General features: G+C 48.1%; 114 protein-coding genes, 1 pseudogene and 1 riboswitch (2 of these 116 cut by a window edge). Of the genes and pseudogenes, 94 read left to right on the top strand and 21 right to left on the bottom strand.

Annotated elements, in window-relative coordinates; genetic code table 11:
- The 21 genes from PXY01_RS03470 to PXY01_RS03370 all read left to right on the top strand — a co-directional run.
- A protein-coding gene (locus PXY01_RS03470) for a type I restriction endonuclease subunit R (RefSeq protein WP_127567301.1) crosses the window boundary here: on the top strand, nt 1-1,578 show its 3' portion. 1,389 nt of this gene lie to the left of the window's left edge; the window shows 1,578 of its 2,967 coding nt (coding positions 1,390-2,967); its start codon lies beyond the left edge, outside the window; its stop codon occupies nt 1,576-1,578.
- Nucleotides 1,579-1,684: 106 nt separating this feature from the next.
- Nucleotides 1,685-4,954, top strand: coding sequence for a sigma factor-like helix-turn-helix DNA-binding protein (locus PXY01_RS03465; RefSeq protein WP_164744290.1), 3,270 nt, complete (start codon nt 1,685-1,687; stop codon nt 4,952-4,954).
- Nucleotides 4,955-4,961: 7 nt separating this feature from the next.
- Nucleotides 4,962-7,091: a DEAD/DEAH box helicase family protein gene (locus PXY01_RS03460; RefSeq protein ID WP_127567297.1), complete on the top strand. Its 2,130-nt coding sequence runs from the start codon at nt 4,962-4,964 to the stop codon at nt 7,089-7,091.
- Nucleotides 7,075-7,269: a hypothetical protein gene (locus PXY01_RS03455; RefSeq protein ID WP_127567295.1), complete on the top strand. Its 195-nt coding sequence runs from the start codon at nt 7,075-7,077 to the stop codon at nt 7,267-7,269. The genes PXY01_RS03460 and PXY01_RS03455 overlap by 17 nt, the downstream gene beginning before the upstream one ends.
- On the top strand, nt 7,259-9,298 hold the full coding sequence (locus PXY01_RS03450; RefSeq protein WP_127567293.1) for an ATP-binding protein: 2,040 nt from the start codon (nt 7,259-7,261) through the stop codon (nt 9,296-9,298). The genes PXY01_RS03455 and PXY01_RS03450 overlap by 11 nt, the downstream gene beginning before the upstream one ends.
- Nucleotides 9,299-9,310: 12 nt before the next feature.
- Complete coding sequence (locus PXY01_RS03445) at nt 9,311-9,778, top strand: DNA phosphorothioation-associated 4-like protein (RefSeq protein ID WP_127567291.1); 468 nt, start codon at nt 9,311-9,313, stop codon at nt 9,776-9,778.
- 434 nt (nt 9,779-10,212) lie between these two features.
- Complete coding sequence (locus PXY01_RS03440; RefSeq protein WP_246027778.1) at nt 10,213-10,491, top strand: restriction endonuclease; 279 nt, start codon at nt 10,213-10,215, stop codon at nt 10,489-10,491.
- 202 nt (nt 10,492-10,693) lie between these two features.
- On the top strand, nt 10,694-12,334 hold the full coding sequence (locus PXY01_RS03435; protein WP_127567289.1) for an ATP-dependent nuclease: 1,641 nt from the start codon (nt 10,694-10,696) through the stop codon (nt 12,332-12,334).
- On the top strand, nt 12,334-13,452 hold the full coding sequence (locus PXY01_RS03430; protein WP_127567287.1) for a UvrD-helicase domain-containing protein: 1,119 nt from the start codon (nt 12,334-12,336) through the stop codon (nt 13,450-13,452). Before PXY01_RS03435 ends, PXY01_RS03430 begins: the two co-directional genes overlap by 1 nt.
- Nucleotides 13,453-13,563: 111 nt before the next feature.
- Nucleotides 13,564-14,730 (top strand): ATP-binding protein, encoded by a 1,167-nt coding sequence (locus PXY01_RS03425; RefSeq protein ID WP_164744289.1) that lies wholly within the window; start codon nt 13,564-13,566, stop codon nt 14,728-14,730.
- 657 nt (nt 14,731-15,387) lie between these two features.
- Nucleotides 15,388-15,918, top strand: coding sequence for an ABC transporter transmembrane domain-containing protein (locus tag PXY01_RS22600; RefSeq protein WP_127567283.1), 531 nt, complete (start codon nt 15,388-15,390; stop codon nt 15,916-15,918).
- Complete coding sequence (locus PXY01_RS03415; RefSeq protein ID WP_218028204.1) at nt 15,873-16,670, top strand: ATP-binding cassette domain-containing protein; 798 nt, start codon at nt 15,873-15,875, stop codon at nt 16,668-16,670. Before PXY01_RS22600 ends, PXY01_RS03415 begins: the two co-directional genes overlap by 46 nt.
- A 240-nt stretch (nt 16,671-16,910) precedes the next feature.
- Nucleotides 16,911-17,801: a DMT family transporter gene (locus tag PXY01_RS03410; protein WP_246027777.1), complete on the top strand. Its 891-nt coding sequence runs from the start codon at nt 16,911-16,913 to the stop codon at nt 17,799-17,801.
- A gap of 21 nt (nt 17,802-17,822) precedes the next feature.
- A complete protein-coding gene (locus tag PXY01_RS22595; RefSeq protein WP_127567279.1) occupies nt 17,823-18,932 on the top strand; it encodes a metal-dependent hydrolase in 1,110 nt (369 codons plus the stop codon).
- Nucleotides 18,933-18,994: 62 nt separating this feature from the next.
- Nucleotides 18,995-19,876, top strand: coding sequence for an alpha/beta fold hydrolase (locus PXY01_RS03400; protein WP_127567277.1), 882 nt, complete (start codon nt 18,995-18,997; stop codon nt 19,874-19,876).
- A 90-nt stretch (nt 19,877-19,966) separates the two neighbouring features.
- Nucleotides 19,967-20,671 (top strand): hypothetical protein, encoded by a 705-nt coding sequence (locus tag PXY01_RS03395; RefSeq protein ID WP_127567275.1) that lies wholly within the window; start codon nt 19,967-19,969, stop codon nt 20,669-20,671.
- A 445-nt stretch (nt 20,672-21,116) separates the two neighbouring features.
- Nucleotides 21,117-21,209: riboswitch (cyclic di-GMP riboswitch) on the top strand.
- Nucleotides 21,210-21,354: 145 nt separating this feature from the next.
- Nucleotides 21,355-23,382: a chemotaxis protein CheA gene (locus PXY01_RS03390; protein WP_127567273.1), complete on the top strand. Its 2,028-nt coding sequence runs from the start codon at nt 21,355-21,357 to the stop codon at nt 23,380-23,382.
- Nucleotides 23,383-23,398: 16 nt separating this feature from the next.
- Nucleotides 23,399-23,890: a chemotaxis protein CheW gene (locus PXY01_RS03385; RefSeq protein WP_127567271.1), complete on the top strand. Its 492-nt coding sequence runs from the start codon at nt 23,399-23,401 to the stop codon at nt 23,888-23,890.
- Nucleotides 23,891-23,909: 19 nt separating this feature from the next.
- Nucleotides 23,910-25,625 carry a methyl-accepting chemotaxis protein gene (locus PXY01_RS03380; RefSeq protein ID WP_127567269.1) on the top strand — a complete coding sequence of 572 codons (1,716 nt, stop codon included), beginning with the start codon at nt 23,910-23,912 and terminating at the stop codon, nt 25,623-25,625.
- A 59-nt stretch (nt 25,626-25,684) separates the two neighbouring features.
- Nucleotides 25,685-26,497, top strand: coding sequence for a CheR family methyltransferase (locus tag PXY01_RS03375; protein WP_127567267.1), 813 nt, complete (start codon nt 25,685-25,687; stop codon nt 26,495-26,497).
- Between the two features lie 18 nt (nt 26,498-26,515).
- Nucleotides 26,516-27,562, top strand: coding sequence for a protein-glutamate methylesterase/protein-glutamine glutaminase (locus tag PXY01_RS03370; protein WP_127567265.1), 1,047 nt, complete (start codon nt 26,516-26,518; stop codon nt 27,560-27,562).
- A gap of 110 nt (nt 27,563-27,672) precedes the next feature.
- Here the strand turns inward: PXY01_RS03370 and PXY01_RS03365 are convergent, their stop codons facing one another.
- Genes PXY01_RS03365 through PXY01_RS03355 form a run of 3 tightly spaced genes read right to left on the bottom strand, consistent with a single transcriptional unit; the run spans nt 27,673 to nt 32,105 of the window.
- Nucleotides 27,673-28,662 (bottom strand): sugar ABC transporter substrate-binding protein, encoded by a 990-nt coding sequence (locus PXY01_RS03365; RefSeq protein WP_127567263.1) that lies wholly within the window; start codon nt 28,660-28,662, stop codon nt 27,673-27,675.
- 14 nt (nt 28,663-28,676) lie between these two features.
- Nucleotides 28,677-30,299, bottom strand: a complete 1,623-nt coding sequence (locus PXY01_RS03360) for a response regulator transcription factor (protein ID WP_127567261.1) — start codon at nt 30,297-30,299, stop codon at nt 28,677-28,679.
- 6 nt (nt 30,300-30,305) lie between these two features.
- The gene (locus tag PXY01_RS03355; protein WP_127567259.1) at nt 30,306-32,105 is read right to left on the bottom strand and encodes a sensor histidine kinase; all 1,800 of its coding nucleotides are present in this window, start codon (nt 32,103-32,105) and stop codon (nt 30,306-30,308) included.
- Nucleotides 32,106-32,353: 248 nt separating this feature from the next.
- Here PXY01_RS03355 and PXY01_RS03350 point away from each other — a divergent pair, with 248 nt between their 5' ends.
- The 12 genes and pseudogenes from PXY01_RS03350 to PXY01_RS03300 all read left to right on the top strand — a co-directional run bounded on the left by PXY01_RS03350 (nt 32,354) and on the right by PXY01_RS03300 (nt 45,644).
- Nucleotides 32,354-33,400, top strand: a complete 1,047-nt coding sequence (locus PXY01_RS03350; protein ID WP_307719361.1) for an ABC transporter substrate-binding protein — start codon at nt 32,354-32,356, stop codon at nt 33,398-33,400.
- A gap of 96 nt (nt 33,401-33,496) precedes the next feature.
- Complete coding sequence (locus PXY01_RS03345) at nt 33,497-35,014, top strand: sugar ABC transporter ATP-binding protein (RefSeq protein ID WP_307719360.1); 1,518 nt, start codon at nt 33,497-33,499, stop codon at nt 35,012-35,014.
- Between the two features lie 7 nt (nt 35,015-35,021).
- Complete coding sequence (locus tag PXY01_RS03340) at nt 35,022-36,050, top strand: ABC transporter permease (RefSeq protein ID WP_127567257.1); 1,029 nt, start codon at nt 35,022-35,024, stop codon at nt 36,048-36,050.
- Complete coding sequence (yjfF, locus tag PXY01_RS03335; RefSeq protein ID WP_127567255.1) at nt 36,043-37,005, top strand: galactofuranose ABC transporter, permease protein YjfF; 963 nt, start codon at nt 36,043-36,045, stop codon at nt 37,003-37,005. The genes PXY01_RS03340 and yjfF overlap by 8 nt, the downstream gene beginning before the upstream one ends.
- A 120-nt stretch (nt 37,006-37,125) precedes the next feature.
- The gene (locus PXY01_RS03330) at nt 37,126-38,589 is read left to right on the top strand and encodes a glycoside hydrolase family 43 protein (protein ID WP_127567253.1); all 1,464 of its coding nucleotides are present in this window, start codon (nt 37,126-37,128) and stop codon (nt 38,587-38,589) included.
- 335 nt (nt 38,590-38,924) lie between these two features.
- A pseudogene (locus PXY01_RS03325) lies at nt 38,925-41,270 on the top strand (heavy metal translocating P-type ATPase); the annotation flags it as partial.
- Between the two features lie 54 nt (nt 41,271-41,324).
- On the top strand, nt 41,325-42,173 hold the full coding sequence (locus tag PXY01_RS23470; protein ID WP_174721793.1) for a DUF8832 domain-containing protein: 849 nt from the start codon (nt 41,325-41,327) through the stop codon (nt 42,171-42,173).
- A 33-nt stretch (nt 42,174-42,206) separates the two neighbouring features.
- Nucleotides 42,207-42,407 (top strand): copper ion binding protein, encoded by a 201-nt coding sequence (locus tag PXY01_RS03320; RefSeq protein WP_127567252.1) that lies wholly within the window; start codon nt 42,207-42,209, stop codon nt 42,405-42,407.
- Nucleotides 42,408-42,623: 216 nt separating this feature from the next.
- On the top strand, nt 42,624-44,174 hold the full coding sequence (locus PXY01_RS03315; protein ID WP_127567250.1) for a glycoside hydrolase family 43 protein: 1,551 nt from the start codon (nt 42,624-42,626) through the stop codon (nt 44,172-44,174).
- A 159-nt stretch (nt 44,175-44,333) separates the two neighbouring features.
- Entirely contained in the window at nt 44,334-44,957 is a 624-nt protein-coding gene (locus PXY01_RS03310; protein ID WP_246027783.1) for a CPBP family glutamic-type intramembrane protease, read from the top strand.
- Nucleotides 44,958-45,068: 111 nt separating this feature from the next.
- On the top strand, nt 45,069-45,269 hold the full coding sequence (locus tag PXY01_RS03305; protein WP_127567246.1) for a copper resistance CopC family protein: 201 nt from the start codon (nt 45,069-45,071) through the stop codon (nt 45,267-45,269).
- Nucleotides 45,270-45,308: 39 nt separating this feature from the next.
- Nucleotides 45,309-45,644 carry a copper resistance protein CopC gene (locus PXY01_RS03300; protein WP_127567244.1) on the top strand — a complete coding sequence of 112 codons (336 nt, stop codon included), beginning with the start codon at nt 45,309-45,311 and terminating at the stop codon, nt 45,642-45,644.
- Between the two features lie 82 nt (nt 45,645-45,726).
- Here PXY01_RS03300 and PXY01_RS03295 read toward each other — a convergent pair whose 3' ends face one another.
- Together PXY01_RS03295 and PXY01_RS03290 are read right to left on the bottom strand one after the other, a co-directional pair.
- Nucleotides 45,727-46,626: a LysR family transcriptional regulator gene (locus PXY01_RS03295; RefSeq protein WP_127567242.1), complete on the bottom strand. Its 900-nt coding sequence runs from the start codon at nt 46,624-46,626 to the stop codon at nt 45,727-45,729.
- 159 nt (nt 46,627-46,785) lie between these two features.
- Nucleotides 46,786-47,547: a YheC/YheD family protein gene (locus tag PXY01_RS03290; RefSeq protein ID WP_127567240.1), complete on the bottom strand. Its 762-nt coding sequence runs from the start codon at nt 47,545-47,547 to the stop codon at nt 46,786-46,788.
- 235 nt (nt 47,548-47,782) lie between these two features.
- On the opposite strand from PXY01_RS03290, the gene PXY01_RS03285 reads away from it, so the two are divergent.
- The 3 genes from PXY01_RS03285 to PXY01_RS03275 all read left to right on the top strand — a co-directional run bounded on the left by PXY01_RS03285 (nt 47,783) and on the right by PXY01_RS03275 (nt 51,416).
- Complete coding sequence (locus tag PXY01_RS03285) at nt 47,783-48,829, top strand: YheC/YheD family endospore coat-associated protein (protein ID WP_127567238.1); 1,047 nt, start codon at nt 47,783-47,785, stop codon at nt 48,827-48,829.
- Between the two features lie 147 nt (nt 48,830-48,976).
- Nucleotides 48,977-50,032, top strand: a complete 1,056-nt coding sequence (locus PXY01_RS03280; protein WP_246027776.1) for an NlpC/P60 family protein — start codon at nt 48,977-48,979, stop codon at nt 50,030-50,032.
- A 280-nt stretch (nt 50,033-50,312) separates the two neighbouring features.
- On the top strand, nt 50,313-51,416 hold the full coding sequence (locus PXY01_RS03275) for a CapA family protein (protein WP_127567236.1): 1,104 nt from the start codon (nt 50,313-50,315) through the stop codon (nt 51,414-51,416).
- Nucleotides 51,417-51,514: 98 nt separating this feature from the next.
- Here PXY01_RS03275 and PXY01_RS03270 read toward each other — a convergent pair whose 3' ends face one another.
- Together PXY01_RS03270 and PXY01_RS03265 are read right to left on the bottom strand one after the other, a co-directional pair.
- Nucleotides 51,515-52,033, bottom strand: coding sequence for a C40 family peptidase (locus PXY01_RS03270; protein ID WP_246027775.1), 519 nt, complete (start codon nt 52,031-52,033; stop codon nt 51,515-51,517).
- A 291-nt stretch (nt 52,034-52,324) separates the two neighbouring features.
- Nucleotides 52,325-53,527, bottom strand: a complete 1,203-nt coding sequence (locus PXY01_RS03265; RefSeq protein WP_127567234.1) for a hypothetical protein — start codon at nt 53,525-53,527, stop codon at nt 52,325-52,327.
- 188 nt (nt 53,528-53,715) lie between these two features.
- Between PXY01_RS03265 and PXY01_RS03260 the strand changes: the two genes are divergently transcribed.
- From PXY01_RS03260 to PXY01_RS03225, 9 genes are all read left to right on the top strand, one after another.
- Entirely contained in the window at nt 53,716-54,669 is a 954-nt protein-coding gene (locus tag PXY01_RS03260; protein ID WP_127567232.1) for a VanW family protein, read from the top strand.
- Nucleotides 54,670-54,708: 39 nt separating this feature from the next.
- On the top strand, nt 54,709-55,347 hold the full coding sequence (locus tag PXY01_RS03255) for an NAD(P)-dependent oxidoreductase (protein WP_127567230.1): 639 nt from the start codon (nt 54,709-54,711) through the stop codon (nt 55,345-55,347).
- A 179-nt stretch (nt 55,348-55,526) separates the two neighbouring features.
- Nucleotides 55,527-56,186 carry an HAD family hydrolase gene (locus PXY01_RS03250; protein WP_246027774.1) on the top strand — a complete coding sequence of 220 codons (660 nt, stop codon included), beginning with the start codon at nt 55,527-55,529 and terminating at the stop codon, nt 56,184-56,186.
- Between the two features lie 247 nt (nt 56,187-56,433).
- On the top strand, nt 56,434-57,795 hold the full coding sequence (locus tag PXY01_RS03245; protein ID WP_127567228.1) for a hypothetical protein: 1,362 nt from the start codon (nt 56,434-56,436) through the stop codon (nt 57,793-57,795).
- Nucleotides 57,796-58,385: 590 nt separating this feature from the next.
- Nucleotides 58,386-58,712, top strand: coding sequence for a hypothetical protein (locus tag PXY01_RS03240; RefSeq protein ID WP_127567226.1), 327 nt, complete (start codon nt 58,386-58,388; stop codon nt 58,710-58,712).
- A gap of 10 nt (nt 58,713-58,722) precedes the next feature.
- On the top strand, nt 58,723-58,863 hold the full coding sequence (locus PXY01_RS22255; protein WP_164744288.1) for a hypothetical protein: 141 nt from the start codon (nt 58,723-58,725) through the stop codon (nt 58,861-58,863).
- 77 nt (nt 58,864-58,940) lie between these two features.
- Entirely contained in the window at nt 58,941-59,912 is a 972-nt protein-coding gene (locus tag PXY01_RS03235; protein ID WP_127567224.1) for a hypothetical protein, read from the top strand.
- 472 nt (nt 59,913-60,384) lie between these two features.
- Nucleotides 60,385-60,798, top strand: a complete 414-nt coding sequence (locus tag PXY01_RS03230; RefSeq protein WP_127567222.1) for a hypothetical protein — start codon at nt 60,385-60,387, stop codon at nt 60,796-60,798.
- Nucleotides 60,799-60,825: 27 nt separating this feature from the next.
- Nucleotides 60,826-61,017, top strand: a complete 192-nt coding sequence (locus tag PXY01_RS03225) for a hypothetical protein (protein ID WP_127567220.1) — start codon at nt 60,826-60,828, stop codon at nt 61,015-61,017.
- Between the two features lie 98 nt (nt 61,018-61,115).
- Here the strand turns inward: PXY01_RS03225 and PXY01_RS03220 are convergent, their stop codons facing one another.
- Nucleotides 61,116-61,805 carry a class I SAM-dependent methyltransferase gene (locus PXY01_RS03220; protein WP_127567218.1) on the bottom strand — a complete coding sequence of 230 codons (690 nt, stop codon included), beginning with the start codon at nt 61,803-61,805 and terminating at the stop codon, nt 61,116-61,118.
- 215 nt (nt 61,806-62,020) lie between these two features.
- On the opposite strand from PXY01_RS03220, the gene PXY01_RS03215 reads away from it, so the two are divergent.
- The 3 genes from PXY01_RS03215 (at nt 62,021) to PXY01_RS03205 (ending at nt 63,777) form a co-directional block, all read left to right on the top strand.
- Nucleotides 62,021-62,428, top strand: a complete 408-nt coding sequence (locus tag PXY01_RS03215) for an SDR family oxidoreductase (RefSeq protein WP_127567216.1) — start codon at nt 62,021-62,023, stop codon at nt 62,426-62,428.
- 115 nt (nt 62,429-62,543) lie between these two features.
- Nucleotides 62,544-62,981, top strand: a complete 438-nt coding sequence (locus PXY01_RS03210; protein ID WP_127567214.1) for an RrF2 family transcriptional regulator — start codon at nt 62,544-62,546, stop codon at nt 62,979-62,981.
- Nucleotides 62,982-63,123: 142 nt separating this feature from the next.
- A complete protein-coding gene (locus tag PXY01_RS03205) occupies nt 63,124-63,777 on the top strand; it encodes a nitroreductase family protein (protein WP_127567212.1) in 654 nt (217 codons plus the stop codon).
- 122 nt (nt 63,778-63,899) lie between these two features.
- On the opposite strand, the gene PXY01_RS03200 is transcribed toward PXY01_RS03205, so the two are convergent.
- A complete protein-coding gene (locus PXY01_RS03200) occupies nt 63,900-65,156 on the bottom strand; it encodes a serpin family protein (RefSeq protein ID WP_127567210.1) in 1,257 nt (418 codons plus the stop codon).
- 214 nt (nt 65,157-65,370) lie between these two features.
- On the opposite strand from PXY01_RS03200, the gene PXY01_RS03195 reads away from it, so the two are divergent.
- Complete coding sequence (locus PXY01_RS03195) at nt 65,371-66,375, top strand: aldose 1-epimerase (RefSeq protein WP_127567208.1); 1,005 nt, start codon at nt 65,371-65,373, stop codon at nt 66,373-66,375.
- A 154-nt stretch (nt 66,376-66,529) separates the two neighbouring features.
- Complete coding sequence (locus PXY01_RS03190; protein WP_127567206.1) at nt 66,530-67,750, top strand: acyltransferase; 1,221 nt, start codon at nt 66,530-66,532, stop codon at nt 67,748-67,750.
- Between the two features lie 101 nt (nt 67,751-67,851).
- Here the strand turns inward: PXY01_RS03190 and PXY01_RS03185 are convergent, their stop codons facing one another.
- Nucleotides 67,852-69,879, bottom strand: a complete 2,028-nt coding sequence (locus PXY01_RS03185; protein ID WP_127567204.1) for a beta-galactosidase — start codon at nt 69,877-69,879, stop codon at nt 67,852-67,854.
- A gap of 95 nt (nt 69,880-69,974) precedes the next feature.
- Complete coding sequence (locus PXY01_RS03180) at nt 69,975-70,862, bottom strand: helix-turn-helix domain-containing protein (RefSeq protein WP_262385088.1); 888 nt, start codon at nt 70,860-70,862, stop codon at nt 69,975-69,977.
- Between the two features lie 330 nt (nt 70,863-71,192).
- Here PXY01_RS03180 and PXY01_RS03175 point away from each other — a divergent pair, with 330 nt between their 5' ends.
- From PXY01_RS03175 to PXY01_RS03145, 7 genes are all read left to right on the top strand, one after another.
- Nucleotides 71,193-71,438 carry a hypothetical protein gene (locus PXY01_RS03175; protein ID WP_127567199.1) on the top strand — a complete coding sequence of 82 codons (246 nt, stop codon included), beginning with the start codon at nt 71,193-71,195 and terminating at the stop codon, nt 71,436-71,438.
- A 162-nt stretch (nt 71,439-71,600) separates the two neighbouring features.
- Nucleotides 71,601-73,520 carry a 1,4-alpha-glucan branching protein GlgB gene (gene glgB / locus PXY01_RS03170; protein WP_127567197.1) on the top strand — a complete coding sequence of 640 codons (1,920 nt, stop codon included), beginning with the start codon at nt 71,601-71,603 and terminating at the stop codon, nt 73,518-73,520.
- Between the two features lie 16 nt (nt 73,521-73,536).
- Nucleotides 73,537-74,703, top strand: coding sequence for a glucose-1-phosphate adenylyltransferase (locus PXY01_RS03165; RefSeq protein WP_127567195.1), 1,167 nt, complete (start codon nt 73,537-73,539; stop codon nt 74,701-74,703).
- On the top strand, nt 74,700-75,812 hold the full coding sequence (glgD, locus tag PXY01_RS03160; RefSeq protein WP_174721792.1) for a glucose-1-phosphate adenylyltransferase subunit GlgD: 1,113 nt from the start codon (nt 74,700-74,702) through the stop codon (nt 75,810-75,812). Before PXY01_RS03165 ends, glgD begins: the two co-directional genes overlap by 4 nt.
- A 19-nt stretch (nt 75,813-75,831) precedes the next feature.
- A complete protein-coding gene (glgA, locus tag PXY01_RS03155) occupies nt 75,832-77,295 on the top strand; it encodes a glycogen synthase GlgA (protein WP_127567193.1) in 1,464 nt (487 codons plus the stop codon).
- Nucleotides 77,277-79,238 (top strand): glycoside hydrolase family 15 protein, encoded by a 1,962-nt coding sequence (locus PXY01_RS03150; RefSeq protein WP_127567191.1) that lies wholly within the window; start codon nt 77,277-77,279, stop codon nt 79,236-79,238. Before glgA ends, PXY01_RS03150 begins: the two co-directional genes overlap by 19 nt.
- A 217-nt stretch (nt 79,239-79,455) precedes the next feature.
- The gene (locus PXY01_RS03145) at nt 79,456-79,959 is read left to right on the top strand and encodes a GNAT family N-acetyltransferase (RefSeq protein ID WP_127567189.1); all 504 of its coding nucleotides are present in this window, start codon (nt 79,456-79,458) and stop codon (nt 79,957-79,959) included.
- 100 nt (nt 79,960-80,059) lie between these two features.
- On the opposite strand, the gene PXY01_RS03140 is transcribed toward PXY01_RS03145, so the two are convergent.
- The 6 genes from PXY01_RS03140 to PXY01_RS03115 all read right to left on the bottom strand — a co-directional run bounded on the left by PXY01_RS03140 (nt 80,060) and on the right by PXY01_RS03115 (nt 82,409).
- Nucleotides 80,060-80,200, bottom strand: coding sequence for a sporulation protein YjcZ (locus PXY01_RS03140; RefSeq protein ID WP_127567187.1), 141 nt, complete (start codon nt 80,198-80,200; stop codon nt 80,060-80,062).
- A gap of 195 nt (nt 80,201-80,395) precedes the next feature.
- Nucleotides 80,396-80,869 (bottom strand): spore germination protein GerPE, encoded by a 474-nt coding sequence (locus PXY01_RS03135; protein WP_164744287.1) that lies wholly within the window; start codon nt 80,867-80,869, stop codon nt 80,396-80,398.
- A 2-nt stretch (nt 80,870-80,871) separates the two neighbouring features.
- The gene (locus PXY01_RS03130; protein ID WP_127567183.1) at nt 80,872-81,120 is read right to left on the bottom strand and encodes a spore germination protein GerPD; all 249 of its coding nucleotides are present in this window, start codon (nt 81,118-81,120) and stop codon (nt 80,872-80,874) included.
- Complete coding sequence (gene gerPC, locus PXY01_RS03125; protein WP_127567181.1) at nt 81,117-81,947, bottom strand: spore germination protein GerPC; 831 nt, start codon at nt 81,945-81,947, stop codon at nt 81,117-81,119. Before gerPC ends, PXY01_RS03130 begins: the two co-directional genes overlap by 4 nt.
- Before the next feature lie 19 nt (nt 81,948-81,966).
- A complete protein-coding gene (locus tag PXY01_RS03120; protein WP_127567179.1) occupies nt 81,967-82,173 on the bottom strand; it encodes a spore germination protein GerPB in 207 nt (68 codons plus the stop codon).
- Nucleotides 82,170-82,409 carry a spore germination protein gene (locus PXY01_RS03115; protein ID WP_127567177.1) on the bottom strand — a complete coding sequence of 80 codons (240 nt, stop codon included), beginning with the start codon at nt 82,407-82,409 and terminating at the stop codon, nt 82,170-82,172. The genes PXY01_RS03120 and PXY01_RS03115 overlap by 4 nt, the downstream gene beginning before the upstream one ends.
- 175 nt (nt 82,410-82,584) lie before the next feature.
- On the opposite strand from PXY01_RS03115, the gene PXY01_RS03110 reads away from it, so the two are divergent.
- The 12 genes from PXY01_RS03110 (at nt 82,585) to PXY01_RS03060 (ending at nt 93,040) form a co-directional block, all read left to right on the top strand.
- The gene (locus PXY01_RS03110; protein WP_127567175.1) at nt 82,585-83,004 is read left to right on the top strand and encodes an Hsp20/alpha crystallin family protein; all 420 of its coding nucleotides are present in this window, start codon (nt 82,585-82,587) and stop codon (nt 83,002-83,004) included.
- Nucleotides 83,005-83,118: 114 nt separating this feature from the next.
- Nucleotides 83,119-83,319 carry a hypothetical protein gene (locus tag PXY01_RS03105; protein WP_127567173.1) on the top strand — a complete coding sequence of 67 codons (201 nt, stop codon included), beginning with the start codon at nt 83,119-83,121 and terminating at the stop codon, nt 83,317-83,319.
- A 142-nt stretch (nt 83,320-83,461) separates the two neighbouring features.
- A complete protein-coding gene (locus PXY01_RS03100) occupies nt 83,462-83,683 on the top strand; it encodes a hypothetical protein (RefSeq protein ID WP_127567171.1) in 222 nt (73 codons plus the stop codon).
- 172 nt (nt 83,684-83,855) lie between these two features.
- Entirely contained in the window at nt 83,856-85,946 is a 2,091-nt protein-coding gene (locus PXY01_RS03095; protein ID WP_127567169.1) for a stalk domain-containing protein, read from the top strand.
- Between the two features lie 171 nt (nt 85,947-86,117).
- A complete protein-coding gene (locus tag PXY01_RS03090; RefSeq protein ID WP_127567382.1) occupies nt 86,118-86,543 on the top strand; it encodes a Fur family transcriptional regulator in 426 nt (141 codons plus the stop codon).
- Nucleotides 86,543-86,776, top strand: coding sequence for a membrane protein insertion efficiency factor YidD (gene yidD / locus PXY01_RS03085; protein ID WP_218028205.1), 234 nt, complete (start codon nt 86,543-86,545; stop codon nt 86,774-86,776). The genes PXY01_RS03090 and yidD overlap by 1 nt, the downstream gene beginning before the upstream one ends.
- A 152-nt stretch (nt 86,777-86,928) precedes the next feature.
- A complete protein-coding gene (locus tag PXY01_RS22250) occupies nt 86,929-87,084 on the top strand; it encodes a hypothetical protein (protein WP_164744286.1) in 156 nt (51 codons plus the stop codon).
- A 125-nt stretch (nt 87,085-87,209) separates the two neighbouring features.
- Complete coding sequence (gene metG, locus PXY01_RS03080; RefSeq protein ID WP_127567165.1) at nt 87,210-89,201, top strand: methionine--tRNA ligase; 1,992 nt, start codon at nt 87,210-87,212, stop codon at nt 89,199-89,201.
- A 390-nt stretch (nt 89,202-89,591) separates the two neighbouring features.
- Nucleotides 89,592-90,575, top strand: a complete 984-nt coding sequence (locus PXY01_RS03075; RefSeq protein ID WP_127567163.1) for a metal ABC transporter solute-binding protein, Zn/Mn family — start codon at nt 89,592-89,594, stop codon at nt 90,573-90,575.
- 64 nt (nt 90,576-90,639) lie between these two features.
- A complete protein-coding gene (locus tag PXY01_RS03070; protein WP_127567161.1) occupies nt 90,640-91,470 on the top strand; it encodes a metal ABC transporter ATP-binding protein in 831 nt (276 codons plus the stop codon).
- Nucleotides 91,458-92,261: a metal ABC transporter permease gene (locus PXY01_RS03065; RefSeq protein WP_127567159.1), complete on the top strand. Its 804-nt coding sequence runs from the start codon at nt 91,458-91,460 to the stop codon at nt 92,259-92,261. Before PXY01_RS03070 ends, PXY01_RS03065 begins: the two co-directional genes overlap by 13 nt.
- Before the next feature lie 65 nt (nt 92,262-92,326).
- Nucleotides 92,327-93,040, top strand: coding sequence for a cytochrome c biogenesis CcdA family protein (locus PXY01_RS03060; RefSeq protein WP_127567157.1), 714 nt, complete (start codon nt 92,327-92,329; stop codon nt 93,038-93,040).
- Nucleotides 93,041-93,054: 14 nt separating this feature from the next.
- On the opposite strand, the gene splB is transcribed toward PXY01_RS03060, so the two are convergent.
- On the bottom strand, nt 93,055-94,131 hold the full coding sequence (gene splB / locus PXY01_RS03055; protein ID WP_127567155.1) for a spore photoproduct lyase: 1,077 nt from the start codon (nt 94,129-94,131) through the stop codon (nt 93,055-93,057).
- Between the two features lie 235 nt (nt 94,132-94,366).
- Here splB and mntR point away from each other — a divergent pair, with 235 nt between their 5' ends.
- Entirely contained in the window at nt 94,367-94,789 is a 423-nt protein-coding gene (mntR, locus tag PXY01_RS03050) for a transcriptional regulator MntR (protein ID WP_127567153.1), read from the top strand.
- Nucleotides 94,790-94,848: 59 nt separating this feature from the next.
- On the opposite strand, the gene PXY01_RS03045 is transcribed toward mntR, so the two are convergent.
- Both PXY01_RS03045 and PXY01_RS03040 read right to left on the bottom strand, forming a co-directional pair.
- Nucleotides 94,849-95,157, bottom strand: a complete 309-nt coding sequence (locus PXY01_RS03045) for a hypothetical protein (RefSeq protein WP_127567151.1) — start codon at nt 95,155-95,157, stop codon at nt 94,849-94,851.
- Nucleotides 95,158-95,212: 55 nt separating this feature from the next.
- Nucleotides 95,213-96,172 (bottom strand): DUF1385 domain-containing protein, encoded by a 960-nt coding sequence (locus tag PXY01_RS03040; protein WP_127567148.1) that lies wholly within the window; start codon nt 96,170-96,172, stop codon nt 95,213-95,215.
- 173 nt (nt 96,173-96,345) lie between these two features.
- Here PXY01_RS03040 and PXY01_RS03035 point away from each other — a divergent pair, with 173 nt between their 5' ends.
- The 5 genes from PXY01_RS03035 (at nt 96,346) to PXY01_RS03015 (ending at nt 100,641) form a co-directional block, all read left to right on the top strand.
- A complete protein-coding gene (locus tag PXY01_RS03035) occupies nt 96,346-96,918 on the top strand; it encodes a YqhR family membrane protein (RefSeq protein WP_246027773.1) in 573 nt (190 codons plus the stop codon).
- 118 nt (nt 96,919-97,036) lie between these two features.
- Nucleotides 97,037-97,477 carry a type II 3-dehydroquinate dehydratase gene (aroQ, locus tag PXY01_RS03030; RefSeq protein WP_127567146.1) on the top strand — a complete coding sequence of 147 codons (441 nt, stop codon included), beginning with the start codon at nt 97,037-97,039 and terminating at the stop codon, nt 97,475-97,477.
- 42 nt (nt 97,478-97,519) lie between these two features.
- Nucleotides 97,520-98,596, top strand: coding sequence for a M24 family metallopeptidase (locus PXY01_RS03025; protein ID WP_127567144.1), 1,077 nt, complete (start codon nt 97,520-97,522; stop codon nt 98,594-98,596).
- A 104-nt stretch (nt 98,597-98,700) separates the two neighbouring features.
- Nucleotides 98,701-99,258, top strand: coding sequence for an elongation factor P (efp, locus tag PXY01_RS03020; RefSeq protein WP_127567142.1), 558 nt, complete (start codon nt 98,701-98,703; stop codon nt 99,256-99,258).
- Between the two features lie 129 nt (nt 99,259-99,387).
- Nucleotides 99,388-100,641, top strand: coding sequence for an aspartate kinase (locus tag PXY01_RS03015; RefSeq protein ID WP_127567140.1), 1,254 nt, complete (start codon nt 99,388-99,390; stop codon nt 100,639-100,641).
- Between the two features lie 268 nt (nt 100,642-100,909).
- Here PXY01_RS03015 and PXY01_RS03010 read toward each other — a convergent pair whose 3' ends face one another.
- Nucleotides 100,910-101,617: a 2-phosphosulfolactate phosphatase gene (locus tag PXY01_RS03010; protein WP_127567137.1), complete on the bottom strand. Its 708-nt coding sequence runs from the start codon at nt 101,615-101,617 to the stop codon at nt 100,910-100,912.
- A gap of 194 nt (nt 101,618-101,811) precedes the next feature.
- Between PXY01_RS03010 and PXY01_RS03005 the strand changes: the two genes are divergently transcribed.
- The 19 genes from PXY01_RS03005 to PXY01_RS02915 all read left to right on the top strand — a co-directional run.
- A complete protein-coding gene (locus PXY01_RS03005; RefSeq protein WP_127567378.1) occupies nt 101,812-102,078 on the top strand; it encodes a YqhV family protein in 267 nt (88 codons plus the stop codon).
- Between the two features lie 130 nt (nt 102,079-102,208).
- On the top strand, nt 102,209-103,276 hold the full coding sequence (gene spoIIIAA / locus PXY01_RS03000) for a stage III sporulation protein AA (RefSeq protein WP_127567135.1): 1,068 nt from the start codon (nt 102,209-102,211) through the stop codon (nt 103,274-103,276).
- The gene (gene spoIIIAB, locus PXY01_RS02995; RefSeq protein ID WP_127567133.1) at nt 103,266-103,787 is read left to right on the top strand and encodes a stage III sporulation protein SpoIIIAB; all 522 of its coding nucleotides are present in this window, start codon (nt 103,266-103,268) and stop codon (nt 103,785-103,787) included. The genes spoIIIAA and spoIIIAB overlap by 11 nt, the downstream gene beginning before the upstream one ends.
- A gap of 15 nt (nt 103,788-103,802) precedes the next feature.
- The gene (gene spoIIIAC / locus PXY01_RS02990; protein ID WP_006039375.1) at nt 103,803-104,006 is read left to right on the top strand and encodes a stage III sporulation protein AC; all 204 of its coding nucleotides are present in this window, start codon (nt 103,803-103,805) and stop codon (nt 104,004-104,006) included.
- Nucleotides 104,007-104,065: 59 nt separating this feature from the next.
- Nucleotides 104,066-104,461 carry a stage III sporulation protein AD gene (spoIIIAD, locus tag PXY01_RS02985; RefSeq protein WP_127567131.1) on the top strand — a complete coding sequence of 132 codons (396 nt, stop codon included), beginning with the start codon at nt 104,066-104,068 and terminating at the stop codon, nt 104,459-104,461.
- Nucleotides 104,462-104,465: 4 nt separating this feature from the next.
- Complete coding sequence (gene spoIIIAE, locus PXY01_RS02980) at nt 104,466-105,734, top strand: stage III sporulation protein AE (RefSeq protein ID WP_246027772.1); 1,269 nt, start codon at nt 104,466-104,468, stop codon at nt 105,732-105,734.
- A 33-nt stretch (nt 105,735-105,767) separates the two neighbouring features.
- The gene (spoIIIAF, locus tag PXY01_RS02975; RefSeq protein ID WP_127567129.1) at nt 105,768-106,463 is read left to right on the top strand and encodes a stage III sporulation protein AF; all 696 of its coding nucleotides are present in this window, start codon (nt 105,768-105,770) and stop codon (nt 106,461-106,463) included.
- A 42-nt stretch (nt 106,464-106,505) separates the two neighbouring features.
- Nucleotides 106,506-107,132 carry a stage III sporulation protein AG gene (spoIIIAG, locus tag PXY01_RS02970; RefSeq protein ID WP_127567127.1) on the top strand — a complete coding sequence of 209 codons (627 nt, stop codon included), beginning with the start codon at nt 106,506-106,508 and terminating at the stop codon, nt 107,130-107,132.
- Nucleotides 107,133-107,171: 39 nt separating this feature from the next.
- Nucleotides 107,172-107,807, top strand: coding sequence for a SpoIIIAH-like family protein (locus PXY01_RS02965; protein ID WP_127567125.1), 636 nt, complete (start codon nt 107,172-107,174; stop codon nt 107,805-107,807).
- A gap of 240 nt (nt 107,808-108,047) precedes the next feature.
- Entirely contained in the window at nt 108,048-108,539 is a 492-nt protein-coding gene (gene accB, locus PXY01_RS02960) for an acetyl-CoA carboxylase biotin carboxyl carrier protein (protein WP_127567123.1), read from the top strand.
- Between the two features lie 33 nt (nt 108,540-108,572).
- Complete coding sequence (accC, locus tag PXY01_RS02955; RefSeq protein ID WP_127567121.1) at nt 108,573-109,946, top strand: acetyl-CoA carboxylase biotin carboxylase subunit; 1,374 nt, start codon at nt 108,573-108,575, stop codon at nt 109,944-109,946.
- A 134-nt stretch (nt 109,947-110,080) separates the two neighbouring features.
- Nucleotides 110,081-110,494, top strand: coding sequence for an Asp23/Gls24 family envelope stress response protein (locus PXY01_RS02950; protein WP_127567119.1), 414 nt, complete (start codon nt 110,081-110,083; stop codon nt 110,492-110,494).
- Between the two features lie 115 nt (nt 110,495-110,609).
- Nucleotides 110,610-111,173: an alkaline shock response membrane anchor protein AmaP gene (gene amaP, locus PXY01_RS02945; RefSeq protein ID WP_127567117.1), complete on the top strand. Its 564-nt coding sequence runs from the start codon at nt 110,610-110,612 to the stop codon at nt 111,171-111,173.
- 15 nt (nt 111,174-111,188) lie between these two features.
- Nucleotides 111,189-111,428: a DUF2273 domain-containing protein gene (locus tag PXY01_RS02940; protein WP_127567115.1), complete on the top strand. Its 240-nt coding sequence runs from the start codon at nt 111,189-111,191 to the stop codon at nt 111,426-111,428.
- A gap of 265 nt (nt 111,429-111,693) precedes the next feature.
- Nucleotides 111,694-112,146, top strand: coding sequence for a transcription antitermination factor NusB (gene nusB / locus PXY01_RS02935; RefSeq protein WP_127567113.1), 453 nt, complete (start codon nt 111,694-111,696; stop codon nt 112,144-112,146).
- A 38-nt stretch (nt 112,147-112,184) separates the two neighbouring features.
- On the top strand, nt 112,185-113,045 hold the full coding sequence (gene folD / locus PXY01_RS02930) for a bifunctional methylenetetrahydrofolate dehydrogenase/methenyltetrahydrofolate cyclohydrolase FolD (RefSeq protein WP_127567111.1): 861 nt from the start codon (nt 112,185-112,187) through the stop codon (nt 113,043-113,045).
- 8 nt (nt 113,046-113,053) lie between these two features.
- The gene (gene xseA / locus PXY01_RS02925; RefSeq protein WP_127567109.1) at nt 113,054-114,421 is read left to right on the top strand and encodes an exodeoxyribonuclease VII large subunit; all 1,368 of its coding nucleotides are present in this window, start codon (nt 113,054-113,056) and stop codon (nt 114,419-114,421) included.
- Nucleotides 114,408-114,650 carry an exodeoxyribonuclease VII small subunit gene (gene xseB / locus PXY01_RS02920; protein ID WP_127567107.1) on the top strand — a complete coding sequence of 81 codons (243 nt, stop codon included), beginning with the start codon at nt 114,408-114,410 and terminating at the stop codon, nt 114,648-114,650. The genes xseA and xseB overlap by 14 nt, the downstream gene beginning before the upstream one ends.
- 5 nt (nt 114,651-114,655) lie before the next feature.
- Nucleotides 114,656-115,343 carry the 5' portion of a polyprenyl synthetase family protein gene (locus tag PXY01_RS02915; RefSeq protein ID WP_373864273.1) on the top strand. It continues 233 nt past the right edge of the window, so 688 of the gene's 921 nt are visible here — the first part of the coding sequence; it begins with the start codon at nt 114,656-114,658; its stop codon lies off the right edge, out of view.

The raw sequence follows: 115,343 nt of genomic DNA, 5'->3' as shown, positions 1-115,343 counted from the left end.
AAAAATAAAACATTAGAAATGTTCGGCGTGCCCTATTCGGAGGATGGCAAGATAAAGCATAGACCCTTCCATGTATATACAATGAAGCAGGCCATTCAAGAAGGTTTTATTATGGACGTGCTTAAATATTACACGCCGATCAAGAGCTATTACAAACTAGCTAAAATCATAGAAGATGATCCTTTATTCGATAAGAAAAAAGCTCAGAAAAAGCTTCGAAAATATGTGGAATCGAATGAAACCGCCATTGCTTTGAAAGCCGAAATCATGATGGATCATTTCCACGAACATGTGATTGCAAAAGGTAAGGTAGGCGGTCAGGCTCGTGCTATGGTGGTGACTAGCAGCATAGAGCGTGCTATTCAATATTACTATGCTATTACAGCATACCTAGAGAAAAGGAAAAGCCCGTATAAAGCGATCGTCGCTTTTTCGGGTGAATACGAATTTGGCGGTAAGAAGCTTACAGAAAGCAGTATAAATGCTTTTCCAAGCAATGAAATCGAAAAAAGACTAAAAAAAGACCCATATCGTATCTTAGTTGTGGCCAATAAATTCCAAACCGGATATGATGAGCCATTGCTTCATACGATGTATGTAGACAAAATGCTTTCCGATATCAAAGCGGTGCAAACACTATCCAGGCTTAACCGCGCTCATCCGCAGAAACACGATACCTTCATCCTGGATTTTGCCAATGAGACGGACACGATCAAGGATGCTTTCTCCAAATATTACACGACTACGATCTTATCCGATGAAACCGATCCAAATAAACTTAACGACTTGGAGAGTGACATTAGAGGGTATCACGTTTTTACGGATTACCATATCGATACCATTGTTGAACGGTACTTGAATGGTGCGGACAGGGACCAGCTTGATCCGGTACTTGATGTGTGTTCAAAAATTTATGAAGATGAATTGGATGAAGACGGGCAAGTGGATTTCAAAAGTAAAGCCAAAGCATTCACAAGAACGTATGGCTTTTTGGCTTCTATTTTGCCCTATGGTAATGCTGGGTGGGAAAAGCTGTCCATCTTCTTGAACATGTTGATCCCGAAACTTCCATCACCCAGAGAAGAAGACTTGAGCAAAGGAATCCTCGAGACGATTGATTTGGACAGTTACCGGGCAGAGACACAAGTCACGATGTCCATTATTTTGGATGGCGCGGCTACCTATGAGATCGATCCAGTCCCTACGGGTGCTAGGGGAGCAAAGGCTGAGCCGGAATTGGATTTATTGAGTAATATTCTATCCAGTTTTCATGATCTCTTTGGGAATATTCCCTGGAGGGATGAAGATCAAGTAAAGAAACATATTGCCGGCATCCCGGAGATGGTTTCGAAAGATAAAGACTACCAGAATGCCATGAAAAATTCAGATAAACAAAATGCGAAAATCGAGAGCGATAAAGCTTTGAACAAAGCAATCATTAACTTAATGACGGATAATATGGAGATTTTCAAGCAGTTTAATGACAATCCCTCATTTAGGAAATGGCTTTCGGACATGGTGTTTACAGTGACATATAATAAAAACAGTAATATTTTCAAAGGCGATGCCGTTGTATAAAAAAGATATAAGTTGGTCTATTTCCTTTAATGGTATTGGTAAGATTTTTACCAAATAATATGGGTTGATTAATAAAATAGGCTAATCGGGAATGCAGGTGACCTTGTTGAATCCCATCATGATCGATGAACGGCTTCACAACCGGGTTATTGTGAATTCGCACCCGGACGTTCGGCGTTTTATTGAATATAGCAATATCTCGCGATACCGAGATATCACTCAAGAGGGGCTGACCGCCTTCTTTCAAACGCATACAACTGCATTCTGGGATGTCATTCGAATCCTAGGCCTACTGGGCGTGCAATTCCGGGGGAAGCTTGAGCGTTTCTCTTCGCTCGCGTTCGAGGAAGAAGAGAACTTTCTCGTATTTAACAGCGAACATAAACAAAGCTTTCCATCCGAGGTTGTCCTCCCTTTCAAAATGGAGCGCTTCCTTCGTACGTTTCTTCAGAGCTACGGACTACTGCGGATCGAGGATTTTCATGGCCTTTATCTACCGAATCTTCGACATCAATTGGAGAAGACGAGCCTCAGCGATTGGTGCGAATCTTTTGTAGAAACCTTATTAGAACAAGGCTTCTCGGTGGGTCCCTTGGTTCAAACTGCAGCAAAATCGGAGCAACCATCTCCATCTGAAGAGGTCAAGATCGTGACCTTCGAGAACGAGCGGATTGTGATCCCCGAATCGATGTGGGAGCGAAACTTGGAGAATGACTTCTCAACCTCGGTGGGGCGCAACGTGTATTTCTTGAGAAAGGACGGCTTCACGACCTACGGCAAGCTTCCGAACGATCTATACGACTACTTCCGTCACAAATCACAGGTGGGCGCCGGGAAAATACGAAAGTTTAAGGAAGAACTTGGTGCGTTGGTCGGCCGGTATGCCGGCCAGCAGCATGAAGCGATGGCATGCCTGGAGAAGGAAAAAGTAATTGTACGGAAGATATATGTTCCGTCCTGGCTACGTAACACGGACGTAGACGCCTATAAGGAATTAGGGAGCAAAAATAATGCGTACCTTGCGTTCATCGATGTCTGCTATTCTCACCGGATTCGTGTGTTCGGTGATCTATCAAGGTACACGCTAGACGAACTGAAGACGTTACTGACAAGGCCCCACGCCAGAGTGAACAAGATGCTTCGTGTATTAGAGAAGTTATATATTCGATTGGATGGCGAAGAACAAGAGCCGATGCTTGGCGAACGGTGGGTGTTGTTTCGTCATGACCTTTCAAGGTTGTTGCACAATGAACGAATCGATGAGATCGAAGAAGACCTGTGGGAGATCCTGCACTTGCGCATGGATAAGGGAAGCTTCGGAGAAGAGCTTACGCTGCAGCAGATTGCCGAGCGAAAAGGGATCACCCGGGAACGCATACGACAAATCGAGGTAAAAGCGTTTAGCGAGTACATCTTCCGACATGTTCCGTTGTTGATTGAAATCCAAGATACGGTAAGACAGCGCAATGAGCTTGTCCCATTGCATGTGCTGTTCCAATCGGACCATGATCTGTCTGAACCGGAAGGGGCATTACTTCAAAGTGTAATCAAAAAATGCGATCTGGATCTAAAATACGATCATGATTATCAATGTTTCTTCACGAGCGATATTTTAAGGATTGACGAGGAGATAAAACATTTCCTTACTGAAATCACTAGAGAACAGCAATGGTTCGAGCCTACCATGCTTCAGCTAAAATGCAATACTTATTTTGAAAAAAATGATTCAAATACGCTCCTGAAACCAGAAATGATCCAAAAAAATATAATAGACAAATATTTTATCTCCTATAGATCCTTGTATTTCCCTAGCCGAGGCTCAAAGAAGGAACTATTGCTTCCGCTGTTCGAAGCGTTCTTTCCGCATGGGCTGGCGATCATCAAGAATGCTGCTGAGTTCACAAACATCGCCCGCGAATTGTATCCGGATAAATTTGTTGATAACGAGGACAGAGCGATCATTGCTTCACTGCTTCGGAATGAAGAGGAAGTACTCATCTGGGATAACGGATACTATGTTCCAAGGAAAAGCATTGCCGTCTCTCGTGATAAATTGTTGCGAATGAGAGATTGGACCGTCCAATTATTGCGGGACAGCCAAGCTCCCCAAATTCGATTGACAAGAACGTTATGGCATTTCAAAGACGATCTGGAGCGGCTGGGGATCACCAATGAATATGCGCTTTATACGTGCTTTAAATTGTTCTTTTCGGATGATTTCGATTTCGTGAAGGCACCCCGCATTTGTCTGAAGGGGCAGCTGGAAGTGGCGAACCAACCGCTGACTCGAATTTTCTACGATTTTATGAAGCAGCAAAGGCGTAAGGTGTCCCGGAAGGAAATTTTGGAGCATTTCAGGGATCAATTGGGATGGGAAACGTACCATATCGAACAGCGCATGGGCGAAGAGATCATTCGGGTGGGCTTTGACGAGTATATTCATATCGATAATCTTCAGGTGAACGAACAAGGCCTGGAAATGGTGAAAAATTGGCTCGTTAAGAAGCTACGAACGAATGAATCTGAAATCGTTTCTGTGAAAATCGTAAACCGGGCGATTATGAAGCTCGCGAATGTCGATTCTTATCAATCATTGTATTACTTGCTTGAGCGCGAATATCCTGACGTGTTCAGTTTCTACATTTATCCAAAGATCGGGTTGTTCGATGTGGAAGAGGAGCTTCACGCGAGTGCAAGACGGTCGAAGTTGGCGATTCTTGAAGTCAAGATGGCCAGTGAGAAGCGCATTTTCTATCGAAGCGAGCTGGAGACGTATTTTAAGAGCATAGGTTGGGACAATAGGGAATTCGCGTTGATTACTTCTAGACCCGGGAATTTGCTCGTCTACGACTTTAGCAAAAACCAAACTTGGTCTTACGTTCATAAGGATTCAATCGGTTGGTCGGAGGAAAAGCAGGAAGCGCTTCTTACGACCATACACGATCACATCGACTGTCTGCATGAACAGAACCGCTTCTTATTGGATCTGCATCAGGTCGTCGACGATGCGGAGCTCATGAGCCGGATTCCGCGATTGGAAAACGGAATTGACTGGACACCCGATTTAATGGTGTCACTGCTGAAGTATGGAGACGACCGATTGAATCTGCTAGGCCTGAGCCAAAAGCTGTTCGTTCGGGAAGACAACCCGCATGGGATCGCAAACGAAATGGACTTGATTTATTACGTGTTAGTGTCGGAATTCGGGGGTGCCACCTCCCTGCGGCAGATGGAAAACCGCCTGCAAGAGTTGCACCTGATCGAAAGGAATATGAGCAAACTCTATTTGAACGATGAAATGGACGAGGATATGCCGTATGTGACGACACCGACCCTGGAGATTATGACACACGAACTCTATCGAATGAGGGGGTGACAGAGGATTGCTTAGAGATTTAGGACTTCAATATGTGTACGACACCTCTGAGCATAGTATCGTGACGGACCTCTTTCTGCCGTTACTAAAAGAATCCGTTTTATACCAGAGAGGCGTGGGCTTCTTCACCTCCGGCTGGCTGCAGATGAATTTGCAGGGGATTAAGAAACTTATTGAGCGAAAAGGAAAGGCACAGATTATCACGTCACCTCACTTATCCGAGGCCGATCTGGCGGCGATTCGCCGAGGAGAATTGGCGAAGGAAGATCAGCTCCTGTACGAAACTCTGCTACAAGAGGTGGACGTGATGGAGGAGGGCGGGGCACGGGAAACGCTGACGCTGCTGTCCTGGCTGATCGCCGATGGATTGCTTGAAATGAAGTTCGCCATCCCCAAAAATAACATAGGCGACTTCCACGATAAATTTGCCGTTTTCACGGATGAGGCTGGGGATCATGTAGCGATTCACGGAAGCTACAATGATTCGATCCACGCCAACTATAACGGGGAAAGCTTCTCGGTTTATTGCTCCTGGGTGGAAGGTCAGGCTCCTTATGTGGAGAAGCACAAGGAGAGGTTTGCAAAGCTTTTTCATGAACAGAATGAGTTCTTTCGAATCTATAAGCTGCCGGAGCTGATTCGGGACAAGCTGGTCAGGATTACGCAATATACGGAACGGCCTTATGATATAGCGAAAACGGCAGCCGTACCGCTGGCCGAAGAGCCGCTTAAGATCCGCCTCCCCAGTGATAAGTCGTTGTACGTATATCAGAAACATGCGATTGAGGAATGGAAGCGGAATGGACATCAGGGGTTGTTCTGTATGGCGACAGGGACAGGTAAGACGATTACATCCCTTGCCGCATCGGCCGATGTTTATCGAGATCGCCGAAAGCTCGGCTTAATCGTCTCGGTGCCATTCAAACATCTGGTGGAACAATGGAAGGAAGAAGTGCAGACGTTCGGGTATGATCCGATCTTGTCTACGGACCGTAACTGGCTGCTACAGGTCAATTCGATCATTGACGATTACAATATCGGGCTGGAGGACGTATTTTGCTTCATCGTGACGCATCAGTCGAATGCGGACGAGACCAAATTCCTGCGGCTCGTCTCGAAAATTCGTGATAAGGAGAGCATACTTTTCATCGGAGATGAGGCGCACTATTTAGGCGCAGGATATCTCCGCAATTCACTGCATCCGGGAATTCAGATGCGCATCGGGCTATCGGCGACGCCGGAGCGTTGGAGAGATCCAGCCGGGACGCGTGTAGTGACCGAATACTTCTCGAAGGAAGTCATTTCATTCGGACTGGAGCGTGCGATAGAGGAAAAGTTTTTGACCCCGTACGATTTCACGCCGCATTACGTGGAGATGACTGAGCAAGAGTACGCGGAATACAAGAAACTATCGATCAAGATCAGTCAGTTGCTGCAGGCGGCGAAGAAGGACCCGGTCAAGCGGGATGCGGCGAACGTCTATGCCGCCCAGCGAGCCAACATTATCAACAAATCCGAGAACAAAGTGAATACTTTCCTCGCTTTATTGCGGCAACACATTCGTGAGGTCGGGCATGAACATTTCTCCCATACGATTGTGTACAGTCCCGAAGGAAAGCATAAAGAAATTCTGCGTCAAGTAGCCGACACCGGATTAAGAGTGCAGGAGATTGTAGCTGGGACGAGTAATAGCGATCGGCGAAAGATTCTGCAAGCGTTCGAACGAGGCGATATTCAGGTTATTGTGGCGATGAAATGCTTGGACGAGGGAGTAAACGTCCCGGCTACGAAACGCGCTTATTTCCTCGCCAGCACGTCAAATCCACGCCAATTCATTCAGCGCCGGGGTAGAATTCTGCGTAAGACGTTTGGGAAGACGAAGGCGCATATTCACGATTTCGTGATGATCCCTCCACGAGTCTTGTACGAGGAGGGGCGGACGCACGAGCAGGTCATAAAGCGGGAGTTTGCCCGGTTCGTTGAATTTTATATTTGCGCGAGCAACCGCGTCGCCATACATGATGAGGCTTATGACATTTTGGAACGGTACGGCCTTGGCTTTCTGTTGAGCCTCCGACCGGAAGAAATCTATTCATCCTTGCAGGAGGAGCTGGATCACGATGACGATGGAAACTAGCAGCGGTGTTCACCCCAAAATTAAGGAAGAATTGAAGCAGTATCCCGTAGAGGTGCAGGAATTGATAGTCGAGGCGCTGCAGGGCTTCGGCCAAGGACTAACGCAGCAAGAGGTCATGCGAAAGCTGGAGTATAAAATGCGGAAATTGGTACAGGGGGTGAGCGGGGGTGAGAATTGAAAAGTTAGAGCTCTTTAACTTTAAGCAGTATTATGGGGAGCAGACGATCTATTTCGCCGGGCACGAGGCGGACAAAGAGAAGAACGTAACCGTTGTCTACGGCGCAAACGGCCGTGGGAAAACGACGATTTACCGCGCATTAATGGTCGCTTTGTTCGGTGTCGCGGAGCTGGCGAAGGATAAGGAAATGGGTAAAAAGGGCGACACTTACTATATTTGCAACCTGAATGCTCTGCAGGAGGATTCGGACGGCTCTGGGATCGCCCGCGTGAAGGTGTTTTTCACGCATCAGGGGGAGCGGTACGAACTCGAGCGCGTTATCGCATCGCAGTTGTTTAAGGACGGCCAGATCGAGGAGGATTTCTTGTCGACAAAGTTGCTGCACGTAGATCGAGATGGGCGGACGAACGTCTACGACCGGGAAGACGAAATTGCGGCGATAGTTCATCGGATCTTCGACCGGCGAATGAAGGATTATTTCCTGTTTGACGGAGAGCGGATCGAGCAACTGATGCGGGACGATCAGAGTCAGAAGAAGGAAGTAGCCAAGGGCATTCGAAACCTGATGAAGCTGGATGCATTGGAAGAGTCGGTGCAAGCGGTATCAAAGCTATATTCGAATTATCAGCAGGAGCTCGTGCAAGCCGCGAGTGGTGAGTACCAGACGAAGCTGAGAGAGCAGCAGGAGAAGGAGCAGGCGATTGCCAACCTTGAGCGGGACTTGGAGCTATGGCGGGAGGAGTTGGATCAAAAGGAACGCGATGTGAGACGCATTGACGACCAACTTAAGGGGCACCGTGAGATAAGCGAAAAGGTGGTGGCCCGCGAGCAGTGGACCGCCCAACTGAAGGGATTAAGCACGCGGAAAGCCGAACACCTGAAAAAGATGCGCGACTTCAATAAAGTGAGCTTTAATTTGCTGATGAAGAACGAGTATACCCGGTTTTACAGCGAGATCGAGCATCTCCGCGCGAATATGAGCAACCCATACGACATTGCGAAGGAGCTGCTGGAGAAAATTTTAGCCGATCGTAAATGCGCGATTTGCGATACTGACATCGAACCGGACTCGAAGCAGCAGAAGGCGGTTCAACTGCTGCTCGACCAGCATCAGGAACATGCGTATACGCGGGAAGTGAATGATCTGAAGGAAGAGGTCCGTTCTGCCATTGAGCGGAACAAGGCTTTCGAGGAGCGTATTCATGAGCTCTTGAAGGAATACAAAGATATCGATACGGAGATAAAAAAGGTTCAACGCGCCATCGATGCCATCAATGACGAAATCGGCGACAGTCCGAACGTGGACTTCCGTCACATGCAACAGGCTCGCGATAATGCCTCCGGGCGCATCGGGGAATTACGTGGGAAAATCTCCCGTGGTACGGACGAGCTTAGTCGGCTGACGGGCGAGAAGCGGGAGCTTGATCTGCTTCTGAAAGAACTAGGGAAGAAGGAAGCAGCGAAAGATACGAAGGTTCGAATGAAGGAAATCGCCCAAATGGCGAAAGAGGCGTTGAGGGACATTCAGCAGAAGTTCATCGGGGAAATTTCGCGTCAGGTCGAACGAGAAACGACGACGATTTTCCGGTCGTTTATCGACGAGGAGAGCCGGAAAAACCTAAAAGAAGTGCGCATCGAGAAGGACTTCTCCCTGCAGGTGATTGCTTGGAACGGAGCGAATTTCCTGCCAAACCTGTCGTCGGGGCAGCGACAAATTTTGTCCTTATCGTTCATTATTTCACTACTTCGCATCTCGGGCGGGACCGACAACGTCCTTGAAATCCCATTGTTCATGGATACGCCGTTCGGCCGCATATCGGGCGAAAACCGGGATAACCTGCTCCGGCTCATTCCGGATATGACTCCGCAATGGGTACTCCTTGCGACAGACACGGAGCTTACCCAGGTTGAGTGCAACGAGCTGCGCAAAACCGGTCGCTGGGGCGAAGTGTATCGTCTCCGTATTCCGGTGGCGGGGCAGACGGAAATCATTCGGGAAAGTGTGTTGGGCTTCCAGCCTGATCGATAAGGGGGACACCATATGAGTATCCGATTTTCGGGAGATTCGCGGATATACTGGAGCAAAGCGTATGAGAGCATTTATCATCCTTTGAGGGAGTTGGGGATTTTCCCGCAAAACGCTCAGACGTTCATGTTCTGCGCGTGCCTCGGGTTTAAATATGATCGAAGTATGCCGGTGACCGGCCCAACGAACGATATGCGTCTTTCGACGTTTACGGAGAACGAACTCATCCCGTACGTGACGATTGCCTTCTCGAAGGAAGGCATTCAATTTGAACGTTTAGGCCAAATTGAGGATTTCAAACACATCGTCGAAGAGTATGCGGAGGGTGGCATGCAGGAATTTATCGAGCGATTTCTTGAGCCGTATCTGATCAGAGGTGGCGACGGCACTTATGTATTGGATATTAAAAATAGCTCCCTCGATTTCGAGAAGGATCTGCTCGTGTTTATCTATGAAGAAATGAAGAACGTGAATTTGTTTTAAAAGTTAGGAATGGACCGTCGTCTTTTAAGTGAGTGGCGTTCTATTTTGGTGACGTTCTTAAGAAGAGCTGAGACTAAAGTATATTTACGCTTCAAGGTCGTCACTTTTTCAATTAGTTTGATACCAGTATTCCTTGGATTGGATGGCAATAATGGCTTGTGTTAAACTAAATATGTGACTAACAAAGCGTGGTCACAAGAATAAGTGATCATCGAGAAGGCGGTTAAACCTTTACCTCGATTGATCGCTTGTTTTGTTATAATTGATGATGGAACGGAGAACGTGGTAACGAGCAGATTTAACAATGTCGGCAGACAATTTTCCTTAACATTAGCTAAGAACAAAAGAAACGATAGTAACTGGGTTGAAATACATGACATTGCTAAATGATTTTGAAAAAGTCATTTTTTTAATCAATGTTTTGGATAGTCATATTGACAAACTTTCGGGAGAAGAAACCTTGGCAAATTATCTTGATGGTTTCCAAAGATAAAGATTACCAAAATGCCATGAAAAATTCCGACAAACAAAATGCGAAAATCGAGAGCGATAAAGCTTTGAACAAAGCGATTATTAACTTAATGACGGATAATATGGAGATCTTCAAGCAGTTTAATGACAATTCCTCATTTAGGAAATGGCTCTCGGACATGGTGTTTACAGTAACATATAATAAGGACGGCGCTGCTTTTAAAGGTGACGCTGCGGTATAAAAACTTATGTTATTAATGATAAGGAAGGCAACTTCGCTTAAGTTACGGTGCCATCTTTAAAGGACTGGACTAGAAGACAGCGAAAATAAGCTGTTTTTGATTTTGTAGAAAAAAGTCGAGAAGCTTGCAGGTCATTAACCCGCGTCTGGAGAATATTTACATGATAATATTCAGTTACTGTACTCGGTGAGGGGTTGACTGCATGTACATAAAAAAGCTGAAAATCGAAAACTTTAAATGTTACAAGGGAGAGTTTGTCCTTGAACTAAGCAATGGACTAAACATTCTTGTTGGGAACAACGAAGCAGGAAAAACTACTATTCTTGAAGCAATACATTTAGCACTGACAGGTCTTTTTAACGGAAAAAGCATCAAAAATGAATTAACTCAATACTTGTTTAATAATGAGGTTGTTAATCAATACATCGATGATTTACAACAGGGCAAGAATCCTAGATTACCACATATCTTAGTTGAAATCTATGTAAGCGGTGACGACTTGCCTTTGTTTGAAGGCAATGGGAATAGCGATAGGTCTAAGGACTGCGGTATATCCTTTAAAATTGCTTTCGATGAGAAGTATTTAAGCGAATACGAACAATTGATAAGAATGGGAGACGTAAAAACCCTCCCAATTGAATACTACGATGTTTACTGGACTACTTTTGCCCGAGAAATAATCACCCCTAAAGGTATTCCGCTTAAATCTGCATTAATTGATTCAACAAGCAGTCGATATCAAAATGGATCAGATGTATACATATCTCGTATAGTTCGTGAGAACTTGGAGCCCGAAGATATTGTGGGGGTCTCTCAAGCACATAGAAAAATGCGGGAAAACTTTATGAGTTCACCTTCAATAAAAGCTATAAATGAAAAGATTCAGAAAACTGCCGTCCTTACAGGGAAAAAGGTAGAATTATCTGTAGAGCTGCTTTCTAAGAACGCCTGGGAAAATAGCTTAATGACTTATTTGAATGACGTTCCTTTTCATTTTGTAGGTAAAGGTGAACAATGTATCATAAAAACAGAGTTAGCTTTGGGGCACAAGAAGGCTAAAGAGGCTACTGTAATATTAATTGAGGAGCCTGAGAATCACCTATCTCATACTAAGCTCAATCAATTCATTCATAAAATTAAGGAGAGCCAACAGGATAAACAGATTATTATATCAACACACAGTAGTTTTGTAGCTAATAAACTAGGTCTAGACAATTTAGTTTTATTAAATGGCAAAAAATCATTGCGCTTAAATGATTTGAATGCAGATACTAAGAATTTCTTTCAAAAGGTAGCCGGCTATGATACTCTCAGGCTTATTTTAAGCAAAAAAGCCATCCTTGTTGAAGGTGACTCTGATGAGCTTGTCATTCAAAAAGCGTATATGCTTAATAATGATGGCAAGCTTCCTATTCAAGATGAAATAGATGTCATTTCGGTAGGGACATCTTTTTTAAGATTCCTAGAGATTGCTGAATTACTTGAGAAACCAATTGCGGTAGTTACAGATAATGATGGTGATTTAGAAGCGATATATAAAAAATACGATAAGTATCTCGGGTCAAATGCAAAAGCACATATTAAAATTTGTTTTGACAGTACAGTAGATAAAGGTAATCTGAAACTAAAAAATGGTTCTCTCTTTAACTACAACACACTGGAGCCAAAGTTATTAAAAGCTAACGGGCTCAAGAAACTTAATAGCATTTTTGGGACGGATATTAAAGAAATAGATGAGATGCATAAATATATGAAAAATAATAAGACGGAGTGTGCGTTGAAAATTTTTGATACTGAGGAATCGGTAATATTTCCAGATTATCTATTAGAGGCCATAAAGTGATGAAAACAAATAGACTTATAATAGCCGCGGCAGGTTCTGGAAAGACAACTTTTCTCGTAAATGAGGCATTAAAAACAAGCAGTACTGTACTTATTACAACGTACACTCAAGCAAACGAAGCTGAAATACGAAAGAAGTTTATCGAAATCAATGGTTGCGTTCCATCGAATGTAACGGTTCAAACTTGGTTCTCAACCTTACTTCAGCATGGGGTTCGTCCTTATCAAGGTGGAGTTTTCGATGAGCCAATCACAGGAATGATTTTGGTAAATGAGCCATCTGCATTAAGGTTTACCACTAGATCGGGTAAGAAGATCTACTTTGGTGAATTAGATAATCTTAAGAAGCACTACTTTAACAATGATTCTAAGATTTACTCTGATAAGATTTCAAAGTTTGTCTTAAGGTGTAACGAGAAAAGTAATGGGGCTGTTATAGACAGATTAAGCAGAATTTTTAAAAATATATTTATTGATGAAATTCAGGATCTTGCTGGTTACGACCTAGATCTTTTAAAGTTGCTCTTGCAGAGTCAGTCCAACGTATTACTTGCTGGCGATCCACGCCAAGTTACGTATCTTACACATAATGAAAGAAAATACACGAAATATAAAGAAGGCAAAATTAAAGACTTTATACTTAATGAATGCCGTAAAAATATATGTGAAATCGATGATGAGACACTAAATTGTTCATATAGAAACAACAAGTACATATGTGAGTATTCGTCAAGGCTTTATCCGGCTTATAGACCATGTGTCTCCAAACAAATGATTACAACAGATCACGATGGTATTTTTTTAGTCAGAAGAGAAGATGTAGAATATTATTTACAAAAATATAATCCGGTCCAATTACGGGATAGCTCACGTGAAAGTGTCAACAAGAATTACCCAAGCATTAACTTTGGAGAGTCAAAAGGACTCACTTTTGATCGAGTTCTTATATATCCAACACAACCTTTTATTAAATGGATGAACGATAATAATTATGAGTTAGCCCCTATGAGTCGCTCGAAATTTTATGTAGCTCTCACGAGGGCTAAATTCAGTGTGGGGATCGTATACGATTACAATGATGATACCAGGTTTGACGGAATCCGAAAATTCGTCAAATAATAATGTATTCATTGTCGCGCGATTATTGTTTCAAGCAGTTTACCATAAGAAGAATGCCGGTTTTTGTTATAATTTAGGTAAGAATGCAAATTGTTTGGAGGTATTATATTATTGGATGATATCGAGTTGCAAAAAGAAATTGAAGCGTTAATTTACTCTAAGCGAGAAGATGATTACTGGGACTTCAAGGAGAAGCATCATTCCAATAAAGCAAACCTGTTACACGATATCATCTGTATGGCAAACAACCGAGTTGACAGGGATGCTTATATAATTTTCGGTATTGCTGACGGAACCTTCGAAGTTGTAGGGGTTGAAAATGATGAAAACCTAAGGAACCAACAGCAGATTATTGATTTTTTGAAAACCAAGAAATTTGTTTCGGGTATCCGACCTCGAGTAGAGATGCGAACTCTAATGATTGCAAACCACGAGGTCGACGTCTTGATCATCAAAAACAGCACAGACACACCGTATTTTCTGACTGAGGACTTTCCTGATCAAGGAAGAAGGGTTCGAGCCAATCATATCTACACTCGCGTAGGTGATACCAATACCGATATTGATAAGAGCGCGGATATCAATAATATTGAGTACTTGTGGAAGAAACGATTTTTGCTGACCAGATCTCCTTTTGAACAGATTATGAAACGTCTTGAAAACAAGAACGAATGGAAACGAGATGAAGATACTTACTACAATATTTTTAATCCGGAGTTTACCATCACGATTGAGGATGACGATGAAGGTCGCGAACTGACACCGCAGTTCTATTCATATGCGATGACCAATTCATCTACGATGTTTCAAATGCTAAATATAAAGTATTTCGGTACTCAACTATATAGAACGCAAATAGTGATTCTCGATGGAGGTCGGTATACTACACCAGTTCCCGATTGGGGGTATCTATTTTTTGGTGAGTACAAGATTCATCCTGACTATGCGCTGAAATATTTTACAAAGGACAGCCCTTCCTACAAGTTGAGTGAATTCCTATATGATGAGGATGATCATGAAGAGGGGTATGCCAGAAGGCGATTCTTTGAGGTCGTTCTGTTATTCGAGGATTCGCTAGAAAAGGACGTGTTTCTTGATTATGTCCACCTTCGCAAAGAGGATTTTTTAGACAAATTAAACTCTTTGGAAGGTAAATATTCATGGATCGAGTCAAACTCCAAACATCAGGAAGAGCAAGTCGTGATACGCTTAAAAACAGGGAAAGTATTGAATCAGATGCTTAAAGAGTTCCGTCAACAAAGTCGATTAGAACGATAGTTTGATTGATATAATCTCCGTGTCACAACATTTCATTCACAAAACCCAATTACTTAAAGTTAGTCACTAGTATAATGGTCTTCAACGGAAGTGGAGGGATTTTCCATGGATGTGATAGCTGTATTCTAATTGGTTTCGATAAGTTTAATTTTGAGTCATAAGATTTATGCATAAACATTCAATTGCTCATTTTGCTGTATGCATAATCATGAATACATGAAATAATGAGTGCATAAGTCTTAAGGGGGATTTCTCAGTTTCTGTGATTCAACCTAATTGTTTGTTTGATGCATATCAATTTTTTTCATTTTTTCGTGAGACATCTTAACTTATAAAATAAGGCTTTTCTCCCTTAAATTTTGCAATTTTCGTGATTCATCATAACCTTCGGGTCTCCCTTTTTCAATTTCAACATGTTGATCGGAGGGGGCAGCTTATTTAATGAACACTTATGTGATTTTCCTGTATATCGAACCACAATAAATTAGTTTAGACGATAAAACGTAACCTGAAGGTCAGAAGAGCAAACGATCAATCGATGAAAGGATTGTACAGAGCGTATGCAGAAGATCGAGAGGGTTATACAGCCAGCTAAATGTTAAAACGCACTGGAAGGTTTATAGGTGGATACTTTCCTTCCTGCTGCCTTATCGACTGATGTTCGCCGTTGTACTGCTAATAGGCATCGCGATAACGGTCATTGAGCTTTTATTGCCGAAGGCATTGCAGATTGTCATTGATAATGTGCTGCCAGAGAAAGATACCGCTTTGTTATTCTGGATCATGCTAACACTCGTTGTTCTTATTATCGTCAGCACCGGATTGACCTTACAAAGAAATGTAAGGAATAGAAAGCTTCAAGAGCTGGTTGCTATGAATGTACAACTGTATATCTATCGGAAGATCAAGAGCATGGGCTTTTCATACTTCGAAGAACATCCGGTGGGAGAAAGCATCGGACTGCTGCAATCCGAGGTGGATGCTTTGCAGAGATATTATAGGGAAACGTTCCCAAGACTGATTCAGTGCGGTCTATTCTCGTTCATCTGTCTTGTATTGATATGTACGATAAGTGTTCCGATGGCGCTCATGATGTTTCCTGCGCTGATCGTGTACAGCATATTTGGATCAAAAATTATAAGGTGTCTACCTCCAGTAAGGCATTCGCAGATCAAAGAGTTCAATTAAGCCAAACCTTGTACGAAATGTTGTCCGCACAAGTTGAACTGCGTACGAATTCAGCGGAACAATGGGGCAATCGACGTGTTGAAGCTTCTGTCGCCATACATAATAACACGCTGCGCCAATTTTTTAACTTTATGAATTTACGAAACGCGACGAGAGGTTTCTTTCAATACTTAGGCGCAATCGCCACTATACTGTATGGTGTTCATCTTGTTGTGAACAACGAGCTTACTGTGGGCGAAATGTCATCCTTTTTAATTTATTTTTTTATTGCGATGCAAAATATGACGAATCTTATAAGTTTGTCGTCAGAGCAACGATCTATCATTCGACAAGCTCAACGACGAGCCTGTCAAATCGTTCAGCTTGAGGATTTTATCCGATCTCTTCCATTTGGGCTTGAGACCGTGATAGGGGAGCGCGGCATTACTTTATCTGGAGTTCAGCGCCAAAGGCTGGCTGCTGCAAGGGCATTGCTAAGGCCGACGGAATTATTAATTTTGGATGAAGCGACATCGGCACTTGACCTCGAGACGGAGAGGCGTTTTCAAGCGATGCTTAAAGAGGAGCGCAAGGGAAAGACAACCGTCATCGTCGCGCATCGGCTTTCGACTGTTCGCGATGCCGATCTCATTATTGTTATGGATAAAGGCAGACTGGTCGAGAAAGGCAGTCATCAACAATTGATGTCGAACGGTTCGTATTATCGTCGCCTGGTTGAAGAAGAGTATTCACCAGAAAAGCTGTTATTGTAGACCGATAGCTCCCTAAATAAAGGTTGTACAGAAGCAGTCTCTTGTTCCTGTACAACCTTTTTTGTTTACGTTTCTGTAGATAGATCATTTTTTTTGAATTCAACATTCAATTAGTTCAATTATTCAAATTACCCAATCCCAATTACAATGTAATTAAAAAATTGGGGAGTGGATTTTTATGGAACTGAGGAACAATGCAGCTCTTGTAATGGATTCTAGGATGGGAAGGTGGAGACAGCCGTGAAGAACCATTTTCAATATGCCGCTCTTGTACTGTTAACTACCTTCTTAATGGGGATAGCTTTTCCAATAGGCAAAATTGGATTAGATTATGCCCCGCCCTTCTTCCTGATGGGAATCCGCTACATACTAGCCGGCGGATTGCTTGCCCTGATCGTCATAAGAAAGCCGCTACCGAAGGGGGGCAGGATGTGGCTGCAAGTGTCGGTAATCGGATTGCTGCAGACGACCGTTGTCATGAGTTGTGTTTACTACAGCATGCGCTGGATTTCTTCTAGCGAATCTGCCATCATTACGTTTACGAATCCGCTGCTTGTCATTATTTTGGGGAGCTTATTTGCGGGGTCAATGTATCGTACCCGTGTATGGATCGGCGTTGTTATCGGTTTTGCCGGAGTCTTTCTTACGTTCGGTTCTCACATGGACATCAATCAGGGAACGCTCATCGCTTTCGTTGGTGCGATATGCTTTGCAGTATCGACTCTATTAATTAAGAGATGGGGTCACGCTTTTCAAATGGAGGTTCTGTCGGCATATCAGATGCTGGCAGGCGGGCTCGGGCTGCTCATTTTAAGTTTACTGTCCGAGCATCCATCTTTGGTCATTACACCAACTTCCATTGAAGTGCTGCTGTGTCTTGTCCTTCTATGCTCCATCGTTCAGGTCTCCGTCTGGTTCCATTTATTACGTCAAGGCGATCCTGGAAGGACTAGCTCATTCTTGTTTCTGGCGCCTCTGTTCGGCGTACTGTCGAGCTGGCTGATGCTTAGTGAGCAGTTGAAATGGTACGTCGTGCTTGGAGGAGTCTTCATTTGTACAGGAGTGTTTCTCGTTAATTGGAATGGAAAGGGTATAACGAGTCTGTATAGGAAAGTATCAAATATCCATTAAGATAAGAAAAGAGGCATTCATATGGAAATCATTTATCATGGACATTCATGCATACAAATTATTAGCGGGGAACATTCCCTCATTATCGACCCATTCTTGACCGGCAATCCGTTCGCACTCGCGAAGCCGTCTGATATTCGGGTGCAAACGATTCTGCTGACGCACGGCCATCCCGACCATGTCGGCGATGCGCTGGAAATTGCGGCTGCTAACGATGCCACGATCATCTGCTCCTATGAAATGGGGTATTTCTTCAGCTGGAAAGGGATAAAGTCGTTCGGAATGGATATAGGCGGCAGCTATTCCCTTCCGTTCGCTGAGATCACTCGAATCCCTGCCGTACATGGCTCAGGACTGATCTTGGAGGCCACTCAAGAGATCGTTTATGGCGGAGCAGCCGGCGGCTTTGTGATCAAGCTGGAAGGGATGACCCTTCTTCATGCTGGGGACACAGACTTGTTCGACGGTATGAAACTGATCGGAGCAAAATTTAAGCCAGACGTTGCGTTCCTTCCGATTGGCGATAATTTCACGATGGGGCCGAAGGATGCCGTCGTAGCTGCACAGTGGCTGCAGGCTGACCTGGTTGTCCCGATCCACTACAATAGCTTCCCGCCAATCCGTCAGGATGGGGAAGGCTTCGTTCGCTCACTTGAGGCGGTCGGCATGGGGGGAATGGAGATGGTAGTTGGGCAGCGATATTGTTTTGATGCCGAGCAGGAGCGCAAGACACCGTCCTCGGGCATTGTCATCGATCGTCTCGATCATCTTGTCCTTACGGTTCATAATTTGCAAAATACAATTAGCTTCTACGAGAAAGTGCTCGGCATGGAGGTCGTCCAGTTCGGGGGCGGTCGTTACGCTTTGCAATTCGGCCGGCAAAAGATTAATTTGCACGAGCGCGGACGAGAATTCGAGCCGAAAGCGAATACGCCGCTTCCGGGTTCGGCAGATTTATGCTTTATAGCGGACACGCCGATAGATGATGTGATCCGGCATTTGAACCTTTGCGGCGTTGCAATTGAAGAGGGTCCAGTCGCTCGTACGGGCGCAATAGGTAAAATCTGCTCCGTCTATTTGCGTGACCCGGATCAGAATTTGATCGAAATCTCAAATTATGTGTCAGAGTAACTAGATATATGATTGTTGCTGTAACGATGAGAGCCATTCTAAAGTGAAGGTTGTGAAGCGTCATGATTCATTATTTTGTACAAGTTGCTGATGGGAATAAGCTGCATTATGTACGGGAAGGACAGGGTGAACCAGTACTGCTGCTGCACGGCTGGCCTGGTTATTGGTATGACTGGTGCAAGGTGATTCCGTTGCTGCATCAACATGCGGATGTGATTGCGCCGGATTTTCGCGGCTTTGGATTATCGGACAAGCCACAAATGGAACCGATCGACGGATATAGTCCGGCTGCACTAGCAGGTGATCTGATATCTATGTTGGATCAGCTTGGGCTTAGTCAGGTTACGATTGCGGCTCACGACATCGGTGCGACGATTGCTCAAACGATGGCGCAGATTTATCCTTCACGCGTTAAATCGTTAGTTCTATTTAATCCGCCGTACCCTGGAATCGGAGCAAGAAGGTTTGACCCTGGCATTCAGCCTGAATTTTGGTACCAGCATTTTCATAACCTAGATTTATTTGATCAGCTGTTTGCTGATGAGCCGTCACAAGCGCGAAAATATGTTAGCTATTTTTATGAGCATTGGATAGGGAATAAGAGTGCTGTAAATGAGAACGAGCTGCAATCTATTCTTGATATGTATGCACAGCCGGGGGCATTGGTCAGCAGTATTATGTATTACCGAGCGCGAGCAGCTGATAAAGCGAAGCAAGCCAGCGGTAGCAACGCAAGCTCGCCGATCGTACAGGAGACAACGGTGCTTTGGGGGGAAGCTGATCCGGTTATGAGGGTGGAATGGTCAGACCGTTTGGGTGAATTTTTCAATCATTTCACGTTACGGCGACTGCCCGGCATCGGTCATTTCGTTCCATTAGAGGCACCAGAGGAGGCGGCGGCTGCGATTCTTGGGCAATTATGTCGTACAAGGCATGGCAAATAGTTAATCCGGTTTAGTTTATGTGGTAATATATTTATAAATCTAGATCGATACCGTATTCATGAATACGGATCTTAATAGCGGAGGTGCCTTGTGAGAAGCGCCTTGTTGATCTCAATGCTAGGAGCGGCACTGTTCTTGTCGGGCTGCGCCAATAACTCTTCTAGCACGACTGCTGCTCCGAACTCAGCCTTGAATTCGGCAGAGTCTTCCATTCAACCTGAAGCCTCAGATCTAACAGAAGGGAGCCTGCAGTCTCCGACTGTTGAACCTGAAGCCGAACAATTAGACGATCATGCTCTTCAACCGATCGAAGCGGGGAAAATCTTAGAGGATCAATACTACTCGATTAAGCCGATCTCAAATGATTCACGGGTCCAATTAAGAGATGACGAAGACACCGTCGTCAATACTTTGGGTTCACCGATCGAGGAGACTGCACCCAAGAAGCTTGGAGAAGGGGCAGACACATTTAGTGAAATGTATCAGAAGACAGTCTCCTATGAAGGTCTTACAATGCAGTTTTTAGGGATGGATCAGGATAAGCTATGGTTGGCGGGTATGAAAATGGATGGAGATCAATATCAAACCTCGGAAGGCATTAAAGTGGGCGATCATTTGCAGTCATTGCTCGATGCATATCCTAACATTAGCCATAAGGTTGATATGGTGATTGAGGAGAAGCCTAATGCGAGAGTCTATAGCTTCTGGCAGGACGATCTTGGATTTATTGCAGAATTTATAGTCAATGACCAAGATATTGTTGAAGAAATTCAAATGTATTATTTATTTGATTAAGTAACAAGGATGAGACATGCAGTGAGGTAGTACAGCTGCATGATGCTCATCCTTTATTTGATTTTGTCGAATTTTGTCGCCGAAGAACGCTTCTCCTTATTATGGATTATCGCTAATTTTTTAAAGATTTTCTTTTAGAGCAGATTAATAATTTTATCTTAGCCGACAAAAAATTGTAAGCTTCTTTATTCAACGACTTATTATAATAAGATCAACTAGATATATAGCATATCTTTATAAAGCCTTTTCCGATGTATTATTATGAGATCTTTTACATTGTAAATGTATTGTTAGATATTTTTGATTGTTTGTTATTCGATTTGTTGGAATCGTACATGAATTTTCTTGTGTTTTTTAACTCAGTTGATATAATGAAAAAGCTAATAAGGATTGTCGAATAATGTCTAATAATGTCACTTACGAATGAGTGGAAATCAATCAAATACATACGTTTGGGCAAAGCTGTTGAAAAGCAGTGACGCAAAGCCATGGGTCTACGGTTCGGCTCGATATGGACTAAGATCGCCAGGCTGCCAATGACTGCAATTATGCGTTCTTGTAGCCCTTCAAGCTGGTGTTGAAGGGCTATTTGTATACATGCAAAGACTAATGACAAGTATTAAATACCGCGCGATTACTAAAGCTTTAACGGAAATCGTTACTGGAAATTAAGGAGAGAAACGATGGGAATTCATCAAGGCGACCCGATATTTGAAGCCTACATCACTGAAACCTCTCAGCTTGTCGAGCAACTGGAAGAGATTGTTCTTGCTTGTGAGCATGCAAATCTTTTCTCAGAAGAAATGATTCATGAGATTTTCCGTATTATGCATACGATCAAAGGTTCCTCCTCCATGATGAATTTTCACAACATTGCGACCCTAGCACATGCATTGGAAGATCTCTTTTCTTTTTTGCGGGAGCATAAATTTCAGTTGGTTGATTGGTCCAAGCTGTCTGACTTGATGCTGGAGGGGGTGGATTTCACCAAAATCGAGCTGCACAAAATTAAAAATGGTGAGATTGCAGATGGCGAATGCATGGTTATTCTTCAAAATGTCAAACAGTTACTCCAGTCTTTTGAACAGCAGCGATCGGGTTCATTAGAGAACGAGGACATTCCTCATAAGCCTAGTACCTTAAGCAGCTATAAAGCAACGGTCGTCTTCACGGAAGATTGTGAGATGGAAAACGTGCGAGCCTATCAAATCATTCATAATTTGAAGGATTCGATAGAGGAATACTGGCATACTCCTGAAGATGTACTGGGCGATCCGGCTTCTGCCGAGACGATACGGAATCAAGGTTTTCAGTTGTTTATAAAAACTGCTCAGAGCTATGATGAAATTTATTCTGTGCTGTCCCAAACCAGCTATTTGAAGCATCTCGAGCTGCAAATGGTTGAGAATATGGAAATACAAATTGATCACAATGAACAGACTCAGGATGTTCAGGTTCATGAACCGAAGGTGACGGATCCGCAGGCAGGAATAGCGGAGGCTCAAGCGCTTAAAGAGGTTAAAAATTCAGCAAACAGTTACCAGGGGAAATCGATCAATGTTAATGTAGGCAAGCTGGACGAGCTGATGGATCTGGTAGGGGAATTGGTCATTGCAGAAGCAATGGTCACGCAAAATCCAGATATTATCGGCCTGCAATTGGAGCAATTCCATAAGGCTGCAGCTCATTTGCAAAAAATTACGAAGGAAATTCAAGATAAAGTCATGGAAATTCGGATGGTTCCGCTATCTACGACTTTTCAAAGAATGCATCGCGTAGTTCGGGATATGAGCAAAAAGCTTGGAAAGAACGTCCGGTTACAGCTCATAGGCGAAGAGACGGAAGTAGATAAAAACATTATTGAGCATATATCGGACCCGCTTATGCATCTTGTTCGAAATGCGGTCGATCATGGTCTGGAGTCGGTCGAAGAGAGGACCGAGTCCGGCAAATCGGAAACCGGAACGTTGTCGCTTGAAGCGTTGAACGTTGGCGGTGAAGTATTGATTGTGGTGAGGGATGATGGCCGGGGTTTAAACAAACGCAAAATATTGGATAAGGCGAAGTTTAATCAGCTGTTACATAAATCTGAAGCAGACATGACGGACAAAGAAATCTATAATCTAATCTTTCTTCCGGGCTTCTCGACGAAAGAGCAGATAACGGAATTCAGCGGCCGTGGCGTAGGGATGGATGTTGTGATGCAGAACATCGCGGCGGTAGGCGGAACGATTTCCGTAGACAGCCATCCTGGCCGAGGCTCGGTCTTTACGATTAAAATTCCGCTCACGCTTGCGATTATTGACGGAATGAATGTTCGAGTAGGCGAAGCCGAGTATACATTGCCTACAACATCCATTGTAGAGTCATTTAAGCCTCTCGCTAGAGATGTTATTACTGATCCTCATGGGAACGAGATGATGATGGTTCGGGGCGACTGCTATCCGATTCTGCGTCTTCATAAGCTGTACAGCGTCTTCACTGAAGTTACGCAAATTACCGATGGCATAGTCATCATGGTCGAACAGGACGGTAAACGGATCTGTATCTTTGTAGATGAGCTCGTTGGTCAACAGCAGGTTGTGGTTAAAGCGCTTCCATCATATATAAGAGGCTTTAATAAGGTTGAAGGAATATCCGGCTGCACCTTGCTTGGCAACGGGAATATTAGCTTGATTCTGGATGTTCAAGGATTACTGAAAATGAGATAAGAAGGAGTGAAGAACAATGTCTGAAGCCATTTCGGAAAATGTTGATCTTATGGATGAAGACTCGCAGAAGGATAAATATTTGACGTTTATCGTGGATGAGGAATGCTACGGGATTGAGATCCGATATGTGACGGAAATTATCGGCTTGCAGAAAATTACGAGCGTTCCTGAAATGCCTGATTTTGTCCGTGGGATTGTGAATTTGCGCGGCAAGATCATTCCAGTGATGGATGTGCGGGTTCGTTTCAATAAACCGTATCGAGAATATATGGATAGAACCTGTATTATCGTGATCGATATAAATGAGCTGTCCATTGGCCTGATCGTTGATAGCGTCTCTGAGGTAATGGCGATCCCGTCGGGCGAGGTAGTAGCTCCGCCTGATCTATATAAACGCGGTCATCGCTTTGTCATGGGCATCGGTAAGGTAGGGAATGAAGTAAAGCTGTTACTAGATTGCGACAAGCTTCTGAACGATCATGAAGTGGAGCAATTACTTAACCATTAAAAAACTGGAGGCAGACAGCATGAGTTGGATTAGAAACATGAAAATATCGTCTAAGCTCATTTCGGCTTTTGTCATAGTGTCGTTGATGGCCGGGTGCATGGGCGTGTTCGGTATTGTCAATATGAAGGATGTAGATAAGGATTACAAAAACTTATATAAAAATTTTGGTTTGTCCCTCGGCGATTTAGGTTCGGCTGGTATTGATTTCAATGGAATCCGGGTTAGGCTTGCTCTTATATTGTTAACCAATGATAACAACAAGAAGCAAGGAATCGTGGATGAGATCAAAAAAATGGATGTCGAGATGCAGGATTATCTCCGTAAGTTTAATGATACCATCTCCATGGATAATGCTCAGGAGAAGTATGATTCGTTACAAAAGTCGCTTGAACAGTATAACGTTCTCCGGGATAAAGTCATCGACCTCTCGTTAAACGGTAAGAATGACAAGGCGATTGAATTGATTATGACGGACGGTATCAGTACCGCTTCCGAAGCTAATAACAATATGTTGGAGTTATTTGATATAAGGAAGAGCAACGGTTCTAATTTATCTAATGAGCTATCGGCTAAAACGGATTCGACGTCAGTAATGATGATCGTCATCGTAATTCTCTTGGTATTAGCATCCATCGGTTTTGGCATTTTCATTTCTAGAACAATTAGTAACCCGGTTAGAAAGCTGGTTGAATCAGCTAATAAGATTGCCGATGGGGATTTGAACGTCGTCATTGATATCGATACTAAGGATGAAATTGGTGGATTGGCATCTGCCTTTAAGAGAATGTCCGCTAATTTGAACGAGACGATGAGCAACATTCAGACTGCATCTGAGCAGGTTGCCACGGGTGCCAAGCATATATCAATGCTAAGCACGACTTTGTCGCAAGGATCGACCGAGCAAGCCAGCTCCGTTCAACAATTGACGGCCTCGATTGAAGAGATCGCTTCGCAAACCCGTCAAAATGCGGATTCTTCCAACGAGGCTAATGAGCTTGCTGAGGCAGCGAAGCAGAATGCGATTCTTGGCAACACTCAAATGAAGGAAATGCTGAACGCTATGGATGAGATTAATACGGCATCGCAAAACATTTCCAAAATCATTAAAGTTATTGACGAGATTGCATTCCAAACGAATATTTTGGCCTTGAATGCTGCTGTTGAAGCGGCGAGAGCCGGACAGCATGGCAAAGGCTTTGCAGTCGTCGCAGAAGAGGTCCGGAATCTTGCGGCAAGATCCGCTAATGCAGCGAAAGAAACGACGGAGCTTATTGAGGGATCGATCAAGAAGGCAGAAGGTGGCACGAAAATTGCGAAAGACACAGCCGAGGCACTACATCAGATTGTCGATGACGTAGCTAAGGTTGCGACGCTAGTTAACAATATCGCTACCGCATCTAACGAGCAAGCGATTGGAATAAATCAGATTAATCAGGGCATTATGCAAGTTTCTCAAGTCGTGCAGTCAAGCTCGGCATCCTTGGAAGAAGGCGCAGCTACAAGTGAAGAGCTGTCAAGTCAAGCAGATTTGCTGAAAGAGCAGGTTAACAGGTTCAAATTACGAAAGGGTCAGGCAGGCTCCTATCAAGCAATTGAAGACATTAGTCCTGAGCTTCTGCAGCTGTTCGAGAAGATGTCCCATAAGAAAGCGAAATCTCATGCTATTAGCACGGAAGAAGAATTGGTTCAGCAGACGAAAATCGATCTAAGCGATAATGAATTCGGCAAATATTAAGGTTTGAACCGAGGAGAGAGTCAAATGGCTCTCTCTTCCGTTTACTGTGGAGGTATGTGATGGTCGAAATATCAGATAAAGAGTTTCAACGATTAGCCGTTTTTATTAAGGATAATTTCGGGATTCATTTAAGTGCAGAAAAGAAAGTGCTGGTTGTTGGCAGACTAGGTCATGTCCTGCAAAAGCTGAACATGAATAGCTTTACAGATTATATCAATTATGTTGCTGCAGATAAGAATGGTGAAGCGGCCAGAACGTTTATTAATCATATGACAACCAATCATACATTTTTTATGAGAGAAGCGGATCATTTCAAATTTCTCAAGAACATTGTTCTACCGCGGATCGTGCCTAGTATAAAAGATAGAGATTTAAGGGTTTGGAGCGCCGGTTGCTCCACAGGGGAAGAGGCTTATACTCTAGCGATGCTTATCCATGATTTCTACGGAAATATGCGGTTAGGTTGGGATACGAAGCTGCTGGCTACCGATATATCCGACAAAGTGCTAGCTCAAGCGGTGAAGGGGATATACACCGATGAAGCGATTAACTCGCTTCCAAGAGGGTGGAAGATGTCCTACTTTAAACCGAAAGGGCCTGATCATTATGAGGTAGCAGCCCCAATTAAGAATGAGGTCATATTTCGTCGCTTTAATTTGATGGATCCATTTCCTTTCAAGAAGAAATTTCATGTCATTTTCTGTAGGAATGTAATGATTTATTTCGATGCGAGTACCAGAAAAAGATTGCTTAACAAATTTTATGATAGCCTAGAGCCCGGCGGTTATCTATTTATTGGACATTCCGAAACCATCACTCGAGATGACACCTATTTCAAATATGTAATGCCGGCTGTTTATCGCAAAGAGTGATGATTGGAGGAGCCTCTGATGCACGTCAGAAATAAAATTAAAGTACTCGTTGTCGATGATTCTATGGTGTTTCGTGAAGTGATCTCCAGAGGAATTACGACAGATCCAGACATTGATGTAGTAGCGACGGCTTGTGATCCGTTTGAGGCAAGGGATAAGCTTCTGCAATATCATCCGAATGTGATGATTTGCGACGTACATATGCCAAGAATGACCGGGATCGAATTTCTTCGCAGGCTGCTGCCGCAATATTCGCTGCCTGTTATTGTGGTGAGTACGGTTAGTTCGACTGTATTTGATGCTATGAATGCTGGAGCGATTGATTTTATCACGAAGCCGGATGCTCAACTATCGCATGTGGAGAAATTTATTGAAGAATTGATTGAGAAAGTTAAGACCGCTTCTAAAGCGAAAATTGTTCATCATGATAAAAAGACGACAGAGCTAGTGAACAGCTATCATCCATCAGGTCATATGAATACCGTTAGGGAGAACCCAACCGCCATGAAATTGATTGCGATAGGGGCTTCAACTGGCGGTACGGAGACAATCTACACGCTATTGAAATCGCTTCCCCAAGACTTGCCTGGTATCGTTATTGTTCAGCACATCCCTCCGATGTTCTCGAGAATGTTCGCCGAAAGGCTCAATCAGTCGTTACCCTTCCATGTGAAAGAAGCGCAAACCGGCGATATGATTGAGAAAGGGAAAGTGTTGATTGCACCAGGGGATCAACATATGCGCGTGAAGAAAGCTGGGGATCACTTCAAGGTGGAGTGCTTTCGCGGGGAAAAGGTGAATCGACATTGTCCTTCGATTGATGTGCTGTTTGAATCTGTGGCCAAAGAGGTGGGGAGTCAGTCGATCGGAATTATTTTGACCGGAATGGGGTATGACGGAGCCAAAGGGCTGTTGTCTATGAAGCGCAAAGGTGCAAGAACGATTGGACAGGATGAGCAATCCTCTGTTGTCTATGGGATGCCCAAGGTTGCTTTCGATCTTGGCGCAGTGGAGCAGCAAAGCTCCTTGTCCAACCTTCCACGCGTTATAAGCAAGCTGCTGTGATCGAGGGGACGACTAACGGTCCGGCGATTGTAACGGGGCTGTCCAGAAAGCCGTGAGAGCGGGTGGACGCCCCTATGTTCTACTCGTTACAGATCGGAACGAGTGTACCGCTATAGTTGCTCCTCCAGATCCCCCACGGTTACTTCTTGGAATCCCGTATCCAGCCATGAGGTGACAGGCATACCATTAGCTGCGTTGACAAGCTGAGTGACGATCGATTCTCCCCATTTGGACTCATTCTCTGAAATGATGGTGGTAAGCTGGCCGTTCTGCAGCGCTTCGATCGCATCAGGCGACATGCCGAAAGCGACGGACATTCGGCTTAGCCCTTTAGCCTTCCACACGAGACTGGCTGCTGATGTCGATATCAAATCCATATTGACCAATATGTTGAAGTGAGGGTGGCTGCTGATCATCTCTTCCAAATCGGCGAGCGCTTGAGCTTTCATTCCCTCGTGATATCGAAGCTCAATCATTTTAATGGTCGTATTCGACTTCAAATAATCAAGCATTCCGTCCAGTCGTCTCTGCTGATGGAGCGAAGCATTTAACCCGCCTTCAACCATGATCATGCCGGTATCGCTCAGCCGATCATCAATCATTTCTCCCATTAGAATTCCTTCTTGGTACGGGTCTGCACCGATGAATGACAACCGTTTGCTGCCTGGTACATCCGCTTCGAAGCATACGACCGGAATGCCCTGCTCTACCGCTTTATTAATGTGCGGAACAAGCGCGATGGGATCAATTGGGCTGATGGCAATACCGTCCACCTTCTGTTTGATCATCGATTCTAGCATTCGAATCTGTTGATCGCTATTAAGCTCATCAGGTGATTTGACGATCAAGTGAATGGACTGCGACTGTACCGTCTGTTCAATCTGTGTTGTGATCATTTCATAGAATGGGTTGGCGAACGGGTAGATGATAGCCAGCGTCATATTCGGTACGGAGTCATTCTCATCGAGCTGCCGATCCGGGTAGACGTCAAGCGAGTCCGTTACTTGCACAGACGGAGAGCCTGACTGGCTAATTGCGTAGATGATGATAATTGCAACGGCAAATAAACTAGCAAATAATAGCTTCGTATAATTGCCCAAGAGGCTTCGCTCCTTTATGACTCTGTCTTCGGGTAATGGACCGTACCATTCTTACGGAATTCGGTCGTTGTTTTGCCCGTTACTCGTTTGAATAAACTCGAAAAATAATGGGGGTCGTTATAGCCGACCTGATAAGCGATCTCATATGATTTGGCTGGGGTGGTCAGCAGAAGCTCGATCGCTTTGCGAATGCGGACCTGTGTTAAATACTCGATGAATGTCTGTCCGGTCTCCTGGCTGAAAATTTTACTCAGATGGCTAGGGCTTACGTTCACATATTGAGCGACGTTCTGTAGGGAAAGAGTATGATCGCTGAATTGAGCGTGGATATACTCTTTGACTTTGTGAAGCAGATGACCGTATTTGTCATATAGCTGAGAGCGCCAGCTCCAGAATTGCTCGACTAATGAAATCAAGTAGTCGCAAGCCTCTTGCATGGAGCTGATTTTCCCGATCTGCTGTTGATACTGGCGCAGCGCATCCTCTGGATTGGCGATGTGACGGTACATATCTTGGGCGGACCGGAAAGCTTCAAGCGTCGCATCGTTCAGAATATATCGACCGATAGGGGACGCTTTCCAATCTACACGATGTAGCGGAGCGCACAGTGATTGGATGAATGAAGATAGCTTCGTCTGATCGCCAATTTTAAGAAAGTCAATGAACTTGCTGCGCTCTAGGAAAACGCCCGGATCAGGCATGTTTTCGTTCGTCTCGAAGAGGGACAGACGATTTTGCGTGGATAATCTGCGCCAATACATATCTTCTGCTGCATCGAGGAAGGACAGATGCACATTGTTCATTCGATTCTGTACGGAGCCGATTCCGACCGATAAACCGACGTTATTCGAATACTTCGTATCGTGAATGAGCTGCTGCAGCACTTTGAACTCGGACAGCTCTTCATTCAGCTGTTCTAATGTATCACTTTTAATAATCCAGACGTTCTCCGTTTTGTTGTGCTGAAACTGTAGCTGGCCATTAGCTTTAAGGCGGTTATAGGCTTCGAAACATTTCTGTACATTCGGGTGATCCACCAGCTTATTCGAGAACCCGGAGTCGTCGGCATCCCGCCTATTGATGATGACTACAACGTAGAAGCGAGCGATCAGGTTGAGCTGTAGTGTTGAACCCCAATGAATAGCCTCCGAAGCGGTAACGAATCCGCTGCATAGATCGCTCAGCAGCTTTTCTTTCGTTAATGCCATTCGTTGGTTGTCCTGCTGCTTCAGCTTCTCGATATTCGCCCGGGAATCCCGTTCCTGATCAATCTTATGGCTCACCTCATGGAGCAATCGGATAAGCTCACCGGGACTTACCGGTTTGAGACAATAATCTTCAACGCCCATACGAATGGCGCTTCTAGCGTATTCGAACTCGCCGTATCCGCTTAGAATAATGATTTTCGTATCCGGCAGCTGCGAACGGACGATGCTGCACAGTTCAAGTCCGTTCATGAATGGCATCATAATATCGGTGATAAGAATATCCGGCTGGAGCTGCTCGACTAACGGCAATGCCATCTCACCGTCGGAAGCATCGCCGCAATACAGAAATCCTTCCGCTTCCCAGTTAATGCAATCCCGAATCGATTCCCGGAATAAAATCTCGTCATCGACAAGCATGACCTTCTTCAAGCTAGGTCACTCCTTTCTTAGTGGTATACGAATCGTTACCTTCGTCCCTACCGATTGTGTGCTCTCGATTGTAACGCCATATGGTTGTCCGTAGTATAGCTGAATTCTTCGATATACATTGTGCAGACCGAACCCGCCTGATACGGCAGAGCTGGCTGCTTGCGGCAGATGAGGCTCTGTTAAAGCCTGGCGCAGCTCAGTTAGTTTCTCCTCTGGCATGCCGATTCCGTTATCTTCTATTTCAAAGCATGCGGCGTTCTGCTCGGCGTAGCCGCGGATGCGAATAAGCCCTTTCGTCCGTTTCTGCTTCAAGCCATGATAGAGAGCATTCTCGACGATAGGCTGCAGCGTCATCTTAAGGATGAAATATGGCTTGATCGATTCCTCAATATGAAGCTCATAGTCTAATATGTCACGGTACCTGATCTGTTGGATGGTCAAATAACTGCTCAGATGCTCCAGTTCACGCTCAATCGGTATAAAGTCTACACCTTTGCTTAAGCTGATTCGGAACAGCTTCGATAGAGACACGACAAGCGAAATGACCTGCTCTTTCTTGCCGGCTTCAGCCATCCACATAATGGAATCCAGTGTGTTGTATAAGAAATGAGGATTGATTTGCGCCTGCAGCGCTCGAAATTCCGATTTTTTAATTTCCTGCTGTTCTTTGATGCTTTGATCCAGAAGCATTTTAATTTTGCTTAACATTATATTGAAGTTTCGGCCTAGATCAGCGATTTCATCTGTGCCGCGGGGCGTAACCTTGGCCTCCAGGTAGCCGGATGCGGCAAGCTTCATGTGCTTCTTCAGCACATGGATCGGTCTGGTGAGACGGTTGGTTGTGAAGTAATGAAGAGTGATGGCGAATATAATGCTGAGTACTACAGCAACGATGATCAACTGCCGGATCGAATGGGCCTGCTTCATCATTTCTTGAAGCGGGACATAGCCGACGAGGCTCCAGCCTGTAGATTTGATAGGCGATGCGAAAATGAAGATCGGCTTACCATGCGACGTATCGACGTCATAACGCTTTTCTCCGGAGAGCATCTTCGATATTTGCTCGGGCTTCGGCCACAATGAGGCGGCCAGCGTAATGTCGGTAGGAGTATAGATAGGATCACCAGCTTCATTGGCGATATAAAAGAAACCGCTTTCTTCAATGGGCAAGCTTAAATTCCTTCTAATAATAGCGTCGTCGATATCAATGATAATGAACCCTATGATTTCATGTGTGACGCGCTGTTTGACCGTCGTAATGATTGATATGAGATCGTGGTTGTAATAGTGAAAGCCATCTAACCGCTCTGTTACGGACCAGCCAGATGATGGAATGGTTAGAATTTCGTCAGGATGGCGGAGCAGATAAGCAAAATGCGGATTGCGAAGCAGGTTGCCGCTTAATTGAAAGACGCCCTTGCGTTCGCTAATGCCGCGTCCGTATAGATTCGTCATTGTAATGTTAAGTACGCTGTCGTATTTATAGGTAAGTCGATAGGATGCCATCGTCTCTAATATACTGATCGCATCAGCGTAGTTGTCTGCTTGCGAGAACAGATAGTGCAGTACATTCGGATCGTTACCGAGCTCCAGAAGCTTGCTTGAGTCTTGAAATAGGTTGTCGATATTTCTGCTTAACTGTTCTGCTGCGAGCAAGTTGGATGAGCGGCTGTTCGCGAAGACGGTGCTGTACGATTTTTTATATGAGACGAGCCCGACGGTTATGAGAGGTATACACGTCAATACAATGAACATCGCGATTAATTTGGCCCGCAAGCTTGACGAGAGCTTCCGCAGAACAATCATATAGAACAACCTTTCCTTGCATAATGAAATCAATTTGAATTATGGCTAAGATCGGTAGAAAATGCAATCGATAAACAAGAAAATCCAACTTAAGGACAATAAAACAAACAGATTTAAAGGAAATAGATGAAATGAATAAAAAAGTATAAAATGGAGCGAATATTCTCGATTTGATTAGACGCAGACGCCCCATATAATCAAAGCACACCGATCCAATAAGGTGAACAGACAAAAGGGAGGCCAATAACGTGAAACCAAACCAAATGAGAACGCTGGGCGTTATCTTATCCGCCGTATTGCTGATGCTGACTGTCGCATGCGGCAGCTCCGGCAGTAAGAAGCAAGAACCGGCGGGCGAATCAACACCAGCGTCTACGACGGAGACGAAGACGGAAGAAGGCGATGCAGTGTCAGAGCCCAAAATCGTGCTCGGGTTTGCACAGGTCGGTGCCGAGAGCGGCTGGAGAACAGCGAATACGAAGTCCATTCAGGATTCGGCGAAGGAAGCAGGAATCGAGCTGAAATTTTCAGATGCGCAGCAGAAGCAGGAAAACCAAATTAAAGCAATTCGTTCCTTCATTCAGCAGAAGGTTGACGTCATCGCCTTCTCGCCGGTTGTCGAATCCGGCTGGGATACGGTGCTGAAAGAAGCGAAGGACGCCGGCATTCCGGTTATTCTGACGGATCGTTCGGTCGATACGGCCGATACGTCACTCTATCAATCTTTTATCGGCTCTGATTTCGTGGAAGAAGGCCGTAGTGCAGGTAAGTGGCTGGTGGATACGTTCAAGGATGCTACGGAGCAAGTGAACATCGTAGAGCTGGAAGGGACGACAGGATCGGCACCGGCTAACGACCGTAAGGCCGGTTTTAATGAAATTATCGTGCAGAATCCGAATTTGAAGGTGATCGCTTCACAAACGGGAGACTTTACGCGTGCCAAAGGCAAGGAGGTTATGCAATCGTTCCTGAAAGCGCATAAAGATATTGATGTTCTGTATGCGCACAACGACGATATGGCACTTGGCGCTATTCAAGCAATCGAAGCTGCGGGACTTGTACCGGGCAAAGATATAATCATTATTTCTGTCGACGGTGTACATGACGGGTTCGTTGCAGCAAGCGAAGGAAAAATTAATTTTATTGTCGAGTGTAATCCGTTACTTGGGCCTCAGCTGATGCAGGCGGTGCGAGACATATACGAGGGCAAAGAGGTACCGAAACGTATCGTGACGAAGGAAGGCGTCTTCACTTCGGAGGATGCGAAGCGCGAGCTTCCTAACCGCCAATACTAGACACGAATATTACGCTAATCACTATTATGAGCCGTTCCTATGCGCAGCTGATAGCACGGAACGGCTTTCGCATATTACGAGAAGGGGAGAAGAGCGGTGAGTGTAAAGGATGAACGGAAGCCTGTCTTGCAGATGCATGGGATTAGCAAGCATTTTCCTGGAGTGAAAGCACTCACGAATGTTAACTTCCGTTTGTTTCCGGGGGAAGTTCATGCGTTGATGGGAGAGAATGGTGCAGGCAAGTCTACTTTGATTAAAGTATTAACCGGCGTGTATTCGATCGATCAAGGAACGGTCGAGCTGGAGCATAGGCCGATCAGAATTGGAAGTCCGATGGATGCTCAGAAGGCTGGAATCAGCACCGTCTATCAAGAGATTAACTTATGCACCAATTTATCAGTGGCAGAGAATATATATATTGGGCGGGAGCCGAGGAGATTCGGTCGAATTGTATGGAAAGAAATGTATCGCAATGCTGAGGAGCTCTTAAAGAAAAGGATGAATCTTGAGATCGATGTTACGCTACCGCTGCATCATTATTCGGTCGCGGTGCAGCAGCTAATTGCGATTGCGCGTGCCATTAGCATATCAGCTAAAGTGCTTATTCTAGACGAGCCTACTTCCAGTCTCGACAGAGGGGAGGTTCTCCAGCTGTTTTCCGTTATGTCCAGATTGAAAAACGAAGGGCTCGCGATTGTGTTCGTGACGCATTTCTTGGATCAGGTCTATGAAATATCTGATCGAATCACCATTCTCCGCAGCGGAGAATTTATAGGCGAATATATGGCTGCTGAGCTGCCTCGAATAGAGCTGGTATCGAAGATGATCGGGAAAGATTTGCGGGTGCTGGAGGAGTTACCGAAGAAGTCAGTTACGGATCACAGGAGCAGAGAGCTGTTCATGCAGGCGAAGGGGGTGGGGAGGAAGGGCTCCATCGAGCCTGTGGATCTTGCCATTAGCAAGGGCGAGATTGTCGGATTAGCTGGTCTGTTGGGCTCAGGTCGTACGGAGCTTGCCAGACTCCTCTTCGCAGCGGACAAGGCCGATTCTGGAGAAATCGTAATCGAATCTGGTTCGGGGTTGATCCACTCGCCTCGACAAGCGATCGATCACGCTATCGCATTTTGCTCGGAGAATCGGAAGCTGGAAGGGATCATTGACGATTTGACTGTACGTGAAAATATTATTCTGGCTCTTCAAGCCTCGAGGGGATGGTTTCGGACAATCTCCAAGAAGAGACAGATCGAAATCGCAGATGAGTATATCCGGATGTTGAACATTAATCCGCCTAATCCCGAGCAGCTAATTAAAAACTTAAGCGGAGGCAATCAACAGAAGGTGCTGTTAGCCCGGTGGCTATTGACAAGTCCAAAGCTGCTTATTTTAGATGAGCCGACAAGAGGAATCGATATCGGCGCGAAAGCGGAAATTCAGAAGCTCGTTCTAACGCTTGCAGAGGAAGGGATGTCCGTTCTGTTTATTTCCTCTGAGTTGGAGGAGGTACTGCGGGTGAGCGATCGGGTCGTCGTGCTTCGAGACCGTCACAAGGTGAAAGAGATGCAAGGCGAAGAATTAAGTCAGTCCAATGTTATGAAGGCAATTGCAGGAGGGTGATCACGGGATGGTTAAGCACCATTTGTTCTGGCCGACTGTCGTATTGGCGGCACTGCTGTTGTTTAATTTTGTCTATTCTCCCGATTTCTTCTCGATCATCGTCCGGAACGGGAATTTGTACGGAAGTTTAATCGATATTCTTAATTTCGGATCGCCGCTCATCATCATTGCATTAGGAATGACGCTTGTGATCGCTCTTGGCGGCATCGACTTATCGGTTGGTTCCGTTGTCGCAATTACCGGCGCTATCGCCTGCTTAATGATTCGTAACGGTTCAGATCAGGGCGCATGGAGCTTAGTTCTTATGGCAATCGGCCTCTCGATTGCGGCTGCAATCTTGTTGGGGCTGTGGAATGGCTTGCTTGTATCGGTAGTCGGTATGCAGCCGATCATTGCGACCCTCATTCTCATGGTTGCGGGCCGCGGCATCGCGCAGTTGGTTGCAGACGGTCAAATCATAACGGTATCCAGCAAGCCATACAACTATTTAGGAGCAGGGTCACTTGCCATGCTGCCATTCTCGATCTTCATTGTAGCTGCTGTGTTTCTTATTGTTTCACTATTAACGCGCCGGACGGCGCTCGGGCTGTATATGGAGTCAATCGGCTGCAAGCCGACAGCAAGTCGGCTTGCCGGCATCCGCTCGAGGGCGGTTATTCTGCTGGCATATATGTTCTGCGGCTTGTGTGCGGGAATTGCCGGACTAATATTGAGCTCGAATGTTTCCAGCGCTGACGGCAATAATGCCGGCCTATGGTATGAGCTCGATGCGATTCTAGCAGTCGTCATCGGCGGAACTTCGCTTAACGGGGGACGCTTCTCGCTCACCGGGACATTAATTGGCGCCCTGATCATCCAGACGCTGACCACGACGATCTATATGATCGGCGTTCCACCGGAGATTACACTAGTCGTGAAAGCAATTGTCGTTCTAGTGGTATGTCTGATTCAATCCGCTTCGTTCCGTCAAGCAATCGCTGCTCGGTGGAGAACTCGTCATTATCCGGCGGAGCAGGAGGTCAAAACGCATGCTTAATCGGAGATTTATTCCAATTGTCGTAACCGTGTCGCTATTCTTACTTATGTTCGCGGTCGGGTCGTTCCGTTACACGGGATTTTTCTCTCTGCAAGTGTTTAACAATTTGCTTATCGACAATGCCTTCCTGCTCATCGTGGCTGTCGGTATGACGTTCGTTATCGTATCTGGCGGGATTGATTTATCCGTCGGGTCGGTCATTGCGCTAACGACGATGGTGTCGGCCAGCCTGCTGCAGCAGGGGTGGCCTCCATATGTCGTTATACCGCTCGTGCTGCTGATTGGAGCAGTATTCGGCTGGGGAATGGGAGCGATTATTTACTATTTCAAGATTCAGCCTTTCATTGTGACACTGGCCGGCATGTTCTTGGCAAGAGGGTTATGTTATGTCATCAGCATTAATACCATTATTATCGATGACGCCTTCTATACGAAGATGGCGCAGACCAAGGTTAACCTTCCCGGGGGAACTTTTATATCGATTAGCGTCATCATCGCACTTGCAGTTGTAGCGGCAGGGATGTATATCGCTCACTATACGAGCTTCGGCCGTAATACTTACGCGCTGGGCGGCAGTGAACAGTCGGCGCTTCTTATGGGTCTAGCGGTGAAGTCGACCAAGATCAACATCTATATGTTCAGCGGCTTATGCTCTTCACTTGCCGGTGTTGTATTCACGTTCTATATGCTGTCGGGTTACGGGCTGCATGCGATAGGGATGGAGCTGGACGCCATTGCAGCTGTGGTCATCGGCGGCACGCTGCTTACCGGCGGGGTCGGCTACATTGCCGGTACGTTCTTCGGGGTATTGATTCAAGGCGTTATTCAGACCATTATTAGCTTCGAAGGAACGTTAAGCTCATGGTGGACCAAAATCGTCATTGGCATGCTTCTCTTTATGTTCATCATTCTTCAGCGGCTTCTCAGTGGGAGCCGATCAGCGCTTAGAAGCTAATAGAAATAGACAGACGGCTGGCAGCAGCCGTCTTGTTGTATTTGTTCTTCTAGCAGGAGAATAAGGATGAACAGTCGAATATTTACCAAATCATACTAACCACAACAGGAGCTGAGGCTAATGAGTGAACAGTTGAGTACGAATAGGGATAGATTTTCTCCCGCGATTGGCAAAACGCCACCGAACGGCAATCCGCTTGTCGCATATCAATTTGGAGCGGACCCTTATGCTTTAGTGTACAAGAACCGGGTTTATTTATATGCAACGAACGATGTACTCGACTATGACGAAGATGGAAGTGTTAAGGAGAATACGTACAGTAAAATTAATAAGATCAATATGATTTCATCCGATGATTTGGTCAATTGGACGAATCACGGCGTTGTGAATGCTGCCGGACCCGAAGGCGCAGCGAAATGGGCAACGCAATCATGGGCGCCGGCGGCGGCTCATAAAGTGATTGACGGCAAAGATAAGTTTTTTCTCTACTTCGCCAATAACGCCAGCGGAATTGGTGTGCTGACGAGTGATAGTCCAACAGGGCCTTGGATCGACCCGATCGGTAAACCGCTTGTGGCGCGTACGACCCCTGGCGTAGAAGGAGTCGTATGGTTGTTCGACCCTGCGGTGCTAGTTGATGATGACGGGCAAGCCTATATATATTTTGGCGGGGGCTTGAGAGAAGGAGAGGAGGCCGCGCCGAACACAGCACGCGTCATGAAGCTGGGCGACGATATGATTAGTGTCGTCGGCGAGGCACAGGTCGTTCCGGCTCCATACATGTTCGAGGATGCGGGCATTAACAAGATAGGCAAGACGTATTACTATACGTACTGCTCCAATTTCTATGACGGGATCCGTCCGGAAGGCAGTCCTCCGGCTGGCGAGATCGCTTATATGACAAGCAGTAGTCCGATGGGGCCGTGGCAGTATCAGGGCACCATTCTTAAAAATCCAGGACACTTCTTCGGAGTAGGCGGCAACAATCATCATGCTATCTTTCAATTCCAGAATCAATGGTATATCGCTTATCATGCGCAGACGCTGTCTAAAGCTATGGGCGTACCGAAAGGGTACCGTTCCACCCATTTAAATCAAGTTTCGTTGAACCCAGACGGTTCGATTCAAGAGATCATGGCTGACCTTCAAGGAGTCGAGCAATTGAAGCCGCTGAATCCTTATGTGCGGCAACGTGCGGAGACGATGGCATGGAGCGCGGGTATCCGTGTGCAGCCGATTGCAACGAAAGGTATGGAGACGGCCAATGTAAAGCTAGCTGTGACCGATATTGATAACGGCGATTGGACAGCCGTATCGAATGTTGATTTTGGTGAAGGCGCGCAATCTTTTGTCGCTTCCGTATCCAGTATAAGCGAGGGCAGCAGCATCGAGCTTCGTCTGGACAGTCCTGAAGGCAAGCTAGTCGGAACGTTGGGCATTCCATCCAGCAATGAAAGCGAGGGTTGGGTCGAGGCATCGACCGCTGTAACGGGAGCCGAAGGCGTACACCATCTATATTTCGTCTTTAGAGGTGAATCTAATCGGAAGCTGCTGGCCTTCGATTCGTGGCAATTTATCCAATAGATCAGAGCTTGTTATTGTTAGCGCTTGAAGACCACAAACCGATGAATCGGTTTGTGGTCTTTCGCTATGCAGCTTTATGATTTGCAGTTCTTTATCTTTGGTTACAAAGTTGAAAATGTACCTAAGTGAAGCGCGGTCTGTCGATTTTTCGTTTGAAAGAGAATCGCATGAGTTAATAAAATGGTGAAAAAAGCATTTACATAGGGTAGGGGGGTATAGTATATTATGTATATAACAAGGTAACAATTTAAAACATAAGAGGATAGAAGAAGGTGAACAGCGTGACTTCGACGCAAGCTACTAACAACCGACATGCGACATTGCAAGTTACTGGTATGACGTGTGCAGCGTGCGCTAACCGGATAGAGAAAGGCTTAAGCAGGCTGGATGGCGTTGTACAAGCTAATGTTAATTTTGCACTTGAGCAGGCGTCGGTTGAATTCGATCCGTCCAAGGTTAATCTGTCGAATTTGGAACAGAAAATTATCGATCTTGGATACGGTACGGTTAACGAGACAATCCAGTTAGATATCGTCGGCATGACTTGTGCCGCATGCGCAGCGCGTATCGAGAAAGGTCTTAATAAGCTGGAGGGCGTCAAGGCCTCCGTCAATTTCGCCCTCGAGACGGCGCATGTAGAATATAATCCGGCAATGATTACGACAACCGACGTCATCAAGAAAGTGGAGCAGTTAGGCTACAAAGCGAAGCTGCAAGAACAATCCGGCCAAGACGGCGATCATCGGCATAAGGAAACTCGCAGGCAGCAGGCCCAGCTCCTGTTGTCTGCCATTCTGACATTGCCGCTCTTATGGGCGATGGTTGGACATTTCTCTTTCACGTCATGGATCTGGTCGCCGGACCTGTTCATGGAAGCATGGTTCCAATTCGCGCTCGCAACGCCGGTCCAATTCATTATTGGTGCCCGTTTTTATATCGGAGCTTATAAGGCATTACGCAACGGCAGTGCGAATATGGATGTACTTGTGGCCCTCGGAACATCGGCCGCTTATTTCTACAGTTTATATTCGACCATTTGGGAAACGTCATCGGCTTTGTACTATGAGACGAGCGCTGTATTAATTACGCTTATTTTGCTTGGAAAGCTGTTCGAGACATTGGCTAAGGGGCGTTCATCCGAAGCGATTCAATCGCTAATGGGACTTCAAGCCCGTACGGCGACCGTCATTCGCGGCGATGAAGAAGTGAGCGTGCCGGTGGAAGAAGTTGCGGTAAGCGATATCGTTCTCATTAAGCCAGGCGAGAAAGTGCCGGTAGACGGTGTAGTCGTTGAGGGAGTCTCCTCAGTTGATGAATCTATGCTCACTGGAGAGAGCATACCGGTCGAGAAGCGTGCCGGGGAAGCGGTTATTGGTGCGACGCTTAATAAGAATGGCGTGCTGAAGGTACAGGCGACCAAGATCGGCAGAGATACGGCGCTGTCACAAATTATTAAAGTCGTCGAACAAGCTCAAGGCTCCAAGGCTCCGATTCAGCGGATTGCGGATGTCATCTCGGGTGTGTTCGTTCCAATTGTAGTCGGCATTGCAGTCCTTACCTTCTTGCTCTGGTACTTCGCTGCAGAGCCGGGTGACGTAGCTGCCGCGTTAGAGAGTGCGATTGCGGTGCTGGTAATCGCCTGCCCATGCGCATTGGGGCTTGCAACGCCTACGTCCATTATGGCAGGGTCTGGTCGTGCAGCTGAGCTCGGCATTTTGTTCAGAGGCGGCGAGCATTTGGAGAACACCCATCGGGTAACGACGATCGTACTTGATAAAACGGGTACGGTCACGAAGGGGAAGCCTGAATTAACCGATGTTCAAATTGAGCAGCACTTACAGGAGGCACAAGTGTTAGCTTGGGTTGGTGCAGCTGAGAGAAATTCCGAGCATCCGCTCGCAGAGGCAATCGTTGCCGGCGTTCGAGATAAAGGGATCGTCATGCCGCAGGCGGAATCGTTTCAAGCTATTCCGGGATATGGCATTAAGGCCGAGGTGGAAGGCAAGGACGTCATGGTAGGCACGAGAAAGCTGATGGCGCAGTACAACGTGCGGATCGACGAGGCGCTTAAGGAGATGGAACGGCTTGAGTCGGAAGGCAAGACCGCTATGCTTATTGCGGTAAACGGGCAATATGCCGGTATGGTAGCTGTCGCGGATACGATCAAGGAGACGTCACAGACTGCGGTTGAGCGAATGAAGACACTTGGACTTGAAGTCGTCATGTTGACAGGCGACAACGAGCGAACGGCGAAGGCGATTGCAAGTCAGGTCGGCATCGATAATGTAAGAGCGGAGGTGCTGCCGGACGGCAAAGCCAATGAAGTGAAGAAGCTTCAAGAGTCGGGCGAAATCGTGGCGATGGTCGGAGACGGCATTAACGATGCTCCAGCCCTTGCAACTGCAAATATCGGGATGGCTATCGGTACAGGTGCGGACGTCGCAATGGAAGCTGCGGATGTTACGCTAATGCGCGGTGATCTGAACAGCATTCCGGATGCCATATCCTTGAGCAAGAAGACGATGCACAATATTAAGCAAAATCTGTTCTGGGCGCTCGGATATAATGTTATCGGCATTCCAATTGCCGCGGTGGGCTTGTTAGAGCCATGGGTGGCCGGAGCTGCGATGGCGCTAAGCTCGGTCTCCGTCGTGCTCAATGCTCTTCGGCTGCAGAACGTTGACCGGGTAAGAGGGATAAAGGAACGTCAAGCGAGAAGGCGGCTGTTGATCGGGATGACGGTGTTAATGGTGATTACCTTTTTGGCCGGGTACAGCTTCGGTAAGCAGTCTAGCTCTGACCTATCGAAGCAGGAGCTGTCCGAATCGAATGCCGTGACGAGCGATCACGGGCATAGCGGTGCCGAATCACATGCAACTGAAAGCAGCGATGCAGGCAAGACCGCAGCCAAAGCGGTATGGACAGTAGACCGCGCGCAAGCAGGACAAGCGACATCGATTCGCATTAAGCTTCAAGACGGTGCTGGCAATCCAATCGATAAGCTGGACATCGAGCATGAGAAGCTGCTGCATTTGATCGTCGTGAGCAAGGATTTGTCCTATTTCAACCATATTCATCCTGAATACGTCGGACAAGGCGAGTTCGTCATTACGAACACCTTCCCGGCCGGAGGAGAATATAAGCTGATCGCCGATTTTGTTCCTTCAGGCGGAAGTAAAGTAACGGAAAGCGAATGGGTTAAGATCGAGGGGAATGAGCAAGCCCCGTTTCCACTAATGGCAGATCAAGGGCATTCCCAAGTGGTGGATGGCATTGAGGTAACGCTTGCTAACGATCATCCTATGCCTGGCGAAGAGTTCGAACTGAACTTCCAGCTTGCTGACGCCGTTACGAAGGAGCCGATAACGGATCTGGAGCCATATTTGGGTGCGGTAGGGCATGTCGTCATTTTAAGTGAAGATACTGACAGCTATTTGCACGTACACCCACTAGAGGAAAAGTCCTCTGGGCCAGATGCGAAATTTGTAACGACCTTCCCGGATCGTGGCAATTATAAAATTTGGGGCCAATTCCAACGAGATGGCCGCCTCATTACAGTACCTTTCGTTGTAGAGGTTTCTTAATTGGTATATTATGATTTATAGGAGGAATGAACAATGACAAATGTAACCTTGCAAGTTAACGGCATGTCGTGCCAGCATTGTGTGAATGCGATTGAGAAAGCGATCCGAGAGATCGGAGGCTCCGCAGCAGTTGATTTGAGCCACAAGTCGGTTACAGTTGAATTCGATGAGAGCAAGCTGACGCTGGATGCTGTTAAAGCCGCGATCGAAGACCAAGGCTACGACGTCGTCTAATTCGGAATTCGTATATTGATCAAGCAGTGTCCGCTATGAGCGGGCACTTTTTTTATTTCGGTATAACAACATAATACTAGAAGGTCGATTGGAGGGACTTCGTAGGGGATGCAGCCGGCGATCTGACGGAAATGTCTGGAGAAATGCTCAGCGCTCTTTTATAATTTCATCTATAAAATATTCTATCATGAGCGACTGGCAGGAGGAGAACCGTACATGCATGCTAATCCGATCATTTGGGCTGATTATCCTGATTGCGATGTTATACGAGTCGACGATACTTATTATATGGTGAGTACGACGATGCATATGATGCCGGGCTGTGTTATTCTGCGTTCGTACGACTTGATTCATTGGGAGACGGCGACATATGTGTACGATGTACTAGACAATACGCCTGCGCAGCGGCTGGAAGGCGGCCGGCATATTTACGGACAAGGCATGTGGGCGGCAAGCCTTCGTTATCACAAAGGGAAATTTTATGTCTGTTTTGTTGCGAACGATACCCGTCGAACTTATCTTTATACGGCATCCCATATTAATGGTCCTTGGACTAAGCAATATATCGATGGGTTTTACCATGACTGCTCTTTGCTATTCGATGACGATGACCGTGTCTATCTGATCTATGGCAATACCGAGATATACGCTACAGAGCTGAAGGAGGATTTGTCCGGGCCTAAGCCTGGCGGACTTCACCGGATCATTGTTCGAGAGCGGCAGGACTGCTACCTCGGTTATGAAGGCGCCCATGTGTACAAGATCAACGGCATCTATTACGTATTTCTCATCCATATGACCAAAGCTGCCGGTCGCCGAACTCAGGCTTGCTACGCAGCAGACTCGTTAGAGGGTGAGTTCGCCGGGGGCGACGTATTTAATGACGATATGGGATATTTCAATTCTGGTGTTGCCCAAGGCGGGATCGTAGATACACCCGATGGGCAATATTATGCGGTATTGTTTCAGGATCATGGTGCGGTCGGTCGCATTCCGGTTCTCGTGCCGCTCGTCTTTACGAACGGGTTTCCGGTATTTGCGAAGGAAGCGCCGAACACGATTGACATTCCGAGTACTAGACCGGGATATGTGTACAAGCCGCTCGTTGATAGCGACGCATTTCGTTATACGCCGGATGAGAATGGCAATGTCCGATTGAAAGACGTATGGCAATGGAATCATACTCCGAATAATCTTTATTGGTCGGTAACGGACAAGCCTGACGCGTATCGGATTCGGTCTGGGACGATTAGCCCGAATCTGACCTTTGCCGTCAATACGCTCACTCAGAGAGCAATGGGGCCGGCCTGCGAAGCGGTGGTGACGATCGACGGCAGCGGACTGAATGACGGAGACTATGCCGGCATATGTTTCCTGATTGGCACATACGGCCTGATCGCGCTAACTCGGGAAGCGGGGCAATATTACTTGGCGATGGTCGCAAGGCAGACCGATGACCTGTCCATATTCGGAAATCTGGTTGATGATCAACCGGGTACAGAGCTCGAGCGTATTCCGGTTCGCAGCCCTAAGGTTACGCTCAAAGCGTATGGCGATTTTGTTTCCAATCAAGACGAATGCACATTTTTTTATGAAGAAGATGGGCAGTGGAAGCAGCTTGGAGCCGCTCATCGAATGATATATAAGCTGGATCATTTTATGGGCTGCCGGATTGGGCTGTTTCTCTATTCCACGGAGGAAATCGGTGGGATTGCTGACTTTAGCAGCTTTGAGTATAAGGTGATAGATTCCGATATAAATCGATAGTTTATCTGATACAAGATTACAATTTGATGTTTAAATTGGTATAATTCGTTTAATTTACTAAGTGTTTTATTAAAAAAGTCGAGACCATTCCATACCATTTTCATGTAAATTGAAAATACGCTCTTCACGATTCATTAGAGGGGTGATGCTGTGGTAGAAATGGTCTCGCTTGGACTAGCGGTAGGGATAGCTTTTTCATATCGAATCGTTACGAAGCTGCTCGTGTTGACTCGTATATCGAAACGGGTGAAATCGATTGAGACGACCTCGATCTGCATTTGGGGATTAGGCGCGATTGTCACAGCCATTCTCATTCAAGATCAATATGTATTCCAGGTTCCGGTTGTCGATACGAACGTTTTTATATTAGCGGCGATCATCATGCTGGTGAATACAGTTCTTTCTCACTTTGTATATTGTCAACCGACAGGCAGTACCAACATATTTTTTGGGGCTGTGGTGTTTCCTTTATTACAAGAAGTGGTTTTTAGAGGCCTTCTGCTCCCGGTTCTCAATCCTTCGTTCGGATTCGTCGTAATCGAGATGTTCGAAGTGCAGGTTTCGTTATCGGTTCTTGTGTCTGCCTTATTATTTGCCTTCGCTCAATTGCAATATGACCAATCGAAGGGGATAAGCGTATCCAAGCTGTCGATTGTTTTTATTGTGGGAGCATTATTCGGTGTTATTGCTGATTCTACACAGTCAATTTTCATTCCGGTACTGCTTCATATCGAGTATAAGTTGCTCGCGAATTATTATTCAAACAGAGAGAAGGTTGAATAGAGGGCGTTAATAGCTGTCATGTGGTGCGAGAGTATAGCTCATTGGAGTCATGGCTTTCGAGTAGAGGAATGTTATGATGGAAGGTGTAAGTGTAAAGGAGTGACGGAAGCGATGAGAAAGCTAGGAATGACATTGTGTATCGTCTTATTCATAGGTTTGCAAGCGGCTAGCACGACGTATGCACATTCAAGTCTGCATAAGGCATCACCAGGCAAATCTGAGGTCATCAGGGAGCCGTTAACTGAAATTATGCTTACGTTCAATACAGTTATTGAGAAGGATAGCCGTATTGATGTACAGAATGAAGCCTGAGAGAGCTTAGCGATTAACCTCGAGCACGGCAATGATAGCATGACGGGACGATTGGAGCAGCCGCTCCCGAACGGTAAATATACCGTCAATTGGACGATAATTGGTGAAGATACTCATTCGGTGAAAGGTAAATATTCGTTCGTCGTTGATATTCCGGAAGCTCCTGCTCCTTCGGATGCTGAGCCTGCCTCGTCTGCTGCTTCGGCATCATCTTCTCAGACGATAACGGCTGCGGATGCAGCGGATTTGTCATTGTCTTCAAGCACATCGGCTTCGCTTGACGCCAGGTCAACCGCTGGAATCGCTATACTCGTCGTGTGTGTAATCATTGCCGTCTTCGGTGTCCGAAGTATTGTAAAGCGGAATAAGCAATAAGCTGGGATGTACCTGATGTTAGAGGAGCTGCGCCGAGGTCTACGGAGCTCCGGACAGCTCCATTAAGTTCGATTCACTAGTATTACGGTGATACTGTCTGCTGTTCAATCCGCTCAATAAATGCTTTTGCCGCAATCGATAGCGGAATGTGGCGAAGCGTCATGATGCCTACCTTCGAGGGCGGCAGCGTCACATCAAGCTTGACCTCGAACAACGACCCCTCCTCCAGCTCCTTCGCGACGAATTCCCGAGTGACGAACGAAATGCCAAGCCCTTTGCGTGCAAATTCAATCAATAGATCAACGCTTCCGAGCTCGATCTCCGGCTTCAGCTCGCAGCCGTGCTCTCGGAACAGCTCCGTTACGGCCATGCGGGCGCGGCTGTTGCGCGAGAATAGAATGATCGGATATTGCGTCAGCTGCTCCATCGTCAGAGTACGGTTTCTCAGCTCGTTAAAGCGAGACCCCGCAACAAAACAGTCCTGCAGCTGAATGCCTTCCTTCACCTCGAGCTGAGGATCAACTATGGGCAGCCGGACGACACCAAGGTCGATACTGCCTTCCTTCAGTGAGCTAATAATTTCGGGCGTCGTGCCGTGCGTTAGATGGATGCCGACGCCAGGGTAATGCTCATGGAACGTCTCCAGATAAGGCAGCAGGTAATGCTTAAACAACGAGTCGCTGCCGCCGATTCTAAGCTCACCTGAATCCATGCTTTTGAACTCCGCCATTTTCTCTTCCGCTAATGTGATGAACGTATAGGCTTGTTCGATATACGAGTAAAGCACACTGCCTTCTTGCGTCAACGTGACGCCGCGTGCGTTGCGTATAAATAATGTGACGCCCATATGCTCTTCAAGCTGCTTGATGGCGTGGCTGACGCTTGGCTGTGTCAGGAATAACGTCTTGGCTGCTTGCGACAAGCTTCCGGATTTGGCAGCCAAATAAAATACTTTATATAGCTCAAAGTTTATCATAGACATCGTTTATATCCCCTGTCGAATATATCGATTGCTTATATAGCGATTTCAATTACCGCTATTATACTGGACAATCCCATTTTGCACCAGTATTGCTGCTCATTTCGATGGCGCAGCCTTAGGAGGCTGCGCCATTCAAAGGGGAAGCAGCGGCATGCTAGGTTAAGCGCCGCCTGAACGAATCGATTTGGCTGAAGAGGCAATCTTGGCGAACAGATTAGGATTCGAGTGATGACGGAATAAGCGGTAATGCGGCTTCGTGTTAGCCTCCAGCAGCCAAATCTGTTTGTTGCGGTCAATGGCTAGGTCTAAGCCAAGCTCCGTAATACGAGGAAAGCTTTTCTTCATTGCTGCTGCAATTTCGTCGGAAAGCTGCTTAATCCGCTGCTCCCATTCGCGGCTTTCGTCTACAGACACGCCGAGCGCCTGGTGCAGCTGAATCGCGCGTCCACCGTTGCTGTAATTCGTCACAATTTGATTAGGCGCCGCAAGCTTTCCCATCACTCCGAAAAAACGCCAGTTTCCGTCTGGCTTAATGTGAAGAAGCGCCCGAAAGTCAACCGGCTTACCCTTTAGTTGGATGAGATCGATACCCTGCTGTACGAGATAACGCTGTTGTCCGATTAGCTGTGCAAGCTTCTTAGCTGCGTTATGAACATGCCGATAGGCGTAAGCGTTATCCTCGGTACGGATCATGTAGCCGCCACCTTTCTCACTAATCGTGGACACCTTCATGATTCCTTTTCCCTGCATTCCCAGATCAGGCTTAACGAATACAACTTTATGCCGTTCAATCATATCGATAAAAGCCTGCTGGCTAAAGAGCATCGTATCGGGCAAATATTCCCGGAGATTCGGATAAGCCCATAGCGCCTCATGCTTCAACCATTTTCTGCCGGGATATCGAATTTGTTTGGCCTTCATATGCAGGGATCTCCTCCGTTGCTTAATAAGCTAAGCTGCCCTCATAGTCCAATAGGCCGCCACACACTACGTTGTATATCGTATTCCGCCAAGGAACGATGCGTACCTAGCGTGGGCATGAATACGGGTAGGCATTCGTTTATACTAGCCACGATTAATTGACATATCATATGAAGAAATTTTAATGAGCTGTAGTAACCGATCTGATCTCGAAAGGAACAGGTGACTGTACGGCATGCACAATTATTTGGGAATCATGACACATCGGGTATCGCGTCCAAGCAGATTTCATCGTTACGTCGTATCTGCCAAGGCTGAAAATTTTGATGGTGTTATTATGTATACCCCAAGCGATGTCGATATGAAACGGCAGCGAGTAAACGGGTATATTTATCAAGGCGGCAGCTGGGTACGAAAGTCGGTTGCGTTTCCTCGCATCAACATTGACATCGGTTTTTACAATGAGGCGGATATGTGGAAGGCGTCGAAGGTGAAGCAGTGTCCGGCGCTCCAATTTACGGGCTATGGCCTGGGCAACAAGTGTCGGATTCAGAAGCATCTTAAGGCATCCGACTATTTAAAGCCGTACTTGCTTCCGACCGTGCAGGCGCGGTCGTCATCCCAATTCGCCGCTTTCCTGCATAAGCATGGAAGCGTTATGTTAAAGCCGATAAACGGCTGGGGTGGTCGGGGAATTATACGCTTCACGGATAATAATAACCGAACATACAAAGTGCAGACGAACGGCAAGGCGGCGCTTAATCTGTCGTATGCTGGAATGATCACTTATGTTAAAGGGATTTTGCAGCAAGGCAGATATGTCATGCAGAAGTGGATCGATATACGCAGCAAGGAAGGTCAAGTATTCGATATTCGAGCGTTAATGCAGAAGAATGGGGAAGGGAAGTGGCAGTTGAGCGGCATGGCCATACGCGAAGGCAAGAACGACAGCATCACGTCAAATATTAAGAGCGGAGGCCATGCTCACGAGGTTCAAGCGTATTTGGAGAAGCAATTCGGCGAGGACAGCAGTAAGGCACTCGCAAGCTCTATTGTCGAGGTCGCGGAATATATTCCGCCTTATATAGAAAAATCATACAAATCCCGGCTGTTCGAGCTCGGAATCGATCTGGCGGTCGACCGAAGCGGAAAGCTGTGGCTGATTGAAATCAATATTAAGCCTGGAAAATCAATTATGCGCCGAGTTTACGGCCGTAAGGCATGGGAAAGATGCTTGCAGCATCCATTCGAATATGCCCGGTATCTTACGTGCGGCAAATGATGAATGAAGCGTGTTTTCGGTGGAAAACGCGCTTCACTTTTGTTCCAAAAGGTTACAATCTAAGCACTATTGGTGTAATGTACCAGTGAATGTGCCGAATTCTTCATGCTATTATGGTGGTACATCCCAGATAGGAGTTGTTGTTGTATGAAGAAGAAAATCGTGGCACTGACACTGGCGTTATCGCTTAGCGCTTCGGGCATGGCATTCGCTGCAACAAGCTATACGACTTCCAGTGCTGTGGCGAAGTATAACAAGTACATTAATGCGGATAGTTACGTGAAGGATGAGCTATATAATGTGGCAGACTTTCGTACGAAGTATGTAAGCATGAGAGGGACGCTTGCATACGAGGTTGTGGAACGAGCAATATGGTATATGGAAAATGGTTACTTCATATATGGTCACGGTACAGACGCATATGGCAAGTACGGTTATGAGGATTGCTCCGGCTTTACGCGGCTTGTATACGGCGACATGGGGTATAACATTACCGGCACTTCGGCGAATTACAATTCGGTCGGTACGAAGGTAGCTGGCGTCGGCAAGAAGAAAGTGAACGGCAAATGGCAGTTAACGGGCGTCGAAAACCTTAAAATCGGCGATATTATTACCTTCCAGGAAACCGATCACATTATGCATGTCGCGATCTATATGGGGACGAACCGCGATGGACAGCCTGTCGTTATCGGGACGCGAGGAGACGGTAACCCAACAGCGCTCGGAACAGTCGACGGATGGCAATATTGGTGGGGCGAGAACTTCCACTCCGCTCAGCGCGTGCTGCCTGAAGCAGCATTCACCGGTATGGCAGGCAAGACCGTGAAAGCGCCAACAATTCCGAAGCAGTACGTTCTCCCTCCGCAGAAGGAAGTTCCGAAGTGGACTGGAACGGTTCCAGCAGGCACAGGCAGCGAAGAGGCAGTAAATCCTCCGGCTGCGACGACGCCAGTAGAAACGACCAAGCCTAGCTCTGGCTCTAGTTCGAGCAATAGTCAACAGCAATATGTAATGACGAAGAAAGGCTGGGTATCGTTGAAAGCGGGCGCGAAGTCAAGCAGCTCGACAGTCGGCCGTCTCCAGCTCGGCCAGAAGGCGGAGCTTGTGCGCAAAGTGAATTCCTATTGGTATGAAGTGAAAATGAACGGAAAGACCGTCTATATCACGACGAACAGTACATATACGAAGGTTGTTAAAGGTTAATTATTGATGGATGCAGGAAGGCATGCATAACTGGGATGGAGCCTTATACGTATCGTGAACGTATTTGTGCGACATTTAGGTATGCATGTCTTTTTGCTGTAAGTGGACAAAAGGCGCGGTATCTATGATCGTGCTGTACATGGGTGAAAAAGATAGGCGTCTATCCGATACCGGATGTTCGCCGTTGGTCATATGCTAGCTATAGACCTATGCCCCTCGCTCTTGCAGGTGAAGGTTAGATCTCCATTAGACCTGTAAAAGCTTAGAACGGAGTTGACATATGAGCACGGACATTACGATAGCCGCAGTTGGAGATTTTCTGATGAAGACGCGGATTATTAATTCTGCCCGGGTTGCAGGAGGTAACCAATATTCCTTCGATAAAATATTTGAGCAGGTAGCGCCATACTTACGGGAGGCGGACTATACGATCGGCAACCTGGAGACGACGTTCTCAGGAGCCGGGCGCAACCCGACCAAAGCGATGCTCGAAAAAACCTATTCTATCGTAAAAAGAAATCCGCGAACCGGCTGGCCGATGTTTAACTGCCCGGACCAGTTCGCCGACACGCTGAAAAATTTAGGCTTTAACGCCGTATCAACCGCGAACAATCATTGTATGGATTGCGGAATTGCAGGCTTAAAGCGAACACTCGACGTTCTGGACAACGTCGGCATTGCGCATACGGGGACATACCGTACGGAGGCGGAATCGCACCGTTTTCTCATCCAAGAGGTGAAGGGAATCCGTATTGGTGTACTTGCATACACGAAGACGACGAACAAGATACCGGTGCCCAAGGGTCGAGCTTGGGCGGTTAATCTTATTCAACCGAACAAAATCGTAAGCGATATTAAAAAGCTGAAAGCACAAAAGGTCGATCTCGTTATTGTATGTATACATGTCGGCCGGGAATACAGCATGTGGCCGATCGAGCGGCAGAAGCAGCTGACGCAGCTTATGCTTCGAAGCGGGGCGGACATTATTCTTGGAGCCCACTCTCACGTCATACAGCCTGCGTTGTTTTATCAGACGAAAGACTCGTTGACGAAACAGAAGTTTGCAATCTATTCGCTGGGTAACTTTATATCAACCCGGTTATATCGTAACGATCATACGTTGACAGGGCTAATAACTAGGCTGAGTATTCGGAAGGAAGACGACGGGACCATCCGGATCATGAAGGTGGAATGTATACCGACATGGGTGCGTATATCACGCGTCGGTCCGCGCAGCGTGTTTCGGGTTGTGCCGCTTGGCGAGACGGTGAAGAGTGAAGCTAGCCGCAGAAGTGCGGAATGGGCGCGGATGAAGGCGAGCTATGAGCATGTAAAGAAGCATTTGAAATGTCAATGTGATGCCCCGGAAATCGTTGTCATCTAAGCTTAGTTAGGTAATAGTAATGCAAAGCAAGCCGCCCCGCAGCTCTAGATCGAGTGCAGGGTGGCTTATGATTGGTGTGCACTGAGGTGTGCGGTGGATTAATAAATGACGCGGCGTGCATTAATAAATCTCGATTTCCAGTAGCTGCTGTTCAGGTTCGATATAATGACGTCGTTCTTCGTACCGGCGTTATGGATGATTTTTCCGTTACCCATATAGATCGCAACATGGCCGACATCTTTCTTGTTGTTCGGGTTCAGCCAGAAGAAGATCAGATCGCCCTTCTTAAAGTTGCCCCATGACACACTTTGGCCGACCTTCGCTTGATCATCATCGTCGCGGTTCACAAGCTTAACGCCTACATTAGCAAGACGATATACGAGATATGTGTAGCCGGAGCAGTCCGTTTTATATGGAGCCACATTCTCTTGACGCTGGGACCAGTGTACATATTGAACTTTATTTTTAAGAGAAAGGGCGGTTTGAACAACCTTCTCACGTTTCGCGTCCAGGGATGAGGCAGATGCGGCATAGCTGGCATCATTCAATAATGCGGCAGCAGGAAGGCTCACGGCCATCAACGCAAGTGCGATCTTCGTTTTCAGTCCTTGTTTCATTTTGTTATCTCTCCCTTTGATTACGTTTCGTTGGCATGCTTGTATTATAAAAGCTAGAAAAGAACGAGATAAATAATCAGATATTGGCAAGATAACTATAATGAGATGTCGATTAACTTGAACATATCAAGCCCCGCGCCTATATTCGCCGAAGCTGCTTGCAGAATCCAGCAAATTCTAAGGAAACACTCATTAAATTTTAAGTTGTTTATATGTATCTTATATAGTATGCTAGAGATTTTATGTCTTTTCGCTTCATAGTGTATGTTAAGAAGCCGCAATGCGAACAATTCATTGTGGATTGTTCACATTGCGGCTGGAATCCGTATCGATGCGTACTAGCCGCCAAGGTGCGGAAGTAGAAGGGCGATTGAACGTGAAATGAAACATCGTGTTGTGCTGTGCTCCGCCCTTCATCCGATATGCGACTGGCAGCTGAACCTCTGCTGTTAATTGGTTGTTCCATTCATTACTCTTGCCGCCGGATGTTGCTGAATGATTACGACGGCGATTCGTTGTGTCCCGTATAGAATCTAATGCGTCCATTCGGGTCAGGGCATTGTTAAACTGATCTTCCTGCATACCCAATGTAATTTGATGGACTATGGCCCGATCCCGATGGTTCAGTGCTTCGATATAGCTTCTGGCGATGAGGAGCGGATCGGCGTCGTCCAAATAAGATTGAAGCTCTCCGGACGCCTTGTGCACCATAAGCTGATGGGCTAGATCTGGCGTATCGGACTTGTGGGTCGTACTTAAATAGAAATGAATGCAGAAGTGGCCGGAGAAATCATTATCAGGAATTCCGTCACCGCCGTGCGGCATTCCGTTCATTGAAGCCGCGATCCAGTCCATGTCCGTTCGAACAAGTATTGCGCGGCGGTTCCATGACCATTCTCCGTTAAAAATTTGCTTCATAATCCGCGTATCCGCTTTGGTGACCGGTTGAACATCGGCATGATCTGAACCCGCCCGTCTCTGGACGCGGAATCGAAGTCCCGTCTGCAAATCCGTCACAGTAAAAATACTTTTGTTCGGAATGAGACGTCTCACTTCATCCCAAGGGAGTTTTCGGCCGTAATATTGGCCTCGAACCGTCTGCGCTAAAGCTTTCATTGTGTTCGCGGTCTTAACGGGAAGCTCTAGCAGCTGCTGATTCGCGGCATTCCACAGCCGTCCATCCTCACTCAGTCGATATGTTGCATGATGGACGCCTTGCGACAACTCCACTTCAAGATCGGGATAAAGCACCGGTTGAGCGGTATACGTTTGCCATCTCGCATGCTTGATCTCACGGGTTAATGTCGGACTGTTAATCGTAAGCCAGCTGGACATATCGGCTGTATCGTCTACATGAACGATGAAAGTTAGTTGGATCAGCTCCACAGGCTTAGCTGCGCTGGCTTGTGAGCTGGGTCCAGACCATAGCAGCCAGAGGACTGTCATCAGCATAAGGGCAGCATAGCCGCGGTAAATAGCATGCATGCCGTTCATTCACCTGCCTTATTGAACGGATATAGATGGTTAGCTCATAAGCTCTGCAGCTTATTGTGTTCCACTCATTTCGCCTTTATGTGATCTTATGCTTCCAAAGTATTGGCGGATTGGACACGGCTAACAAGCATAACGTGCAGTATTTTAAGGCAAATTAGCGATGATCAAATTAGGAGGTCGTACAACGCATGTTCAAAGGTTTTCGTTCGCTGGGCTTGTGCGGTCTGCTGTTTATTTATCCGCTAACGCCTAGTAATACGCCGCTGACGATCGAGCTGCACGGCCAACCGGTTACTGCCATAAATCGAAGTGAATATATGGCCAATATTCCCGGCTTGCCCGTTGTGGATGAGCAGAAGGTAGAGAAGCTGATGGATTCGCTGGAGAAGAAGACGAATAGCCCCTTTGTGAATGCAGCTCTCGATGCAGGCGGAAGAGTTATACAGGAGAAGGTCGGATATCGGCTCGACCGTCAGAAATTAGCAGAACAGCTATACGGGTATCTAATCGAAGGGGGGCCGACGCGAACTGAGCTGCCGCAGATTACGATTTACCCGCGAGTCGACAGTGAATTGTTGATGATGATTAAAGAAAAGCAGATCGGTTATTATACGACTTACTTTAATAGCCGGAACAAGAACCGCTCCACGAATATTGCTCTTGCAGCGAAAGCGATTAACAATTATGTCGTCTTTCCTGGAGAGACCTTCTCGTTCAACGGTGTCGTTGGGCAGCGCTCAACGGACAAAGGATATATGCGCGCTCCGATCATCGTACGAGGTGAAGTCTCCGAAGGAATTGGGGGAGGTATATGCCAAATCTCCTCCACCTTGTTCAATGCAGTAGATCGGGCGGGCTTACAAATCGTGCAGCGGTACTCACATAGCCGTAACGTGCCGTATGTACCGCCCGGACGCGATGCGACTGTGAGCTGGCACGGGCCGGACTTTGTGTTCAAGAACCGGTACAGCCAGCCGATTCTTATTCGCGCCTTTGTATATGGAGGACAGGTAAGCATAGGCATTTTCTCATCTGAAGCGATTGACCATGAGCCTCGTCAAGTGCCAAGCGCCTCAAAGAAGCTGCCGGAGGAAGTACGGATGGAGCAAAGCGTAAATTTAAATTTGAGTATGGCGAAGTAGAAGTTAGCTTACAGCTTGCGAAGTCGAAGGAGAATGAACATGAAAATTGCCGTCATCGGAGCCACGGGTAAAGCAGGTCAAGCTATTGTGAAGGAGGCGTTGGAGCGCGGACATGAGGTAACGGCTGTCGTTCGTGACCGATCGAAGCTGCCGCAGTCAGCGGTTCATGTCTTGGAGAAGGATATATTCCAGTTACAGGCGAGCGATCTTGCTGCATTCGATGCTGTCGTTAACGCATTCGGGGCAACGCTAGGTCAGGAGAAGCAGCATGTTGAAGCAGGTCGTGTCTTGATCGAAGCGATGAAAGGCGCGCCGAACACGCGGCTGCTCGTTGTTGGCGGAGCGGGAAGCTTGTATGTGGATGAGGCGAGGACCACTCGTCTGTACGATACGCCGGAGTTCCCGGAGCCATACTTGGCTACAGCGCGTAATCAAGGGCAAAATCTGTTCGAGCTAGAGCAAGCGAAGGACATTCGCTGGACGTTCGTTAGTCCATCTGCTTTCTTCGATCCGGCAGGCCGTCGGACCGCCGCCTACACGGCAGGTCAAGATATGCTGCTTATCAACTCGCAGGGGCAGAGCTATATTAGCTACGCCGACTATGCGATTGCGATCGTTGATGAGATCGAGCATCCGAAGCATGAGAATCGTCGATTCACGGTCGTTGGCGAGGCTTAAAGGTTTATTCAGACAGCTAATCGCAAGATGTTGCGATTAGCTGTTTTTATGGTTGCTTGATTCGAATATCCGTTCTACATTGGTAATAGCTGACGATGGAGCGAGAACAAATAATGATCTTATAGGAGTGGATTCTATATGACACCGATTATATATCCGATTGATAGGGGGAACGGGTCGTGATAAGCGCTAACAGCAGACGCAGCGTTCGCGGGATCATTTTTGATATGGACAACACGCTCGTGCAATCCCGTATCGATTTTGCTGCGATGAAACGTGAGGTATACGACTTTTTGCTTAACCTAGGCCTTGCTGAACCGGACCTGCCGCTCGCATCATGGACTACCTCAATGCTCGTGGAGCAAGCTCGTCGCATCGGAATGGACAAAGCGCAATATGATAAGTCGATGCTTATTGCCAGGCATCATGAGATAACCGGGATGCAGAATGCAGAGCTGGAGCCGGGAGCGGAGCAGCTGCTGTCGAAGCTCTCTGGTCACTATGTGCTTACCGTTGTGACGAACAACGCAGAGGATGCCGCGCTTGAAGCGCTTCAACGCAATCGCATCGCTCACTATTTCGCGCAGATCGTCGGACGGGAAAGCATGCAGGAGATGAAGCCGTCGCCGTCCGGGTTTCAGGAAATCGTGAAGAGGACGGGAATAGCGGCAGACAGTTGGCTGTCAGTTGGTGACTCTTGGATTGACGGCCGCGGCTCCATCGATGCGGGCATTCCTTTCGTTGGTTACCAGGTGTCTATAAGCGATATGGTGAAGCGGGGGGTGGAGCCGCTCGCGGTCATAGATCATCTCTCGTCACTGCATGATATTCTCCAATGAGCTTCGCCAGCCAAGTGCTGGCAACAGCGTCCCTCCTATCGACTTCGACTGCTGACGATTCTGCGAGGCATCGAATCCAATATGAAATTGATCCGTACAGGTAATGGATTAGACTAAACAAGTTGACGTAACGTTCCGATTACTATTGAATGGGCAGATTCTACTCGAACCGCATAAAGTTTCGAAGAACGATTGTGCAGTCGCGTTATTTATTACACCTTAGACTCAATGGAAGAAGGCGTAAGTAATGAAGAAATTTGGTATTGCTTGTTTAGTTATTTTACTCGTAGTTGTAAATGCCGGACTTGTTTATTTCGTGTATACGAAGGTTAACGAGATTAGAAGCAATAATGACAGACAAACAGCATCGCAAGTCAGTACGAAAGCAATGGATCAGACGGACAGTGAACCTCAAAGCAGTGCTCCAATACCGGGCTCACTCGGAATTTCAGTTGAGCAATTTCGCAAGCAATTCAATGCACTCGTGCAAAAAAATAATAACGAAACATTACAAATTCATGAGCTTAACGTCCATCAGGGTGAATTGCAAGATACGGCCTCTTATGTGTTCTCCGGTTCTATCGGATTACTGCTAACCGTTAATCAAGCGGATCAAACCGTAAGAAAAATCTCTCTGTTCTATTCGAATGGGGATGTTAAGTCTATGATCGATTATTTATTGGCGATGGGAATCGTCGTTGAAATTACGAATCCGAATTTGCCAGTCGAACGAAGATCGGAGGTTTTGCAAGATTTCGGCTTTATTGGCGATTCGACTGAGCTAGATTTCGAATCAGATATACATAAGTACTCGATCAAGAACGACGTTGTCTATCAGTTTATGAACGGAGCGGGAGCTGATGGGAGCATGCTGCTGTTCAATGCGTCATCGACAACGGATGAAGCTAACCAGGAGATCATCAAAAATGTTTCATCCACGGAAATGATCGAAGATGCCCCATCTGAGAAGCCCGTGATCACCGACGAGTCGGATAGTAAGAACAGGACGTTCATAGAAAATATGGAGCTTTTGAGTCGCTTCCACTATTCACTGTTAGATGAGGAAGGAAGCACATACGAGCTGTTCGTAATGCCAGTAACAGAATCACAGATTACGGTTAGCAAGGATGATACATTTGCCGGTGCTGATGAAGGCGATATTTTATATACTGGAAAATATGATCTGACGCTTACAGCGGATGGCGGCGATACAACCGTTGATCGTATTCCATTCAGTACCGGCGCTGAGCAAGCCCAGTTTAATATGAATCGTCAGATGAATTATGTGGTCTCAGATGTAGATGGAAGCAGTCCGGATGTGCTCGTCCTCTCTCAATATGCCACATCGAGTCTTGAAGAAGTGCACCTTTACATCGTAGCTGACGGTAGAATTGAACCGCTGACCATTCGTTTGCGACAAGGGGGAGTCACAAGTCAATTATTACTCTCCTCTCGAATGGTAAGCCTCGGAGCAGGTCAGTATGAGACGAGGTCCTATAACAATGCCGATGGATTGACCTACGTGTCCATTTATTCGCTCGATGTAGAAACGTTACAACTAGTCGAAGAGTCCAGTTACACGATATCGGGCGTTCAGCTTGAAGGATGATCAGGCCGCACGAACGCTCGCTAGGATATTACAGATTATTACACTATGGATTATATTACCTACTCATTAAGTTCGATTATAAACAAACGCAAGCTATATATGGTTGATAGAGTTCTTTTGGATAGAAAGTAACACCACCTCGATAACGTTTATAAGGAACTTACGATGTTATATATGTATCATAATTCCAATTAATCCAATAGACTTAACTTTGATGAGCAACGGGGATATATCTTATTTTCTAATTTTTCTACATTTTTTTCATTGTCATTAGAAACTGAAGCCTACCTAGCTTCTCCTGAAGCAGCCAACAAGTACGAAATGGTTAGAAAATATAATGAGAGTCACTCTTCGAAATAAAGTCATCATTCGAACAAGGGTTGTGATCGTTTGCTGAAGAACGGTCACAACCCTTTTGGATGTTATCGAATTTGTCTCTCGGCTTCGTTCCGATTTACGAGTTCATGAGTATTAACCCGACAATGGTCTGTTCAAAATTGTTAATGCGAGCAACATCCGAACGGTTTAATCCGTCTTGAAATATGCGATGCTATATAAAGGAAAGACACCAATTAAAGGGGGCTTCTATATTGGCTAAGGGCTTAGGTACGGGTGTGCTTGTCATTATATTTGTCATTTGCTTTTGTCTAATCGCAATATTCAGTAAATACGAGCCGGCAGATCAGTCGGATCGGAATGTAATGATCCGCTATGAGCATCATGACCTTGAGTTCCAGCTTCTGAAGCGGGCAGGCGAGCGATATGCGGTCTATGGCATCATCGATCAGCCGTATGATGTGAAGCGGGTTCAACACATTCTTAAACAAGCGAATTGGCAGGCTGCCAAGGTTCAGATGGAACGCGAGCCTGACTTTAAAATCGAAACGGTTCGGGCTGAAGAGCCGCTTACTTTATGATCTATGGCTGATGAATCGCGATTATATCGAAGTTGTGATGGAAGGTAAGTCCAAATATGTGAAGCTGGGCGACGGTGAGAGTCGGGCCATCAAGGATTTGCTTATGTCTTCCCGCCAGGACAGAAACCGTCCGGTAGATGAGAGATATTGAACCATTGATTTCTTAAAGAGCGAATAGAGATTGAACGATAGGAAAATTGTGTATGGGTAAGTAGGGGGGAGATAGAGATGAGAAGCATACTGTTAATAGTGTCTTTATTTGTTATCATGCTTATTGTCTCCAGCTGCTCGTTGCGCTTTACAACAGGTGAACAGAATACAGAACATAAAACAAAGCCGAGCCTGTTACTGCAAGATGAAGATTCCGCATCCGAAGACCAACGGTATGAAGCGGTCGAGTCAGGGATATGGTCAAGCGTCTCTAAGCAGGTGAATTTGACTCAGCATGGAGGGCCGGCTCCACAGTATGTCTTATTTGAAATCGAGCCTGAATATCAGGAATACAAGACGGGTGAGACGATTTTGTTCCGGATTAAGCTAACGAATGAGTGGGATACGGAGCTTCATATCGTCAATGAGCCAAAGCTTCGTGTCGGGCCTGCTGCGAGCGATACGGAGGAGATGGAAGAAATACCGGTGCCGGCGCTTGTCGATCTGACGCTTGAGCCTGGCAAATCGCTCAACACGACAGCGGAGTGGAAGCAGACAGGTAGAGCGGGACGATATCGGGTTGAGATGGGCGAAATCGATCTGGGTGTTGTACGGACTAGTGGGGGCGGACAAACGTTTGTCGTCGAGGATTCGAATGAGAAGATGCTGGTGCGGACGATTGACGGCAGTGGAAAGATTACGATTCCGAGCGATCAGCTAGCGGAGAAGAGCACGATCTATGTGAAACAGATTGAACTGACGGAACACGAGACTGTCGTGAAGCTTGAGATCCACACTAAGCAGGCAGCGCCGCTTGGATTCCATGTATCGCTTGTCCGCAACGATGATATGAGCGAGGCTGAGACCGCTCTTAGTCTTGAGCAAAGTGAAAATATTGACGGAGTAATTACTGGAACGCTTACCTTTAATCCTTCTACTGTCGATACGAAACAGATGAGGCTTGTATTCACCAGCTGGGATGTCGTCCATTACGGAGATCATGTCGAGACGTTCGAAGGGCCTTGGAGCATTGAACTGCCCATGGAATAGACTGAAAATTAACGATATAAGGAATAGGATTATGAGCAGCAGACATACCCAACCCGGTATATCACCGCTCATCAAATAACGGACTATCTTCGTCTCGTTGAGTCACTTCAATTCTTTAACTTGAAACTTGATTGGAATTCCAAAGTTCCGATCGAATCATGCTACATACAAGGAAATATAAGCGCAATTCTAACCCTCTAGTTGCAACAATACACTCTCTGCCTAACGAGAAATGAACGGATTATCTCAACGATCAAATCGGAAGTAATGCTAACGGACAGCATTGACGCAACCGATAAATAGATGATCCAGCGGTTTATGGGGATAAATTTTTTCAACATAAATTGATCGGATACACGAATGGAGTAATTCCAGCATAATCGGACGGAATGATTACCGGGACCTAACTATTATTTAATGCATGAGGGCTGCTGCGTACCGTCACATTTCCCGGGAATTGAAGGAGGGGATTATGCAAGACAACGGACATAAATCATTAGTTGCACTGCTGATTCGAGCGTGTGTCATGATGATGGCTGGTATTGGATCATGGACAGCGGCTGCGCAGCTGAATACGCCGTCGTTCATCAGGTTCGTGCTGTTTTTAAGCGTACTCGTCATTTTCGTTTTAGCTATTATAGTGTGTATAGATCTGTTCGGAAATAATCGAATCACTATCGAAGGGGTACTAATTGAACGCAAAGATCTATTCAACGGCTACCGTCTCAGAGTTCGGCCCGAAGGAAGCGAGCTTCTGCGAACGTTTCGGATGAACTTGAAATTTACGGATTCAGTAAGTACACTACAGCTTGATGAGCGTATTGCGATTCGATATTACAGACTTACTGGAGTTGTGATTTCGGTGGACAAGGCTCCAGATCGATGAGTCGGCACGGCCATTAGGAGGCACAGCTTGGCATGCATGGCTGCCGGAGCGTTAGCTCATCCTAATGCCATCGGAGGTGATGGTATGACAGGGCGAAACAATAAGCCTCGCAACGATGGACCGGCCGCCTCGCCTTCTCGTGTCGAGCAGTTCGGCGCAGATCTGCATGGAGAGAGCGGTAATCTACCTAAGAAGAAAAAGCCGGGACGCTGTCCGTAATGTATTCGTCGTTATGGTCGTTATACAGGAGCAATAATACGAAAGACCGTTCCTTCTCCTCTTGTGTGGGAACGGTCTTGTTTTTACATACTTTCAAATCAATTGGCAAGATGGTGGGTTTCTTCGGCGCGAAAAGCGTAGAGTCTTCCTCTTGCATTATTGGTTCGTGCTTCGTGCGTTTCATACGAATCGAACTCACCAGCGAAGGAATAGCCGCATGCTCTAACGATTCGTGCAAATGATGGGAAATCGGTGAAGCTGTCATCGAAGGTGAGGACGAGAAGTCCTCCAGTCCGGAGCACGCGGCGAAACTCATCGAGTGCCATTTGCGCTTCTTCAATTGCTAGACGATGGAGAACGGAAAGCCCGAATACGACATCGAATTTGCCGTCTTCGTAAGGAAGCGTAGTGATGTCTGCTTGAAATAATTCTAAGCTGTCCATCGCGTATGAACCGCCAGTATCATGTCTAGGCTCGAAATTATCTGCTTTATCATCCGTTTGGCTATCGTCTAACCGTTCGATGACGGATTGGAGGGAGACGATTCGGGCATCGGGAGATGGGGCTGTGCTTGCAGGAATCGGCTGTGTAACGAATCGGAATGTGTTCGGCAATCCAATTGTTGTACCGAGCACTACATTGCCGGAATGGACGAACAGACCGGCCCATGCATTTGGTTTCGGACGGTTCCACCAAGCGGAAGGGAGAGTAAACTCCAAACGGTCTGCCCATAGATCCGCATTAGCATCCGTGTCCTTTAAGGATTTCCTCACAGGCTCTGTTTTCATGGTGGTTCCTCCTTCTTGCGCCACCGATCGTCGATTAAGGGAGGCGTATTATAACTTTATGGTGGAATGTTCAGGTTTTATGCTTGGTTTGCGACAGTTAGGAGAAGGGGAGAGTGATTATTTCCGGCATTGAATCTAGACATGATCAGGTAGTGGTGAGAAAATAATTAATCCGCTATCATTAGAGCTCGTTACGTCTGCTGGCGGCCTCGGCTTTGCCGTTCAAACCGACCATACCGAATGAAGCGGAAGTAGAGGCATTGTTCAATCAAATTATACAGGAGCAATCGGGCCGTCTGGACATCCTAGTGAATGATGCTTGGGGAGGCGATCCGCTTGTTGACTTGAGCCTAAGGTTCTGGGAGCATTCGCTTGCAGACGGACTCCGCTTGCAGAACCAAGCTGTACAATCCCATATGATTACGAGCTATTATACCGCACCGATTATGGCTGCAAGGCGCAGCGGTTTATTTGTTGAGATTACAGACGGTTGGGAGCGACACAACAAGAACGACAGGGTGCTCACAAGCTGGGACTTGTCGGAGGAATACGGAGTTAAAGATGTTGACGGCAGACAGCCGCATTGGGGACGTAATGCGAAGACGCTTGGGCTAATGGACTAACGATAAGAACGATTCAATTCGTAACGGTTACGTATTGCACTAGTCAAGAGTAGGCGAATGCGCTATAGTATTGGGTAAGGAATGATGATGAGAACGCGGCATGGAGGGACGGCAAATGAATACAACACGGAGCAGCTGTCCACCGAGCTTTCGTACTTTCGGGCTTGCGGTGCAGGCGATGGTCGTCCTAGCGAATAACGAACAGAACTGTCCGAGCTGTATACTGGCTGAGAAGCTGCAGTCGGAGGCGTCGCTAATGCGCAAGATTATGGCACAGCTCGCGCGAGCGGGGCTCATTGAAACTCGCGAAGGACGCGATGGCGGATATCGGCTCTCACGTCCGGCCAGCAGCATTAAGTTGTCAGAGATTTATACGGCTCTATATATTGGCACGGAGATGTGCAGGGCGATTGGGGACGCGGCAGGCAACCATCCTTTCGGCTTGAAGATGAAGGCTGCATTTGATGGTCTTGCAGCCGAACTGGAGGAAAGTATGCTCGATGTATTGTCGAAGCATACTGTTGCGGAATATGTGGATCAAGCTTTTAGTTAGAACGGAGAGATTCGGTCTGAAGGGATATTGACAATTTCTTTAAGACTCGCGTATACTGTGGTTAAATATGAACAGTTATGATGCTTTAATTTTTTGTTCTTAACTGTGCTTAAATTTACACAGATAGTGGAGGGAGCTTACGATGAGTACAACAAATCAAGTGTCGAGCCCTGATTTTCAAACGGTGATCCGCGAGCGTCACTCTGTTCGCAAATATGATCCAACCTTTCGTATTCCACGCGAAGAGTTGATTCAAATTTTGCAAGAAGCGACGCTGGCGCCATCCTCAAGCAATCTGCAGCCTTGGCGTTTCCTCGTTATTGACGATCAGAGCTTGAAGGAGAAGCTACTTCCGATTGCATTCAATCAGCAGCAGGTGGTAGATGCTTCGCATGTCATCGCTGTTCTGGCGGACAAAGAATCGTACCGCAATGCCGATACGATTTACAGCCGAGCGGTTGAGGTTAAGTTTATGGACTCGGAGACGAAGGAACGTATGGTCGGTCGTATTACGGGAGACGGGTCTCCGTATCGAGATGCTGAGATCGCAAAGCAGATCGGCTTGGTAGATGCCGGACTCATCTCGATGCAGTTCATGCTGGCGGCGAAAGCACACGGGTACGATACGGTTCCGATGGGCGGCTTTAACAAGGAGCAATTCAACCAAATGTTCAACATTCCGGAACGATATGAGACGGTTATGCTAATTGCCGTAGGCAAAGCAGCTGTTCCGGCTCACGCCTCTGTGCGGCTGACGGTCGATGAAGTGACGTTCTGGAACGAGATTCAATCCTAATAAATCGAATAACTCCATAATATAGATTGGCGGTGTCAAGGCAGCAAGCTCTGGCACCGCCATTTCTCGTATTCGGGCAAAAGCTGATTTGTTGAACGAAATGGTGTACAAGCTCTCTATATCTATATGGGATTGTATAACGACCCGACAAACAAATGAACGCCGGATTGCAAATCTTCGATGATGAAGTAGAACGGTCGGTTGATATTCATATTGAAAGGTTCATCAGGCGGAAGTGAAGTCGTTGCCGCTTCTATAGAAGTGACCGCAGCAGCCTTCGTTCCCTCCTCATCCACTTCGATTACACTTTTATGCCGGACGTCCGAAATGACAAGGTTGCGGTTTCCGGTCATGCCTGATAGATCGGCCATCATTTCGTCGAACGGCAGCTTCATACCGAGCGATTGCAGCGCTTCGTTCAGCTTGGTCGAATCGTCCAGCTTGAACTTCGGCAGATGGATTGAGCCGTTCAGCTGCGTCCACCGCTCACTTACGGTTAGCTCGCCATTCCAGAGTAATGGCAGGATGTCGTTGAGTTGTTGATCGTTGGTCGGTAGAATGATGGTCATCGCCATCTGGCCTTCTCCGTAAGGTATCCGAATGGCTTCGTAAAGATCTGTTCTCTTGTATTCATAGTTCCCAGATTGCTGCATGAACGGAACGGTTACGCTGCTCCCATCGCTCAAATAGAATGGGGCGTCTGCTGTTTTCTTTCTGTTGAATGGATCCTTCCATTTCCCGTCGAAATAAATGGCGTTAATCAGCATTAGCCTCGTATCGGTCTGAATAGAATCGGCTTGGATCAGCTTCTTAATCATTGAGTTCGTATGCTTCGATACCCAGCTGTTGATTTGATCGGCTGTCCCTTCTGAATCGGAGAAATCGACTTGCTTAGGGTCGGCCGAATAATATTTTTGCAGCGAGTCGGTGAATGAAGCGAGAAGGGTGGTCCTCTTGTCAGCCCACACAGAGTTAGCCGTATGAAGCTTAACGCCCGAGCCAGACTGAGTTAGGAGCTCTGTAAGCTTGCGATAACCGGTGTTGATCTGGTCGACCGTCTTGCCGTCCCATCCCAGCACATCGAGCATTTCTTTCTGCGTGTTTCCTGCACTGCCGCTCGCTGCCATCGCGAATGCGGTTGAGATGCTAATCGGGGACAGGAACACGTTATGGCCCGGCTTTTTTTTCACAAGCTGTTCGTGCAGCCGCATGCCAAATTGGTTGGATGCTTGGACAATGGCTGGATCGATGCCTTCTATTAGCTCGGTTCGTTGTTCTGCTGTAATTGGCTTTGGCTCGTCAATAGAAATCGAATAACTGCAAACGGTGATGACGGTAATAGCGGCAGCTGCGGCTGCCGAAATTATCTTGATTAGCATCGTAATTCTCCTCCCATCAAATATTTTCTATGTGAAAGAAAACGTTTATTAAACGCGAAAGGTTCCTTCCAAGCGAGTTGCTTGTTAACTTTCGGTCCAAATTCGAAGGAAATCGTTTGCTCTTGCTGCTTAACTGTTCGTATAATGGATAAAGTGAACAAAGTGGTGTATTCCATTTATTCGCATTCATAACGCGTTAGGGGTTGGACAAGATATGGCAAATGAGACGTTGTTCGGTTCATTTAACGGTCAGAAAGCATTATGGCTGCGGTTCGACAAATACGAAGCAGCGCTGCTGCCAGGCGTCGGGGCGAATTTGATTGCATTCCGCGATACGGAAGCAGGCTATCGCATTTTGCGCGAGCCTGCGGAGTCGGAGATGGAGCAATTCCTTGAATCGCCGGCTGTATACGGTATCCCGGTATTGTTCCCACCGAATCGGTACAAGGATGGCAAATTCGAGGTTGCAGGCATTCAATATAATCTGCCGGTCAATGAGGAAGAGACGGGCAACCACCTGCACGGCTTCTTTACCGATAACGAGTGGGAAGTGGAAGAGCACGGAACGAACGAACAAGAGAGTTACGTTGTCGTGAAATATGAAGTCGATGAGAACGATCCGATCTTTAAGCAGCTGCCGCATCGGTTCGAGCTGCGCCTTCGTTACTCGTTGTCGAAGAACGGCTTGACACAGACGAGCACCGTGACGAACAAGGGTGACAAGGTGCTGCCTTGTATGCTCGGCTTCCATACGGCATTCAATGCACCTTTCGCACAGGGCGGTAAGCGAGAGGATGTAACCGTCCGCATAACGACAGGCGAGCGATGGGAGCTTGATCACCGTATGCTGCCTACGGGTCGCACTATTCCGATGAGCGAAGCGGAAGCGGCGATGAAGCGTCCGGAAGGCGGCTGGCCATATGCGGAAGCGCTTGACAACCATTACTCCGCAGCGCCAGTTGATGGCCGTAATTTCTGCGAGGTTGTCGATCATCGAATCGGCGTGAAGCTTGTCTATGATGCAGGGTTGAAATATAAACAATGGATGGTGTGGAATAACGGAGCAGAGCACGGTTATTTCTGCCCTGAGCCGCAAATTAATATGGTCGACGCACCGAACGTAGACCTGCCAAATGAGACGAAAGGTCTTGTAACGCTTCAGCCAGGAGAAGCTTGGAGCGAAACGAGCTGTATTTATTTAGAAGCGTTGCAAGCGTAAATAGATAGCTTTTAATAAGCTTGTTGTCTATAATATTAGACAGCAAGCTTATTTTTGTATAATGAAACTTTACAAACATTCCGTGCGTCTATATTAAGCATTGATTTGGCAATAACTTGTTTATATTTATCTTTGCAGATTTAGGAGGGATTCCATGAGAGAGGGAGAAGCGCTGAAACGGCCGGACAAGCTTCCGCAGCTTGATTTGTTCCGATTTTTTGCCATTTGCGGCGTAATCAGCGTGCATTCGTCCTCGACAGCGGCGGCAGTCGACGGTATTCATTCGAAGTACTTCCCTATTTTTAATACGATGAATATATTTTTCAAATTTGGTACACCGTGCTTTATTTTTCTGAGCAGCTTCGTTCTATTTTATAATTACTATAACCGTCCAGATACGGGATCGTTAATTGCCCGCTTCTATCGGAAGAGAACGTTATATATTATTATTCCATACTTGCTCATTTCCATCGCTTATTTGTTTTTTAACAAAGGAATGAATGGCTGGAATTGGCTCAGTTGGGATGAAGAGTGGGCAAGATTCGTGAAGAAGCTGTCTACAGGCTCTATGCACACCCACTTATATTTTGTATTTATTAACATGCAGTTTTATTTGTTGTTTCCACTGTTCCTCATTTTATTAAAGAAAGTAAAAGGTGCAGCATTATGGGCGTTCCCGGTCGGTCTTGCTCTGCAATGGACCTATGTACTGCTTAATCACGAATATCATTTCAAGTGGTACATTCCGAAAGGCAGCTTATCGATCACGTATTTGTCTTATTATATGCTTGGTGCATTTACGGCTATTTATTTCGATAAACTGCGAGGATGGCTCACATCTAGCTGGAAGCAAATGAAGACGATCCATCGCGTGTCAACGGTTGTATTGTCGTTAAGCTGGCTTGCGGTTGCGATTCTTCATGTGATGATCTGGTACATGTCCCGGCTGCATCATACCCGCTTCAACACGCTTTTGTTCGAGCTGCTGTGGAATGTGCATACGCTGTTGTCTGCTTATTTCTTATTGTTTGTGGCATTCCAGCTGTATCGGCTGTTCGCGGATAACAAGCTAATTAAACTGCTTGCGGTAATCGGCCAGCTGTCGTTCGCCATCTATCTTATCCATCCAATGGTATTGGCTATTTACCGGAAGTACGGTGGCAGCATATCTCCATTCGTCTCTGAGTATGTGATGTGGATTTGGGGAGGCTTCGCTGCCGCGCTGCTCTTATCTTTCTTAGTCTCTCATTTGCTGTTCCGTTATGTTCCAGGTATCTGGGTGCTGCTCGGAAGCAAGCCTGCGTATCTGGGGCAGAGAGGCAGCTCAGCAGCGAAGGGAACGGTTGGACGCCATAATGAGAACGTTAAAGCATAATAATCGGAATATGTAAGGTATGAGCAAGAGGCTCTCCCGGGGTCATGTAGATGACGTAATGGGAGAGCCTTGTTGATTGTTAGGAGCTGGTGGGAGAGGAGCTATTGTTCTTCAATAATTAGCACGCCTCGAGCGGCAATAACGGCCTGTCCTTCGATGTGTGAGTCCGTTAGCAGCTCCATGCCCTTGACGGAGCCAAGCTCAATCGTCTGCTCTTCGGCATTATGGTTCAGGACAAAGACGTACGCTTGACCGTTTTTGATACGACGTGTCGCTTCGATGCCTGCTTGAGGTTGAAGAATTGGCAGTATTCCACGTTCGGCACAGATTGAGCCCAGCAAGCTTTGCAGGAAGGAGGCTTCCGGACTGGTAGCTACGTACCAGGCATCGCCTTGTCCGAATCGATTGCGGGTAAGAACAGGCATACCTTTATAGAAATCGTCACCGTAGCTTGCATACACCTCTGCGCCTTCGCTATGTAGCAAATCGCATAACAGCCCGCACTCGTATTCACCTGTCAGCGACCCTAACGGACGGTTCATGACGATTCGGTTCTTCTGATCCGGGAATAGAGCGTCGATTTCTTCGACCCAAATGCCGAGCAGCTTGCGCAGTTCGCCAGGGTATCCGCCTAGCGTGACGATATCGTTCTCATTCACAATTCCGCTGAAAAATGTCGTGATGAACGTGCCTCCATTGGCTGTAAATTGCTCTAGCCGCTTGGCGATACCAGGCTTGACCATATACAGAACCGGTGCGATGAGTACGTCATACTGGCTAAAGTCGGCATCAAGACCAACCATGTCGACCGCTATGTTGTGCTGATACAGCGCATCATAGTACTTGTGAACCTCGTCGGTATATTGAAGCGCGATACTCGGACCACTCGAATATTCGATTGCCCACCAGTTATCCCAATCAAAAATAATACCGACCTTCGCGTCGATACGAGAGTCGAGCAGCTTGTCGCCTAATCGGGCAAGCTCACCGCCAAGCTGGGCGCATTCACGGAAAACGCGCGTATGCTCGTGGCCTACATGCTCAATGAGCGCGCCGTGATATTTCTCGCATGCACCGACAGAGCGCCGCAGTTGGAAGAACATGACGCTGTCTGCGCCATGCGCAATGGCTTGATAGCTCCACAACGCCATGACGCCAGGACGTTTAAGCGAGTTGTACGGCTGCCAGTTCTGCTGGCTAGGTGTCTGCTCCATCAACAGGAACGGTTGTCCATCCTTCAGACCTCGCATCAGGTCGTGCATCATTGCGGTATAGCTGTATGGAGTATCGGCAGAAGGGTAGTTGTCCCAAGAGATGACATCCATATGCTTCGCCCATTTAAAGTAATCTAGCGGCTTGTATGCACCCATCAGATTCGTCGTGACGGGAATGTCGGGCGTATGCTTCTTCAGTTCCTCGTACTCCAGCTTATAACATTCAAGCATGCTGTCCGAATTGAAACGAGCATAGTCGAGTGAAATGCCTTGAAAGCAGGTGTGGCGGCTGGACCATTGCTCGCTGAGCATATTCGGGGGCACAATCTCTTCCCAATCGTAGAAGGTGTGGCCCCAGAATCGCGTATTCCATTGCTCATTCAGCTTATCGAGCGTGCCATACTTATTGCGCAGCCAGCTGCGAAATGCTGCCGCGCAATTGTCGCAGTAGCATTCCCCTCCGAACTCATTTGAAATATGCCAAAGAAGGAGAGCGGGGTGATCCTTGTACCGCTCGGCTATTTTGCCAGCAAGTCTAGTCGAATAGGTGCGATATACGAAACTGTTAGGACATGAATTGTGGCGCCCGCCGAATTTTCGTTTGCGTCCTTCAAAGTCCGTACGCAGAATTTCAGGATACTTGCGTGCCATCCATGCTGGATGAGCGCCTGTACTTGTAGCAAGACAGGCATATATGCCGTTGGCATGCAGCATATCCATAATTTCATCTAGCGTAGAGAAATCGTATGTAAGTTCATTGGGCTGCAGCATCGCCCAGGAAAATACGTTCACTGTCGCAATGTTCATGCCGGCAAGCCGAATCATCCTCATGTCTTCTGGCCACACACTTCGGTCCCATTGCTCCGGATTATAGTCACCGCCATATAATATTTTGGATAATTTAGTCGATGCCAAATGCTCAGCCCCTTTGCTTATGTTATAATTATTTTACAATAATCAAACGGGAACATATATATAACAATCGACGGGACGAATATAATAATTCGGAATTACCGTTTGCCAAGCTCAGGCCAGAGCGTGTGTACATCAACGTTCAATTCGGAAGCGATCAGCTCGGCAGTAAGCCGCTGGGGCTTTTTAATTTTGCCGTTGCGAAGCTTAGATATCGTCTGCATGGAAATGCCGGTTGCGATAGACAGCTGGCTAGCAGAGATGTCTCTTTTGGCCATCCAAATTTTGAGCCTCATGCTGGACTGTTCAGATTCGCCGGGTTCCCTCACATCCCATACTGAGAAAGCATATTGAGAGATACTACCGAAGCCATCGAAAAAGACGCACCACGTTGCACGCAATTCCATTTCGCTCTTCTCGTCGAACTTGATCGTCCGCAGAGTAATGTCACGCGGATAATGGTTTTGGCTGCAGTGCAGCAGCTGCGCTTGAAGCTCTGCATGCTCGTAAGGATCTATATAGTTGAATATGGATTGATTTATTGCTGGGATGCCGCTGGTCATCGTATGCGGAACAAGGGTGTTAAACATCCGAATTCGGTATTGCTGGTCACATATGCCGACATATAGAGCTTTACCGCTTCTAGATTGTTGTTCTAACCATTTCTCGGCACTCATATCCTTGGCATTAATCAGATATGTTGCTTGACCGTTCTCGTCGTGTATGTTGATCGCTTTCACATCAAGCTCGACCGTCTTTTGGCTGCCTGAGCCGGTCTCGAGCGTCGTTTCGGTAATCCCTTCCGTCAGAATAGTTGATTTACGACGATCCGATAATTTAGGAAATAATTGTCGAAATGGTGTATGAATCAATTTGTCCTGTTCATATCCGGTTAATCGGATAAACGATGGATTGGCTTCGAGAATAGTGAAGGAACGGCCATGGCGTCGAACGACGGCGAGAGGCTGTTCCATTACGTGAAAGATGTGACGAAATATATCCTACCATTCCTCTCTCACAAGTAAATGATCTATAACTAGTATAGTAGCCATCAAAGCAGGTGGACAATGTTCTTTGCTAGCTATTTTCCCTAATTCTGATAAGATCGTTCTAACCTTTAGGGAAAGTAAATGTTTTCTTTAAAAAATTAAATCCGTTCGCATCATTCGGACGAAAAAGCGCGTATTCGAATGATGACAGGTGCTGCGATGTCCGCTTGGACAATTACCGTGCTTTATCCAAGCGATAATTCTCGTTATTATAGTATTTGCTTGTCGAAAAGCATTAGGGCTCGAAGCAGCAGGAGGAAGCGCACCATGAACTCTAATATATGTGATGTGAACGATTGTACGAGACCTGTCAAAGCGAAAGGTCTTTGCTCCATGCACCATCAGCGCATGCGCCGTCATGGCAATCCAGAGACGGTGAAGACTAGAACGGCTCAAGCTCCAAAGCAGTGCGCGTGGACGAACTGCTCTCGAACGGTCGTTAGCAAAGGTCTGTGTTCGAAGCATTATTATATTAACCGCATTAATGGACAACATTCTAGCGTAAAGAGTTAGAACTATGTCAGATATTTGTGAGATTTGTGTAATGATCGTGTAGAATAAGTTTTCATAAAAATTGAAAATGGGGTTTCAATTTTTCATTCACCTTTGTATAATAAAGTAAATCAACTAGATTGACTCACTCTATTAGACGGTCTGCTGACAGGAGGTGTTACATTGCCGAGAACAGTCACGCCGCCTTATGGACTCACTATGCATGATGTTTATCTATTCAACGAAGGTGCGCTGTATCGAAGCTATCGGACATTCGGTGCCCACCGAATGAAATGGAAACGAAAGTCAGGCGTTCGCTTTGTTGTATGGGCGCCTAACGCCTCCGCTGTAAAGGTCGCCGGCGACTTCAACGGTTGGGATGGCACAGGCTATGAGCTCGAGCCGATTGGCAGTACGGGTGTATGGGCCGGATTCATTCCAGGGCTTCAAGAAGGCGCAGCCTATAAGTACGAGATTATGACGTCGGATGGGCGTAAGCTGCTTAAATCCGATCCTTACGCATTCAGCTGCGAGCTTAGACCGAATACAGCTTCAATTGTAACCGACTTGGACGGTTATGAATGGGGCGACTCGGCTTGGATGGCGAATAAGCGATGCTTCTTCGATCGACCGCTCCTCATTTACGAAGTGCATGCCGGCTCCTGGAAGATCCACGGCAAGGAGCTGTTCCTCTCTTACAGTGAATTAGCCGATGAATTAGTTGACTACGCATTGTCGATGGGGTATACCCATATCGAGCTTCTCCCGCTTGCCGAGCATCCGTTTGATCGGTCTTGGGGGTATCAAATAACCGGTTTCTATGCCGCCACAAGTCGTTACGGCACGCCTAAGCAGCTTATGCATTTCATTGACCGGTGCCATCAGCAAGGATTAGGCGTCATTATAGATTGGGTTCCTGGCCATTTCTGTCGTGACGATCATGGGCTCCGAGAGTTCGACGGATCACCGCTCTACGAAGGCCCGAATTGGCGCAAAGCCGACAAGCCGCAGTGGGGGACGTTGTCCTTCGATTTCGGTCGCAGCGAGGTCGTCGGATTTTTAATATCGAACGCATTATTCTGGCTGGATGTTTATCATATCGATGGTCTTCGAGTGGATGCCGTTGCCCACATGATTGATCTTCATATGGATAAACCCCCGGAGCTTTGCACGCTCAACCCCTATGGCGGCAAAGAAGATTTAGATGCGCTCCGTTTCCTGCGGACGCTGAACGAAGTCGTATTTCACTACTATCCCGAGACACTTATGATTGCCGAAGATTCCTCAGCTCAGCCAGCAGTCACATCACCTACCTACCTCGGTGGACTCGGATTCAACTTCAAATGGAATATGGGCTGGATGAACGATATGCTGCGCTATATGCAGCTGGACCCAGCTAAGCGTAAATATCATCACAACCTCATCACGTTCTCACTTCTTTACGCATTCTCAGAGAATTATGTTCTTCCTCTATCTCACGACGAAGTCGTTCATGGCAAACGCTCACTCTTGAACAAAATGCCCGGAACTTATGAAGAAAAATTTGCTCAGCTTAAATTGTTCTATGGCTACTGGATGACGCACCCCGGCAAGAAGCTGCTGTTTATGGGCGGCGAGTATGGGCAGTTCGACGAGTGGAAAGATCTTGAACAGCTCGATTGGATGCTGCTCGATTACCCTATGCATCAAGGCATTCATCGTTACGTACGTACGCTGAACGGCGTCTATCGTTCGACTCCGGCATTATGGGAACGGGATACGGAAGCGGACGGCTTCCGCTGGATCGATGTACATAACGCCGACCAGAGCGTCATCTGCTTTGAGCGGCGGGGGCGGGACGCCGATGAGATCGCCGTTGTCGTCTGTAATTTCTCGCGCAACCGCTATGACGAATATCGGATTGGCGTTCCTGAGCCGGGTTCGTACAGCTTGCTCATTCACAGCAGCGACGAAGAGCATGAGCCTGCTCAAGACGGCGGGATTGTTACTTATTGCAGCGACCCTATTCCGTATCACGGTCGTGGACATAGCATATTGTTTTCACTTCAGCCATTGTCGTTCATGTTGTTCGGCTATGAAGGAAGAACGCCACAATTATTTTAACTAGGGGTGGATGTCTATGGGGCGTAAAGAAATGGTCGCCATGCTGCTCGCCGGGGGAGAAGGCAAAAGACTCGGCGTTTTGACGAAGGATTTGGCTAAGCCGGCCGTTTACTTTGGCGGGAAATATCGCATTATTGATTTCACGCTTAGTAACTGCGCTCATTCAGGCATCGACACTGTTGGTGTATTGACGCAATATCAGCCGCTTGATCTGAACCGATATTTAGGCATCGGCAGCCCATGGGGACTGGACCGGCGGGATGGCGGCATGGCCATACTCCCCCCTTATGTGAAGCAGAAGGGCGGTGTCTGGTATAAAGGGACAGCGAATGCGATCTATCAGAACATGGGATTTATTGACCGTTCAGACCCGGAATATGTGCTAATCATATCCGGAGATCACATCTACAAGATGGATTATGAGAAAATGCTTGCCCATCACAAGAAGACAGGGGCGGACGTTACGATTGCCGGCATCGAAGTGGCGTGGAAGGAAGCAAGTCGATTCGGTATTATGCACGTGGATGACGAGGACCGCATTACGGCATTCGAGGAAAAACCGAAGATGCCGACGAGTAATATGGCCTCGATGGGCATTTATATTTTCTCGTGGCCAGTGCTGCAGCGCTATTTGATCCGGGATGAGGCAAACCGTCACTCCTCTAACGATTTCGGCAAAGATATTCTGCCTGCAATGCTGAAGGACGGGATGGATATGTTCGTCTACCCGTTCAAGGGCTATTGGAAGGATGTTGGTACGATTGAAAGCTTATGGGAGGCGAATATGGATTTGCTTGATGATCATCCGCCTCTGGATTTGACGGACCCGGAATGGCGAATTTATTCTGTAAGCCCGAATCGTCCGGCACAATATATTGCGCCGCAAGCGCAAATCGTTTCATCGATCATTTCGGAAGGCAGCTTTATTGAAGGTGAAGTGAACCGGTCGGTTATCTTTTATGGTGTACACGCCGGTTCGGAGAGTGTCATTCGGGAGTCGGTCGTGATGCCCAACGCGAGGGTAGGAGCAGGAGCGAAGCTATATCGTACGATTGTCGGAGATGGAGCGGTAATTGCGGACGGCGTTACGATTGGACATCCGGATCAATCGGAGGTCACGGTCGTAGGCAGTGATGAATTCGTTGCCAGCTATCGAGCGCTGCTGGAGGTGGAGCCGTCGTGAAAAATCGAGTAATGGGTGTCATTAATCTTATCCATGAACCGGATGATCTGGAGGGTCTGACAGCTAGACGCTGCACGGCAACGGTGCCGTTCGGCGGCCGCTATCGGTTGATCGATTTTATTTTATCCAACATGGTTAACAGCGGGATATCTAGAGTGGCCGTATTCGCGCATACGAAATTTCGGTCGCTTATGGATCATTTGGGCTCCGGGAAGCATTGGGATCTTCATAGCCGCCAAAGTGACTTTTTCATTCTGCCGCCGACGACGGAGGACAGCCAAGATTTGCGACGCGGCGATTTATATCATATGTATCAGAACCGGGATTTCTTTAATCGCAGCCAGCAGGAGTTTGTCGTCGTTGCACGCAGCCACGTTATTTGCAATATCGATCTGGCCCCGGTCATCGAGTTTCATGAGAAGCAGGGTGCGGACATTACTGTCGTCTGCAAACGGCAAACGTCGTTCATACCCGGCAGAAGCCGCAAAATCGAGGTGAACCTGGACGGCCGGATCACCGCAATGCAGGATCATTATGGACGGCTGAGCAGCAACCTGCTGTCGACCGAAATATATGTCATGCGGCGTGACCTGCTCCTTGAACTGATTGAGTCGTCGCTTGCACAGGGGCAGGAGCATTTGATCCGCCACGCCATTATGTCACGGCTCGATAAACTGAATGTGTGTGCCTATATGTACGATGGGTATTTAGGGATGATTAACACATTGGATAGCTATTATTACAACAGCATGCAGCTCTTGAAGGCAGAGGTGTGGAAGGAGCTGTTCTTCCGTCCGGGGTCGATCTATACGAAGGTGAAGGATGAGCCGCCGGCTCATTATTTGGAAGGGGCGAAGGTGTCCGGCTCCATCATTGCCAACGGATGTACTATAGAGGGCACGGTCATCAACAGTGTGCTGTTCCGCGGCGTCCATGTTCGCAGAGGCGCTGTTATTCGCAACAGCATCGTTATGCAGAACGGGATCGTCGGCGAGAATAGTATACTCGATTGCGCCATTCTCGATAAGGATGTGATCATTGAGCACGGCCGCGACATTCGCGGTGCGGCCGGCGTGCCGTTCGTTGCCACGAAACGAAAAACGATTTAACGAGTAAGGGGGAAGTACTGTGAATGTACTGTTTGCTGCTTCGGAGGCGGTCCCGCTGGCGAAATCCGGCGGGCTGGGAGATGTCGTCGGTGCGCTGCCCAAGGCGCTTAACGAACGCGGAGCGGATGCACGCGTAGTGCTTCCCAAGTATGCTGATATTCCAACATCCTTGGCGGAACGGTTCGAGACGATTCATACGTTCTCGTTCCGATTCGGGTGGCGGCATCAATATTGCGGCTTGCTGCGAGCTGAAATTGATGGTGTTGTTTATTATTTGATTGACAATGAGCAATATTTCAAACGCGATGGTCTGTACGGATATGAGGACGATCCAGAGCGGTTCGTCTTCTTCAATTTCGCAATTGTCGAATGCTTGCCTCATTTTGGCTTCGTACCGGACATCATCCATTGTCACGATTGGCAGACGGCGCTGCTTCCTTTTCTGCTAAAGACAAGATATGCGTACGATCCGCTGTGCCGTTCTGTCCGAACCGTATTTACGATTCATAATTTACAATATCAAGGGGTGTTCGGACAGAAGCTACTGCAGGATCTTGTCGGGATGGACGACCTATGGTTCTGGACAAGCGGTCTTGAATTTTATGGCGCGGCGAATTGTATGAAAGCAGGTTTGCAATATGCGGACAAGCTTACGACCGTAAGCCCGACCTACGCTGAAGAGATTCAGACGGAGTGCTGGGGCGAGCGACTGGACGGCGTCATTCGCTGGCGGGCATCCGATTTGCACGGAATTTTGAATGGAATCGATACGACAAGCTACGACTCGATGATCGATGCTGCGCTCCATACGCCCTATCGCGGATCGATTGCCCGCAAGCGTAAAAATAAAGTCGCGCTGCAGCAGGAGCTTGGTATGCCGCAATCCGAATCGATTCCGGTCATCGGAGTAGTCACACGTCTCGTCGAGCAGAAGGGGATCGATCTGATCCTTGCCGTCCTTGATCCGATACTGGACGAGGGCATTCAGCTTATTATGCTAGGAGCGGGAGATTTTCATTACGAGCAGCTGCTGCGGGAAGCTGCACAGCGGCGCCCAGAGCAGCTTTATGTCAGACTTGGTTATGACGAGGGCTTGGCCAGAAGGATATATGCTGGATCAGATATGTTTCTTATGCCGTCGCGGTTCGAACCATGCGGTCTGAGCCAGCTCATCGCGCTTCGATACCGGACAGTGCCAATCGTTCGGGAGACGGGCGGGCTGAGAGACACGGTACAGTCGTACAATGAATATACTGGAACGGGCAACGGGTTTACATTCGCCAATTACAACGCACACGATATGCTTTATACGGTCAGAAGAGCGCTCTCTTGTTATCAGCATGAAGAAACGTGGAAAGCAATCGTCAGCAATGGCGCGAAAGAAGATTATAGCTGGAGCCGTTCCGCTAAATCGTATTTGAACCTATATGCTGAACTGCTGCCTCTGCGAAAGGAGACAGAAAGATGGCCCGTCATCTCGTGATCGGTAATGGCAAGATGCTCCTGAATCTGGATAATCATTGTTTTATTCGGGATATCTATTATCCCTATGTCGGACAACTCAACCATGTCGGAGGCCAGACATGCCGTTTCGGTATTTGGGTTGCCGGCCGGTTCGCATGGCTGGACGATCCGGGCTGGCAATTTGAGCTCGACTATATCGAGGGCTCATTAGTGACGAATGTTATCGCGAAGCACGAGGAGCTTAATGTCCAGCTTCATATGAACGATGGTATTCATCAGCGGGAGTGTATCTATATTAAACGTGTAGTCGTCCGCAATCTGGCGGGTGAGCCGCGTGAATTCCGGTTATTTTTTCATCAGGATCTGATGATCGACGGCTCGGAGGTTGGTGATACGGCTGCCTATTTCCCGGAAAATCATACGTTGTTTCATTACAAACGCTCGTCTTATTTTATGTTCAACGGATTTTCAGATGAAGGCGGTATCATGCAGTATTCAACCGGTATTAAACGTTTTCATTCGGCGGAAGGCACTTGGCGGGATGCAGAGGACGGCGTGCTGATGGGCAATGCGATCGCGCAAGGCTCGGTCGACAGTACGATTAGCTTCCGGACGATTGTCCCGCCAGGAGGCGAGAAGACGGTGTATTACTGGATGACGATCGGCAAGGGCTTGGAGGAAGTGAAGGAGCTTAATCAGTATGTGCAGGAGAACCATCCGGAGAAGCTGCTGAGCCGTATGGTGATCTACTGGAAGCATTGGCTGCATCGTGCCGAGAAAGACTTAGGTGATCTGCCTGCCGATGTCATTCGGATTTTCAAGCAAAGCTTGTTGATTGTCCGGACGCAGACGGATGAGCGGGGAGCAATCGTCGCAGCGAATGACACCGATATTCTACAGTACAATCGTGATCACTACAGCTACATGTGGCCGCGAGACGGCGCTTTAATTGCCCAGTCGATGTCTGCTGCAGGCTTCCACAGCGTAATTGCGCCATTTTTTCATTTCTGTGCGCAGGCTTTGGCTCCGGAAGGATACTTGTACCATAAGTACAATCCCGACGGAACGGTTGGATCAAGCTGGCATCCTTACATGGTGCAAGGAAGCCGCCGGTTGCCGATTCAAGAAGATGAGACGGCACTCGTCCTGTTTGCATTGTGGAAAGACTATGCCCGTCATCAAGTGATCGAGCTGCCTCAGTCGCTGTATTCCAATCTCATTCGCAAAGCGGCTCATTTCTTAACACAGTATATGGAGCATTCCATGTCGCTGCCGAAACCGAGCTATGACTTGTGGGAGGAACGATACGGGATATGGACCTATACAGCATCCTCGGTCTATGGAGGCTTGATGGCAGCTGCATACTTTACGGAGCTGTTCGGCGATTACGAGCGTAGTGACTACTTTCGGAATACAGCAGAGATAGTGAAGCATGGAATCATTACCCATCTGTGGGATGAGGAAACAGGGCGATTCGCTCGCGGACTCGTTCAGAAGGATAACCGCTGGGTGAAAGATACGACACTTGAGAGCAGCTTGTTTGCCGTTTGGGAGTTTGGGGTACTACCAGTCGATGATGATCGCGTCGTTCGGACGATGCGTGCAATCAAGGACGGGTTAAGCGTTAGGACTCAGGTTGGCGGCATCGCCCGATATACGAACGATTACTATTTCCAGCAATCCGGCGATATCGAGAAAGTACCAGGGAATCCATGGATCATCTGTACACTGTGGGTAGCGAATTTTGAGATCGAATCCGCTAAGTCGCTTGAAGAGTTGGAAGGGCCGAAGCGTACGCTGCAGTGGGTCGTTGATCATGCGCTGCAGAGCGGCGTATTGCCGGAGCAGTTGAACCCACATGATGGCAGTCCGCTGTCCGTGGCGCCGCTTACATGGTCACACGCTACTTTCGTTCAGAGTGTAACGAAGTACGTGAGCAAGTACCGGGAGCTGGCGCAATAAAATGGGATATAAGCCTCGAAAGAGCCGATCCGATGTTGACTCGCGGATTGGCTCTTTAGGCTGCAAATATTCTGATGGCGAGTATGTACGACCAGTGAGCGGATGTAGGGTGTTTGGAGCTTGTCCAGCATGTGTGCCATAATAAGCAGTGAGTTCCATGTACTTCTTAATAATGGATTATTATATATACATATTTGCAAGTTGGAGGCGATAAGTAATGAGCATGGGAATCAGCGTGACGACAGCGGAGGAACGGCATTTGCCCGCGATCGTTGCGATCTATAATTCGACGGTAGCCAGTCGTATGGTTACTGCCGATCTCGAGTCGGTAACAGTCGAGAGCCGCATCCCGTGGTTCCGCAACCGGGACTGGAGTACAAGACCGATCTGGGTCGCGCATAACGATGAGGGAGAGATGGTCGGTTGGCTGAGCTTCCAGTCTTATTACGGCAGACCGGCGTATCACGCTACAGCCGAGCTGAGTATATATATAGCGGAACGATATCGGGGGGCAGGTGTCGGAGGTTATTTGTTAGACCGTGCCATCCGCTCATGTGATCGGTTAGGAATTAGGACGCTTCTCGGTTTCGTGTTCGGTCATAATTATCCTAGTCTTCGACTGCTGGCCAAGCACGGCTTTCAGCAATGGGGGCTGCTTCCTGGCGCCTGCGAGCTTGACGGCACGGAGCGGGATGTCGTTATTATGGGCCGCAAAGTGTAAGTGACGGAGAGCTCGTTATCGATTCATGTCAAAAGAGCCGCCGCCAGCATTTCATTGCAAGCGGCAGCCCTTAAGACGATTTATCGAATTTGTCTGAGACTTAGAACCAGCCTGCGCGAAGTACGATAACGAGCAGGATGAAAAGAACGAGAATGACGCCGACACTAGTACAGATTCCGCCTACGCCCCCAATAGGGCCGCAGCCGTGGCCTGCTCCAACGCCTGCAACAGGGTATCCCATAGTTCATGACCTCCTAATTGGTTCTGTGTGATGGTTAACCACATTTCTAATATATGTGAGAGGTGGCCATTGTTATGGACGTTTATACCGGGTCAATGGCATTTCAACATTCGCCCATCCAGACGATGCCGAGCGGCCGATGTCGATCAGTCCGCCGTCACAAATGCAGGGTGCTATTCATTCACTGCAGAGGCTCTATGGACATGCAGGAGGAAGCGGAAGTCTGCTCTTATACTGACGAATATGCTTTATTCGAGACTCGGATCGGTGCGTCCGTCCGGTGCCGATGACAACTTGCGCGGCAGCGCCTGCGCTCGTAATTCTAATGCAGCCGACGGAGATGATCGGGCAAGCGTTCCAGCGATGGGTCACGACAATGCTGTCATCATCGTTAGCATCAATGAACGCCGGGAACGGTCTGTCGAATATTAAATAAGATTCAAAGAATACGTCGCCTGCATAAGGATGGTCTTCTTTACGCTGCAGTGCGATAGCGCGCAGCACCGAAATTGATTCGGAGCGATCCCCGATTTGCAGTATGCCGGCTTGGGCGACCGTATTCACACAGATGCCCTGCACTTCCGATGTGCGTAGATTGGTTTCGTCAAGAGACAGGAAGGTTGGCTCTGGAAGGTTGGCACCGGGAATCTCAAAGGTGACGCCGTTCATTCTCATCGCAGCTTAATGTTGACCGGAGCGGAGCCCTCGCCTTGCATCTGTTCACCTTCTGCGTTCTCGGCGCCTTCCGGCAGTTGTAACGGGGCAAGCTGCCCTACGATAACCGATTCGGGAGGGGTATCGAACATCGACATCAGTGACATCGAATCATTGTCGCCGACCTGCAGCAGCGACGAGCTGGATACGCCAAGCACTTCGATGGAGCCGACACAGATTTCGTGATTGACGACGTAAAAGATCATACCTGGAGCACACCTCCTCCATTATTTCCTGACCCGTTGCTGCTAAGCTTTGTTAAGTATTGGCGGAACGCGATCTGAATGTCGCGGATTGTCTTATTCGTCACCTGCTCTTCTACGGTGAACGGTTGCGTATCAGCCTCCGGATTGTCAGCCTTTGCTTGCTGCATATAAAAATGAATTCTCGTCGGGAGCTGTCGCCTAATATCCTCGATTACAATTCTTCGGTGATAAGGATCGAGCGGCAGATCGAGTTCTTTCTCCATTGTTGCCAGCTCTTCTGGCGCTTGCTGATCCATATAGGCATTGACACGCCGTTGAATATTGTCATAAGGAGGTGGCAGGCTCATCGCGGCTGGCCCCGCGGATGGAAACACGTTCGGTGTGCTGATGCCCGAGCTTGGTCCATTGCCATTCTTATTCCCATTGCCGTTTTTGTTCCCGTTGCCATTAACGTTGGCCGCATGGTTGTTCTTCGCCTGCTGTACGATAAATTGATCGATATCGCTCTCGCTGCCGTCCGGTGGAGGCTGAATGCCTATATTGAGAGTGCCGTCAAGCTTCTCGATTTTTAATTGGTCAAAATGGTATTCAATCTTGTCGATGCTGTACGACGGCTTGGCTTCCGCTTCTTTCAGCTTTGTGGTCAACGTGTCGACGCGTTGCTGCAGCATCATGATTTGTTCCTGCTGCATTCTTAAAGCATTCTGCACCTGTGCAATCCAAGCAGGCCATCCTGACCAGCCAGCACTAATCTGCTGCGGTCTGTCATGAGTGGGCTGTGATGGCTGGTTGAATGGAGGGTTAGCGCTGCTGCTTTGCGATGTCATCCGTTTTCACCTCGATTCATTAAACTGGATTCGGAAGCGGAACGAAGGACAAAGGATTTTCATCTTCTAGCTCGGGAGCAGGTCCACTGAAACCCCCGGAGTTGTACAGCTGCGACAGCGAACGAATGGATCCAGCGCTACCGACTTGAAGAACAGAGCTGTTGGACACGCTTTGTACGCGCAGCTGATGAATCGTAATCTGCTGATAAATCGTCCAATTGCTCATATGACGTTAACGCCGTTTCCGACTTGGTTTTGCGTGCTGTCTTGAACGTCTGGATCAATCGTATTCGTTGCGCTAAGGGCGTTGTTGGAGTTCGCTAAGCCACCAGTCAGAAACGAACCAGCTCCTGCATACGTTTTGGAGTTACTGGAGGGCGATACTTGAACCGTATCTCCGAACTGCACGACGGCGCTGGAGCCGACGCTCGTAATGTTAACAAAGCCTACGACAGCTGGCATTCGTTCCGAACCTCCTTGTTTAGATGTCGATATACGGTATCGTATGCGGCATTCGCCCATAGGTTCCGCACTTGCCTATAGGAAATAAACGTTCGAAGTACCTCGTATAAGCGAGCCGCATAACATAGAGTGATCAATTGTATATGAGAGCGTATTACGGGGGAGGCGGGAAGCAATGGTCAAATGGAATGACATGGAGGAATGGATGCGGACGCAGCAGCTCCCGCGCGGGTTCGAAGCGCTTAAAGATACAGGCTGGGTAGCGAATTATGTCAAAGCAATGTTGGCTAGCGCCCTTCAAGAGAAGGGAAGAATTCCGGGACAAAATTCGGCAGAAACGTTCGAAACGCATCATTTTATCGTCATTAAATGGACGATTCCGCGCGGCGTACATCCTTCGGAGCTCCGTCTGTTCGTTCGCGAGGATAAAGTTCGCATCGAGGGATTGCCTGAAGGCAAGAAGGAAACGATCCCACTTGCCAAGCAGGTGCTCCCGCGGATGTGCAAGGCGTTGTGCAAGGACGGTATACTCCAGATTAAGCTTCGCAAAAAACCAGCAAATATGAAATATTATGAAACACCGATCCGTTGGTGAGCATTTGTCATCAATTCGACGCATGCAGCTACTGGCAACGCTGTCACAGATTCGTTATAATGTAGCGAGGTATGTGTCTGAATCGACTGCTGTATTCATATGGGAGGATTGTCCATGACACTTGTTGACGTTAGCGACGTATCAGCCGGGCTGTTCGTGCTCGGAGCCGTATTCATCATGCTCATTTTTTCGCTGCTTAGTTTCGGCGTGCTGAGCATGTTTCAGCAGCGGTTTCGTACAGGATGGTTTTCGTTCGCGGGAGCTGTTGTCAGTGCGGTTGTGTTCGGCGTCATTCTGAACACCTGGTATTTATAACAAGCGTGTTCGATGATGGACAAGCGGCGCCTATAAGGCGCCTGGTCGGTTATTACGAATCCGCTAGCGGATACTGCTGGGTCGCAGCGGCGTTTCGCTGGCGGTTTTTTTATACTCAGATAAGAGGAGTTGTAGTTCGCTCATGTGGACAGGCATTTGGTTCATGACCAATATTGTGTTTGTTGTATGTGTGATCGCTTTTTTGTTCGCTCATCGGTCTGTTTCGGAAGCTATGCATGTAAATGCAGAGCCATCGGCTATCCGGACGCTTATTCGCAGACGCAAGCTGCTGGGCGTTGCGAGCATCATCATGTTTCTCATTATGGCAGGTAGTTTTATGATGAATATGAGAGTCAATGGTTAATCGTTCCGCCAATTAGATAGAATCGAAATGTGTCAAAAGAGTGACAACCCGGTTCAATAACGAAACCTTTGTAAGCTGTAAGGCGTCCTATACTATTAGGCATTGCTAAGTTCAGATCATAGGAAGTGTCTGTACTTACGCCTAGTAGAAGTAGGATGAAGGAGTCGTTGTTTTGAAGAAGCTGAAATGGTTGTTGCTCTTATCTCTCATTGTTACACAGGTGGTTGTCTCTCAGCCGACGGTACAGGCTGAAGAATCGATTTCTGATGATCCGGCACTAAGCACAGAGATTGCTGATACAGGCATCCCTGCTGAACAGCAGCCGGTTATAACGCCGACTACGACCGTAAGCACGGAGCCGACGGTGTTAACGCACAAACTGACGATGAACAAGAACAGTAAGGTCATCGTGCATAATGGCGTCATAACAACCGCTGCACAGCCGCTTACGTTTATTAACGGCATCTCGTACATCCCGCTGAAGGCTATTGCTGTCGAATTCGGTTATAAGGTCGATTATATCGCCTCAACGAAGCAGTCTACAGCGACTAAGGATGGCGTGGAGCTCCGATTCAGTCCGAATAATAATGTCGTGCTGAAGAACGGTGAAAGAGTGACGCTGAATGGTCCGGCAATCAATCTGAAAGGCACGTTCATGGTTCCGGTGAAGTCGTGGGCAGCGATGGCGGGGAGCAGCTTGTCACTCGTAAATAATGTGATGACGCTGAAATGGACAACCGTACAAGCGCCGCAAGCACCGAAAGCGCCAACGGCAGCTTTCGAGGTGTCGCCTTCCGAAATCTACGCAGAACAGACGCTTGTTCAGTACATTGACAAGTCGGTTGTGCCAAGCGGGACGGGCATACTGAACGAAATTTGGAACGGGCGTGAGGAGGTTTTCGCGCAAGCGGGAACGTATACGGTTACCCGGCAAATTCAAGACGGCAACGGCGTATGGAGCGATCCGTACTCCGTCACGGTCGTGGTGAAGGCGCCGAACCAGCCGCCTGTAGCTAATTTTACGTTCGATAAAGCAATCTATCGAATTGGCGAGAATGTTCAGTATACGGACCGGAGCACGGACGATGAGAATGCGATCGTAACGGTGAAGTGGTCGGGTAACGAGTCGGTATTCTTCGAAGCTGGCGATTTCCCGGTCACGTTAGAAGTGACGGACCGTCATGGCCTTACGTCACAAGTGACGAAATATGTGACGGTATCGGACGAAGTGCTCTATACTCGAGAAGAATATGGAAAGCTGTTCACGCCGGTTGGCGGTATTTATTCGATTGATGGCGCTAAGGTGTTGAACTACAAGCTGTTAACGACCAATCCTGTAGCCGAGCCGGCACAGATGGTCCGCAGCAACAGTCCGGAGACATGGACAGAGGAAGGGATTGCTTATCAGGACCAATTGATTGGCGACATCCGGTTCATGTTCCATAACATGAACCATATTGGCGCGCCGGTCAAAATGTATTTGCTCGCGACTAACTACGGAACCGTTACGGCGAATGTCGGTCTCAGCGCGAACGGTATAGGCGGTCCGAACCCACAAGTTTCGGCTACCGGCAAAATGTCGACGGCGCGGTATTTAGATTCACTAGCTTCCAAGCCTGCGACAAGCTGGATGACTGTGAAGCCGGGTGAGACGAAAGAAGTGCTTCCAATTATTTCGGCACGTGCGATCAAGCAGAACGAGGTGTTCTCGGGCTTCGCTGATCTTACGACAGATCAAAGTCTTGACTTCCAGGTCGTCGTTGTCCGAGACGGTGTCGATCCGATTGCTGCACTTCCAAGCTTAGGCTTGATGACCCGCGACGTGCATGTCCGTGGTACGTTTAACGGGACGAACCGGGAAATTGAACTGAACGAGGTGCTTGGTCATGAGCCGCAGCGTATCGTAATCGGCGATGGAAAGATAGATTTCTTTCAAGATGGATATGACGGCTTAACCGGCAAATTGGAAGTCAACAAGGGGAACTTCGGCGTATTGTACAAAATACACCTGAATCATGTTGCCCCGAACACGCTTATATCTTTGAACCCACGCGGCGGTTATTATATGGGTGCATTTCTCGTTAATGGCAAGCTCGTAACGCTGCCTGAGAAGGGCAGTATCGTGAAGGATGCGAACTCAGCCGGTGTGCTGTACCGGACAGGGTCGACCGAAGAAGCGGTCGAGATCGTCTTTACGATTGCGCCGGGCGGTAATCTGCCGATTAATTTGCTCTTCACGCCGCTTCCAGAGCTTCGCTCCTAGGAACGGCTGCATGCTGAAAGACTGCGGAACGCGTGATAGTGGCGCTTCTTCTGCAGTCTTTTTGTATGTATGACGAACGTGGAGATATGTCTCGTGCGTTGACGGCGCTGTCGATTTCGGGCATTATGGTTTTAGAAGATAGTGTGGATTCGGAGGGTAGGCTTGAATACGATGACTACAGATGAAATCGTTCAGAAGATGGCGGCTCAAGGGCTGCGAATAACAGATCAGCGGAAGACGCTGGCCGGACTGTTCGCAGATTCGCCCGGCTATATGTCTCCGAAGGACGTCTATGAATATATGGGGAGAATCTATTCCGGTCTCAGCTTCGATACGGTATACCGGAATCTTCGAGTCATGGAAGAGCTCGGCGTGCTGGAGCAGGTCGTATTTGAAGAGGGTGTTCGCTTCAAGCTTCACTGCCGGGAGCATGACCATCATCATCATCTGATTTGTCTGCAATGCGGCAAGACGTATCCGATTACGCATTGTCCGATGGATCAGACTAGTGTGCCGGACAATTTTCAAGTGGTGAAGCATAAGTTCGAGGTGTTCGGTTATTGCAAGGATTGTCGCCAAGACGGAGACAGCGAATGATGATTAAAGTAATACAGGCGCCGGTAAGGTTATACCGTCGTGTCATCTCGCCGCTGAAGCCGCCGACCTGCCGGTATTATCCGTCTTGTTCGGAATACGCGCTGGAGGCGCTGGAGAGGCACGGTGTCGCTCGCGGCTCATGGCTTGCGGTGAAGCGGATATGCCGCTGTCATCCGTTCCATCCCGGCGGGTACGATCCCGTGCCGGAGCCGAAACCGAAACGGAAATTTTAATCAACCCATATCGGTTCCTTGACACGGGTAGGTGGCGTTCGGTATATTTTGGACATAAGAATATATGATGAACCGATGAACGGATAAGTATGGATAGCGGCCATTCCAGAGAGCCGGGGCAGCTGTGAACCGGTATGGAGCGCAACCTGAAGATGGTCCGGGAGGAACCGCTGTCGAGCAATGCGAAGCACAATGAAGCCCACTATGGCTTGTCTGCGCGGCAAGAAGCGGCGATTCGTTCCGCGTTAAGGAACGTGCCGTTTGAACGGACGGTGAATGAAGCTTCTCGATCGGAGATGCAGACATAGGACTGAATCGATTGGATCGGGGAGGAAATTGGGTGGTACCGCGTGAGTGAGAGCTCTCGTCCCATGTTGGACGGGGGCTTTTTGTCGTCCATAAGCAGTTAAGTCATAATAAGGAGCGAATTACGATGAGTGAGAACAAGACGTTTTACATTACAACACCGATTTATTATCCGAGCGATAAGCTGCATATCGGTCATGCCTATACGACGGTAGCTGGCGATGCAATGGCTCGTTACAAGCGGCTGCGCGGTTACGAGGTTCGTTATTTGACCGGTACGGACGAGCACGGACAAAAGATTGAGCGGAAGGCGCAGGAGGCTGGCAAGACGCCGCAGCAATTCGTGGACGATATCGTTGTCGGCATTAAGGAGCTGTGGAAGAAGCTCGAAATTTCGAATGACGACTTCATCCGGACGACGGAGGATCGCCACAAACGGGTGGCGGAACGAATTTTCGCTCGCTTGGTTGAGCAGGACGACATTTACAAAGGTACTTATGAAGGCTGGTACTGTACTCCGTGCGAATCGTTCTTCCTGGAGCGTCAACTCGTTGATGGCAATTGTCCAGACTGCGGACGCCCGGTGGAGCTGGTGAAGGAAGAGAGCTACTTCTTCCGCATGAGCAAATATGCCGATCGACTTCTACAGTTTTATGAGGATAATCCAGAGTTTATTCAGCCGGAGTCGCGCAAGAACGAGATGATCAATAACTTCATCAAGCCGGGTCTTGAAGATCTCGCTGTATCCCGTACCACTTTCGATTGGGGCATTAAAGTACCGAACGATCCGAAGCATGTGATCTATGTCTGGATCGACGCTTTGTCCAACTATATATCGGCGCTTGGCTACGATACGCCTGACGATGAACTATATCGGAAGTTCTGGCCTGCGGACGTTCATCTGGTTGGTAAGGAGATTGTACGTTTCCATACGATTTATTGGCCGATTATGCTGATGGCGCTCGATTTGCCGCTGCCGAAGAAAGTGTTCGCGCATGGCTGGTGGTTGACGAAGGAAGGCAAAATGTCGAAGTCGAAAGGCACCGTCATCGATCCAGTCAAGCTGATTGACCGTTATGGGCTCGACGTGCTCCGTTATTTCCTGCTCCGCGAAGTGCCATTCGGCTCTGACGGTACGTTCACGCCGGAAAGCTTCGTAGAGCGGACTAATTTTGATCTGGCGAACGATCTCGGCAACTTGCTCAACCGAACAGTTGCCATGATTGGCAAATATTTTGACGGAGTTATTCCTGCATATGCAGGCGATGTGACGGCGTTCGACGAGACGCTGCGTAACCAGGCGGCAGAATCGATCGAAGCATTGGAATCGGCGATGGAGAAGATGGAGTTCTCAGTCGCTCTTACCGCGCTGTGGCAACTCGTAAGTCGTACGAACAAATATATCGATGAGACGCAGCCGTGGGTGCTGGCGAAGGACGAGTCGAAGCGGGCGGAGCTTGCGTCGGCAATGTACCATCTCGCCGAGTCGCTTCGGATCGTTTCGATCTTGCTTCAGCCGTTCTTGACCAATGCGCCACGCGCAATATGGGCGCAGCTCGGCATTGAAGCGGGTGAACTGACCTCCTGGGAGAGTGCGAAGAAGTTCGGTTCGCTGCCAGGCGGAACTCGCGTTAGCAAAGGTGAGCCGATCTTCCCTCGTCTAGACCAAGCGGTCGAGATCGAGTATATTGTCTCATCGATGACTGGCGGCTCGGCTCCAGCAGCTGATGCGAATACAGCGGCGGCATCGGTTGCTGCCGATTCTGCGGAGCGTTCAGCGGCGCCTGAGATGGCGGAAGAAATTGCGATTGATGATTTCGCGAAAATCGAACTGCGCGTTGCGCAAGTCATTGCGGCGGAGCCAGTCGCAAAAGCAGATAAGCTGCTGAAGCTGCAGCTGGATCTCGGCTTCGAGACTCGGCAGGTAGTTTCAGGCATCGCCAAATTTTACACGCCGGAGCAAATGATCGGCCGCAAAGTGATATGCGTGACGAATTTAAAGCCTGTTAAGCTGCGCGGCGAGCTGTCCCAAGGCATGATTCTCGCTGCTTCCGAAGGCGATAAGCTCACACTTGCTACAGTGCCTGACGACATGCCAAACGGTGCAAAAGTTAAATAACCAGGTTCGCTATAGGCGGACTTGAAAAGTCGAGCGGAGTAGCCTCTGCCCGACTTTTTTGTTTATGGATGTGCTTGTTGAAAAGCACATACGTGCGGAAGCGAGAGAAATAGGTGCCGAAAAGCACTTACGGAGCGCTAGGCGGGCAGCACAAGTAAATCCTCCAGTCTCCTGATGAATAGATACGGCGCATTGTTCCAATAGTGATAGTAGAGTGCACGGACGATCAGAGGGAGTTGATTTCTTTTTAGTAATAATTACGAATAATTATTGACACCTCATTTTGAACGCCTATATAATGAATAACGTAATAGTTACGATTACGATCAAGAGCGATTAAAGAGTCAAAAAGGTTCTAGGCGAAATGGGGAATGGAAGGGTATGTACGGAATGGATTCGAAACAACGCAGTAGAGGTCGGCTGTCGATTTTGCGTGGATTAACTGTAGTGGCAGCTGCTGTACTTATATTGTCAGGCTGCGGAAGCGGAGCGTCGACAGGAAAATTGGCGGAAGATAAGACGAACGTCGTGACGAGCTTTTATCCGCTCTATTATTTGGCGAGCGAGATCGGAGGCGAGTACACAAATGTAATCAACCTGATACCGGCCGGCGTCGAACCGCATGATTGGAGTCCGAAGAGCCGAGATCTGGATACGGCCTCCAAAGCGCAGCTGCTTCTCTATAACGGTGCCGGGCTAGAAGGTTGGATTGACGATTTTCTAGAAGGACTCCCGAAGAGCAGTAAGCTAAAGACTGGAGCAGCGAGCGAAGGCATCGTGCTGCTCAATGGCGAGGGAGAAGAGGACGAGCATGAAAGCGAGGCTGCAGACCACGAGGATCATGATCATCATGGTATTGATCCTCATACGTGGGTTAGTCCTAAGTCGATGATTATTATGGCTGGCAATGTTAAAGATATGTTAATAGAAGTTGACACGGTTCACCAAGCGCAATACGCAGCTAATTATGAGAAGCTCATAGAGAAGCTGAATGCACTAGATGTGAAGTTCGAGACCGAGCTTAGTCAAGTAAGCCGCCGCGATATTGTCGTGTCTCACCAGGCTTTCGGTTATTTGGCCCGTGATTACGGTTTGAATGTGCTGTCGATTATGGGATTGTCGCCTGATTCGGAGCCGCGAGCGCAGGACCTGCTTGAGCTGTCTAAGTTCGTGAAGAAGAACGGAGTTCGTTATATTTTCTTCGAGGAGCTGGTATCGAGTACATTAGCGGATACGTTGGCACGCGAAGCAGATGTGGATACACTAGTGCTCAATCCTGTTGAAGGTTTAACGAGTAAGCAGAAGAAGAATGGTGACGATTATGTTACACTGATGGAATCGAATTTGCAAAACCTACTTAAAGCATTACAATAGCTTTATTGCAAGACAGTCTGTTCGACTGTTCTATGCGTCAGTTCGGCAGAAGGAGGTATACAAGATGCTCGAGCAATCCGTACTCGAACGGCAGCAGGCGCCAAGCGCTGTATGCCATGAAGATATTATTACATTACAAGACATTGCCTTCTCTTACGAGAATCAACGTGTTATGGAGAAAGTATCGTTCTCCGTACAGCAGCGTGATTTCGTCGGCTTAATCGGCTCGAACGGGGCCGGCAAAACGACGCTGCTTCGTATGATTGTCGGACTATTGAAGCCGGCATCAGGTTCGATATCGCTGTTCGGCCAGCCGGCAGCTGATTTTAAAGATTGGCACCGAATCGGCTACGTTCCACAAAAAAATTCGTTTAATCCTCTCTTCCCAGCCACGGTTCGAGAAGTGGTACTTTCAGGTTTGTATGGTCGGAACAAAATGTTTCGAAGGATGACGAAGGCTGATCACTTGAAAGCAGACGAAGCGATGCATGCCATGAGCATTGAGGATCTCGCAGGCAAACGTATTGGTCAGTTGTCTGGAGGACAACAGCAGCGCGTCTTCTTAGCGCGTGCCCTTATTAATAGCCCGGAGCTGCTTATTCTTGATGAGCCGACGGTCGGCATCGACAGTGAGACACAAGCAGGCTTCTTCCATTTGATCAAACATATGCATCAGCATCATCGAATGACGTTCCTGATGGTGTCGCACGATATGGAGATGATTCGCGGCTATTTGGGCGAGAAGCCTGCTAAGGAATGCGGCAAGCTGAAGTTCTACGTTCGCCACTCTCACGACATTGAGGACTGCGGAGAGACGAGCATCGCTCATAGCCTGAAAGGGCTGAGGCAAGTGCTGGAGAAAGAGAAAGAAGGCGTAACTCCTTGGACATTTTAACAACTGAATTTTTCCAGCGAGCGCTTATCGGCGGATTGCTGATAGGTATTTCGGCTCCACTGCTCGGCTTGTTTCTTGTGCTGCGCAGGCTGTCGATGATCGGCGATACGCTGTCACATGTTTCAATTGCAGGCGTCGCGCTCGGCTTCCTGTTAGGCGTATACCCGATCGGCATTGGGTTAATCTTTGCACTCGCCGCATCGTTCGCCATCGAGAAGCTGCGCAAAGCGTACAAGACGTATGCGGAGCTATCCATCGCCATTATTATGTCGGGCGGCGTCGCACTTGCATCGCTGTTCTTCACTTTAGGCAAAGGATTTAACCTTGATGTAACAAGCTATTTGTTCGGCAGCATTTACACGCTTAACGATTCTGATTTAATCATCATCGGCATTGTAACCGTGCTCGTGCTCGTTATGCTTAGACTACATGTGAAAGAGCTTTTCTTGCTTACGTTCGATGAGGATGCTGCTGCCGTTAACGGTCTGCCGGTCCGATACTACAACATGATGATCAGTGTGCTTGCTGCATTCGTGATCAGCGCCTCGATCAAAATCGTAGGGGCGCTTCTTGTATCGGCGCTTCTCACCATACCTGCAGCTTGCAGTCTTGTTGCTGCCCGCAGCTTCCGGCAGTCTATCTTCACCGTCGTGATCGTCTCTGAGGTGGCGGTGATCGCCGGTCTGATGATTGCAGGCATATGGAACTTGGCGCCGGGTGCAACGATCGTACTGCTTCTCATTGCAATCTTGCTAATGCTGCTCGCTGGCCGTATCCGGTATCGGGTATAGCCAGAGCTCGCAGCGCAATCGCACCACTATATTGTGGATGATGATTAGATAGGAGTGACGCGCAGTTGACGGACGTTAATATCGGAATTGCATTTGCAGCCGGCATTGCCTCGTTCATTTCGCCATGCTGTTTGCCTTTATATCCGTCATATTTGTCATACATAACTGGAGTATCGGTGACCGAGCTGAAATCAAGCGACAAGAGCGCGGACGTTCGATGGCGAACGATGACGCACACGCTATTTTTTGTTCTCGGCTTCTCTGTAGTTTACTATACGCTCGGTTATGGTACGAATCGGTTCGCTGATTTCTTCAGTGACTACGAGTCGTTAATACGGCAGCTGTCAGCCATCTTGATTATCGTTATGGGGTTGTTCCTTCTCGGCATTTTTCAACCGCAGGCGCTTATGAAAGACCGTAAGCTGCATCTGCGGCTGAAAAAGCCAAGTTATATTGGCGCGTTCGTATTCGGTATCGGCTTCTCGGCAGGCTGGTCGCCTTGTATGGGGCCGGTATTGACTGCGATCCTAGCGCTTGCAGCATCGTCACCTGGAACTTGGTTCCAATTAACAACAGCATATGCGCTCGGCTTTGCTATTCCATTCTTTGTATTAGCCTTTTTTATTGGTTCTACGAGATGGATATTACGTTATTCCAATCTGTTCATGAAGATCGGCGGCTTTATCATGCTGCTGATGGGTGTACTGCTGTTTACGGACCGTATGACGAAAATAACGATCTGGCTGAACATGCTGACACCAGATTGGTTGAAATTTTAATTTTACGGTTGCTATTACGTGAAATAATCAATCGTCGCCATCGGAAAATGTTCGAAGATGCGCTCCGACAGCAGCATGCGGAGCGCATCTGCTTGTTCATCGGGGTAGACGTACTTGCCCTGTCCCCACCGTCCCCATTTATATTTTCTTTTCTCGATATCCATCTCAAGCTTCGTCTTCGGATACCTGCGTTCAATGACGTTTTTAGCCGTCTTCGTGAATCGATGCTGTATAAGCTCGAAGGTTAAATCCTTTGTTGCCTCACTAGGCAGTGATGCGGCTAATCGTTCGATAAGCTCGCTGTAGCCTTGTTCCCAGCCGTCATGCCAAATAATCGGGGCGATAATGAAACCAACCGGATAGCCGGCTCTTGCCACCTTGCCAGCAGCCTCGATTCGTTCCTCGAACCGGGAAGTGTTCGGCTCAAAATGACGGATAACATATTTAGCATTGACACTGAATCGGATACGAGTATGGCCGTTATGTCTAGCACTTAATAATGAATCCACATGATGGTACTTCGTGACAAATCGTAATCGTCCGTACGGTTCATCCGCCATAAATTCTATTAATTCCCTCAAGCTGCCGGATATCGGTTCAAGGCCGACAGGATCAGACGTACAGGCTGCTTCGAATCGGGTTATTTCCGGCTCACGTTCTTTAATGTAGCCTCTTGCTGCCTCAATAATTTCATCTGTATTCACATACAATCGTATATAGGGCTTGGCGCCAAGCGTTGTCTGAAGATAACAATAATGGCAGTGACCCATACATCCTGTTGCGATTGGAATCGCATACTCTGCTGATGGCTTAGATGTATCGAACTTTAGCGTCTTGCGAATGCCGACGACTAGCGTTCGTTTGGCATTTTTGTACTGTTCAAGCTCCGTCTCGCCAGGCAGGTTCGTAATTCGATTATGGCTTGTCGTCATCCGGTAAGGAATGCCTTGCTGCTGCACCCAATCGAAAATTCGTCGTCCCTTCGGATATTCCAACGCTTTAGGCTCAAAATATACAAGATCGGGAATGAATTGCGGCGTCTCCTTACGTTCTTTAGGAGGAGAGGGGCGATCTAACAACGATATGCTCATGGATTGCCTCCTTCATAGGTGGTTAGCATGTCGTCTATATTAGAAATATCAAGGGGTCAAACAGCTTTCATACGTGTAGTGTGTACCGAATAATGAAAACTGCTGCGAGTCAAGGAAAGGTAAGTTCTGGATATGATGATAAGTCGAATCGGTTGCAGTTGTGTCTTGAACGTTGTATGATACTAGAAGCAGCGCCGAGAGACAAGGTGCACATTGGGAGTTAGGAGGTTCTCCAGTGCCGACACCGAGCATGGAAGACTACTTGGAGCGGATTTATAAGCTCATTGATGAGAAGGGCTATGCGCGCGTATCTGATATCGCCGAAGGGCTCGAGGTACATCCTTCGTCCGTTACGAAGATGATTCAGAAGCTGGACAAGGACAACTATCTGATCTATGAGAAATACCGCGGCCTCGTTCTGACGAATAAAGGTAAGAAGATGGGCAAGAGGCTAGTGGATCGACACCAACTGCTGGAGTCGTTTCTGGAAATAATCGGTGTTCAAGAAGAGAACATATACCGGGATGTGGAAGGAATTGAGCACCATCTGAGTTGGGACTCCATCACATGTATCGAGACGTTAGTCGAATATTTCCGTCATGATGCCACAAGACTTGAAGAATTGCGGTCGATCCGCAATCAATTGGATAACGAGTAACCCCAAGACAAAAGGCTACCGAGCAACGCATGATGCGTAACTCGGCAGCCTTTTTGACATTAATGGTATCTTGGAAATTGATCGTCGTCCTTGCCGCCTTCGATAACTTTGAATGGCATCGTTTTGCTGCTTCGCGTACGAGGCTTCGCGCTGCGTGACGGTCGAGCAGCTTGCTTCGATCTGATACTGCTGCGAGGGGCTCGGCTTCGGCCAGGAGGGAACTTGTAGAGAAGGAATATAGCCCCAAGCACTATTACACCGATCAGCAGTCCGCTCCATTGTCCGGATAAGATGCTTTGAGCTAGACCTAGCACGATCAATGCCGCTAAGATGATGCCCCACACCGTATCTTTGTTTCGCCGTGCCATCTTTATCACCCTCTCTGCCGAATATTGCCTTTCGTTAAGGTTTGTTACCGTTTCATTATGAAGCTTTTGATTGTTCCATCTGACGGTCGATTTCACGCATCCGGTTAAACGAAGCTATGGACACGGCAACCTGATCATCGGTCGGCTCTTTAGTCGTCAGCTTCTGCAGCCATAAGCCGGGATAGCCCAAATAGCGGAGTACCGGAATTTCACGAAGCGAGTTCGTGAACCGGAGCACTTCATATGAGACACCAAGTACGACTGGCAGCAGAAGAATCCTTAAGTAAATGCGCTCCCACATCGAGTCCCAGCTGAAGAACGAGTACACAATGACGCCGACCAGGACAGAGAAGACGATAAAGCTGCTTCCGCACCGGTAATGTAGCGTATTGAAACGCTGTACGTTACGAACTGTCAATTCGACGCCTGCTTCATAAGCGCTGATTACTTTGTGCTCGGCGCCATGGTATTGAAACAGCCGTTTGACAATTGGTGTCAGTGATATGACATACAAATAACCCAGCAGAAAGATGATCTTGATGAGGCCTTCAATCAGGTTGTGTAATATTATATTCTCGAATGCCTGACCAAATAGCAATTGTTCCACCATAGCGGGAACAACTGTAAAAGCGACTTTACCGATGATGAACGAAATGATGCCAGCAATGGCAATGCCGAATATAGCTGTTAAGCTGAGTCCCGATTTCTTCGGCTTCTCGACGACAGGCGCCGTACCGTTTGCCTTTTCATCCTCGAGTTCGTCTTCTGCATATGTCTCAACGGAGAAGTTTAGATGCTGCGAGCCTTTCGCGCTCGATTCCAAAATGCCAACGACACCGCGCACCAGTGGTATTTTCTTCAATGGTGTATACCAGCTATGAGTCGTCCTTGGTACTTCATAGAAAGCAATTTCTTGGTTCTTGCGCCGTACGGCGGTTACGTTTACATGCTTCCCTGCGAACATGACGCCTTCTATAACAGCTTGTCCCCCATAAATGTTATTCGATTGCGGCAAAAGGATTTCACCTTCCTTGTCTTTGCATCCGCATCGCTGCGGCTTGCTTTGTCTCTCTATTGTACTTGATTTTACAGCTGTTTGCCAATGTCGAGCGGTTACCAATGGGCCGGAATTGCCATACTAGGAAAGGCACATTAGTTACGCACTTAGAATTTTAAAGGAAGGGGAAAATGATGGCTAAGCATGCAACGTTATGGAGTGTAAGATCCAATCATTCCGGCAATCACAGCTCAAGTAATCCAAACGGACGATCAAAGGAGCAAAGCGGTCATACCAATCCATTCACGTTTTGTCTATCGCTCGGATTTTTCGCTGGATTAATATGGGGGTCTCTGAGGGGGATCGCATATTGGCTCAAATTTACGAAGCTGGTACCGGGAGTGCTGGCTGATCCATTTTTTCAACTAAGCTTTCTGAAGACGGGTTGGGGTTATATGGTTGGAATTGTTGTTTTTTGCTTGTTCAGCATTTTGTGCTCGCTGCTTTATTTCGTCTTGTTCTCAAGGGTAGGCGGACCATGGATGGGCTTCGTTTACGGATTTCTATGGTGGGCGATAATATTCGGGGCAGTCGGACCTTCATTGTCTATCACACCTGTTCTGACGCTTATCGGGTGGAGTACGCTGTTCACGGAGCTTTGTATTTTTTTATTGTGGGGTACCTTTATCGGTTACTCGATTGCGTTCGAATATACGGACGAGGCGTCACGTGAGCCGGCCGGCTCTGCGGCGGGGGCAACGTAATAGCGTAATACTAAAGTGCGCATGCAGGAAACTCTTCTCAAACCGCTGAAGCTTATGGTAGAATGTCTAATGGACTTTTGCGCGAGAGAGATCGGCAGATGTCGTAAGGAGGTGCAGCATGCGCACTATATTGTTGCTTAACGGACCTAATCTGAACATGCTGGGCGTTCGTGAACCGGGGATTTACGGCTCGGATACGCTGCCTGCCATCGAAGAGCGCGTTCGTCAGCTTGGTTTGGAGCTCGGCTATACGGTCGACTGCTTCCAATCGAATCACGAGGGTGCATTAATTGATAAGATTCATGAATCGTTCGGCCATGCCGCAGGAATTGTTATTAATCCAGGCGCACTTACACACTACAGCTACGCGCTGCGGGATGCGCTAAGCACCGTCGCGCTGCCTGTTGTCGAAGTGCATATGTCGAATATTCATAAACGCGAAGAGTTTCGGCATCATTCGGTCGTCGCACCGGTTGCTGTCGGTCAAATCGCAGGCTTTGGAGCTGACAGCTATTTGCTAGGGTTGAGGGCGCTTGTGTCTCATCTGGAGCAGGCGTGACCAATCCAAATATAAGCTAAGTGCGAGGAGGCATCTCTTGTTATGACGAATGCAAGATTAGATCGGCTGCGCGAGAAGCTCGCGGAAGCAGGCCTGGAAGCATTTCTGGTGACCTATTCGCACAACCGCAAATATTTGAGCGGCTTTACCGGCTCAGCTGGCATGCTTCTCATCACGGCGGATGACAATTGGCTGTTGACTGATTTCCGCTATATGACGCAGGCAACAGAGCAAGCGAAAGGATTTCAAGTGGTTGAGCATGCAGCTAAGCCGATGGAATCGGTGAAGCAGCTGCTTGCTTCCCGCAATATTAGCAAGCTGGCATTCGAGCAAGAGCATGTTACATACGGTGAGTTTGCAGCTTGGTCTCAGCAGCTTGGTACGATTGAGCTGCAGCCAGTTTCCCAGCTCGTCGAGCAAATTCGGCTCATTAAGGACGAGGCGGAAATCGCCGTCATTCAGCAGGCCGCTGAGCTTGCAGACCGTACGTTTCAATACGCGCTCGGAATTATCCGCCCTGGAATTTCGGAGCTTGAGATCGCTCTTGAGATGGAGATATTTATGCGTAAGGGAGGCGCTACGGGCCCTTCTTTCGATACGATCGTTGCCTCAGGTGAGCGTTCGGCGCTGCCGCATGGTGTAGCCAGTGAACGGATCGTAGGCACGAACGAGTTCGTTAAGCTCGATTTTGGAGCTTATTATAAAGGCTATTGCTCTGATTTGACTCGTACAGTTGTAGTCGGACAGGCATCAAGTCGGCACAAGGAGATTTATAACATTGTGCTAGAAGCTCAACTGCATGCGCTGGCGAATATACAGCCAGGCATGACAGGGCGCGAAGCAGATGCGCTATCGCGTGACATCATTACACGATACGGCTACGGAGACAACTTTGGCCATAGTCTGGGACACGGCTTCGGACTCGAAATTCATGAGCTGCCGCGCCTGTCGAAACTAAGCGATATGATTTTAACACCCGGCATGACCGTTACGGTTGAGCCCGGCATCTACATCCCCGGCTTCGGGGGCGTACGGATCGAGGATGACGTCGTCTTGACGGACACCGGGATTAAAATATTGACGGCATCGACGAAAGAGCTGATTGAGCTTCCGGTTTAACGAGCTGGAGTTGACTGCTCCGTAGGATGACGGACACCGATATAAGGAAGGTTTGCACCGAAGTTGGCTGCAGGCTTCGCACATTATTAGGAGGGACATAAGCTGTGATTTCAGTTAACGATTTCAAAACAGGCCTTACGGTAGAAGTGGAAGGCGAAATTTTTACGGTTCTTGAGTTCCAACACGTTAAACCAGGTAAAGGCGCGGCATTCGTACGCTCCAAGCTCAAAAACCTGCGTAACGGCAACACGGTAGAAAAAACGTTCCGTGCGGGTGAGACAATCGGCCGTGCTCAAATTGACAACCGTGAAGTACAATATCTGTACAACTCCGGCAGTGAATATACGTTCATGGACAATGAGACGTATGACCAGTTCACTCTCGATAAGAAACAGCTCGAATGGGAGCTGAACTTCCTTAAAGAGAACATGAACGTTAACATTGCAAGCTATCAAGGCGAAATTATCGGTATTACGATGCCAACGAGCGTTGAGCTCAAAGTAACAGAAACGGAGCCAGGCGTTAAAGGCAACACGGCGACGAATGCGACGAAGGCTGCTAAGCTGGAGACGGGTCTTTCCGTACAAGTTCCGATGTTCATTAACGAAGGCGACGTTCTGCTTATCGATACGCGCGACGGCAAATATATTTCCCGCGCATAGGTATTTCACCATGCAAGCGGTCCGGACCACTCCGGGTCGCTTTTTTTGTAGGTTACAGTACACGGAATCATAGGACATATGCTATAATATTGACTTGTATGCTAATGTCAAGGTTGGGAGTGAACAGCTTTGTCGTTGATTGTGATGAAATTCGGCGGCAGCTCCGTCGGCACAACGGAACGGATGCAAAAGGTAGCACAACGGATTGTGCAAACGAAGGAAGCGGGTAACCGCGTTGTTGTCGTAGTCTCTGCAATGGGAGATACGACGGATGATCTAATCGATCAATCCAAGCAATTGAACCCGAATCCGCCGGCTCGCGAGATGGATATGCTTCTTACGACGGGAGAGCAGATTTCGGTCGCGCTCTTGTCGATGACGATACATTCGCTTGGTCATGAGGCTGTCTCGTACACGGGATGGCAAGCGGGAATTTTCACGGAAGCGGTTCACACGAAGGCACGTATTACCGACATTCGTCCGGAGCGGATATTCAATGCGCTCGATAATGGTCAGATTGTCATTGTTGCCGGATTCCAAGGGATGACGGAAGCTGGTGAAATTACGACGCTCGGCCGCGGCGGCTCGGATACGACGGCCGTTGCGCTTGCCGCTGCTATTAATGCGGATGTATGCGAAATTTTCACAGATGTAGACGGTGTCTATTCGACTGACCCGCGTGTCGTGAAATGTGCTCGTAAGCTGAAAGAGATTTCGTATGATGAGATGCTGGAGCTCGCGCATCTTGGCGCGGCTGTCCTTCATCCGCGCGCGGTAGAATACGCAAAGCATAATAATGTGAAGCTGGTTGTGCGTTCCAGTTTTAATCAGAATGAAGGTACGACGGTGAAGGAGGAAGCGGTCATGGAGCAAGGCGTGGTCGTAAGTGGTATCGCTTTTGACAAGAACGTAGCGAGAATCAGTATTTTGGGCGTTGAAGATGTGCCAGGCGTACTGGCGAAAGTATTCGGTGCACTGGCTAACAACGGTATCGATGTGGACATTATCGTGCAAAGCGGTGTTCAAGGAGGTAAAGCGGACTTCTCGTTCACGCTGTCGAAGAGCGACAAGGACAAAGCGCTTGCTGTTATCGATGGAATCCGTAACGAAGTACCGTTCCGCGAGACAACCTCCGAGGATGACCTCGTGAAAGTGTCGATTGTTGGCGCTGGTATGGTGAGCAACCCTGGCGTAGCAGCAACGATGTTCGATGCAATCTCGAAGCTTGGCGTCAGCATCAAGATGGTAAGCACGTCCGAAATCAAATGCTCGTGCGTTATTGCAGCAGAGCCGCTTAACGACGTTGTTCGTGCGCTTCATACGGCTTACGGCCTTGATACGGCTGAGCAAGCATTCGTCGGCGGTCCTTCCGAGCGCCGTTAATTGAAATTTTAATAGGTATTGCAGCTTTATGAAGGCTCTGCAATGGTCATGGAATATGACTTTGCAGAGCTTTTTGTGTTAGTTTTTTTACCATAAGGCAGCGCCCTTATGGCTCTCTGCGCGAACCATTTTATTCGGTCGTTGGCACTTACGGAGCGCGAAGCGAGCGTGATAGCGAGAAATAGGTGCCGGAAGGCACCTATTTTATCTTCCTCCAAGTTTAAAGAAATAAGCCATCCTAATAAACGGACGGCCAGCCCATAAGAACTTACTTCGTCATCCAATCGCCGTTAAGGCGAGGGACGATGCTGCTGGAGTCGACGGTTGAGCACCAGTCGATATCAGAGCCTAATCCCATCTTAATTAATCTTCTTCCTGTCATACCGCTGGAGACCGTCTCGGCAATGGCGTTCCGGCGCTCTCTGTAGAAGGCGAGCATTGCTATGCCGAGGTCGTCGGTCTCAACAGGCTGGCCGATAAGTGCTTCGAGCCTGTCAAGCAGCAATCCTGCACATAAACCGTCCTCAACCGCGAACTCATCATGACTTCCTGCACATAACAAAATCGCATCCCTTCGCAGCTCTACAATTGTTCTAGCGCAAGCTGCTGCATTGACGATTGCGCCGGCCAGCACGTTATCCGCGCGCAACGACTTCATAACGGCACGGGTGCCGTTCGTTGTCGTAAGCACTAGCCTTTTGCCTTTGACCATTTCGGCTTTGTATTCCTGCGGTGAATTACCAAGATCGAATCCCGTTATTTTACGGCAGAACCGTTCTCCGCCGAGCAGATCTCCCGGGCGATGTAGTGCCTTCGCTTCTAGCACTGTCTCTGTCGGAATGATCCCGGCTACACCTGCTTCTAGAGCGGCAACCATAGTGCTTGTTGCGCGGAGCACATCGATTACGATAGCCGTCCGGTGCGTGAACCGGTCGGTGCGCGCCTCATTGACGCTCGCAATTACTCCAACCTGCATGCTTTGAATCCGCCTTTCCAAGAACGCCAGCTTGTGTGCTGGACGTGCGCTCCGACCATGCTGGTGTATGGTCACGCTAGCAATATATGCAGATGGCTCTAGGCTGGTGTCCCCGGCCTAAATTCGGACATGCGTGCATAGGCTGAATAAAGAGTATTTGGAGCTTTAACTTAAAAGAATTGGGGGAGAAAATGATGCTGAACAAAATCGTGCTCAGTATGGCGACGCTTCGCATTTTGTCCGGCTCGATCGAGCTGTGCGCAGCGCTTCTGATGCTGAAGCTTAACCAAATAGACAGGGCACTGCTCGTCAATTCTTCGCTGGCGCTAGTGGGCCCGGTCATCCTGATCGCGACGACGACGATCGGATTGGTAGGCTTGGCGGATAAGGTATCATTTGGCAAGCTGGCATGGATTACAGCCGGAATCGGCTGCCTATTGATCGGTGTTCTTAAAAAATAGCAATCTATCGAACGGTCGCCTCTATAAAAATCGTATTATAACGCGTTACTGTCGTCATATTATTCGCTCTGGGACATACATATGAAACAACAGAGACGAGGACAAACATCGAGAGAGGAGTGGGGGGCGTATGCTGGGTCGGATATCGTATCTGCTGCCAACGGAGCTGTCAGAGGCGCTTTCCCGACTGCCTGCTTCGGTTATGGACGGACTAGAAGAAATTCGCATTCGGGAAAATCGTCCGCTCGAAGTGTGGACAGGCGGAGGCTCGGCTTTCGTTACGCCAGGAGGTAAGCTGCAGAACAGTCCGGACGGTGCTATTAAGCCATCAGCGGATATGTGCCGAAGGCTGCTGGAAAGAATGACGAACCATTCCGTGTATGCCATGGAAGAGGAGCTGCGCCGAGGCTACATTACAGTCGAAGGTGGTCATCGCATTGGGCTTGCCGGGCGGACGGTGCTAGAGGATGGTAAAGTTCGAAGTATTCGTGACATAGGAGGCTTCAACGTCCGGATTGCAAGGGATGCTGCGGGCGTGTCGCTGCCTGTGTTGCCGATGCTGATTGACCGCTATAGACAAACGATCTCGTCAACGCTAATAATCGGAGCGCCCCGGCAAGGGAAGACAACATTTATTCGAGATTTAGCTAGAGCTGTCAGCTACGGGAGGTGGCGTTTACCGCATGCGGAGGGATGGCCGGGACGTAAAGTCGGCATTGTGGACGAGCGTTCAGAAATTGCGGCCTGCGTACGAGGCGTGCCGACGTTCGACGTCGGTCCGCGAACCGATGTGATGGATGCATGTCCGAAGGCGGAAGGAATGATGATGATGATTCGATCCATGTCGCCGGAAGTTCTCGTCGTTGACGAAATTGGTCGTGACGAGGATGTAGAGGCGATTCGTGAAGCAGCCCGGGCTGGTGTAGCCGTCATTGCAACTGCGCACGCAGGCAGCTGGCAGGAAGCTGCGGCGAGGCCGGCTATCCGCCGTCTGCTGCAGGACAACGCATTTGCTCGCGGCGTCGTGCTGCGGCGCACGAAAGACGGACTTGCTTCCAGAGTGATTGATTTAGAGCATTCCGCTGCAGCATCGTCTGCAAGCGCTGCTGGTGCACCGACCCGAACGGCAGGTCATTCGCCAGCGGCGCCTCGCGAACCTACTTCATGGCCCGCAGCAGGTGATATGAATGCTCGTTAAACTAATCGGCGCCGCACTCGTATTGTTCGCAGGCACGCTGATCGGCTTCCTGCAGGCTGCTCGCTATGCAGACCGTCCAAAACAAATTCGGCAGCTGTCAGGCTCGCTTCAGAGACTGGAGACCGAGATTGTGTACGGCAGAACCCCGCTTCCGGAAGCTCTTCGAAACACCGCTGCCAGCGCGGAGCAGCCGATTAGCCGATTGCTTCAAGCAGCGGCTGATGAGCTCGGTTTAGGGGATGGGCGGACGTTCCGCGAATGCTGGGAGTCGGCCATGCGTGCCGGCTGGCCGGCGACGGCAATGCGGGAACCAGAGCTGAAGGTGGCATTGCGGCTCGGATCAACGCTCGGAATAAGCGACAAGGACGACCAGCTCAAGCATTTACGTTTGGCGGCTGTACAGTTAAAGGCGGAGGAAGATGCAGCGAAGGACGAACAATCGAAGTACGAGAAGATGAGCAGAAGTCTTGGCCTATTGCTTGCCGCTCTCGTCGTCATATTGATGGTTTAGTGGGGTGCCGCACACATGAATATCGATGTGAGCGCTATATTTCAAATCGCCGGCATCGGCATCATCATCGCGATGATTCATACTGTTTTGAAGCAGATGGGCAAGGAAGATATGGCGCATTGGGTAACAGTAATCGGTTTTGTCGTCGTGCTATTCATGGTCGTCCGGCTTCTGAACGAATTGTTTCAAGAAATTAAGACGATCTTCTTATTCCAGTGAATGTAACTAATCGGACGGCGCATCATGCGGTAGAACGGGTGCGGGGCAGGTGAACGGGATTGGAAATCATTCAGATCGTCGGACTTGGGTTGATCGCTACTGTCCTCATCCTCGTCGTTCGCGAGCAGAAGCCGATGTTCGCTTTTTTGCTGGCGGCTTTTACCGGACTGTTCATCTTCCTCTACGTTATCGAACGAATCGATGCCGTCATCTCGATGCTGGAACGGCTGGCGGAACAGACAGGCATTCCATCGATTTATTTGAAGACGATATTAAAAATTATTGGGATCGCGTATATTGCCGAATTCGGCGCCCAAATCGTGCGGGATGCTGGACAAGAGGGAATCGCCTCCAAGATCGAATTCGCCGGCAAGGTGCTCATTCTCGTTATGGCCGTGCCGATCATCCATGTCATCGTCGAGACGGTGCTCGGCTTAATGCCGCCGGGAGGGTGAGAGGATGACGATGATGAACAATCGAGTCGCCGCCCGAAGGTTGGTCGCATTGGTCGTACTATTATGGGTTATCTTTACCACATCGCATGCGGCGTTCGCAGCAGCACAATCGAGCGGGCCTGTCGGCGGTGTTCCTCCTCCATCGGATAGTCAAAGCACGCTGCCTTCGGATCATGGGCTGTCCGAACGGCTAGCCAAGGAGCAGGCGGCAGAATTGAACGCCGATCCGATTGAGAGCTATTGGAGCCGACTTGTCAACGAATACGGTGGTTACTTCCCGGATCGGAATCTTCCATCCTTCGCCGAGATGATAATGCCGGGCGGCGAGAGCTTGAAGCTGACGACGGTTTTGGCTGGTTTGCTCAAGTATATGCTGCATGAAGTGTTGTACAATGGCAAGCTGCTTGTAACGATCGTGCTGCTGGCGGTTTTCAGCTCCATACTAGAGACGCTGCAAAATGCATTCGAGCGCAACGCTGTCAGCAAAGTTGCCTACGCCATCTCTTATATGGTGCTCATCATCCTTGCCATTAACAGCTTCAATGTTGCGATCGGCTATGCCAAAGATGCGATCGGCGGAATGATTCAATTCATGATGGCGATGGTTCCACTGCTGCTCACGCTGCTCGCGTCGGTTGGAAGCATTGCGACAGTAACAGTGCTTCACCCGGTCATTGTTTTTATGATCCATGCGGTAGGTACGTTAATTTACACGATCGTATTCCCGCTCTTATTCTTCTCGGCTGTACTGCATATTGCAAGTGCATTGACGGACAAGTTCAAGGTGACGCAGCTTGCGAACCTGCTGCGTAATATCGGCATCGGCACGTTAGGGGTGCTTGTTAGTACGTTCCTTGGCGTGATCTCGGTGCAAGGGGCGACTGCAGCTCTGACCGATGGAGTAACGCTTCGAACAGCTAAGTTCGTAGCGGGCAATTTCGTACCGGTCGTCGGCAAAATGTTCTCCGATGCATCAGACACCGTCATCTCCGCTTCTATGCTTGTGAAAAATGCAGTCGGCATCGCAGGCGTTATTATTCTCCTGTTTCTGTGTGCGTTCCCGGCACTCAAAATATTAACGCTCGCGCTGATCTACAACGTCACAGCTGCCGTCATGCAGCCGCTCGGCGATAGCCCAATCGCCGCTTGCCTTGCGACGATCGGCAAGACGATGATTTATGTATTCGCTGCTCTTGCGGCTGTCGCGCTCATGTTTTTTTTGGCGGTGACCGTCATATTAACCGCAGGCAATGCCGCCATCGTGATGCGGTGAACGTTTTATTAATCAATCTCGGAGGAAGCCAACATGCTGGATTGGCTGAGCGGCTGGCTGAAAGAAATTATTACCGTTATTCTGCTGGCGTCGATCGTCGATTTACTGCTGCCGAATAAAGCGATGCAGCGTTATGCAAGGCTGGTTGTAGGCCTTATCGTCCTGATGACGATATTGTCACCGCTTCTTAAAGTTTTTCAGGGAGACTTCAATACACAGGTGGAAGCCGGTATGAATGAATGGGAAAAAGCAGGAGCCCGGTATGACGTCAGAATGCCGACTTTGCAAGACATAACGAAGGAAGCACAGCGTCTTAGCGAGGAACAGCAGCGTCAGGCTTCAGCGTTAACGGAACGTCAGCTTGCGGCGGCGATGGAGCTGGAGCTTAACAGCAGACTGAGTACGCAAGGGACACAGGTGATGGTTACGCTCGACTCTTCTGGGAAGTCGATCGATGCGGTGAAAGTGACACTTCCAATAACGGAGGATCAAGGACAAGATAGCGTGCAGTCATCCACTTCGCAAGATCAGATGGCGATAGCTCCAATCAAAATTGCAGTAGACGTAGACATCGCGGAAAATTCAGATGCAGCGAGGCTGCAGCAAGGCTCTGCCAGCCGAGAAGAGCCGCAGGTCGAGCCTGCCGTAAAGGATGAAATTGAGCTTGCGCTGCGTCAGGGATGGAGCATTGCTCCAGACCAGATTGTTATCAGGTTGGCAGAAGCGTAATACGGCACATACTGCCGAAACTGGCGGAGAGGGGGATGACCGGTGGCCAAATGGCTCGACAGCCTGGAGAAAATGATCGGCGGAGGCGATAAAGGTCCGAAGCGGATACGCACGATGAGATGGCTGCTTCTGATCGGCTGCATTGGTGCAGCACTAATGATCGTGAACTCCTATCTGAAATTCGACGGGGTTGAGCCGACAGCCAGTCCGGCCGCGCCGCCGGCAGCAGATGTGCCAGCCTTATCGACGCATCGAAGCGATTCCGAATTTGCCCTCATCGAGCAGCCGCTTGAGAATCGGCTGAAGGAAATTTTAGAGAAAATCGTCGGCGTTGGTACGGTAGATGTGCTCGTATCGGTCGAATCGACCGAGGAGGTCATCTACGCCATTGACACGCAGAAGTCACAGCAAATAACCGATGAAAGCGACAAGAATGGTGGAAGGCGGCATATGACAAGCGTATCCGACAACGGGAATATCGTCTTGTATGAGACGTCAGGCGACCAGTCTCCGATCGTAATGAAGAAAATTAAACCGAAAATTAGCGGCATTCTAGTCGTCGCCAAAGGGGCAGAGCATCCGACGGTGAAACGGCTCATTCTGGATGCGATCGAGAAAGGCATCGACGTTCCGGTTAACCGCATTTCGATCGTACCGAGCAAGCAGTAAATAACATTATTTTGAAGAAAGATAGGAGGGTGTTCTTCTATGAACACAAAAAGACAAACGATCTGGCTCGTATCGATGCTTAGCTTAATGGTCATTCTATCGGCATATTATCTGTTCACGGAAGATTTGGACCCGACACCGAGCAGGCTTGCGTCAGAAGGAACAAATGGTGCGATGGAAGCAGCGAACGGTCAAGAACAATCCGCTATCGTGGTGAATGAAGTAGAAGGAACGACTGAAGGTGCGACGCAGGCGGCAGGCGGAATGAGCGAGGAGGATCAGAAGACGCTCGAAATGCTGGAGTCGCAAGGCGTGACGGCATCGACGAACAATATTTTTACCGATCTACAGTACAAACGAACTGAAAATTATAACAAAGCGTCGGATGAATTGATGGCTGTTATCTCGAATACGAAGGACGCAAGCAGTGAAGAAGCGAATCAGGCGCTTTCGAAGCTTGATGCGCTGGAGGATAAGATGGATCGGATAACGGCGCTTGAGGAGCAGCTAAATCAATTATTTCCTATAGCCGTCGTCGATGATCAGAACGACCATTACAAGGTCGTCGTGCAGAGTGAGCAGCTTAATCCTGGCCAGGCGGTCGAAATTGTCGATATGGTAACCAAGTCGCTGGAGGTCGAGCCAGAGCAAGTGAAAGTCCAATTTGTACCTTAAACGATGTGCCTGCCTGCAGGAGCGCAAAGCTTCTGTTGGCGGGCTTTTGTGCATACTTTGTACCTTCAGCATGGGGAAACCTTTAGGCGAGGTGGGCAGAAAAATATGTTGGTTCGGTTCTGTTTATGCTATAATACATACGTTATGGGTAACAATTGGAATTCTTCCCTGTACGATTATCGTACCGCGGGATCGAAGTAGACAAGCTTCGTTACTTGATGAAGGAGTGAATTGATACGAATGTTCAAGTTGAACGAAATAAAAGAACTGATTAAATTAATTGACCAGACCTCTGTTCACGAGCTGGAGATTGAGAATGAAGGCACGCGTCTTCTTATTCGCAAGCCAGGCAAGCAAGAAGTCGTGACGGTACAAGCTGCTCCAGCAGTTGCGCAAGTGATTCCGTCTACACCTGCTGCTCCAGCAGTTCCGGCAGCGGCAGCAGCTCCTGCTCAGCCTGCTTCTGCTCCAGTGCCTGCAGCACAAGATAATCTACATAAGATCGTATCGCCGATGGTCGGAACATTCTATGCAGCTCCATCGCCGGATTCTGCACCGTTCGTGCAGAAGGGTTCGCGCGTTACGGACAAGACAGTCGTATGTATTTTGGAAGCGATGAAGCTGATGAACGAGATCGAAGCGGAAGTTCGCGGCGAAATCGTGGAAGTGCTCGTCGAGAACGGTCAGCTGGTGGAATTTGGTCAGCCGTTGTTCCTTGTCAAGCCGGAATAAAGGGGTTATTTCGCTTCTGAAAGGAGTTTCAAATTGAAATTCGAGAAAATTTTGATCGCTAACCGTGGTGAGATTGCGGTCCGGATTATTCGTGCCTGCCGTGAGAAAGGAATTGCGACGGTGGCTGTCTACTCGGAGGCTGACCGCGATTCGCTTCATGTACGTCTTGCTGACGAGGCTTATTGTATCGGACCGACGCTGTCTAAGGACAGCTATTTGAACTTAACGAATATTATGAGTGTAGCGACGCTGACCGGCTGCGATGCGATCCATCCTGGCTACGGTTTCCTCGCGGAGAATGCAGATTTCGCCGAAATTTGCGAGGCCTGTAATGTAACGTTCATCGGACCTTCCCCGACGGCCATCAGCAAGATGGGGGACAAGTCGGTAGCGAAGCAGACGATGAAGGATGCGAACGTTCCGGTCATTCCAGGCTCAGACGGTCTTATTGAGGATCTTGATGAAGCGGTACGCATCGCCCGCGAAATCGGCTACCCTGTCATTATTAAAGCGACGGCAGGCGGCGGTGGCAAAGGTATCCGTATCGCGGAAGACGAAGAATCGCTTATCTCACAGATTACGACCGCACAGCAGGAAGCGCAGAAAGCTTTCGGCAATGCGGGCGTATATTTGGAGAAATACTTGACGGGTATGAAGCATGTCGAGATTCAAATTTTGGCTGATAAGCATGGCAATGCTGTCCATCTGTTTGAACGTGACTGCTCTGTGCAGCGTCGCCGCCAGAAGCTCGTGGAGGAGGCGCCTTGTCCGGTACTGACGCCTGCCATTCGTGAGAAGATGGGACAAGCAGCAGTGCGCGCAGCGCTTGCCGTTCAGTATTCAGGCGCCGGAACACTTGAGTTCCTGCTCGGACCAGACGGAAACTTCTATTTCATGGAGATGAACACTCGTATTCAGGTAGAGCATCCTGTTACGGAGCTTATTACAGGCGTCGATCTCATCAGCGAGATGATTTCCGTCGCTGAAGGCAATCCGTTGTCAATCCGCCAGGAAGATATTAAAGTAAACGGCTGGGCCATTGAGTGTCGAATTAATGCCGAGGACTCTGAGCGCAACTTTATGCCGTCCCCTGGTCAAATCCAATTTTATTTGCCGCCGGGCGGCTTAGGTGTTCGCGTCGATTCGGCTGCATACCCGGGATATACGATTTCGCCGCATTATGACTCGATGATTGCGAAGCTGATCGTATGGGGCGCAACTCGTGAAGAGGCGATTGCGCGAATGAAGCGCGCGCTGTACGAATTCGAGATTGAAGGGATCAAGACGACGATCCCGTTCCATATGAAGCTGCTGAATCATCCGAAGTTTCTTAAGGGCACGTTCGATATCAAGTTCCTTGAAGAATATGATATTAACAATCCCGAAGCAGAGTTCGAAGAAGCTTAACCGCTTCCTACGAGGAAATACTCAGGTTTGTCATAAATCTAGCCTGATGTTATAGTATAGAGATTAGAAGCGGATAAGCCTCCGGCTTGCAAGCCCGGAGATGCGCTCGACTTTAAGGGAGGTGTAGACGATTTATGAGTACGAGTACAATTGTTGCTGACTATGAACGGACAGAGATGGGCAGTATTCAGATCGCGCCTGAAGTGATCGAGGTCATCGCCGGATTGGCGACCGTTGAAGTGCAGGGGGTTGCCGGAATGAGCGGCGGCTTCGCTGGCGGTATCGCCGAGCTGCTGGGACGGAAGAACTTATCGAAGGGTGTTAAGGTCGAGGTAGGCCAGCGTGAAGCGGCGGTAGACGTATCGATCATTGTTGAATATGGCAATCGTATTCCAGATATCGCATCCGAAATTCAGCGTAACGTCAAGCGTTCTATCGAGACGATGACAGGTTTGCATGTCGTGGAGGTCAACGTTCATATTCATGACGTTCACTTCAAGACAGCAGAGAAAGCGGAAGAAGAGGACACACACCAGCGGGTGAAATAGTTGCTTGAGCCGCGTACGCGCGGGTCGGCAAGATCGTACCAAACCCCCTCGTGAACGGGCGTGCCGCTCAGCGCAAGGGGGTTTTCATTCCGTTATGCCGGAGGAGGCCTATACGTTGGTCAGAGTAATGGACAAGCTATTGCTTTTCTTATACAGCATTGTAGTAGGTGCCGCTTCGATTGGGTTGTTCTGTCTCGGACTTCGCTGGATACCGGAGGAGTCGGCGTTGGATGGCATGCGCAGCCTGTATGACGGTGATATTGCTTGGATTCAACTTACGGCTGTTATCTTCGCTGTCGTCATGTTCTTAATCAGTCTTCGGCTGTTTTTTATTTCCGTAAAGCGCAGCGGCGGGTCGGCACAATCGATCGATCAGCGCAATGAGCTTGGCGAAGTGCGAATTTCGATGGAAACGGTTGAGAACCTGGCTTTGAAAGCGGCATCGAAGCAGCGCGGGCTGAAAGATTTGCGTGCGCGCATTAAGGTGTCAGAAGCTGGATTGGATATTGTCATTCGTACTGTCGTAGATGGCGATACCCCAATCCCGACGCTGACGGAAGAGATACAGCGTTCGGTCAAATCTCACATTGAAGAGATTACCGGCATTCCGGTAGCTAGCGTATCGGTGTTCGTTGCGAATGTGGTACAAGCCCCAGCATTCAAAAGCCGCGTGGAATAGAGGTGAGCTTGCCCGATGTGGAAGCATTGGCTTAGCGATTATGGAGGCAGAATAGCCGGAGCGGCTGTCGGTCTCGTGCTCGGAATCGTCTATTTATTCGCTGGATTTTGGGACATGCTCGTATTCGCCTTTTTGATTGGCGTCGGATATGTTATTGGCAAACGGATGGAGTCAGGAGAAGGTTTGCGCCTTCCGTTTAACCGCGTGGCGAAGTGGATGGAACGGTGGATTGGTCGCCAGCGTCCTTTCCGGTAGCTCTGTGGTCTCCTCCGTACTCCGGAAGCTTAGGTTATGCAATGGCTTTGGAGCAGGGAGGAGATCATAAGCTAATCTGCATAGACGAAACGTTAAGAAACATGGGCTGGCGGTACAAGTTCCGGTAGTCGAAGTAACGTACCTCTGAACACGGCCAAACGGTTTGATGGCCAAGGCAGAGGTTTTGTCATGTTCGGAAGCACCATTGCCCATTATATATGTAATAGATGTTGAAGCTGTTTACGACGAAGTTGAAGGAGGCCCCATGAAACGAAGACTCGCACGGGAAATTGCAGTATCAAGCTTGTATCAGATTGAAATGAATGAAGTATCGGCCGATGAAGCAGTTAATATGCTCATGGAGGAAGCACGTCAGCACGACAATGAGCTTGGAGCGCAGCCCGAGGAAGCGAAGAAGGTTGAAGCTTTTACGCGTGAGCTTGTGCTCGGCGTCTTAGAGCGACAAGCAGCGATTGATAATATCCTGCAGCAATATTTGACGGGCTGGCAGGTGGATCGGCTGTCCCGTGTGGACAAGCAGGTGCTTCGTCTCGCATGCTACGAGATTGTGTTTCGGGAAGATGTGCCGCCTAAGGCAGCAATTAACGAGGCAATCGAGCTTGCGAAGCATTTTGGTACGGACGAGTCTGGCAAATTTGTCAACGGTGTGCTTGGCAAGTTAATCGGTGCAATTAACGATTTGAAATCTAACCAATAACGATTTGGATATTTGGATATAAGGGAGCGATAACCAATATGACAGCACAAATTATTAACGGTAAAGCGATTTCGGATCAAATTCGGGAAGAAGTGAAGGCGGAGACGGCAAAGCTTAAGCAGCAAGGTATCGTGCCAGGTCTAGCTGTTGTGCTCGTTGGCGAAGATCCTGCATCAAAGGTGTATGTAGGCAGCAAGGAGAAAGCTTGTCAGCAGCTTGGCTTTTATTCTGAGGTTCATCGGCTCGGCGCAGATACGTCGGAGGAAGAGCTTCTTTCTCTAATTGATCGTCTTAACAATCAAACGACGATTCACGGGATTCTGGTACAGCTGCCGCTTCCTAAGCATATTAACGAGAAAGCCGTCATCGATGCGATCTCGGTCGATAAAGACGTGGACGGCTTCCACCCTCAAAGCGTGGGCAATCTCGTTATCGGCGACGACAGTCTGCTGCCATGCACGCCGGCAGGCGTTATTGAACTGATTAAACGTTCGGGTACTGATATTGCAGGTAAGCATGCCGTCGTTATCGGACGCAGCAACATTGTTGGTAAGCCGGTAGCTAGCCTTCTGCTTCGCGAGAATGCGACGGTTACAATTACTCACTCGCGCACGACGAATTTGCAAGAAATCGCGAAGCAAGCGGACATTCTTGTCGCAGCGATCGGTAAGCCAGAAGCTATCGACTCTTCTTATGTGAAGCCTGGCGCTGTGGTTATCGACGTTGGGATTAACCGTCTGGCGGATAAGAAGCTTGTAGGCGATGTCAATTATGAGGACTGTCTCGAAACGGCAGGTGCTATTACACCTGTACCAGGCGGAGTAGGACCTATGACGATTACGATGCTGATGCAGAACACGCTGAAGGCGGCTAAGAAAGCACACGGAATCGGAGTGTGACGCGTATTATGGCGAACGCCCCTCGCATCTATTCGATCAAGGAGCTGAATCGTTACATAAAGCTGAAGCTGGAATCCGATCAATTGCTCAGTGATATTTGGCTTCGTGGTGAAATTTCGAATTTTACCCATCATTCCAGCGGCCATATGTATTTTACGCTCAAAGAAAGCGACAGCCGGATTAAATGCATCATGTTCGCCTCTCATAACCGAAGCTTGCCGTTCATTCCGAAGGAAGGAACGAAAGTGATCGCAAGAGGTAATGTGTCGGTCTATGAGCGCGATGGGAATTATCAATTTTATGTAACCAGTATGCAGCCTGATGGGATCGGCAGCTTGTATTTAGCTTATGAGCAGCTTAAGAAAAAGCTGGAAAGCGAAGGCCTGTTCGACCAAGCGCGTAAACGTCCAATACCAGCTTTTCCGCGTGCGATTGGCGTCATTACATCACCGACTGGAGCTGCTGTTCGCGACGTTATTATAACGCTGCAGCGGCGGCATCCTTCGGTGCCCATTATCGTATGTCCTGTGCTCGTGCAAGGCACGGGCGCGGCACCTTCAATTGCGAGAGCAATTGAATTTATGAACCGAATGGCGGAGACCGACGTATTAATTGTAGGGCGCGGCGGCGGTTCACTGGAAGAATTATGGGCGTTTAACGAGGAGGAGGTCGCTAGAGCGATTGCTGCCTCCTCGATTCCGGTTATTTCAGCCGTCGGCCACGAGACGGATTTCACCATTGCGGATTTCGTTGCCGATTTGAGAGCGGCGACGCCGACGGCAGCCGCTGAGCTTGCTGTACCGCATCTCGGCGAGCTGCAGAGGCATATGAGTCGATTAGAGCAGCGTCTTGTACAAGCGGCACAGCATCACGTTCGCGTTCGTAGGGAGAAGCTGGAACGAATCAGAAGGTCGCCTTTTTTTGTACATCCGCGTCGCTATCTGCTTGATCAGGCACAACGGCTTGACCGGCTTACGGAGCGATTAACAACGCTTGCCGCTCGGAGGTCGGAGAGAGGACGTGAACGGCTGGAGCGACTGAGAACAACGCTGATGGCCCATCATCCCGGCAATGCTGTGCAATCGGCAGCAGATAAGCTGACGATGCTTAACCGGCGGTTGGAATCAGCAATAGCAGTACAGCTGAAGGAACGGAGGCTGCAGCTAGCGTCATCGATTAGACAGCTGGATGCCCTTAGCCCGCTCAAAGTTATGGCGCGGGGATACAGTCTTGTATATGACGAGAACGAGCAGAAGCTTATTCGTTCCGTGAACGATGTGCAGCCAGGAGATGTCATAAAGGTTCGGTTGTCTGATGGTCAATTGGACTGCCATATTTGGTCGATACGAGGTGATGAGAACGATGGAAACGAATGAGCAGCAGCTGTCGTTCGAGGAAGCGATGAATCAATTGGAACGGATCGTGTCTCAACTGGAGAATGGGGACGTTCCGCTTGAAACAGCGATCGATCTATTTCAAGAAGGTATGCGGTTGTCCCAATTGTGCGGGAGCAAGCTGGAGCTTGTAGAACGGCGGATCGAGCTGCTGATCGAGACGGAGCAGGGCGTGCAGAGAAAGCCGTTTGCTCCTACTAACGAGGATTGAGGGGAATAAGCTTGAGCGAGCGGTTAACGACGCAACAATATATTAGTCAGACGGCAGCCGAGGTGGAATCGGCATTAAGGTCCATTGTTCCTGCGGGCTGGGATATTCCAGCAATATTAAGAGAGTCTATGAATTATTCGGTTGAAGCAGGCGGCAAACGCCTTCGTCCCGCGCTGGTGCTCGCTGCAGCTTTTGCTGTGAAATGCTCACCTGAGGCGGTTAAAGCAGCAATGCCTGTTGCATGCGCGATTGAGTTGATTCATACGTATTCACTAATTCATGACGATCTGCCGGCAATGGACAACGATGATTATCGGCGTGGCAAGCTGACGAATCATAAGGTATATGGAGAGGCCATGGCTATTCTTGCAGGGGACGCTTTATTGACACATGCGTTCTATGCGATCGTGCAGGCTTCAAGGAAGCATGGCGTACCGGCTGAGACGGCGTTGCAAATTGTCGAGGAGTTGTCTGTGTTTGCTGGTGCATCTGGGATGGTTGGCGGCCAAGCAGCGGATATGTTAGGTGAGCAAGGAGAGACGACACTAGCTCAGTTACGCTACATTCATCTTCATAAAACGAGCGACTTGATCGTATTCTCTCTTCGTGCTGGCGCGCTGATTGGCGGAGCGAATGCGGAGCAGCTTCAGCGTCTGACTGAATTTGGCACGTCCCTTGGACTTGCGTTTCAGA

The organism is Paenibacillus xylaniclasticus, assembly GCF_004001065.1.
Taxonomy (GTDB): Bacteria; Bacillota; Bacilli; order Paenibacillales; family Paenibacillaceae; genus Paenibacillus_T; species Paenibacillus_T xylaniclasticus.
The sequence above is the reverse complement of the archived record's forward strand: the minus strand, read 5'-3'. Positions and strand labels throughout refer to the sequence as shown.

Bases quoted from the DNA above. Each gene is read 5' to 3' on its own strand.
- PXY01_RS03230 (WP_127567222.1), top strand. From the start codon at position 60,385: ATGCAAGACAACGGACATAAATCATTAGTTGCACTGCTGATTCGAGCG.
- PXY01_RS03115 (WP_127567177.1), bottom strand. From the start codon at position 82,409: ATGCCAGCTGTCGTAGGCTTTGTTAACATTACGAGCGTCGGCTCCAGC.
- PXY01_RS03235 (WP_127567224.1), top strand. From the start codon at position 58,941: ATGAGAAGCATACTGTTAATAGTGTCTTTATTTGTTATCATGCTTATT.
- spoIIIAA (WP_127567135.1), top strand. From the start codon at position 102,209: ATGCTGGGTCGGATATCGTATCTGCTGCCAACGGAGCTGTCAGAGGCG.
- PXY01_RS03310 (WP_246027783.1), top strand. From the start codon at position 44,334: ATGGTCTCGCTTGGACTAGCGGTAGGGATAGCTTTTTCATATCGAATC.
- PXY01_RS03100 (WP_127567171.1), top strand. From the start codon at position 83,462: ATGTGGACAGGCATTTGGTTCATGACCAATATTGTGTTTGTTGTATGT.
- PXY01_RS03275 (WP_127567236.1), top strand. From the start codon at position 50,313: ATGAGCACGGACATTACGATAGCCGCAGTTGGAGATTTTCTGATGAAG.
- spoIIIAC (WP_006039375.1), top strand. From the start codon at position 103,803: ATGAATATCGATGTGAGCGCTATATTTCAAATCGCCGGCATCGGCATC.
- PXY01_RS03105 (WP_127567173.1), top strand. From the start codon at position 83,119: ATGACACTTGTTGACGTTAGCGACGTATCAGCCGGGCTGTTCGTGCTC.
- PXY01_RS03005 (WP_127567378.1), top strand. From the start codon at position 101,812: ATGCTGAACAAAATCGTGCTCAGTATGGCGACGCTTCGCATTTTGTCC.
- PXY01_RS03075 (WP_127567163.1), top strand. From the start codon at position 89,592: ATGGATTCGAAACAACGCAGTAGAGGTCGGCTGTCGATTTTGCGTGGA.
- PXY01_RS03165 (WP_127567195.1), top strand. From the start codon at position 73,537: ATGGGGCGTAAAGAAATGGTCGCCATGCTGCTCGCCGGGGGAGAAGGC.
- PXY01_RS03110 (WP_127567175.1), top strand. From the start codon at position 82,585: ATGGTCAAATGGAATGACATGGAGGAATGGATGCGGACGCAGCAGCTC.
- accB (WP_127567123.1), top strand. From the start codon at position 108,048: ATGTTCAAGTTGAACGAAATAAAAGAACTGATTAAATTAATTGACCAG.
- aroQ (WP_127567146.1), top strand. From the start codon at position 97,037: ATGCGCACTATATTGTTGCTTAACGGACCTAATCTGAACATGCTGGGC.
- PXY01_RS03195 (WP_127567208.1), top strand. From the start codon at position 65,371: ATGGCAAATGAGACGTTGTTCGGTTCATTTAACGGTCAGAAAGCATTA.
- PXY01_RS03090 (WP_127567382.1), top strand. From the start codon at position 86,118: ATGACTACAGATGAAATCGTTCAGAAGATGGCGGCTCAAGGGCTGCGA.
- xseB (WP_127567107.1), top strand. From the start codon at position 114,408: ATGGAAACGAATGAGCAGCAGCTGTCGTTCGAGGAAGCGATGAATCAA.
- PXY01_RS03220 (WP_127567218.1), bottom strand. From the start codon at position 61,805: ATGAAAACAGAGCCTGTGAGGAAATCCTTAAAGGACACGGATGCTAAT.
- PXY01_RS03255 (WP_127567230.1), top strand. From the start codon at position 54,709: ATGAAAATTGCCGTCATCGGAGCCACGGGTAAAGCAGGTCAAGCTATT.
- nusB (WP_127567113.1), top strand. From the start codon at position 111,694: ATGAAACGAAGACTCGCACGGGAAATTGCAGTATCAAGCTTGTATCAG.
- PXY01_RS03455 (WP_127567295.1), top strand. From the start codon at position 7,075: ATGACGATGGAAACTAGCAGCGGTGTTCACCCCAAAATTAAGGAAGAA.
- PXY01_RS03130 (WP_127567183.1), bottom strand. From the start codon at position 81,120: ATGATCTTTTACGTCGTCAATCACGAAATCTGTGTCGGCTCCATCGAA.
- PXY01_RS03135 (WP_164744287.1), bottom strand. From the start codon at position 80,869: ATGAACGGCGTCACCTTTGAGATTCCCGGTGCCAACCTTCCAGAGCCA.
- PXY01_RS03390 (WP_127567273.1), top strand. From the start codon at position 21,355: ATGGGAATTCATCAAGGCGACCCGATATTTGAAGCCTACATCACTGAA.
- PXY01_RS22255 (WP_164744288.1), top strand. From the start codon at position 58,723: ATGAATCGCGATTATATCGAAGTTGTGATGGAAGGTAAGTCCAAATAT.
- PXY01_RS03280 (WP_246027776.1), top strand. From the start codon at position 48,977: ATGAAGAAGAAAATCGTGGCACTGACACTGGCGTTATCGCTTAGCGCT.
- xseA (WP_127567109.1), top strand. From the start codon at position 113,054: ATGGCGAACGCCCCTCGCATCTATTCGATCAAGGAGCTGAATCGTTAC.
- spoIIIAB (WP_127567133.1), top strand. From the start codon at position 103,266: ATGCTCGTTAAACTAATCGGCGCCGCACTCGTATTGTTCGCAGGCACG.
- PXY01_RS03285 (WP_127567238.1), top strand. From the start codon at position 47,783: ATGCACAATTATTTGGGAATCATGACACATCGGGTATCGCGTCCAAGC.
- PXY01_RS03265 (WP_127567234.1), bottom strand. From the start codon at position 53,527: ATGAACGGCATGCATGCTATTTACCGCGGCTATGCTGCCCTTATGCTG.
- spoIIIAF (WP_127567129.1), top strand. From the start codon at position 105,768: ATGCTGGATTGGCTGAGCGGCTGGCTGAAAGAAATTATTACCGTTATT.
- PXY01_RS22600 (WP_127567283.1), top strand. From the start codon at position 15,388: ATGTTCGCCGTTGTACTGCTAATAGGCATCGCGATAACGGTCATTGAG.
- PXY01_RS02965 (WP_127567125.1), top strand. From the start codon at position 107,172: ATGAACACAAAAAGACAAACGATCTGGCTCGTATCGATGCTTAGCTTA.
- gerPC (WP_127567181.1), bottom strand. From the start codon at position 81,947: ATGACATCGCAAAGCAGCAGCGCTAACCCTCCATTCAACCAGCCATCA.
- PXY01_RS03445 (WP_127567291.1), top strand. From the start codon at position 9,311: ATGAGTATCCGATTTTCGGGAGATTCGCGGATATACTGGAGCAAAGCG.
- PXY01_RS03205 (WP_127567212.1), top strand. From the start codon at position 63,124: ATGAGTACAACAAATCAAGTGTCGAGCCCTGATTTTCAAACGGTGATC.
- PXY01_RS22595 (WP_127567279.1), top strand. From the start codon at position 17,823: ATGGAAATCATTTATCATGGACATTCATGCATACAAATTATTAGCGGG.
- PXY01_RS03200 (WP_127567210.1), bottom strand. From the start codon at position 65,156: ATGCTAATCAAGATAATTTCGGCAGCCGCAGCTGCCGCTATTACCGTC.
- PXY01_RS03340 (WP_127567257.1), top strand. From the start codon at position 35,022: ATGGTTAAGCACCATTTGTTCTGGCCGACTGTCGTATTGGCGGCACTG.
- PXY01_RS03210 (WP_127567214.1), top strand. From the start codon at position 62,544: ATGAATACAACACGGAGCAGCTGTCCACCGAGCTTTCGTACTTTCGGG.
- PXY01_RS03305 (WP_127567246.1), top strand. From the start codon at position 45,069: ATGAGAAAGCTAGGAATGACATTGTGTATCGTCTTATTCATAGGTTTG.
- PXY01_RS03320 (WP_127567252.1), top strand. From the start codon at position 42,207: ATGACAAATGTAACCTTGCAAGTTAACGGCATGTCGTGCCAGCATTGT.
- PXY01_RS22250 (WP_164744286.1), top strand. From the start codon at position 86,929: ATGGTCCGGGAGGAACCGCTGTCGAGCAATGCGAAGCACAATGAAGCC.
- PXY01_RS03315 (WP_127567250.1), top strand. From the start codon at position 42,624: ATGCATGCTAATCCGATCATTTGGGCTGATTATCCTGATTGCGATGTT.
- folD (WP_127567111.1), top strand. From the start codon at position 112,185: ATGACAGCACAAATTATTAACGGTAAAGCGATTTCGGATCAAATTCGG.
- PXY01_RS03150 (WP_127567191.1), top strand. From the start codon at position 77,277: ATGGCCCGTCATCTCGTGATCGGTAATGGCAAGATGCTCCTGAATCTG.
- PXY01_RS03045 (WP_127567151.1), bottom strand. From the start codon at position 95,157: ATGGCACGGCGAAACAAAGATACGGTGTGGGGCATCATCTTAGCGGCA.
- PXY01_RS03260 (WP_127567232.1), top strand. From the start codon at position 53,716: ATGTTCAAAGGTTTTCGTTCGCTGGGCTTGTGCGGTCTGCTGTTTATT.
- PXY01_RS23470 (WP_174721793.1), top strand. From the start codon at position 41,325: ATGACGGTGTTAATGGTGATTACCTTTTTGGCCGGGTACAGCTTCGGT.
- PXY01_RS03190 (WP_127567206.1), top strand. From the start codon at position 66,530: ATGAGAGAGGGAGAAGCGCTGAAACGGCCGGACAAGCTTCCGCAGCTT.
- PXY01_RS03140 (WP_127567187.1), bottom strand. From the start codon at position 80,200: ATGGGATACCCTGTTGCAGGCGTTGGAGCAGGCCACGGCTGCGGCCCT.
- PXY01_RS03370 (WP_127567265.1), top strand. From the start codon at position 26,516: ATGCACGTCAGAAATAAAATTAAAGTACTCGTTGTCGATGATTCTATG.
- PXY01_RS03270 (WP_246027775.1), bottom strand. From the start codon at position 52,033: ATGAAACAAGGACTGAAAACGAAGATCGCACTTGCGTTGATGGCCGTG.
- PXY01_RS03430 (WP_127567287.1), top strand. From the start codon at position 12,334: ATGAAAACAAATAGACTTATAATAGCCGCGGCAGGTTCTGGAAAGACA.
- PXY01_RS03025 (WP_127567144.1), top strand. From the start codon at position 97,520: ATGACGAATGCAAGATTAGATCGGCTGCGCGAGAAGCTCGCGGAAGCA.
- PXY01_RS02940 (WP_127567115.1), top strand. From the start codon at position 111,189: ATGTGGAAGCATTGGCTTAGCGATTATGGAGGCAGAATAGCCGGAGCG.
- PXY01_RS03435 (WP_127567289.1), top strand. From the start codon at position 10,694: ATGTACATAAAAAAGCTGAAAATCGAAAACTTTAAATGTTACAAGGGA.
- PXY01_RS03010 (WP_127567137.1), bottom strand. From the start codon at position 101,617: ATGCAGGTTGGAGTAATTGCGAGCGTCAATGAGGCGCGCACCGACCGG.
- spoIIIAE (WP_246027772.1), top strand. From the start codon at position 104,466: ATGACGATGATGAACAATCGAGTCGCCGCCCGAAGGTTGGTCGCATTG.
- PXY01_RS03385 (WP_127567271.1), top strand. From the start codon at position 23,399: ATGTCTGAAGCCATTTCGGAAAATGTTGATCTTATGGATGAAGACTCG.
- PXY01_RS03145 (WP_127567189.1), top strand. From the start codon at position 79,456: ATGAGCATGGGAATCAGCGTGACGACAGCGGAGGAACGGCATTTGCCC.
- PXY01_RS03175 (WP_127567199.1), top strand. From the start codon at position 71,193: ATGAACTCTAATATATGTGATGTGAACGATTGTACGAGACCTGTCAAA.
- PXY01_RS03290 (WP_127567240.1), bottom strand. From the start codon at position 47,547: ATGAAGGCCAAACAAATTCGATATCCCGGCAGAAAATGGTTGAAGCAT.
- PXY01_RS03035 (WP_246027773.1), top strand. From the start codon at position 96,346: ATGATGGCTAAGCATGCAACGTTATGGAGTGTAAGATCCAATCATTCC.
- yjfF (WP_127567255.1), top strand. From the start codon at position 36,043: ATGCTTAATCGGAGATTTATTCCAATTGTCGTAACCGTGTCGCTATTC.
- PXY01_RS03380 (WP_127567269.1), top strand. From the start codon at position 23,910: ATGAGTTGGATTAGAAACATGAAAATATCGTCTAAGCTCATTTCGGCT.
- PXY01_RS03120 (WP_127567179.1), bottom strand. From the start codon at position 82,173: ATGAGCAATTGGACGATTTATCAGCAGATTACGATTCATCAGCTGCGC.
- PXY01_RS03300 (WP_127567244.1), top strand. From the start codon at position 45,309: ATGACGGGACGATTGGAGCAGCCGCTCCCGAACGGTAAATATACCGTC.
- PXY01_RS03295 (WP_127567242.1), bottom strand. From the start codon at position 46,626: ATGTCTATGATAAACTTTGAGCTATATAAAGTATTTTATTTGGCTGCC.
- splB (WP_127567155.1), bottom strand. From the start codon at position 94,131: ATGAGCATATCGTTGTTAGATCGCCCCTCTCCTCCTAAAGAACGTAAG.
- PXY01_RS03330 (WP_127567253.1), top strand. From the start codon at position 37,126: ATGAGTGAACAGTTGAGTACGAATAGGGATAGATTTTCTCCCGCGATT.
- PXY01_RS03355 (WP_127567259.1), bottom strand. From the start codon at position 32,105: ATGATTGTTCTGCGGAAGCTCTCGTCAAGCTTGCGGGCCAAATTAATC.
- PXY01_RS03245 (WP_127567228.1), top strand. From the start codon at position 56,434: ATGAAGAAATTTGGTATTGCTTGTTTAGTTATTTTACTCGTAGTTGTA.
- PXY01_RS02950 (WP_127567119.1), top strand. From the start codon at position 110,081: ATGAGTACGAGTACAATTGTTGCTGACTATGAACGGACAGAGATGGGC.
- yidD (WP_218028205.1), top strand. From the start codon at position 86,543: ATGATTAAAGTAATACAGGCGCCGGTAAGGTTATACCGTCGTGTCATC.
- PXY01_RS03375 (WP_127567267.1), top strand. From the start codon at position 25,685: ATGGTCGAAATATCAGATAAAGAGTTTCAACGATTAGCCGTTTTTATT.
- PXY01_RS03070 (WP_127567161.1), top strand. From the start codon at position 90,640: ATGCTCGAGCAATCCGTACTCGAACGGCAGCAGGCGCCAAGCGCTGTA.
- PXY01_RS03400 (WP_127567277.1), top strand. From the start codon at position 18,995: ATGATTCATTATTTTGTACAAGTTGCTGATGGGAATAAGCTGCATTAT.
- metG (WP_127567165.1), top strand. From the start codon at position 87,210: ATGAGTGAGAACAAGACGTTTTACATTACAACACCGATTTATTATCCG.